The organism is Empedobacter tilapiae, from assembly GCF_004785645.1.
Classification (GTDB): Bacteria; Bacteroidota; Bacteroidia; order Flavobacteriales; family Weeksellaceae; genus Empedobacter; species Empedobacter tilapiae.
In genome coordinates, this window is sequence record NZ_SRPE01000001.1 from 230,686 (window position 1) to 346,028 (window position 115,343).

The 115,343-nt window shown below is 31.5% G+C and carries 108 protein-coding genes (1 of these 108 running past the window's edge); 45 read left to right on the top strand and 63 right to left on the bottom strand.

Annotated features, from left to right (window positions below; genetic code table 11):
- Positions 1–18: 18 nt before the first annotated feature.
- Both E4J94_RS01080 and groL read left to right on the top strand, forming a co-directional pair.
- Positions 19–297 carry a co-chaperone GroES gene (locus tag E4J94_RS01080; protein ID WP_019975019.1) on the top strand — a complete coding sequence of 93 codons (279 nt, stop codon included), beginning with the start codon at positions 19–21 and terminating at the stop codon, positions 295–297.
- Between the two features lie 108 nt (positions 298–405).
- Positions 406–2,031 carry a chaperonin GroEL gene (gene groL, locus E4J94_RS01085; protein WP_135834052.1) on the top strand — a complete coding sequence of 542 codons (1,626 nt, stop codon included), beginning with the start codon at positions 406–408 and terminating at the stop codon, positions 2,029–2,031.
- 504 nt (positions 2,032–2,535) lie between these two features.
- Here groL and leuB read toward each other — a convergent pair.
- Genes leuB through E4J94_RS01105 form a run of 4 tightly spaced genes read right to left on the bottom strand, consistent with a single transcriptional unit; the run spans position 2,536 to position 6,819 of the window.
- Positions 2,536–3,660, bottom strand: coding sequence for a 3-isopropylmalate dehydrogenase (leuB, locus tag E4J94_RS01090; protein ID WP_135834053.1), 1,125 nt, complete (start codon positions 3,658–3,660; stop codon positions 2,536–2,538).
- On the bottom strand, positions 3,647–4,249 hold the full coding sequence (gene leuD, locus E4J94_RS01095) for a 3-isopropylmalate dehydratase small subunit (RefSeq protein WP_135834054.1): 603 nt from the start codon (positions 4,247–4,249) through the stop codon (positions 3,647–3,649). The genes leuB and leuD overlap by 14 nt, the downstream gene beginning before the upstream one ends.
- Before the next feature lie 12 nt (positions 4,250–4,261).
- Positions 4,262–5,647 (bottom strand): 3-isopropylmalate dehydratase large subunit, encoded by a 1,386-nt coding sequence (gene leuC / locus E4J94_RS01100; RefSeq protein ID WP_135834055.1) that lies wholly within the window; start codon positions 5,645–5,647, stop codon positions 4,262–4,264.
- The gene (locus tag E4J94_RS01105; RefSeq protein ID WP_135834056.1) at positions 5,644–6,819 is read right to left on the bottom strand and encodes a 2-isopropylmalate synthase; all 1,176 of its coding nucleotides are present in this window, start codon (positions 6,817–6,819) and stop codon (positions 5,644–5,646) included. The genes leuC and E4J94_RS01105 overlap by 4 nt, the downstream gene beginning before the upstream one ends.
- A gap of 148 nt (positions 6,820–6,967) precedes the next feature.
- Here E4J94_RS01105 and E4J94_RS01110 point away from each other — a divergent pair, with 148 nt between their 5' ends.
- The 4 genes from E4J94_RS01110 (at position 6,968) to mqo (ending at position 10,637) form a co-directional block, all read left to right on the top strand.
- Positions 6,968–8,449 carry a hypothetical protein gene (locus E4J94_RS01110; RefSeq protein ID WP_135834057.1) on the top strand — a complete coding sequence of 494 codons (1,482 nt, stop codon included), beginning with the start codon at positions 6,968–6,970 and terminating at the stop codon, positions 8,447–8,449.
- A gap of 77 nt (positions 8,450–8,526) precedes the next feature.
- A complete protein-coding gene (locus E4J94_RS01115; RefSeq protein ID WP_135834058.1) occupies positions 8,527–8,751 on the top strand; it encodes a hypothetical protein in 225 nt (74 codons plus the stop codon).
- A gap of 47 nt (positions 8,752–8,798) precedes the next feature.
- Positions 8,799–9,026: an RDD family protein gene (locus E4J94_RS01120; RefSeq protein ID WP_394346078.1), complete on the top strand. Its 228-nt coding sequence runs from the start codon at positions 8,799–8,801 to the stop codon at positions 9,024–9,026.
- A 135-nt stretch (positions 9,027–9,161) separates the two neighbouring features.
- Positions 9,162–10,637, top strand: coding sequence for a malate dehydrogenase (quinone) (gene mqo, locus E4J94_RS01125; protein WP_135834060.1), 1,476 nt, complete (start codon positions 9,162–9,164; stop codon positions 10,635–10,637).
- A gap of 130 nt (positions 10,638–10,767) precedes the next feature.
- On the opposite strand, the gene E4J94_RS01130 is transcribed toward mqo, so the two are convergent.
- The 15 genes from E4J94_RS01130 to mraZ all read right to left on the bottom strand — a co-directional run bounded on the left by E4J94_RS01130 (position 10,768) and on the right by mraZ (position 27,610).
- Positions 10,768–11,298, bottom strand: a complete 531-nt coding sequence (locus E4J94_RS01130; RefSeq protein WP_135834061.1) for a septal ring lytic transglycosylase RlpA family protein — start codon at positions 11,296–11,298, stop codon at positions 10,768–10,770.
- Positions 11,299–11,621: 323 nt separating this feature from the next.
- Positions 11,622–12,074 (bottom strand): GatB/YqeY domain-containing protein, encoded by a 453-nt coding sequence (locus tag E4J94_RS01135; protein WP_038332853.1) that lies wholly within the window; start codon positions 12,072–12,074, stop codon positions 11,622–11,624.
- A gap of 101 nt (positions 12,075–12,175) precedes the next feature.
- A complete protein-coding gene (gene ftsZ / locus E4J94_RS01140; RefSeq protein ID WP_135834227.1) occupies positions 12,176–14,020 on the bottom strand; it encodes a cell division protein FtsZ in 1,845 nt (614 codons plus the stop codon).
- A 55-nt stretch (positions 14,021–14,075) separates the two neighbouring features.
- On the bottom strand, positions 14,076–15,527 hold the full coding sequence (ftsA, locus tag E4J94_RS01145) for a cell division protein FtsA (protein ID WP_135834062.1): 1,452 nt from the start codon (positions 15,525–15,527) through the stop codon (positions 14,076–14,078).
- Complete coding sequence (locus E4J94_RS01150; protein WP_246034224.1) at positions 15,514–16,245, bottom strand: cell division protein FtsQ/DivIB; 732 nt, start codon at positions 16,243–16,245, stop codon at positions 15,514–15,516. The genes ftsA and E4J94_RS01150 overlap by 14 nt, the downstream gene beginning before the upstream one ends.
- 1 nt (position 16,246) lies before the next feature.
- Positions 16,247–17,587, bottom strand: a complete 1,341-nt coding sequence (gene murC / locus E4J94_RS01155) for a UDP-N-acetylmuramate--L-alanine ligase (protein WP_135834064.1) — start codon at positions 17,585–17,587, stop codon at positions 16,247–16,249.
- Positions 17,587–18,693, bottom strand: a complete 1,107-nt coding sequence (gene murG, locus E4J94_RS01160) for an undecaprenyldiphospho-muramoylpentapeptide beta-N-acetylglucosaminyltransferase (protein ID WP_135834065.1) — start codon at positions 18,691–18,693, stop codon at positions 17,587–17,589. Before murG ends, murC begins: the two co-directional genes overlap by 1 nt.
- Positions 18,665–19,864, bottom strand: coding sequence for an FtsW/RodA/SpoVE family cell cycle protein (locus E4J94_RS01165; protein WP_135834066.1), 1,200 nt, complete (start codon positions 19,862–19,864; stop codon positions 18,665–18,667). Before E4J94_RS01165 ends, murG begins: the two co-directional genes overlap by 29 nt.
- 15 nt (positions 19,865–19,879) lie before the next feature.
- Positions 19,880–21,214 carry a UDP-N-acetylmuramoyl-L-alanine--D-glutamate ligase gene (gene murD, locus E4J94_RS01170; RefSeq protein WP_135834067.1) on the bottom strand — a complete coding sequence of 445 codons (1,335 nt, stop codon included), beginning with the start codon at positions 21,212–21,214 and terminating at the stop codon, positions 19,880–19,882.
- A gap of 2 nt (positions 21,215–21,216) precedes the next feature.
- Positions 21,217–22,458 carry a phospho-N-acetylmuramoyl-pentapeptide-transferase gene (gene mraY, locus E4J94_RS01175; RefSeq protein WP_135834068.1) on the bottom strand — a complete coding sequence of 414 codons (1,242 nt, stop codon included), beginning with the start codon at positions 22,456–22,458 and terminating at the stop codon, positions 21,217–21,219.
- Positions 22,459–22,461: 3 nt separating this feature from the next.
- A complete protein-coding gene (locus E4J94_RS01180; RefSeq protein WP_135834069.1) occupies positions 22,462–23,925 on the bottom strand; it encodes a UDP-N-acetylmuramoyl-L-alanyl-D-glutamate--2,6-diaminopimelate ligase in 1,464 nt (487 codons plus the stop codon).
- Complete coding sequence (locus E4J94_RS01185; RefSeq protein WP_135834070.1) at positions 23,922–25,904, bottom strand: penicillin-binding protein; 1,983 nt, start codon at positions 25,902–25,904, stop codon at positions 23,922–23,924. Before E4J94_RS01185 ends, E4J94_RS01180 begins: the two co-directional genes overlap by 4 nt.
- On the bottom strand, positions 25,882–26,241 hold the full coding sequence (locus E4J94_RS01190) for an FtsL-like putative cell division protein (RefSeq protein ID WP_135834071.1): 360 nt from the start codon (positions 26,239–26,241) through the stop codon (positions 25,882–25,884). Before E4J94_RS01190 ends, E4J94_RS01185 begins: the two co-directional genes overlap by 23 nt.
- A gap of 9 nt (positions 26,242–26,250) precedes the next feature.
- A complete protein-coding gene (gene rsmH / locus E4J94_RS01195; RefSeq protein WP_135834072.1) occupies positions 26,251–27,156 on the bottom strand; it encodes a 16S rRNA (cytosine(1402)-N(4))-methyltransferase RsmH in 906 nt (301 codons plus the stop codon).
- A complete protein-coding gene (mraZ, locus tag E4J94_RS01200; RefSeq protein WP_135834073.1) occupies positions 27,149–27,610 on the bottom strand; it encodes a division/cell wall cluster transcriptional repressor MraZ in 462 nt (153 codons plus the stop codon). Before mraZ ends, rsmH begins: the two co-directional genes overlap by 8 nt.
- A 267-nt stretch (positions 27,611–27,877) precedes the next feature.
- Between mraZ and E4J94_RS01205 the strand changes: the two genes are divergently transcribed.
- Together E4J94_RS01205 and yihA are read left to right on the top strand one after the other, a co-directional pair.
- Positions 27,878–28,660: an alpha/beta fold hydrolase gene (locus E4J94_RS01205; protein WP_135834074.1), complete on the top strand. Its 783-nt coding sequence runs from the start codon at positions 27,878–27,880 to the stop codon at positions 28,658–28,660.
- 2 nt (positions 28,661–28,662) lie between these two features.
- Positions 28,663–29,295, top strand: coding sequence for a ribosome biogenesis GTP-binding protein YihA/YsxC (gene yihA / locus E4J94_RS01210; protein WP_135834075.1), 633 nt, complete (start codon positions 28,663–28,665; stop codon positions 29,293–29,295).
- Between the two features lie 35 nt (positions 29,296–29,330).
- On the opposite strand, the gene E4J94_RS01215 is transcribed toward yihA, so the two are convergent.
- From E4J94_RS01215 to E4J94_RS01225, 3 genes are all read right to left on the bottom strand, one after another.
- On the bottom strand, positions 29,331–29,654 hold the full coding sequence (locus tag E4J94_RS01215; RefSeq protein WP_135834076.1) for a hypothetical protein: 324 nt from the start codon (positions 29,652–29,654) through the stop codon (positions 29,331–29,333).
- 42 nt (positions 29,655–29,696) lie between these two features.
- Positions 29,697–30,119 (bottom strand): type II 3-dehydroquinate dehydratase, encoded by a 423-nt coding sequence (locus E4J94_RS01220; RefSeq protein WP_135834077.1) that lies wholly within the window; start codon positions 30,117–30,119, stop codon positions 29,697–29,699.
- 219 nt (positions 30,120–30,338) lie between these two features.
- Positions 30,339–31,619 carry a replication-associated recombination protein A gene (locus E4J94_RS01225; RefSeq protein ID WP_135834228.1) on the bottom strand — a complete coding sequence of 427 codons (1,281 nt, stop codon included), beginning with the start codon at positions 31,617–31,619 and terminating at the stop codon, positions 30,339–30,341.
- 113 nt (positions 31,620–31,732) lie between these two features.
- On the opposite strand from E4J94_RS01225, the gene E4J94_RS01230 reads away from it, so the two are divergent.
- The 5 genes from E4J94_RS01230 (at position 31,733) to mscL (ending at position 34,340) form a co-directional block, all read left to right on the top strand.
- Complete coding sequence (locus E4J94_RS01230) at positions 31,733–32,137, top strand: hypothetical protein (protein WP_135834078.1); 405 nt, start codon at positions 31,733–31,735, stop codon at positions 32,135–32,137.
- Positions 32,138–32,194: 57 nt separating this feature from the next.
- Positions 32,195–32,701: a thioredoxin family protein gene (locus tag E4J94_RS01235; protein ID WP_135834079.1), complete on the top strand. Its 507-nt coding sequence runs from the start codon at positions 32,195–32,197 to the stop codon at positions 32,699–32,701.
- Positions 32,702–32,791: 90 nt separating this feature from the next.
- Positions 32,792–33,025 (top strand): membrane protein insertion efficiency factor YidD, encoded by a 234-nt coding sequence (gene yidD / locus E4J94_RS01240; RefSeq protein ID WP_135834080.1) that lies wholly within the window; start codon positions 32,792–32,794, stop codon positions 33,023–33,025.
- On the top strand, positions 33,025–33,912 hold the full coding sequence (gene lgt / locus E4J94_RS01245) for a prolipoprotein diacylglyceryl transferase (RefSeq protein ID WP_135834081.1): 888 nt from the start codon (positions 33,025–33,027) through the stop codon (positions 33,910–33,912). The genes yidD and lgt overlap by 1 nt, the downstream gene beginning before the upstream one ends.
- Before the next feature lie 44 nt (positions 33,913–33,956).
- Complete coding sequence (gene mscL, locus E4J94_RS01250) at positions 33,957–34,340, top strand: large conductance mechanosensitive channel protein MscL (protein ID WP_135834082.1); 384 nt, start codon at positions 33,957–33,959, stop codon at positions 34,338–34,340.
- 70 nt (positions 34,341–34,410) lie between these two features.
- Here mscL and E4J94_RS01255 read toward each other — a convergent pair whose 3' ends face one another.
- Positions 34,411–36,933 (bottom strand): TonB-dependent receptor domain-containing protein, encoded by a 2,523-nt coding sequence (locus E4J94_RS01255; protein WP_135834083.1) that lies wholly within the window; start codon positions 36,931–36,933, stop codon positions 34,411–34,413.
- A gap of 239 nt (positions 36,934–37,172) precedes the next feature.
- Here E4J94_RS01255 and E4J94_RS01260 point away from each other — a divergent pair, with 239 nt between their 5' ends.
- Positions 37,173–37,499, top strand: a complete 327-nt coding sequence (locus tag E4J94_RS01260) for a hypothetical protein (protein WP_135834084.1) — start codon at positions 37,173–37,175, stop codon at positions 37,497–37,499.
- Positions 37,500–38,252: 753 nt separating this feature from the next.
- Here E4J94_RS01260 and E4J94_RS01265 read toward each other — a convergent pair.
- Positions 38,253–39,350 (bottom strand): hypothetical protein, encoded by a 1,098-nt coding sequence (locus tag E4J94_RS01265; protein ID WP_168801809.1) that lies wholly within the window; start codon positions 39,348–39,350, stop codon positions 38,253–38,255.
- 2 nt (positions 39,351–39,352) lie between these two features.
- On the bottom strand, positions 39,353–40,132 hold the full coding sequence (locus E4J94_RS01270; RefSeq protein ID WP_135834086.1) for an RNA polymerase sigma factor: 780 nt from the start codon (positions 40,130–40,132) through the stop codon (positions 39,353–39,355).
- 2,125 nt (positions 40,133–42,257) lie between these two features.
- Between E4J94_RS01270 and E4J94_RS01275 the strand changes: the two genes are divergently transcribed.
- Positions 42,258–42,536, top strand: coding sequence for a helix-turn-helix domain-containing protein (locus E4J94_RS01275; protein WP_135834087.1), 279 nt, complete (start codon positions 42,258–42,260; stop codon positions 42,534–42,536).
- Positions 42,537–42,985: 449 nt separating this feature from the next.
- On the opposite strand, the gene E4J94_RS01280 is transcribed toward E4J94_RS01275, so the two are convergent.
- From E4J94_RS01280 to proS, 14 genes are all read right to left on the bottom strand, one after another.
- The gene (locus tag E4J94_RS01280; RefSeq protein WP_135834088.1) at positions 42,986–43,543 is read right to left on the bottom strand and encodes a hypothetical protein; all 558 of its coding nucleotides are present in this window, start codon (positions 43,541–43,543) and stop codon (positions 42,986–42,988) included.
- Positions 43,544–43,548: 5 nt separating this feature from the next.
- The gene (locus E4J94_RS17685; protein ID WP_317129205.1) at positions 43,549–44,307 is read right to left on the bottom strand and encodes a polymorphic toxin type 44 domain-containing protein; all 759 of its coding nucleotides are present in this window, start codon (positions 44,305–44,307) and stop codon (positions 43,549–43,551) included.
- Positions 44,214–44,606, bottom strand: a complete 393-nt coding sequence (locus E4J94_RS17780; protein WP_246034225.1) for a hypothetical protein — start codon at positions 44,604–44,606, stop codon at positions 44,214–44,216. The genes E4J94_RS17685 and E4J94_RS17780 overlap by 94 nt, the downstream gene beginning before the upstream one ends.
- Before the next feature lie 72 nt (positions 44,607–44,678).
- Positions 44,679–44,858 (bottom strand): hypothetical protein, encoded by a 180-nt coding sequence (locus E4J94_RS01290; protein ID WP_135834089.1) that lies wholly within the window; start codon positions 44,856–44,858, stop codon positions 44,679–44,681.
- Positions 44,859–44,961: 103 nt separating this feature from the next.
- Complete coding sequence (locus tag E4J94_RS01295) at positions 44,962–45,177, bottom strand: hypothetical protein (protein ID WP_135834090.1); 216 nt, start codon at positions 45,175–45,177, stop codon at positions 44,962–44,964.
- Positions 45,178–45,446: 269 nt separating this feature from the next.
- Complete coding sequence (locus E4J94_RS01300) at positions 45,447–45,893, bottom strand: hypothetical protein (protein ID WP_135834091.1); 447 nt, start codon at positions 45,891–45,893, stop codon at positions 45,447–45,449.
- 50 nt (positions 45,894–45,943) lie between these two features.
- Positions 45,944–46,813 carry an RHS repeat-associated core domain-containing protein gene (locus tag E4J94_RS01305; protein ID WP_135834092.1) on the bottom strand — a complete coding sequence of 290 codons (870 nt, stop codon included), beginning with the start codon at positions 46,811–46,813 and terminating at the stop codon, positions 45,944–45,946.
- A complete protein-coding gene (locus E4J94_RS01310) occupies positions 46,798–47,049 on the bottom strand; it encodes a hypothetical protein (protein ID WP_135834093.1) in 252 nt (83 codons plus the stop codon). The genes E4J94_RS01305 and E4J94_RS01310 overlap by 16 nt, the downstream gene beginning before the upstream one ends.
- A 303-nt stretch (positions 47,050–47,352) precedes the next feature.
- On the bottom strand, positions 47,353–47,595 hold the full coding sequence (locus E4J94_RS01315; protein ID WP_135834094.1) for a hypothetical protein: 243 nt from the start codon (positions 47,593–47,595) through the stop codon (positions 47,353–47,355).
- Positions 47,596–47,872: 277 nt separating this feature from the next.
- A complete protein-coding gene (locus tag E4J94_RS01320; protein WP_135834095.1) occupies positions 47,873–48,454 on the bottom strand; it encodes a hypothetical protein in 582 nt (193 codons plus the stop codon).
- A gap of 11 nt (positions 48,455–48,465) precedes the next feature.
- Positions 48,466–52,035, bottom strand: coding sequence for a DUF6443 domain-containing protein (locus E4J94_RS01325; protein WP_135834096.1), 3,570 nt, complete (start codon positions 52,033–52,035; stop codon positions 48,466–48,468).
- Positions 52,036–52,048: 13 nt separating this feature from the next.
- Positions 52,049–55,222, bottom strand: a complete 3,174-nt coding sequence (locus E4J94_RS01330; protein WP_135834097.1) for a hypothetical protein — start codon at positions 55,220–55,222, stop codon at positions 52,049–52,051.
- Positions 55,222–56,733, bottom strand: coding sequence for a T9SS type A sorting domain-containing protein (locus tag E4J94_RS01335; RefSeq protein ID WP_246034226.1), 1,512 nt, complete (start codon positions 56,731–56,733; stop codon positions 55,222–55,224). Before E4J94_RS01335 ends, E4J94_RS01330 begins: the two co-directional genes overlap by 1 nt.
- Positions 56,734–57,012: 279 nt before the next feature.
- Entirely contained in the window at positions 57,013–58,491 is a 1,479-nt protein-coding gene (gene proS / locus E4J94_RS01340) for a proline--tRNA ligase (protein ID WP_135834098.1), read from the bottom strand.
- Between the two features lie 103 nt (positions 58,492–58,594).
- On the opposite strand from proS, the gene E4J94_RS01345 reads away from it, so the two are divergent.
- Both E4J94_RS01345 and E4J94_RS01350 read left to right on the top strand, forming a co-directional pair.
- Positions 58,595–59,950 carry a hypothetical protein gene (locus tag E4J94_RS01345; RefSeq protein WP_135834099.1) on the top strand — a complete coding sequence of 452 codons (1,356 nt, stop codon included), beginning with the start codon at positions 58,595–58,597 and terminating at the stop codon, positions 59,948–59,950.
- A gap of 20 nt (positions 59,951–59,970) precedes the next feature.
- A complete protein-coding gene (locus E4J94_RS01350) occupies positions 59,971–61,404 on the top strand; it encodes an OmpP1/FadL family transporter (protein ID WP_135834100.1) in 1,434 nt (477 codons plus the stop codon).
- A gap of 85 nt (positions 61,405–61,489) precedes the next feature.
- Here E4J94_RS01350 and E4J94_RS01355 read toward each other — a convergent pair whose 3' ends face one another.
- Positions 61,490–62,245, bottom strand: a complete 756-nt coding sequence (locus E4J94_RS01355) for a head GIN domain-containing protein (RefSeq protein WP_135834101.1) — start codon at positions 62,243–62,245, stop codon at positions 61,490–61,492.
- A gap of 112 nt (positions 62,246–62,357) precedes the next feature.
- Between E4J94_RS01355 and E4J94_RS01360 the strand changes: the two genes are divergently transcribed.
- The 3 genes from E4J94_RS01360 (at position 62,358) to E4J94_RS01370 (ending at position 64,233) form a co-directional block, all read left to right on the top strand.
- Positions 62,358–63,122, top strand: coding sequence for an exodeoxyribonuclease III (locus E4J94_RS01360; RefSeq protein WP_135834102.1), 765 nt, complete (start codon positions 62,358–62,360; stop codon positions 63,120–63,122).
- Positions 63,123–63,132: 10 nt separating this feature from the next.
- The gene (locus E4J94_RS01365) at positions 63,133–63,678 is read left to right on the top strand and encodes a hypothetical protein (RefSeq protein ID WP_135834103.1); all 546 of its coding nucleotides are present in this window, start codon (positions 63,133–63,135) and stop codon (positions 63,676–63,678) included.
- 81 nt (positions 63,679–63,759) lie between these two features.
- Positions 63,760–64,233, top strand: coding sequence for a GNAT family N-acetyltransferase (locus E4J94_RS01370; protein ID WP_135834104.1), 474 nt, complete (start codon positions 63,760–63,762; stop codon positions 64,231–64,233).
- Between the two features lie 43 nt (positions 64,234–64,276).
- Here E4J94_RS01370 and E4J94_RS01375 read toward each other — a convergent pair whose 3' ends face one another.
- The 9 genes from E4J94_RS01375 to kdsB form a co-directional block, all read right to left on the bottom strand.
- Positions 64,277–64,801, bottom strand: a complete 525-nt coding sequence (locus E4J94_RS01375; RefSeq protein ID WP_135834105.1) for a DUF4136 domain-containing protein — start codon at positions 64,799–64,801, stop codon at positions 64,277–64,279.
- Between the two features lie 13 nt (positions 64,802–64,814).
- A complete protein-coding gene (locus tag E4J94_RS01380; RefSeq protein ID WP_246034227.1) occupies positions 64,815–65,333 on the bottom strand; it encodes an NUDIX hydrolase in 519 nt (172 codons plus the stop codon).
- A gap of 17 nt (positions 65,334–65,350) precedes the next feature.
- On the bottom strand, positions 65,351–66,238 hold the full coding sequence (gene xerD, locus E4J94_RS01385) for a site-specific tyrosine recombinase XerD (protein ID WP_135834107.1): 888 nt from the start codon (positions 66,236–66,238) through the stop codon (positions 65,351–65,353).
- Positions 66,239–67,756: a S41 family peptidase gene (locus tag E4J94_RS01390; RefSeq protein ID WP_246034228.1), complete on the bottom strand. Its 1,518-nt coding sequence runs from the start codon at positions 67,754–67,756 to the stop codon at positions 66,239–66,241.
- Between the two features lie 73 nt (positions 67,757–67,829).
- Positions 67,830–68,273 (bottom strand): deoxycytidylate deaminase, encoded by a 444-nt coding sequence (locus E4J94_RS01395; protein WP_135834109.1) that lies wholly within the window; start codon positions 68,271–68,273, stop codon positions 67,830–67,832.
- Between the two features lie 6 nt (positions 68,274–68,279).
- Positions 68,280–70,241, bottom strand: a complete 1,962-nt coding sequence (locus E4J94_RS01400) for a site-specific recombinase Gcr (protein WP_135834110.1) — start codon at positions 70,239–70,241, stop codon at positions 68,280–68,282.
- 106 nt (positions 70,242–70,347) lie between these two features.
- Positions 70,348–71,031 (bottom strand): LolA family protein, encoded by a 684-nt coding sequence (locus tag E4J94_RS01405; protein ID WP_135834111.1) that lies wholly within the window; start codon positions 71,029–71,031, stop codon positions 70,348–70,350.
- Between the two features lie 66 nt (positions 71,032–71,097).
- The gene (locus tag E4J94_RS01410; RefSeq protein WP_135834112.1) at positions 71,098–71,649 is read right to left on the bottom strand and encodes an HNH endonuclease; all 552 of its coding nucleotides are present in this window, start codon (positions 71,647–71,649) and stop codon (positions 71,098–71,100) included.
- 149 nt (positions 71,650–71,798) lie between these two features.
- Entirely contained in the window at positions 71,799–72,539 is a 741-nt protein-coding gene (gene kdsB, locus E4J94_RS01415) for a 3-deoxy-manno-octulosonate cytidylyltransferase (protein ID WP_135834113.1), read from the bottom strand.
- A 200-nt stretch (positions 72,540–72,739) separates the two neighbouring features.
- Here kdsB and E4J94_RS01420 point away from each other — a divergent pair, with 200 nt between their 5' ends.
- The 4 genes from E4J94_RS01420 to E4J94_RS01435 all read left to right on the top strand — a co-directional run bounded on the left by E4J94_RS01420 (position 72,740) and on the right by E4J94_RS01435 (position 76,999).
- Positions 72,740–73,531, top strand: a complete 792-nt coding sequence (locus E4J94_RS01420; RefSeq protein WP_135834114.1) for a DUF3822 family protein — start codon at positions 72,740–72,742, stop codon at positions 73,529–73,531.
- On the top strand, positions 73,507–74,049 hold the full coding sequence (locus tag E4J94_RS01425) for an RsmD family RNA methyltransferase (RefSeq protein ID WP_135834115.1): 543 nt from the start codon (positions 73,507–73,509) through the stop codon (positions 74,047–74,049). The genes E4J94_RS01420 and E4J94_RS01425 overlap by 25 nt, the downstream gene beginning before the upstream one ends.
- Positions 74,050–74,187: 138 nt before the next feature.
- Complete coding sequence (locus tag E4J94_RS01430; RefSeq protein WP_135834116.1) at positions 74,188–76,392, top strand: TonB-dependent siderophore receptor; 2,205 nt, start codon at positions 74,188–74,190, stop codon at positions 76,390–76,392.
- A 118-nt stretch (positions 76,393–76,510) separates the two neighbouring features.
- On the top strand, positions 76,511–76,999 hold the full coding sequence (locus E4J94_RS01435; protein ID WP_135834117.1) for a TlpA family protein disulfide reductase: 489 nt from the start codon (positions 76,511–76,513) through the stop codon (positions 76,997–76,999).
- A gap of 69 nt (positions 77,000–77,068) precedes the next feature.
- Here the strand turns inward: E4J94_RS01435 and E4J94_RS01440 are convergent, their stop codons facing one another.
- From E4J94_RS01440 to dnaX, 3 genes are all read right to left on the bottom strand, one after another.
- Positions 77,069–78,019, bottom strand: a complete 951-nt coding sequence (locus E4J94_RS01440) for an FKBP-type peptidyl-prolyl cis-trans isomerase (protein WP_135834118.1) — start codon at positions 78,017–78,019, stop codon at positions 77,069–77,071.
- 41 nt (positions 78,020–78,060) lie between these two features.
- Positions 78,061–78,492, bottom strand: a complete 432-nt coding sequence (locus E4J94_RS01445) for a hypothetical protein (RefSeq protein ID WP_135834119.1) — start codon at positions 78,490–78,492, stop codon at positions 78,061–78,063.
- Between the two features lie 209 nt (positions 78,493–78,701).
- Positions 78,702–79,790, bottom strand: a complete 1,089-nt coding sequence (dnaX, locus tag E4J94_RS01450) for a DNA polymerase III subunit gamma/tau (RefSeq protein WP_135834120.1) — start codon at positions 79,788–79,790, stop codon at positions 78,702–78,704.
- 145 nt (positions 79,791–79,935) lie between these two features.
- Between dnaX and E4J94_RS01455 the strand changes: the two genes are divergently transcribed.
- From E4J94_RS01455 to E4J94_RS01500, 10 genes are all read left to right on the top strand, one after another.
- A complete protein-coding gene (locus E4J94_RS01455) occupies positions 79,936–80,793 on the top strand; it encodes a helix-turn-helix domain-containing protein (protein ID WP_135834121.1) in 858 nt (285 codons plus the stop codon).
- Positions 80,794–80,882: 89 nt separating this feature from the next.
- Positions 80,883–82,211 (top strand): amidohydrolase, encoded by a 1,329-nt coding sequence (locus tag E4J94_RS01460; RefSeq protein ID WP_135834122.1) that lies wholly within the window; start codon positions 80,883–80,885, stop codon positions 82,209–82,211.
- 43 nt (positions 82,212–82,254) lie between these two features.
- Positions 82,255–82,926 carry an ankyrin repeat domain-containing protein gene (locus E4J94_RS01465; RefSeq protein WP_135834123.1) on the top strand — a complete coding sequence of 224 codons (672 nt, stop codon included), beginning with the start codon at positions 82,255–82,257 and terminating at the stop codon, positions 82,924–82,926.
- A gap of 112 nt (positions 82,927–83,038) precedes the next feature.
- Positions 83,039–84,283 carry an amidohydrolase gene (locus E4J94_RS01470; RefSeq protein ID WP_135834124.1) on the top strand — a complete coding sequence of 415 codons (1,245 nt, stop codon included), beginning with the start codon at positions 83,039–83,041 and terminating at the stop codon, positions 84,281–84,283.
- Positions 84,284–84,348: 65 nt separating this feature from the next.
- Complete coding sequence (locus E4J94_RS01475; protein WP_135834125.1) at positions 84,349–84,813, top strand: hypothetical protein; 465 nt, start codon at positions 84,349–84,351, stop codon at positions 84,811–84,813.
- 220 nt (positions 84,814–85,033) lie between these two features.
- Positions 85,034–87,598 carry an FtsK/SpoIIIE family DNA translocase gene (locus E4J94_RS01480; protein ID WP_135834126.1) on the top strand — a complete coding sequence of 855 codons (2,565 nt, stop codon included), beginning with the start codon at positions 85,034–85,036 and terminating at the stop codon, positions 87,596–87,598.
- A gap of 33 nt (positions 87,599–87,631) precedes the next feature.
- Complete coding sequence (locus E4J94_RS01485; RefSeq protein ID WP_135834127.1) at positions 87,632–88,261, top strand: LolA family protein; 630 nt, start codon at positions 87,632–87,634, stop codon at positions 88,259–88,261.
- Between the two features lie 3 nt (positions 88,262–88,264).
- On the top strand, positions 88,265–89,725 hold the full coding sequence (locus E4J94_RS01490) for an LptF/LptG family permease (protein WP_135834128.1): 1,461 nt from the start codon (positions 88,265–88,267) through the stop codon (positions 89,723–89,725).
- A 9-nt stretch (positions 89,726–89,734) separates the two neighbouring features.
- Positions 89,735–90,859, top strand: coding sequence for a 3,4-dihydroxy-2-butanone-4-phosphate synthase (ribB, locus tag E4J94_RS01495; protein WP_135834129.1), 1,125 nt, complete (start codon positions 89,735–89,737; stop codon positions 90,857–90,859).
- A gap of 78 nt (positions 90,860–90,937) precedes the next feature.
- Positions 90,938–91,396 carry a hypothetical protein gene (locus tag E4J94_RS01500; protein WP_135834130.1) on the top strand — a complete coding sequence of 153 codons (459 nt, stop codon included), beginning with the start codon at positions 90,938–90,940 and terminating at the stop codon, positions 91,394–91,396.
- Positions 91,397–91,484: 88 nt separating this feature from the next.
- On the opposite strand, the gene E4J94_RS01505 is transcribed toward E4J94_RS01500, so the two are convergent.
- The 3 genes from E4J94_RS01505 to rpsA all read right to left on the bottom strand — a co-directional run bounded on the left by E4J94_RS01505 (position 91,485) and on the right by rpsA (position 95,002).
- Positions 91,485–92,492, bottom strand: coding sequence for an EamA family transporter (locus E4J94_RS01505; RefSeq protein ID WP_135834131.1), 1,008 nt, complete (start codon positions 92,490–92,492; stop codon positions 91,485–91,487).
- Positions 92,493–92,505: 13 nt separating this feature from the next.
- Entirely contained in the window at positions 92,506–92,982 is a 477-nt protein-coding gene (locus E4J94_RS01510; RefSeq protein WP_135834132.1) for an Lrp/AsnC family transcriptional regulator, read from the bottom strand.
- Positions 92,983–93,175: 193 nt separating this feature from the next.
- Positions 93,176–95,002: a 30S ribosomal protein S1 gene (gene rpsA / locus E4J94_RS01515; protein WP_135834133.1), complete on the bottom strand. Its 1,827-nt coding sequence runs from the start codon at positions 95,000–95,002 to the stop codon at positions 93,176–93,178.
- Between the two features lie 241 nt (positions 95,003–95,243).
- On the opposite strand from rpsA, the gene E4J94_RS01520 reads away from it, so the two are divergent.
- A complete protein-coding gene (locus tag E4J94_RS01520; RefSeq protein WP_135834134.1) occupies positions 95,244–96,875 on the top strand; it encodes an ABC1 kinase family protein in 1,632 nt (543 codons plus the stop codon).
- Positions 96,876–96,950: 75 nt separating this feature from the next.
- Here E4J94_RS01520 and E4J94_RS01525 read toward each other — a convergent pair whose 3' ends face one another.
- Together E4J94_RS01525 and smpB are read right to left on the bottom strand one after the other, a co-directional pair.
- Positions 96,951–98,441, bottom strand: coding sequence for an OmpA family protein (locus E4J94_RS01525; RefSeq protein WP_135834135.1), 1,491 nt, complete (start codon positions 98,439–98,441; stop codon positions 96,951–96,953).
- Positions 98,442–98,507: 66 nt separating this feature from the next.
- On the bottom strand, positions 98,508–98,960 hold the full coding sequence (smpB, locus tag E4J94_RS01530) for an SsrA-binding protein SmpB (protein ID WP_135834136.1): 453 nt from the start codon (positions 98,958–98,960) through the stop codon (positions 98,508–98,510).
- A 66-nt stretch (positions 98,961–99,026) separates the two neighbouring features.
- On the opposite strand from smpB, the gene E4J94_RS01535 reads away from it, so the two are divergent.
- The 5 genes from E4J94_RS01535 (at position 99,027) to E4J94_RS01555 (ending at position 105,243) form a co-directional block, all read left to right on the top strand.
- Positions 99,027–100,649, top strand: coding sequence for an ABC-F family ATP-binding cassette domain-containing protein (locus E4J94_RS01535; RefSeq protein WP_135834137.1), 1,623 nt, complete (start codon positions 99,027–99,029; stop codon positions 100,647–100,649).
- Between the two features lie 96 nt (positions 100,650–100,745).
- A complete protein-coding gene (locus E4J94_RS01540) occupies positions 100,746–101,504 on the top strand; it encodes a sensor histidine kinase (protein ID WP_246034229.1) in 759 nt (252 codons plus the stop codon).
- Complete coding sequence (locus E4J94_RS01545; RefSeq protein ID WP_135834138.1) at positions 101,473–102,195, top strand: LytR/AlgR family response regulator transcription factor; 723 nt, start codon at positions 101,473–101,475, stop codon at positions 102,193–102,195. The genes E4J94_RS01540 and E4J94_RS01545 overlap by 32 nt, the downstream gene beginning before the upstream one ends.
- Before the next feature lie 99 nt (positions 102,196–102,294).
- Positions 102,295–104,571, top strand: a complete 2,277-nt coding sequence (locus tag E4J94_RS01550) for a cation:proton antiporter (protein ID WP_135834139.1) — start codon at positions 102,295–102,297, stop codon at positions 104,569–104,571.
- A gap of 69 nt (positions 104,572–104,640) precedes the next feature.
- Positions 104,641–105,243 carry a hypothetical protein gene (locus E4J94_RS01555; RefSeq protein ID WP_135834140.1) on the top strand — a complete coding sequence of 201 codons (603 nt, stop codon included), beginning with the start codon at positions 104,641–104,643 and terminating at the stop codon, positions 105,241–105,243.
- 59 nt (positions 105,244–105,302) lie between these two features.
- Here the strand turns inward: E4J94_RS01555 and gyrB are convergent, their stop codons facing one another.
- The 3 genes from gyrB to E4J94_RS01570 all read right to left on the bottom strand — a co-directional run bounded on the left by gyrB (position 105,303) and on the right by E4J94_RS01570 (position 108,511).
- Positions 105,303–107,246 (bottom strand): DNA topoisomerase (ATP-hydrolyzing) subunit B, encoded by a 1,944-nt coding sequence (gyrB, locus tag E4J94_RS01560; RefSeq protein ID WP_135834141.1) that lies wholly within the window; start codon positions 107,244–107,246, stop codon positions 105,303–105,305.
- Between the two features lie 185 nt (positions 107,247–107,431).
- Complete coding sequence (gene rsmG / locus E4J94_RS01565) at positions 107,432–108,058, bottom strand: 16S rRNA (guanine(527)-N(7))-methyltransferase RsmG (protein WP_221411274.1); 627 nt, start codon at positions 108,056–108,058, stop codon at positions 107,432–107,434.
- A gap of 6 nt (positions 108,059–108,064) precedes the next feature.
- Positions 108,065–108,511, bottom strand: coding sequence for a GAF domain-containing protein (locus E4J94_RS01570; protein ID WP_135834143.1), 447 nt, complete (start codon positions 108,509–108,511; stop codon positions 108,065–108,067).
- 95 nt (positions 108,512–108,606) lie between these two features.
- Here E4J94_RS01570 and xrtF point away from each other — a divergent pair, with 95 nt between their 5' ends.
- Both xrtF and E4J94_RS01580 read left to right on the top strand, forming a co-directional pair.
- A complete protein-coding gene (gene xrtF, locus E4J94_RS01575) occupies positions 108,607–109,149 on the top strand; it encodes an exosortase family protein XrtF (protein ID WP_135834144.1) in 543 nt (180 codons plus the stop codon).
- Positions 109,139–109,585 (top strand): exosortase F system-associated membrane protein, encoded by a 447-nt coding sequence (locus tag E4J94_RS01580; RefSeq protein WP_135834145.1) that lies wholly within the window; start codon positions 109,139–109,141, stop codon positions 109,583–109,585. The genes xrtF and E4J94_RS01580 overlap by 11 nt, the downstream gene beginning before the upstream one ends.
- Before the next feature lie 33 nt (positions 109,586–109,618).
- Here the strand turns inward: E4J94_RS01580 and E4J94_RS01585 are convergent, their stop codons facing one another.
- Together E4J94_RS01585 and rlmB are read right to left on the bottom strand one after the other, a co-directional pair.
- The gene (locus E4J94_RS01585) at positions 109,619–109,936 is read right to left on the bottom strand and encodes a hypothetical protein (protein WP_135834146.1); all 318 of its coding nucleotides are present in this window, start codon (positions 109,934–109,936) and stop codon (positions 109,619–109,621) included.
- 12 nt (positions 109,937–109,948) lie between these two features.
- Complete coding sequence (gene rlmB / locus E4J94_RS01590) at positions 109,949–110,698, bottom strand: 23S rRNA (guanosine(2251)-2'-O)-methyltransferase RlmB (protein ID WP_038332636.1); 750 nt, start codon at positions 110,696–110,698, stop codon at positions 109,949–109,951.
- 336 nt (positions 110,699–111,034) lie between these two features.
- On the opposite strand from rlmB, the gene E4J94_RS01595 reads away from it, so the two are divergent.
- The 3 genes from E4J94_RS01595 to E4J94_RS01605 all read left to right on the top strand — a co-directional run bounded on the left by E4J94_RS01595 (position 111,035) and on the right by E4J94_RS01605 (position 115,014).
- Positions 111,035–111,829: a thymidylate synthase gene (locus tag E4J94_RS01595; protein ID WP_135834147.1), complete on the top strand. Its 795-nt coding sequence runs from the start codon at positions 111,035–111,037 to the stop codon at positions 111,827–111,829.
- Between the two features lie 88 nt (positions 111,830–111,917).
- The gene (locus E4J94_RS01600; RefSeq protein WP_135834148.1) at positions 111,918–114,452 is read left to right on the top strand and encodes a M1 family metallopeptidase; all 2,535 of its coding nucleotides are present in this window, start codon (positions 111,918–111,920) and stop codon (positions 114,450–114,452) included.
- A 67-nt stretch (positions 114,453–114,519) separates the two neighbouring features.
- Positions 114,520–115,014: a dihydrofolate reductase gene (locus tag E4J94_RS01605; protein WP_135834149.1), complete on the top strand. Its 495-nt coding sequence runs from the start codon at positions 114,520–114,522 to the stop codon at positions 115,012–115,014.
- Here the strand turns inward: E4J94_RS01605 and E4J94_RS17960 are convergent.
- A protein-coding gene (locus E4J94_RS17960) for a DUF2752 domain-containing protein (RefSeq protein WP_135834150.1) crosses the window boundary here: on the bottom strand, positions 115,001–115,343 show its 3' portion. Its footprint extends 83 nt past the window's final position; the window shows 343 of its 426 coding nt (coding positions 84–426); its start codon lies beyond the right edge, outside the window — the gene reads right to left on this strand; the stop codon is at positions 115,001–115,003. The two genes, E4J94_RS01605 and E4J94_RS17960, sit on opposite strands and share 14 nt — an antisense overlap.

The following is a 115,343-nucleotide window of genomic DNA, read 5'->3' on the forward strand; positions in this document are numbered from 1 at the left end:
AAAAATAAAAATACAAATATGTCACAATTAAACATTAAACCATTAGCAGATAGAGTAGTTATCGAGCCTGCTCCTGCAGAAACTAAAACAGCTTCAGGAATTATCATCCCAGATTCAGCAAAAGAAAAACCACAAGAAGGAATCGTTGTAGCAGTTGGTAATGGTAAAAAAGATGAACCAATGACTGTTGCAGTTGGAGACAAAGTTCTTTACGGTAAATATTCAGGAACTGAATTAAAATTAGAAGGTAAAGATTATTTAATCATGCGTGAAGCTGATATTTTGGCAATCATCTAAATTTAGTTGTAATAAGTAAAATGTATTAAGTACAAAGTAACTTATTTTTTAATTTTTAATCATATTCGACTTAAGACTTAAGACTTAAGACAACAAAACATAAACAAAATGGCAAAAGATATTAAATTCGATATTGAATCAAGAGACGCTTTAAAAAGAGGTGTTGATGCATTAGCAAATGCAGTTAAAGTAACATTAGGACCAAAAGGTCGTAACGTAGTTTTAGAAAAATCTTTCGGTGCTCCACATGTAACAAAAGACGGTGTTTCTGTAGCAAAAGAAATCGAATTGGAAGATCCAATCGAAAACTTAGGTGCACAAATGGTGAAAGAAGTTGCTTCTAAAACAAACGACGTTGCAGGTGATGGTACTACAACTGCTACAGTTTTAGCTCAAGCTATCGTTCGCGAAGGTTTGAAAAACGTTGCTGCAGGTGCGAATCCAATGGATTTGAAACGTGGTATTGATAAAGCTGTTTCTGGAATCGTTGCTAACTTAAGAGAGCAATCTCAAGAAGTTGGTGATTCATCAGAAAAAATTAAACAAGTTGCATCTATCTCTGCAAATAACGATGATACTATTGGATCATTAATCGCAGAAGCTTTTTCTAAAGTTGGAAAAGAAGGTGTTATCACTGTTGAAGAAGCAAAAGGAACAGAAACTTACGTTGACGTTGTAGAAGGAATGCAATTCGATCGTGGATTCCAATCTCCTTACTTCGTAACAAATGCAGATAAAATGATTGCTGAATTAGAGAATCCTTACATCTTATTATGTGAGAAAAAAATCTCTAACTTACAAGAAATCTTACCTTTATTAGAGCCAGTTGCTCAATCAGGACGTCCATTCTTAATTATTTCTGAAGAAGTTGAAGGTCAAGCTTTAGCTACTTTAGTAGTGAACCGTTTAAGAGGTTCTTTAAAAATTGCTGCTGTTAAAGCACCAGGATTTGGAGATCGTCGTAAAGCAATGTTACAAGATATCGCTATCTTAACAGGAGGTACAGTTATTTCGGAAGAGCAAGGAATTACGTTAGAAACCGCTACATTAGAAATGTTAGGTACTGCAGAAAGAGTAGTTATCGACAAAGACAATACAACTGTAGTAAACGGTGCTGGTGATGCAGAACAAATCAAATCTCGTGTTAATCAAATCAAAGCGCAAGTAGAAACAACTACTTCTGACTATGATCGTGAAAAATTACAAGAGCGTTTAGCTAAATTAGCTGGTGGTGTTGCTGTATTATACGTTGGTGCTGCATCTGAGGTTGAAATGAAAGAAATTAAAGACCGTGTTGACGATGCTTTACACGCAACTCGTGCTGCTGTAGAAGAAGGTATCGTTGCTGGTGGTGGTGTTGCTTTTGTTAGAGCTTTATCTAACTTAACAATTGATACTACAAATGCTGACGAAGCTACAGGTGTTAAAATAGTAACACGTGCAATCGAAGAGCCATTACGCCAAATCGTTCACAACGCTGGTGGTGAAGGTTCTGTAGTTGTTGCAAAAGTGAAAGAAGGAACAGGTGATTTCGGATACAATGCGAAAACTGACGAATATGTAAATATGATTGAAGCTGGAGTTATTGATCCAACTAAAGTTGCTCGTGTTGCATTAGAAAACGCTGCTTCTGTTGCAGGTATGTTAATTACAACTGAAGCTGTTGTTACAGAAATTAAAAAAGATGAGCCAGCTATGCCACCAATGGGTGGTGGAATGCCAGGAATGATGTAATCATCAACTCATAACAATATCAAAAAAAACCTTGTCATAGTAATACTTTGACAAGTTTTTTTTTTGATATTGCTTATAAAAAATAAGTAACCTTGTTAAGAATTTAGAGCCTTAACAAGACCTTTATTTGATTCCATCATAACATTTGTAATAAAAGCTGCGCTACTTCTTATTAAAACCTAAGCAGGTTTGTAACGAAACCTAAGCAGGAGTTACACAAAAGCTGCGTAGGTTTATAGTGAAACCTAAGCAAGAGTTGTGTAAAAGCTACGTGGGTTTTAATTCAATCTACCTAACCTTATTATAATCAGCAACTTAACATACAGTAAGATTATATTAATTAAACTCTTTAACTCTGCTTATAACTACATAAAAACCTTATCTGTTTCTCTTGTATACATGGTTAACTTATACTGAAAGAGAAGTGTAATGTAAAAGTAAACGCATAGAAAAAGCCATTCAGAACTCTGAATGGCTTTTTCATTAAGTCATAAATAATAAAAACTATATAATCGTCGATTTTCCCATCAATACATTTTCAAAATTGAAATATGAATGATGATCATGATCGCTCAATAATATCTTCGCAATATAATTTGCCACAACAGACGTCGAATAATCGCTCGTTTCATCTAAATCTGAAGTTACAATCAAATTATTAATCGCATTTTCCACTGCATTTTCTATTGCTTTCGCGCCGTCTTCTAATCCCAAATAACGCAACATCATTGCAGCACTCAAAATAGAAGCCATCGGATTTGCAATTCCTTTTCCTTCTGCCTGTGGATACGAACCATGAATAGGTTCGAACAATGCATTTTCTGTACCAATAGAAGCCGAAGGCAACAATCCTATACTTCCACCAATTACACTTCCTTCATCTGAAATAATATCGCCAAACATATTCTCTGTTAATATCACATCAAATTGTTTTGGATTGATGATTAATTGCATAGCTGCGTTATCAACAAACAAGAAATCTAACTCAACTTCTGGATATTCTTGGCTAATATCCATCGCAACTTTTCGCCATAAACGAGATGTATCCAACACATTTGCTTTATCAACTAACATTACTTTTTTGCGACGTTTCATTGCTTCCTGAAAAGCTAAATGTGTAATTTCTTCAATATCTTTTCTATGATACGAACACGTATCGTAGGCATGTGTACCATCTTCTGACGTAAATTTTTCTCCGAAATAAATTCCGTTAATCAATTCACGAAAAATAACCATATCCGTTTCTTCGATGTGCGAACGCTTCAATGGACTTTTCCCTAACAAAGATTCGTAAGCCTTGATTGGACGGATATTTGCAAATAAACCAAGTTCCTTTCTCAGCTTTAACAAACCTTGTTCGGGACGAACTTTAGCGTTCGGATTATTATCATATTTTGGATCTCCAATAGAACCAAACAAAACCGCATCTGCATCTTTACATAATTGCAACGTCGCATCTGGCAAAGGATTTCCTGTTTCGTCAATCGCAATCGCTCCTATTAAAGCTTCTTCAAATTCAAAATTATATTTAAAAATTTGTTCAACGACTTTCAGAACCTTTATAGTTTCCGAAACGACTTCTGGTCCTATTCCATCGCCAGAAAGTACTGCAATTTTATGCGTTTTCATGTTGTAAAGATTTATGGTTTTGTTCGTAAGTTTCTATTTTACCTTTTTGACTGATTAAAAAATCAATGTCATCATATCCATTTAATAAACAGATCTTTTTATACGAATCAACTTCAAAGTTGATAGTTTGATCTTGAAGTATCAAGGTTTGTTTTTCTAAATTAACTTCAAATTCTGTTGAAGGATTTTGGTCGATGATTTCAAAGATTTGATTTAAAATTTCATCTGAAACAACAATTGGTAGAATTCCGTTATTCAATGCATTTCCTTTGAAAATATCAGCAAAATAACTACTAATTACTACATCAAATCCGTAATCTTTGATTGCCCAAGCAGCATGTTCTCGGCTACTTCCGCAACCAAAATTTTTACCAGCAACTAATATTTTTCCAGCATATTTTGAATCATTCAGCGGAAAGTCTTCAATTGCTTGATTATCTTGATTAAATCGCCAATCTCTGAATAAATTATCTCCAAAACCTTCTCTACTAATCGCTTTCAAGAAACGAGCTGGAATAATTTGATCGGTATCTATATTTTCTATTTTAATCGGAACAGCCGATGATTTTAGTTGATTGATTGAATCCATTTTGAGTAAATTTTAATTGATATCAACAATTTTTCCGTGAATTGCAGCAGCAGCAGCAATCAAAGGACTTGCTAATAATGTTCTTGAATTTGGACCTTGACGACCTTCAAAATTTCTATTCGAAGTCGAAACACAATATTTTCCTTCTGGAACTTTATCGTCATTCATCGCCAAACAAGCCGAACAACCTGGTTCGCGCAATTTGAATCCAGAAGCTTCAAAAATTTTATCCAAACCTTCTTCTATCGCTTGCTTTTCTACTTGTTTCGAACCCGGAACAATCCATGCAGTTACATTTTCATTGCGCTGTTTTCCTTTCACATAATTTGCTACTTCACGCAAATCTTCGATTCTCGCATTGGTACAACTTCCGATAAACACATAATCAATTGGATGATTGATGATTGATTGATTATCTTGGAAGCCCATATATTTCAACGCTTTTTCAAACGATTCTTTTTCATTATCGCTTAACGAATCTTTAGAAGGAATAATATCTTTTACCGAAATTCCCATTCCTGGATTCGTCCCAAACGTAATCATTGGATAAATATCCGCGGCGTCAAATTCTATTTCTACATCAAAAATTGCATCAGCATCACTTGGTAAAGTTTTCCAATACGCAACTTTTTGATCCCACTCTTCTCCTTTCGGTGCAAATGGTTTATCTTTTAAATAAGCAAAAGTCGTTTCATCTGGCGCAATCATTCCGCCACGAGCGCCCATTTCAATCGACATATTACAAACTGTCATTCGACCTTCCATCGACATATTCTCGAAAACATCTCCAGCATATTCACAGAAATAACCTGTTCCTGCATTTGTTCCAACTTTAGAAATGATATACAAAATCACATCTTTTGGTTGAACATTTGGATTCAGTTTTCCATTGACTTTGATTCGCATTGATTTTGGTTTATTCATCAACAAACATTGACTTGCAAAAACCTGTGCAACTTGACTTGTTCCAATTCCGAAAGCAATCGCTCCAAAAGCACCATGCGTAGACGTGTGACTATCACCACAAACCATACTCATTCCTGGTTGTGTAACGCCCAATTCTGGCGCAATAATGTGAACAATTCCTTGATACGGATGACCTAAGCCATAAAATGTTATGTTATTTTTTTCGCAATTAATTGCTAATTGCTCTAATTGTTGTTTTGATAATGGATCTCGAACCGGCTGATCTTGATTAATCGTTGGCACATTGTGATCCGCAGTAGCTACAATTTGATCAGGTCGAAAAATAGGAATATTTCTCGCTTCTAATTCTGTAAAAGCCTGTGGACTTGTTACCTCGTGAATTAAATGTTTGTCAATATAAACAACTTGTGGCCCGTTTTCTACTTGACTCACAACATGTGCGTCCCACACTTTATCGAATAAGGTTCTCATGCAAATTTTCTTTGTGTTGTTTGGTTAAACTGATGCATTAATCCGATAAGATCTTCTCGTACAACTTCTTTTTTTACATCAGCAATTGCTAAAAATTGTTCATATAAAATATCTAATTCATTTCTAGATGTATCAAAACCGATATCTTTCAAACGATAAGCTAAAGCCGAACGCCCGCTACGAGCTGTAAGAATAATAGAAGATTCGTTTACACCAACATCTGCTGGATTGATAATTTCGTATGTTTCACGGTTTTTAATCACTCCATCTTGATGAATTCCAGAACTGTGTGCGAAAGCATTCGATCCTACAATTGCTTTATTTGGTTGTACCATCATTCCCATTGTTTCAGAAGTTAATTGGCTTAATTCTGTTAACATTTGAGCATTGATATCTGTATAAAAATTCAATTCTTTGTGTTGTCTAAAAATCATTACGATTTCTTCTAAAGCTGTATTACCAGCGCGCTCACCAATTCCGTTAATCGTACATTCAATTTGACGTGCTCCATTTATTGCTCCTGCAACTGCATTCGCTGTCGCTAAACCTAAATCGTTATGATTATGACAAGAAATAATAACATTATCAATTCCTTGAACATGATCTTTCAAATATTTAATTTTATTCCCATACTCAAAAGGTAAACAATAACCTGTTGTATCTGGAATATTAAGAACTGTTGCACCAGCTTTTATTACTTCTTCACAAACTTGAGCAAGAAAAGCATTATCCGTTCTTCCTGCGTCTTCAGCGTAAAACTCAACATCGTCTACAAATGTTTTTGCATAAGTAACAGCTTCAACTGCACGCTCTATAATTGCATCACGATTCGAATTAAATTTATGAACAATGTGTGAATCCGAGGTTCCGATTCCTGTATGGATCCTTGGTTTAATTGCGTGTCGTAAAGCTTTAGCTGCAGATTCAATATCTTTTTTATTTGCACGAGTTAAGCCACAAACAGTTGCATTTTTAACTAACTTTGAGATAGAATCTACTGCATCAAAATCACCAGGACTTGAAATTGGAAATCCAGCCTCTATGATATCAACGCCTAATTCGTCCAATCGAGCCGCAATTTCTAACTTCTGTTTTTTGTTTAACTTACACCCTGGCACTTGCTCTCCATCTCTCAGTGTCGTATCAAAAATTTGAATCTTTTCAGCACTCATAGCAATTTGTTTTGATTATTATTGTGATATAAAATTAAAATTATGCTAACTTTAAGTTTCTTATTTAAAGTTTATTTTACAATTTTCAAAAAGTTTTTCAATCAACTATATCACTGCTTTTAAACATTTTAAACCTATTTTCATTACAATGTCAAATCATAATAAAGATTCGCTTTTTAGTTTAATAAAGTCACTTAACCGTTCCGAGAAACGTCAATTCAAACTTTATGTAAATCGTTTGCAAATAAATGCAGATGCAAAATTTTTGTTATTATTTGAAGCGTTAGATAAATTGGATGAATATGATGAAATGGCAATTTTGAAGAAAAAAATTACCACAAAACAGCAATTATCTAATCTAAAAGCTCATTTGTACAAACAAATTTTGTTTAGCTTGAGAATGAATCCTTCGCAACAAAATTCACGTATGCAAATACGTGAACAATTTGATTTTGCGACTATTTTATACCAAAAAGGTTTGCATAAGCAAAGTCTAAAAATGTTAGATAAGGCTAAAACTCAAGCGTTAGATTTTGATGAAAAAACAATTGCATATGACATTCTTGAATTAGAAAAAATTATTGAATCACAATTTATTACACGAAGTATTTCAGGGCGTGCAGATCAGTTAATTGAACAATCAGAAGAATTGAGTTTACAAAATTTACAAGCAAGTAAATTATCTAATTTATCACTGAAATTGTATAGTATTTTGCTCGAAAATGGATATGCAAAAGATGATGATGAAATTCAGAAAATTCAGAATTTCTTTGATTTGGAAACAAAAAACATCGATTTAAAACGATTAAAATTCAAAGAAAAATTATGGTTTTATAAAGCGAATGTTTGGTTATCGATGTTGACGCAAAACCTACATTCCGCTTATGATTTTTCTAAAAAATGGGTTGAATTATTTTATGAGAAAAAAGAACGAATTCTTAGTCATCCTGTTTGGTTTATCAAAGGAAATTCGTATTTATTGAAGATTTTATACCTGAAAAAAAATTCGGAAGAATTCAAATTTTGGTTTGATAAATTAGAATCTGTTTATGGTACTTTACCTCAAAATGATAATGTAGAAGCACTTTGGTTTATCAATAAATTCAATAGTAAATTGAATTATTTTTTTATCAATCCAAAAGAAAATATTAGTCCTTTTTTGATTAAAGATATTCTTCGTGAAATAAAATTGCATCAGCATAAAATCGATAATCATCATATTTTGGTTCTTTTTCTAAAGATTGCTGCATATTATTTTCTCAACAAAGACTGGGATAATTCGTTTGAATATTGTCAAAAAATAATCAATAGTGAAGCGACAATTCAAGAAGATTTATACTTTTATACATTGGTTTTGATTATGATGAACTTATATGATTCTGGAAATGATCAAGAATTGGATGCATATTCGTACAAAACGCATCAATTCTGTAAAAAGATGAAAAACAGTAATATTATTACACGAAAAATCAGTTTGTTTTTTATTGAATTGAATGATTTGTATCCTCATGAAAAAGTGAAAGCTTTTCGAGAATTAGATAGTTTTCTTAAAGATTCAGATAATCACAGTTTATTAAGACGAAATACCAATTATATCAATCTTTGTCGTTGGATGGAAGATAAAATTTAAAATAAATTTTATCTCTAAAATATTTTATAACACTTAATGCTTATTGTATATTTACAACTAATTAAAGGCTAAACACTATGTACCTAGATTACAAAGTTGGCGAACATAAAGCTAACAAAGGATTACGTTTTTTGAATTACATTATTGATCTATTTTCTATTATAATTGTAACAATTCTTTTCTTTGGAATAATAGCTGGAATTATAACTGTTATTAACCCAGAAAGTAATATCATTTATGAATTTGAAAATATTAATCCACTATTAGATAGAATTTTAACAACTTTTTTTATGTTTTATTAATTTTTTTATCTGAATATCTAACAAAAGGAAGATCATTAGGTAAATTTATTACAGGAACTAAAGTTGTTATGATTGACGGTTCTGCTCCTACAACAAAAGATTATTTTTACCGTAATCTATGTCGAATTATTCCATTCGATCAACTTACATTTTTAGGAGGAAATGGTTGGCACGATAAAATATCAAAAACTACAGTTGTTAATAAAAAAGCTTTTGAAGCAGATTTATTACAAGCGGACAATATAGAAAGTATTGGTAAATCTGATGTTGAGTAATTTTCTATAAAATATATTCAATTCAAATTATCTCAAAACAATAATTTATGTAAAAAATCATTGTTTTTTCTGCATATAGTTTCGCAAAAAAGGCTATTTATTAATACCTTTGCAACGTAAATATATTTTTGAGAAATGGAAAAACAACCTCAAGAGGTAGTATTAGTTGGTGCTGGTATCATGAGTGCTACTTTAAGCATACTTCTTAAAAAAATAAATCCGGCTATTAAGATTTCTGTTTTCGAAAAATTAGATAAGATTGGATTTGAAAGTTCTGACGCTTTCAATAATGCAGGAACTGGACACTCTGCTTTTTGTGAATTGAATTATACACCAATAGACAAAGATGGAGTGGTTAATATCGATAAAGCAATTAATATTGCAAAACAATTTGAAACTTCAAAAGAGTTTTGGTCTTACTTAGTCGAAAATAATTACGTTTCTTCTCCAGAAAAATTTTTACGCCCTACTCCACACATGTCTTTTGTTTGGGGCGATGATGACGTAGAATTCTTGAAAAAACGTTATGAAAAATTATCTCAACATCCTTTATTCAAGGATATGGAATATTCTGATGACGTTTCAAAAATCAAAGAATGGGCTCCATTAATTGTTGATGGTAGAAAAGGTAATGAAAAAGTTGCGGCAACGCATATGAACTTGGGAACTGATGTGAATTTTGGTGAATTAACACGTCAAATTTTCAAAGGTTTACAAGACAAAAATGAAATTACCTTAGAAACTCGACACGAAGTAAAAGACTTAACTCGTCTTAGCAATGGAAAATGGGCAGTTAAAGTAAAAGATTTAAAATCTGGAAATAACAAAGCACTTAATGCTGATTTCATATTTATTGGTGCAGGTGGAGGAGCAATTTTATTGTTACAAAAATCTGGAATTCCTGAATCGAAAAAATTTGGTGGTTTCCCAGTTGGTGGACAATGGTTAATTTGTCAGAACGAAGAGGTTATCAAAAAACATCATGCAAAAGTATACGGAAAAGCTAAAATTGGTGCGCCACCAATGTCTGTGCCTCATTTAGATACACGTGTTATTGATGGAAAACAATCTTTATTATTTGGACCATTTGCAACATTCTCAACAAAGTTCTTAAAATATGGATCTAATTGTGATTTATTCAAATCTGTAAATCCTGGAAACGTTGGATTTTTGATGAATTGTGGTTTAAACAATATCGATTTGACAAAATACTTGGTAGAGCAAGTAATGTTGTCTAAAGCTAAAAAAGTAGAATCTTTACAAGAATATTTCCCTGAAGCGAAATTAGAAGATTGGTTTGAACAAACTGCTGGACAACGTGTACAAGTTATCGAAAAACAAGATGGAAAAGGAGTTCTGAAATTTGGTACAGAAATCGTAACATCTCAAGACGGATCTATGTCCGCCTTATTAGGAGCCTCTCCAGGTGCATCTACATCTGTTAGTGCGATGTTGAACTTGATGAAACAATGTTTCCCAGACTTGATGAAAAACAAATGGAATGATGCAATCAAAGAAATGATTCCTTCTTACGGTGAAGATTTAGCACAAGCTGAATTAGTTGAAGCATCAAGAGCACGTACAACTAAAGTCCTTAAAATTTTAGATTAAGATATTCTTACATCATATAATTATAAATCCTGATATTCATTTATCAGGATTTTTTTTTTACAAAAAACGTAAGAGCATAAAAAAAGGTTTGAGAATAAATTCTCAAACCTTTTTATTTTTTCTGAACATCTTAGTCTTTCTTATCTTCGCTTTTGATAATTTCGTATTCAACTTGCATCACTCCTGTGTTGGTGTGACCAATTTCGCTGAATGCAGCTTGACTTAAGTCTAAAACTCTAGATTTAGCGTATGGACCTCTGTCGTTGATTTCAACAACTACAGATTTACCATTTCTGATATTCGTAACTTTTACTTTCGTACCAAATGGTAAAGACTTATGGGCAGCTGTTAGTTCGTGTTTGTCATACGTTTCACCACTAGCTGTCTTGCGTCCGTGGAATTTGTCTCCATACCAAGAAACAACTCCTGTCGAGATTTTTCGAGCACTATTCTCAATAAGTTCTCCAACCAACTTTTCATCTTCAACTGATAATGTATCTTTTTTGATGGTATCATTATCAATATCTTTACTAAATCTTTTCTCAGAAGCTGGCATAATAATTGTGTCATTACTACCAGAATCCTTAAAAATTTTACCATCAGCATTTGCTATTGGAAAAATCATTAACATTGCTATAAACGCTGTAATGCTTTTCGTCATCCTTTAGATTTTTCTGATTTACTTTGCAAATTTAAGGGTATAAACAGCTTCTTATTTAGAATTATTCTAATCGTTTGATTTTTAATTCTAAAATCTCTTGTGCTTTGCTAATTTAGATGCTTATAGCGAATTGTTAATTTAATGTTAAAATAAATCTATAATCCTAATTTTTTTGGCAATTATTCATTTAAATCGGATATATAAATGATAATCAATAACTAATCATTTTCTATAATTTGAAGAAATTTATCAAATAAAGAAATAAAAAAGGTAAAGTTTCGTAAACTTTACCTTTTCTTAATTTTTAAAGATTTAAAAATCAATTATAAACTAGCTAAAATGTCTTTTACTTTAGCTGAAATTAATTTCCCTTCCGCTTTACCAGCCAATTTAGATGAAGCAGCTCCCATTACTTTTCCCATATCTTTTGGAGAAGTAGCGCCAACCTCTGCAACAATTTCTGTAATTGCAGCTGTTAATTCTTCATCTGATAATTGAGCAGGTAAAAATTGTTGGATTACTTCTGCTTGTGCCAATTCTTTTTCAGCTAATTCTGCACGGTCGTTTGCTTCGAATTGTTCAGCAGCTTCTTTACGTTGTTTTACTAATTTTTGTAATAAAGCAATTTCTTGATCTTCTGATAATTCACCGTTAGCTCCAGATGTTTTTGCTAATAATAATTCAGATTTTACAGCTCTTAAAGCTTCTAAAGCAACAGTATTTTTAGCTTTCATCGCTTCTTTTAACTGTGCCATTATTTGAGTTTCTAAATTCATGATTTTTGCTTTTAGACTACAAATTTAAGACAAAAAAAGGCTCATCACAAAAGCAATGAACCTTTTCTATAATAAGAATATTTTTTACGAGTGATCGTTTATTAATCTACATTATCGTGTAGAAAATTGTTTGGACGAATTTGTGTTTCGTTGTTACGATTAGTTCCGACAGAAAAATCAGAAGATTGATTATCATTACGATCAGATAAATTCAATCCTTGACGTTTGTAAGCAGGAATTGCTTCGTATTCGTCTACTTGAGAATTAGTCATCGTATTGTTGAATTTAAAATTAAATTGTTTCAAACGATTTCTTCTCTCTTCAATCATACTATTCAATTCAGGATCATTTGACTGCTCAATTGGTTGGCTAAACGGATCTACTGCAACTTGTACTTCTTCTGCTTGTGGAGCAGCTGAATGAGCTACATTAGATTGAATTGGCTCTACACTTCCATATCCTTCATTCTTTGGTGCTTGATATCCTGTATAATTATTTTGAGGATAATTTGACTGTTCCGAAGCTACAGGATTAGAATATGAATTATATGTTTGATTATTATTCACATTGTTCGTTGGTTCTTGCGGACGATTAAAATCAGATTTCAAACGTGGTTCGAAATCATCATAAGAACGTCTTTCTTGAACTGGCTCATCTTCAATATCATCTAGAACATAACGCTTTGGAGAATTATTTTCTTCGAAAGATTCTTCTGGCGTATTGTGATAAGTTTGTTGTTGAAAACTTTGGTTAATATCTGCTTGACGATAATTATTTTGAGGAGCCTCTGGCGTTTGATTTTGTTGAGGCGTTTGTGTTGCTTGTTGAGAAGCATTAGAACGACCAAAATCTAACGTCATTGGTTTTACACGATTTACAAAAGGTTGATCAACAGTTAATGTTTTATTAATTGGTTGTTCTTCCTCTAATGTGTGTACAATTTTTTGTTCTTCTTTTCCTGTATACGCCTGATCTTCTGTAGGAAAACCTGTTGCTACAACAGTTACAGAGATAGAATCTCCTAAATCTAAGTCTTCACCAATACCCATAATAATATTTGCACTATTACCAGCTTCTTGTTGAATGTAATCATTGATAATACCGATTTCATCCATTGTAATTTCATTATTACCAGATAAAATCAATAACAATACATTACGTGCGCCTGTAATTTTGTTATTGTTTAACAATGGAGAATCTAAAGCAGAAGAAATTGCGTCTTTCGCTTTGTTTTCACCAGAACCTTGCGCAGATCCCATGATTGCTGTACCAGAATTTTTAAGTACTGTACGCGCATCACGTAAATCGATGTTCATTGCATAGTGTTGTGTAATAACTTCTGCAATTCCTTTAGCTGCTGTTGTTAAAACCTCATCAGCTTTTGAGAAACCATTTTTGAAACCTAAGTTTCCATATAATTCACGTAATTTATCATTGTTGATCACAATCAATGAATCTACGTTTTGTCTTAATTTTTCGATACCTTTTTCGGCTTGTTCCAACCTCATTCTTCCTTCGAAAAAGAATGGCGCTGTAACAATCCCTACTGTTAAAATATCCATTTCTTTTGCAATACCAGCAATTACTGGCGCTGCTCCGGTTCCTGTACCACCACCCATTCCGGCAGTAATAAAGACCATTTTAGTTCCTTCGTCTAAAACAGCTTTTACATCATCCATACTTTCGATAGCAGATTGCTCTCCTACCTCAGGATTTGCTCCAGCTCCTAAACCTTCTGTTATTGCTTGTCCTAATTGAATTCTTGTTGGTACTGGACTATTTGCTAATGCTTGAGAGTCCGTATTACAAATTACAAATTCTACACCTGCAATTCCTTGTTCAAACATGTAGTTTACGGCATTACTACCTCCACCACCTACTCCGATTACTTTGATAGCTTGAGATCGGCTCTTTGGTAAATTGAACACAATATCTCCTGTTAACATATCACTCATATTCTTCTTATTAAATTGGTTCGTAATTTATTCTAGTTTATTCTTATTATTCAGTTTCGTTGATCATTTGGATAAATTTATCCGTCCATTTCGAAAAGAAATTTTTCTTTTCTGGTTTAGATTTAGCTTCTTTCTTTTCTCCAATTTCTTGATCCAAGAATTCGTCCACTATTTCTTCTCTTTTTGGTTTTTGGATAATTTCTTCCTCAACAACAATTTCAGATTTTACAATCTTTTTTTGTTGTGTTGGTTGAATTCCAATTTCTAATTCTTCTTGGTTATTTAAATTATTAATAACTGGTTTTTCATAAATTTCGTGCTGATAATTCGCCGCTAATTCTTCTAAACCTTTCATCAATAATCCAACAGATGTTGCATATTCTGGTCCGCTAATTTCCTCAGCTTTTGCTCCGACAATATGTTCGTTAGAGTATCCAATTCTTACATCCATTCCAGTTACATATTCTGTTAACTGACGAATGTGTTTCAATTTAGATCCACCACCTGTTAAAACGATTCCTGCAATCAGTTTTTTGTTTTGATCTTCGCAACCGTAATTTTTCAATTCTAAATATACTTGTTCCAAAATTTCCTGCACACGTGCATGAATAATTTGTGACAATCTTTTTAATGATATTTCTTTTGCTTCGCGTCCTTTTAAACCAGGAATCGATACAATTTCAGTTTCTTTATTTTCTCCTGGCCAAGCAGAACCAAATTTTTCTTTTAAAGCTTCAGCTTGCTTTCCAATAATAGAACATCCAACTTTAATGTCTTCTGTAATCACATTTCCACCAAACGGAATAACAGATGTATGACGAATAATATTATCCTTAAAAATTGCAATATCCGTTGTTCCACCACCTATATCAATCAATGCAACACCAGCTTCTTTTTCTTCTTCGCTAAGCGCAGCACTAGACGATGCAATTGGTTCTAAAGTAATACTTGCCAAACGTAAACCAGCAGCTTTTACACAACGTGCAATATTTCGGATAGATGAAACTTGTCCTACAACCACATGGAAATTAGCCTCTAAACGACTTCCGTACATTCCAATTGGTTCGCGGATTTCACCTTCGTTATCAACCTTAAATTCTTGAGGAAGAACATGGATAATTTCTTCTCCAGGTAACATCACTAATTTGTAAACTTGATTTGTTAATAACTTTAAATCATTATCATCAATCACGTCTTCTGAATTGGTACGAGTAATGTAATCGCTATGTTGTAAACTACGAATATGTTGTCCGGCAATACCAACAGTAACATCAGTAATTTTGACACCAGATGATCTTTCAGCCTTATCAATTGCCTCTTTTATCGAGTTAATGGTTTGTGTAATATTATTTACAACACCTCTGTGTACACCTAAGCTTTTTGCTTGTCCGTGTCCAAGAATTTCGATTTTTCCGTTTTCATTTTTTCGTCCGACAAGTGCTACAATCTTTGTAGTCCCTATGTCTAAGCCAACTGCAATCTTACTATTGTTTTCCATTTTTTATTCGTTTGGTTGCTACAACTTGGTTTACAAATTTCAAGCTCAATTTTTCATAATCTTCAGTTCCTATAAAATCAATGTATTGATTATAGAATAATTTTAGATTATGTAACTTCTGTTCAAAGTTATTTAAGGTTCCTAATTCTATATAATAGTTTCCTGTGTTTACAATTAAATTAAAAGAACGTTGTCCTACTTTTTGAATGGCTATGATGTGATTTTTTAATAAATCGTCTGCTTTCAAAGCTTGTACAAATTTACTCAAATCCTCATATTCATTCGGTTTTACATCACCAGAAACTAAGATTACATCCGCTGAATTTAATTTAGATAAAGGCATTTTTTCGCCTTTTGTTGTCAAATAAAATTCATCTTTCAGCGTTTTTATTCTTGCAACTGCTGAGTTTGCTTTTATATCAAGTCGTAAATGTCCATTTATATCTTTACTTACTTGTACAGAATCCACAAAAGGACTCTCACTTACTTTTTGTTCGATTTCCTGTACATTCACCTCTCGTAGAGATTGTTTCAGAATGTCTTTTCCATCTTTGTTGATAATTTCTCTTATTGATTCATCATTAATAAAATAATTATCAACTGGCTGAACAAACGCCACGTCAATTTTATTCACTGTACGCGAAGCATTCTTAATTACCGTAAAACTAATCAAACCGATTAGCAAGGCAACTCCAAAAATCACTTTTATGATTTTCAATTTACGCTTCACTTAACCACTCTTTTATTGGTTTAACAATTGTATCAATATTTCCTGCTCCAACAGTCAATAATACATCAAAATCTTGTTTTTTGATGTTTGCTAAACTATCTTCTAATGAAGATACTATTTTTTCATTTAAATTCACCTTTTCTAGCAACCAATTTGAAGTAATTCCTTCGACTGGCAACTCTCTGGCAGGATAAATGTCTAATAAAATCAAACTATCTAACTGTGATAAACTTTGTCCAAATTCTTCTGCGAAATCTCTTGTACGTGTAAATAAGTGAGGCTGAAATACTCCCAACACTTTTCTACCCGGGTAAAGTTCACGAACTGACCGAATTGCTGCATTCAATTCTGTTGGATGATGCGCATAATCGTCGATGTAAATTTTTCCATTTGCTTCGAAACGATTAAAACGTCTTTTAACTCCAACAAAAGTTGATAAAGCTTCTTTAATTTTATCATGAGGAACACCCATATAATCAGCAACAGCCAAAGCTGCAACCGCATTTTCCATGTTGTGATGTCCAGGTAATAAAATTCCTACATCTGTCAACGAACCATTTGGTGTTTTTACATCAAACACATAATGTCCGTCAATAATTCTTACATTGTGTGCATCGTAATCTGCATCCAAATCCACTCCATATGTAAAAGCTCCTTCGAATGGCAAACCTTTGTGAACAAATAATTTTTCTTCAACAATTGCTGCGAACTCTTGAAATGACTTTTTCACTTCATCACGCTCACCATAAATATCTAAATGATCTGCATCATCACTTGTGATAATCGCTAATTTTGGAGAAAGACGTAAAAAAGAACGGTCAAACTCATCAGCTTCTGCAACTGTATATTTAGAACCATTTAGTATGATGTTCGAATCGTAATTCTCCGCAATACCACCTAAAAAAGCTGTACATTCTACATCTGCAACTTTTAGGATATGTCCTAAAATAGACGAAGTCGTTGTTTTTCCGTGCGTTCCCGCAACACCAATATTGTATGTATGTTTGGTAATTTCACCTAACACTTCTGAACGTTTCATGACTTTAAAATCATTCACTAAAAAATAATTTAGTTCTGAATGATCTTTTGGTACCGCTGGCGTATAAATTACCAACGTATTTTCTGCATTAATTCCTGCTGGAATTAACTCGATGTTATCTTCGAAATGAATATCAATTCCTTCAGCAATCAATTCAGTTGTTAACTCGGTTTGCGTTTTGTCATAACCAGCAACTTCTTTTCCGATTGACTTGAAGAAACGTTCCAAAGCACTCATTCCGATTCCTCCAGCACCGATGAAATAATAATATGTTTTATCTAAAATATTCATTATAATAAATTCAATAATATATCTACAATCTCTTTTGTCGCGTTCGGTTTCCCTAATTGCTTAATGTTTTGAGATAATTTATTTTTTAATTCTTCATTGTTCGCCAAAGCAATTACTTCTTTGACTAAAATTTGCTTTGCATTTGCATCTTTCACCATGATCGCTGCATCTTTCTCAACCAATGCTTGTGCATTTTTGGTTTGATGATCTTCTGCCGCTGTTGGCAATGGAAGCAAAATAGTTGCTTTTCCAACAATACACAATTCCGAAATCGCCATTGCTCCTGCACGAGAAACAATCATATCCGAAGCTGCATACGCATCTTTCATGTTATAAATAAATTCGGTTACATGAATCGTTGGATATTTATCACCAACCAAATTTTTGATTTTTTGATAATCTAACTTTCCTGTTTGCCAAATCAACTGAACGCCACTTGCAACAAATTCGTCAAGGTTTTCAAACCAAGCATTGTTCATTGCTCTTGATCCTTGCGAACCTCCAACTGATAAAATAGTTGGTTTTTCTGGATCTAATCCAAAAGCTGAAATTGCTTCTGCTTTTGATGGTAAATTTTGAAAAATCTCAGCACGAATTGGATTTCCTGTATAATGCACTTTTTCTTGTGGAAACTGTGAAATTCCTTCGTAAGCTGTACAAATTGCACTCGCTTTATTTTTCAAAATTTTGTTAGTAACTCCTGGAAACGAATTTTGTTCTTGTAATAAAATCGGAACATTTTTACTTCCTGCTACCCACAACATTGGTCCACTTGCATAACCTCCTGTACCAATAGCTAAATCTGGTTGAAAATCTTTGTAGATTTTTTTTGCAAGACTCAAGCTTTTTATCAATTTGAAAGGGAACTTTAAATTCGCTTTCATGTTACTTCTATCAAATCCAGAAATTGGTAAACCTTTAATGTCATACCCAACTTTTGGCACTTTTTCCATTTCCATTCTTCCTTCCGCTCCAACGAACAAAATTTGTGCATCTGGCAAACGCCTTTTTATTTCGTCTGCAATTGCAATGGCTGGATAAATATGTCCACCTGTTCCTCCGCCGCTTATTAAAACTTTAGGCGATGTCTTCGATGTATTCTTCACTTAATACTTTTCTATCTTGTTCTATTTCTTCTTGCGATTTAATCTGAGTACTTACGCTCAAAATTATTCCGAACGAAATACATGTCATCCAAATGGATGTTCCTCCGTAACTAATCATTGGTAACGGTTGCCCTGTTACTGGAATTAAATTAACCGCTACAGCCATGTTTACCATTGCTTGTATAATAATTGGTAAGCCCACTGCAAATACAAGTAGCGTACCAAAAACGGTATGAATTTTCGATGCGATGATACAAATTCGAATTAATATGAGAAGGAAAATTCCAATTAATAAAATTGCACCAATTGCACCATATTCTTCTACAATAATCGCGAAGATAAAATCGGATGATGACTGAGGTAAAGTTTGTTTGAAAACACTTTTTCCTGGTCCAGCCATTTCATTCAACCCTCTTGCAATTGCAGCTTTTGCGTGTAAAACTTGATAACTTTCTAATCCAGAATCATCATTAAATTTCTCGATACGTGACATCCATGTGTGCACACGAGAATTTGTTACTAAATCTGGTCGAGATAAAGCCATCCACACGAATCCGCCACCGAGTATTAAACCTACTCCAGCAATTGTAAATAAATATTTGAATGGAAATCCACCAATAATCAACAATATTCCGCACATTCCAGCTAACATCAACGCTGTTGAACCATTAGAAGGAAAGATTAATCCTACAATTACAATAATTGGTAAGAATAATGGAACTGCTGTATTTTTCCACGTATATTCTTTGTCTCTATTTTTTGTTAAATAACGAGCAATATAAATCAACAACGCTTGCGAAGCAATCATCGAAGGCTGAATACCAATTCCAGTTCCCGGAATCGTTAACCAACGTGCAGCATTTGCACCACCAATGGTTTGTCCTTGTACGAGTGTTATTGCCAAAACTCCAGAAAGTATAACAACAGCTGTTAAAGCAAACAAACCAAACCAACGATAATCAATACGTTGTAATCCATAAATGATAAATAAACCAATTAATAAAATCACAGCGTGTTTACCTAAATGCCCAAAAATAGTACCCGATCCTACCGTATACACCAAGTTTGAACTTGCTGAATAAACAGGTAAAAACGAAAATAGTGCTAACAATAAAATGAAAGCCCAAAGCGGTTTATCGCCTTTAAAATATTTTTGTACGATGTTAGACATTGGTTGGTTGTGTTATTATAATTTGCGTACGTTTTCTTTAAATTGATCTCCACGATCTTCATAACCTTTGAACAAATCGAAACTTGCGCAAGCTGGCGACAGAAGAACCGTTTCTCCTTTTGTTGCTAATTTATATGATTGTTCTACACAATCTTTCATTGTATTAGTTTCTACAATTGTATCGATATATGGACTGAAAAAATCAACAATTTTTGCGTTATCAACACCTAAACAAACTATTGCTTTCACTTTCTTTTTCACGAAAGGTAAAACTTCGTTGTAATCGTTTCCTTTATCAGTTCCTCCAACAATCCAAACAACTGGTTTTGTCATACTTTCCAAGGCAAAATACGTTGCATTTACATTTGTTGCTTTAGAATCGTTGATAAAATCAATTCCTCCAATTGTTAAAACTGGCTCTAAACGATGTTCAACAGATTTGAAATCTGACAAACTCTTTTTTAGATCCTCATTATTAATATCAATAATTTTTGCAGCTACAGCCGCAGCCAATGAATTAGAAATATTGTGTTTTCCAATTAATCCTAAATCATTCACTAACATTGTAAAATCACCATTCGAATCATTCACACGGAACAATTCATTGTTTGCGCATGCTTCATTTGTTGCATCCATCATTGTGAACGGTTTTTTATGAGCACGAATATTAATCTGATCAATCATCTCCATTGTTTTTGGATCATCCAAATTGTAGATAAAATAATCGTTTTCATCTTGGTTTTCAGTAATTCTGAATTTAGCCTTTGCATACAAATCAAACTGATAATTGTATTGGTCTAAATGATCTGGTGTAATGTTTAGCAAAATTGTAACATACGGTTTGAAATCTGTTTTGATATCATCTAACTGAAAACTACTTACTTCTAATACATAATAATCGAAGTTGTCTTCTGCTACAGATTTTGCAAAACTTTTTCCGATGTTACCACCTAATCCTACATTTAATCCAGCTTGCTTTAGGATATGGAACATCAAACTTGTTGTGGTTGTTTTTCCATTAGATCCTGTAATCGCAATAATTTTTGCATCTGTGTAACGAGACGCAAATTCAATTTCAGAAATAATTGAAATTCCTTTTTCTTCTAATTTCTGAATTAGCGCTGCTTTTTTTGGAATACCTGGACTTTTCATTACTTGATCGGCATTCAGAATTAATTCTTCTGTGTGTAGACCTTCTTCATAAGCAATTCCGTACTCCTCCAAAAGTTGTTTATACTTGTCTTTTATTTGTCCCATGTCCGAAAGAAAAACATCAAAGTTTTCTTTCTTTGCAAGAATAGCTGTTCCTACGCCACTTTCTCCTCCTCCTAAAACGACTAATCTTTTCATTTTTATCTAATCTTTAAGGTAATAATACTAATTACCGCTAAAATGATTCCAATGATAATTGCACGCACCACGATTTTACTTTCGTGATAACCTAACTTCTGAAAATGGTGATGTAGAGGAGACATCAAAAAGATTCTGCGACCTTCACCAAATTTCTTTTTCGTGTACTTGAAATAAGACACTTGTAACATTACTGATAAACTTTCTGCGAAAAATATTCCGCACAAAATTGGTAGTAACAATTCTTTACGAACGATAATTGCTAAAACAGCAATAATTCCTCCGATTGTTAAACTTCCTGTATCTCCCATGAACACTTGAGCTGGATAGGTATTGTACCAAATAAATCCTATCAAACCTCCAAGGAATGCACCGCAAAAAATCAATACTTCTTCAGAACGAGGAATAAACATAATATTCAGATAATCTGCGAACATAATATTTCCCGATACGAAAACAAACATAGCAATGGCTGCCATAATTACAGCGGAACTACCTGCTGCTAAACCATCTATACCATCTGTTAAATTTGCTCCATTTGAAACTGCTGTAATAATAAAAATTACTGCAAAAATGAAAATCGCTGCAACCGCCCATGTTGGTCGATCTTGTGCATCCATCCAGAATAAAATATCAGAATAGTTGAATTCATTTCCTTTTACAAAAGGCATTGTTGTTTCCAAGGTTTTTTCTTCTGGACCAAATTTAATTGGTCGATTGTATTCTGTTTGTTCTGTTCCTACAGAAGTTTTTACTCTATTTTCTTGATGTTTCACAGTTACTGTCGGACTGAAATAAAGCATTAATCCAACAACAACTCCAAGACCTACTTGTCCTAAAATTTTAAATTTACCTTGTAAACCTTCTTTATTTTTCTTAAAAACCTTGATGTAATCATCTAAAAATCCGATTACACCTAACCAAATTGTTGAAACCAACAAAATGATAATGTATATATTATCTAATTTTGCAAAAAGTAAAGTCGGAATTAATGTTGCCAAAATGATGATTAAACCACCCATTGTTGGCGTCCCTGCTTTTTCGATTTGTCCTTTTAAACCTAAATCACGAACAATTTCACCCATTTGTTCTTTACGTAAATAACTGATAATTCGTTTTCCATAAAACAAACTGATGAACATTGCCAATAAAATTGCCATTCCCGCACGGAAAGACGTGTATTGAAACATACGCGCTCCTGGAAAATGAATACCTTCTAAATAATCAAATAAATAGTATAACATTCTTTATTTGTTCAATATTTTACTCAATTCTGATGCAACTTCTACATCAGAAAAATGTGTTCTTACTCCGTTAATTTCTTGATACGTCTCGTGGCCTTTTCCCGCAATCAAAATAATATCTTTTGGTTCGGCCATTTTAAGTGCTGTTTTTATAGCTTCTTTTCGATCTGTAATCTTCAAGGTGCGATTATAAAATTGCGCTTTTACACCAACTTCCATTTCTCGAAGAATTTCTTCTGCATCTTCGGTTCTTGGATTATCTGATGTAAAAATGGCAAGATTAGATTTTTCGCTCGCGATATCCGCCATTTCTGGACGTTTTGTTTTATCGCGATCTCCACCACAACCTACAACTGTTATTAGTTTTTCGTTTTTGGTACGAATCCCTTCTATTGTATCCAAAACATTTTCTAATGCATCAGGCGTATGTGCATAATCTACGATTACGATAATTCCTGATTCTGTTTTGAATGTTTGAAAACGACCATCAACATTTCCAAGTGTGCTCAACGCTTTCAAGACTTCTAACTCATCTTGTCCTAAAATTGATGCTACACCAAAAACTAATAATAAATTATATGCATTGAATTGACCAATTAATGATGTCCAGAATTCTTTTCCGTTGAATTCTAATTGCATTCCATCAAATTGGTGTTCAATAATTTTTCCTTTAAAATCTGCATCAGTTTTTAGCGCATACAATCTTTTCGTAGCAACTGTATTCTGAAGCATTACTTTTCCGTTTTTATCATCTGCATTTGAAATTGCTGTAGACGTTTTTGGCAAATCGTCGAAGAATTTCTTTTTTGCTGCAAGATAATTTGCAAATGTTTTGTGATAATCTAAATGATCGTGCGTGATATTCGTAAATCCAGCCACTTCGAAATGCAAACCAGCAATTCTATTTTGATGAATTCCGTGCGAAGAAACTTCCATAAAAGCAAATTCGCAACCTCTATCTACCGCTTCACGAAACATTTTGTTCAATGTCAAAATATCTGGCGTTGTATGCGTAGACGGAATCACTTCACCATCAATCACAATTTTAATCGTCGAAATTAATGCACAAGCGTAGCCTAATTTTGTAAACAATTCATACAACAAAGTTGTCGTTGTTGTTTTTCCATTCGTACCTGTAACTCCAACAAGTTTTAAATCTTTTGTTGGATTTCCATAAAAGTTAGAAGCTAAAATCCCTAATGCAATCGTTGAATTTTCAACTTTCACATACGTTATTCCATCAACTAAATTTTCTGGTAAAACTTCGCAAACAATTGCTTTAGCACCTAAACCAATCGCTTTTTCTATATACTGATGACCATCAACTGTAACTCCATTTACAGCTACAAAAACATCATCGTTTGATACTTTTCTTGAATCAAATTGAATATTATTGACTTCAACTTTTGTTGAACCAATCGTTTCTGAGATGGAAACTTTATATAATAAATCAACTAAATTTCTCATCCTTCCAACATTAAATAAATTGTCTCACCCTTCTTAAATCTTGTTCCCGCAGGAATGGATTGATTTGTTACTTTTCCAAATCCTGAATATTGTACATCTAATCCTAAATTTTCTAATACCGGAATTGCTTTAGATCCTGTATGACCAGTCACATTTGGCACTATATTTTTAGAATTACTAACATTAATATCATCTCCTTTTTTAAACTCTTTCACCGCGTTCTTTTTTACTAAATCACGTGGCAAAGGTATAGGAGTTTTTGAATATACCCAATCGGCAATTTTCTTAAAAACTGGAGCGGTTACACTACCTCCATAAAATCCTTTGGCTGTATTTGGCTTATGCACAACTACGATACAAGAATACTTTGGCTTTTCTGCTGGAAAATACCCTGCAAATGATGCACGATATTGCATTCCTTTACCATCTCGTTTCCAATAATCAACACGAGCTGTACCAGTTTTCCCAGCAATATCGTAATTACTATTACTAATAATACGTCCCGTTCCTTGTTCTACTGCACCACGAAGCATTTCTTGCATTTGTTTTACATTTTCCAAAGACGTTAGTTGATCTACTAAAACGACAGGTTCGAAAACTTTATCAGGCTCACCTTTACGTGTGATTTTATCCATAAATAATGGTTTCAACATTTTACCATTATTTGCTACGGCGTTGTAGAAAGTCACAATTTGAATTGGAGTTAATTGTAAACCATACCCATATCCCATTACAGGTAATGTAATATTACTCCAAGATTTACTATCTGGACGATGCATAATTGGACTTCCTTCTCCAAGAATATCTACTCCAAGAGGCGAAGTCATATGCCATTTATCCATTTTCTCGAAGAAAGCTTTTGGATTCTCTCCGTAATATTTATTAATAATTTTCGCTGTACCAATGTTAGAAGATTTCTTCATAACACCATCCACAGTTAAAGTTCCGTATCCATGAGTATCTGTAATCGTACGACCATAGAATTTATAACTTCCTCCTCCCGTTTCTACTGTTGAATTTTTATTGATAAAACCATCATCCATTGCCGCAAGCAACGAAACCGTTTTGAAAGTAGATCCTGGTTCAGCAGCTTCACCAACCGCATAGTTATAATCGTCAATATATGTTCCATCTTTTTTACGAGATAAGTTAACAATTGCACGAACTTTCCCTGTTTGAACTTCCATTACAACCACACTTCCGTGTTGTGCCTCAAACTCAGAAAGTTGCTTATACATTGCATCATAAGCCACCATTTGCAAATCTGCATCTATTGTTGTGTAAACAGATGACCCCGCTTGAGGTTCTTGTTCCCAACTTTTCATTGGTTTCCATTTACCGCGTCCCATAAACTGTTCCCAACGACGACCTTCAACACCGCTTAATAAGTCTGAATAAGCTCCTTCTAACCCCACTTTTCCACGTTGATCATCATAACCAATTGTACGAATTCCAATATCTTGAACAATTAATTCTCGTTTTGATTCAGTTTCATGAATAAATCCTCCTTTGTTTTGACCTTTGTTGAAGATTGGAAATTTTCTGATACGTTGATATTGCTCATAATCCAAATCTTTTACCAACATCATGTAACGGTTCTTCTTTTTACGTTCTGTAGAAAATTTGTCGTAAAAATAAGAGGGAGATTTTGTAAACATCTTACCTAAAGAATCGGCAAGATTATGCATTTCTGTTTTGAATAATTCATCTTTGATCACCGTCAAATCCACATAAACATTGTGTTTTGTAACAGTTGTAGCCATTAATGCACCATTAGAAGCATATAAATTACCACGCTCCGCCGTAACGGTATCTAATCTAAAATTATTCTTTTCGGCAAAACGCTCTAATTCAACCCCTTCTACAATATTAATTCGAAACATAAAAACAATAATAAAGATGGCCCAAATCGCTAGCGCGCCGGCAAACACCCATCCTTTGATGACAATATTGTTTTTATTTTTCGCTGACTTCGTCATAAACTTTGTCTACTATATAATAAGGTTGTTTATCTGGAATTTTCAAACCATACACTGCTGTACGCTCCAAAATTTCTGTTTCTAATTGCATACGCATCAAATCGCGATGCTTATCTGTATATTGAGATTTTAAATCTTCTACTTTATCTTGCAATTCAGCGATTCGAACCACTTTTTGATCAACTAAATGTGAGCTCGAAATACTCAAAAAAGCCAAACCTACCAGATACAACATAAACTTCCAGTTTTGTTCTGAGCCAGTTTTTATTAAAAACTCACCTCTCAACAAACCTGTAAAAGTTTTTTTCTCTGGTAATATTTTTTTCTTTTTTGCCATTCCTATTTATTAATCCTCATTACGAACCGCAATACGCATTTTCGCACTACGCGCTCTTGGATTTTCATTAATTTCTTCTTGCGTTGGCACAATCACCTTTGATTGTAAAGGTTTGAAAGGCGCCGACCAGTTCCCAAAAACATCACGTTCAGGTTCTCCTTCAAACATTCCGTTTTTCATGTAGCGTTTTGTCAAGCGATCTTCTAACGAATGATACGAAATAATCACCAAGCGTCCACCTGGTTTTATTACTTCTCCACATTGCGTCAACATTTCTTTCAATGCAGCCATTTCATCATTTGCTTCAATACGTAATGCCTGAAACATTTGAGCGAAAAATTTATTTTCTTTCATTTTTGGAATGAATGAAAAAATCTGCTTCAACTCATCAATTGTATTGATTTGTTTATCTGCTCTTGCTTTCACAACTTCTCTCGCTAAACGATACGAACCTTGCAATTCTCCAAAATCATAAAAAACACGAGCAAGATCTTCTTCTTCGTATTCATTAATAATTGTTTTTGCAGATAATTTTGCATTCTGATTCATTCGCATATCTAACTCTCCATCGAAGCGAGTTGAAAAACCACGTTCTGGCGTATCAAACTGATGAGAAGAAACTCCCAAATCACCCAAAACACCATCAACTTGTTTTATCCCACGAAATCTTAAATTATTTTTCAAGAATCTAAAATTTTGCTCAACTAACTCAAATCGATTATCATCAATTTTATTGCGAACAGCATCTGCATCTTGATCAAATGAAAATAATTTTCCATTTTGATCCAAACGACTTAATATTTCACGCGAGTGACCTCCGCCACCAAACGTACAATCGACATATATACCCGATTCGCTAATAATTAACGCATCAACACTATCTTTTAATAATACTGGATTATGATATTCACTCATCTTCTCCTAAATTTCCCATTACATCTTCTGCCAAAGAAGCAAAGTCTAGATCATCTACATTAATCGACTCTTCGTATTTGTCTTTATCCCAAATTTCGATCATGTTTACAGATGAATTAAGAACAACTTCCTTATTAATTTCTGCAAATTTCACTAAATCTTTTGAAATCTGTAACCTTCCATTTGCATCAACTTCGACAACTTTTAATCCAGCTGTAAAAATTCTAATAAAATCATTGTTTTTCTTCACAAATCGATTCAATTTATTTAAATCATTCATTACTTTTTCCCATTCTTTCATTGGATGCAGCTCTAAACAATTTTGAAACACAGATCTTTTCAACACAAAGCCATCTTCCAAACAATCAACAAGTTGTTTCTTCAAACCTGCTGGTATTGGGAGTCTACCCTTTGTATCTACCTTACACTCATATGTTCCAATTAATGAATTCATGATAGAATTTTTCCAAAAATAAAAAAATATTACCACAAATTACCATTTTTTACCACTTTTATGAAAATAGTTATCAACAAATTGAAATTTAGTATCAAATAGTTATGATTTTTATAACGCAAATACCTTGTTTATTCTAACCTTTTTGATATTTATATAGACCTTGTTTTAATTGATTGATAACATTGTATTTTAAAGTTTTTTGGATAAAGCACTAATTAAAAAATATAATTAATTAAATTTGTCGACTTAATAATATTAGAGTAGATGTTTTTTAGCTTAAAAAAGAAAGATAAGTTCTCTTACATAGAAGAGGGAGAAGGACAACCAATTGTTTTACTTCACGGTTTAATGGGTGAACTTAGTAATTTCAGCTCACTTACAAATTATTATGCGCAAAGAGGCTATAAAGTTTTCGCACCGGAATTACCTTTATATTCTTTATCTGTTATCAATACAAACATTAAAAATATTGCAAAACACGTTGCAAATTTTATTGAAGAAGTCGTTAAAGAGCCTGCTATTTTAGTTGGAAATTCTCTAGGAGGACATATTGGTTTAATGGTTTGCCATAGACATCCAGAATACGTAAAAGCTCTTTGCTTAACAGGAAGTTCTGGTTTATATGAGAAATCTTTTGGAGAAACTTATCCTAAACGCGGAAATTATGAATATGTAGAACGTAAAACTCGTGAAGTTTTTTACGATCCAACAATTGCTACAAAAGAGATTGTTGATGATGTTTTTAATACTGTGAATGACAGAAACAAAGCTATCAAAACTTTATACATTGCCAGAGATGCTATTAAATCTAACATGAAAGATGATTTAAAAGACATCAAAATGCCAGTCTGTTTAATCTGGGGAAAGCAAGATAATGTTACACCTCCAGAAGTTGCAATAGAGTTCAATGAAGAACTTCCTGATGCTTCTCTTTACTGGATTGATGAATGTGGGCACGCTCCTATGATGGAACACCCAGAGTTATTCAATGAAATTTTATACAAATGGCTAATCGAAAAACAATTAGATTCAGTCACTAAAGCATAATTATGATTAAAAAAGCTGAATTCGTAAAAAGTTCACAAAAATATACTGACTGTCCAGATCCTTTCAAACCAGAATATGCTTTTATTGGCCGTTCGAATGTTGGAAAATCATCGTTAATCAATATGTTAGCAGAAAAAAAAGCTTTAGCTAAAACTTCTGCAACTCCAGGTAAAACACAATTAATCAACACATTCGAAATGGATGATACTTGGTACTTAGCAGATTTACCAGGTTATGGTTTTGCAAAAGCCCCAAAAGGAGTTCGTGGAGGATTTAATAAAATGATCTATGATTACATTGAATTCAGAAAAAACTTAGTGAATGTTTTTTTATTGATTGATTCTCGACACACACCTCAAAAAATAGATTTACAGTTTATGGAATGGTTAGGAAATAAACAAATTCCATTTGCTATTGTGTTTACAAAATTAGACAAACTAACAAGTACTCAAATGCAAAAAAACTTGAATCATTACAAAAACGAGTTATTAAAAACTTGGGAAGAATTACCAAAAATATTTACAAGTTCAGCTTCGAGTAAAATTGGTAAATTAGAAATCTTAGGCTACATTGATAGTTTGAATGAACATCTTGTAGACGAATTCAAGAAAGAACAATACAAAAAAGAATATTAAAAAAGTCGGAACTTCGTTCCGACTTTTTTAACTTATTACTCTCCTAGTTCAGCAGATTTTGTTTTCAAATCATTGATACAAGGTTCTATTAATTTCATTAATCGTTCTTGTAATTCAGGTGTCGGATTATTCATCTGCATCATTTCTGTATACGTAAATTCATCCATCATTTTATCTGTCGAACAGTCACAATATTTTGTAATTAATTCTTTTTTAGCCACAGATATTCCTGGTGTTATTGCCGCTTGTTCACAAGCTGTCATTGCCTGAGCTTTTTGCTCTGCATTGTTTTTATCAGCTTTCGAATTACAACTAACAATGGTTAATCCAAAGATTAATCCTAAAAGAGCTTTTTTCATAGGTTATAAATTTTTAATATTAGTTAAGATACTTATTATTAATTATTTTACAAAATCATTAATTGCTTCTATATAACCTGGCAAACCTTTTCCTGAAATAATTTTCTCACAGCTTTCTCCTGTTACACTATTCTTTCTAAAGTCTTCTCGTGCATAAATATCAGAAATATGAACTTCTATCACCTTCGTTGTTATCGCTTTTATCGCATCTGAAATTGCATATGAATAATGAGTATACGCTCCTGCATTCAAGATAATTCCATCATATTTAAAACCTATTTCGTGCAATTTATCAATAATATCTCCTTCGTGATTTGATTGATAATAATGCAATGAAACTTCTGGAAATTCTTTTTTTAGTTCATGTTCAAAAAAATCTTCAAATGTTTGTGTTCCATAAATCTCTGGTTCTCGCACTCCAAGTAAATTTAAATTAGGTCCATTTATAATTTGTATTTGTCTCATTTACTTTATTTTATAAAGTTTTTATTATTTTTCTAATTAAAAAAGTTTAATTTTTTCTTTTATTTTAATCTTTTTTTACATTTCATTAACCTTTTGGCATAAATATTGTAAATAATCAATTACCAACCTTATATCATAGATTAACCAATCTAAACCAAAAAATTCAACCAAACCTTAAAATCTCAGTTAATCAAGATTAACTGAGATTTTTGTTTTCTTTCAATATCCATATTTACCTTTCCATTTCTGATTAAGTAATTGTTTATCCACTTGCTCACGTTTATTATTTCCTGGTTCATAAAAAGTCGTTCCAGAAATTTCATCAGGTAGAAACTCTTGTTCAGCAAAATTCCCTGGAAAATCATGCGAATATTTATACTCTTTTCCATAATCCAATTCTTTCATCAATTTAGTTGGAGCATTTCGCAAATGCAATGGCACAGACAAATCACCCGTTTGTTTTACAATTTGTTGTGCTTTGCCAATCGCTAAATAAGTTGCATTACTTTTTGGAGAATTTGCTAAATAAACCGCACATTGACTCAATAATATTCGAGATTCAGGATAACCAATAACAGAAACAGCTTGAAATGTGTTATTTGCTAAAATCATCGCTGTTGGATTTGCATTTCCTACATCTTCAGAAGCTGAAATTAACATTCGGCGTGCAATAAATTTCAAATCTTCGCCGCCTTCTATCATTCTCGCCAACCAATAAACTGCTCCATTTGGATCTGAACCACGAATCGATTTAATAAAAGCTGAAATAATATCATAATGTTGCTCACCTGTTTTATCATAACGTGCTAAATTTTGCTGAATACGTTCATGAACAACTTCATCGTTGATGATGATTTTATCCGTTGGAGAAAAACTATTAATTACCAACTCCAAACCATTCAATAATTTTCTTGCGTCACCACCCGAATATCTTAATAATGCATTTGTTTCAATCAATTCGATATTCAATTGAGATAAAACCGCATCTATTTTTATAGCTCGATTAAGTAAATCAACTAAATCTTCTTTTTCAAGATGTTTTAACACATAAACTTGTGCACGCGAAAGCAAAGCTGGAACAACCTCGAAACTTGGATTTTCAGTTGTTGCACCAATCAAAGTTACTAAACCTGTTTCTACCGCTCCCAACAAACTGTCTTGTTGAGATTTGTTGAAACGATGAATCTCATCTATAAATAAAATTGGATTTTTTGTTCCCGAAAACAAATTTTGATTCTTTGCTTTTTCAATTACTTCTCGCACTTCTTTTACACCCGAATTTATTGCACTTAATGTGTAAAACGGACGATCTGTTAATTCAGAAATTAATTGAGCTAGCGTTGTTTTTCCAGTTCCTGGAGGTCCCCAAAAAATCATCGAAGCAATCATATCATGCTGCAACATCATTTTTATTGGTCCATTTTCGCCCACCAAATGCTTTTGATTAATATATTCTTCAAGCGTTTTTGGACGCATTCTTTCAGCTAAAGGCGCATTCATAAAATCTTGTTTAGATTTCAAAGTTAGGGAATGTTTTGTCAAAATGAATGATTTTTTCAGCGACATATTTTGGCATTTAGATTTATTTTCTTTGTGTTAGAATAAAAATTAAAATGATGAAGAAAGCGTTAGAATGTGCTTTAATTTTAACAAGAAAGCACCAACTTTTGGGTGATAAAATTGCTTTATCAACAGATTATTTGAAAAAGATTGAACTAAAAGATAAACAAACAGAAATCAATAAACAGATGATTGATTTTTTGATTGAATTACAAGAATTTGTAGAATTTATCAAGGTAAATCAAGAACTTAAATTAATGTATATAGAATTGGTTAATTATTACTTTAATCAAATTCATCATCAAATTAATTTTTATGAAATTGAATTGGATCGTTTAGAATTTGAATCTAAATTCTCAATAAATATGATTAATCAATTTAATCAAAACAAAAAAAATGGAGAAATAAATTCAGTTCAAGAAAAATTAAATTCTTGTTACAATATCATTAATTCATAGAAAAACGTTTTCGGCATAATTTTTTATTGTAAATTCGATTTAATATTTAGAATTGAAATGAAAAAATTAACAATGTTTTTTAGCTTAATGATTTTGTCATTAAGTTTTGCATTTGGTCAACAAACTGATAAACCAAAAATTTATAGTGAAGAAGCTAATCCGAAAGTAGATATTGCAAATGCAGTACAAAAAGCATCGGCTGAAAAGAAACACGTTTTATTACAAATTGGAGGAAATTGGTGCGCTTGGTGTATTATGTTTGATAAAATGACGAAAGAAAACCAAGAGGTAAAAGATTATATCGCTAATAATTATGAAGTTGTTCATGTTAATTATTCGCCGAAAAATAAAAATGAAGAAACGTTAGCTGCATTGAAACATCCAGAACGTTTTGGATTTCCTGTTTTTGTAATTTTAGACGATAAAGGAAATTTGATACACACACAAAACTCAGCTTATTTGGAGAGTAAAGAAGTGAAAGGTCACGATCCGAAAGTTGTATTAGAATTTTTACAAAACTGGTCATACAAAGCGTTAGATCCAGCTAGTTATATTAAAAAATAAATATCATATAAAATATTAAGAATCAATCTTCAAAAACAAAACTTTTTAGATTGATTCTTTTTTATTTCTCTTATTGATTAACTTTGCGAGGTGAACAATTTTTTAGTAAAACCGTTTATTTTATTGGTAAGATTTTATCAATTAGCTATCTCTCCTTGGATAGGAAGTAATTGTAGATATCAACCAACTTGCTCTTCATACATGATAGAAGCACTAAAAGAACATGGTTTGCTAAAAGGTTTATGGCTCGGAACAAAAAGAATTGGTCGCTGTCACCCTTGGGGAGGACATGGATATGACCCTGTACCTAAAAAGAAAAATTAATGATTAACTTAATTTCGTTTATCGATTGGGATCCAAAACCTTATTTATTTGAAATAGCAGGATTCAAAGTACATATTTACAGTTTATGTTGGATAGTTGCCTTTGTTGTAGGTTGGTATTTGATGTCTAATATTTTCAAGAAAGAAAATCAGAAAAAAGAATTACTAGATCCTTTATTTCTATATACTTTTATTGGAGCTATAGTTGGAGCTAGGCTTGGAGAATATTTATTTTACGATCCTTCTGCTTTTATAGAACGACCTATCGAAGTATTCTTACCAGTGCAACATGCTCCAGGGCAAAGTGCTTTCTTTGGTTTATTACAAGATTACGAATTTGTAGGATTTAGTGGATTAGCTAGTCACGGAGCTGCATTAGGTGTTATTTTAACATCCTATTTGTTTAGTAGAAAATACTTACATCGCAATGTTTTATGGTTATTAGACAGAATAGCTGTTGTTGTTCCATTTGGTGGAGCTGCTGTTCGAATTGGTAATTTTTATAATTCTGAAATTGTAGGAAAAGCATCTGACTTACCTTGGGCTGTAAAATTTTATCAACAAAGTTTAGGATACGGAGAAATAATACCTCGTCATCCAGCTCAAATTTACGAAGCTATTGGATATATTATCTTAGGTTTTATCATGATTTTTATGTACAATAAAACTGATAAAAGAAAATATTTAGGTGCTTTGTTAGGTGTATTCTTATTTTTATTATTTTTAATACGATTTGTTGTTGAATTCTATAAAGAAAATCAAGGAGAAGAAGCCGTAGCTGAAACTTTTAACATAGGATTAAATAATGGTCAAGTTTTGAGTATTCCTTTTATGATAATTGGATTGTATTTATTTTTTTCATCTAAAAATAGATTAGAAACTAATTAACCGAATTAATATTAATTATAAACTTTGAAATATATTTTAAACTTATGGGATTTTTTAAAGAATTTAAAGAGTTTGCTGTTAAAGGAAACGTTGTAGACTTAGCTGTCGGTGTTGTTATCGGTGGTGCTTTTGGGAAAATTGTAACTTCTTTAGTAGAAGACATTATTACACCTGCTCTCTTAAATCCAGCATTAAAAGCTATTAACGCTGAAAATTTAGCTGCATTGGTCATTCCAGGTACAGCTATTAAATATGGTAGTTTCTTAGCTGCTGCTATTTCATTTATTGTTGTCGCTTTTGCTTTATTCGTAATGATAAAAGGAATCAATAAATTGAAAAAAGAAGCTCCTGCTGAAGAACCAGCTCCAGCTGGTCCAACTCAAGAAGAATTATTAGCAGAAATTCGTGACTTGTTAAAAAACAAATAATTATTATACTCAATTTATAAAATAAAAAAGGTCCGCAATAGCGAACCTTTTTTATTTTATATTCTAAATACTAAGAAGCGACTTGCATTTGCATTTCTTCTCCTCCCATTTCTTCTCCTCCTTCAGGACGTTTACGTTGTTCTTTTTCATTTGTTTTCTTAAAACGATAAGTAAATGATAAGTTTAACGAACGCTTCATCCAACGCATACTTTCATAATTTATATAATCAGTTCCATATTGTGTCATTTCACGTTTTCTTGAATTGAAAACATCACGAATATTTAGCGTTAACGTTGCTTGCTTTTTAAATAAATCTTTTGATAAAGAAAAATCCATTGACAAGTTATCTTCAATTTTTTGTTGAGCCGTTTTTATACTTCCCATATAATTTCCAGCTAACTGAATTTTGAAATCTGCTGGTAATGTAAAGTTAGAAGACAAACGTCCGCGAGAGCTAAATCCATCTCCCGAAAAATCTTGCGTATCCACTTTAGTTCCTTCAACTCCTGTTATAGGATCTTTTACCACATTTATTTCTTCGTAATAACCTGTTCTTTTGTAACCAAATAAATTCACATTAAACATTAAACTCCACCATCTAGCTGGTTTGTAAGTCGCTGTTAAATCTAATCCATAACGATCTTCATCTCCTACGTTTACTGGTTTTGTAATAAACACATCATCTCCACTATCATTATAATTTTTACGTTGAAATTGATTAATCATATCAGTTGTTCTTTGGTAAAATAAACTTGGAGTTACCATTAACTTACCTACTGATGTGATATAAGACAACTCGAATGAGTTTGTATATGTTGGATTAAGATCTGGATTACCTTTTCTTACATTTCTGTCATCTGTCGCAGAAAAGAAAGGCATTAACATGAATCCCATTGGTCGACGAATACGACGAGAATAACTTAATTGCATTTCATTTTTATCCGTAAACTTATAGTTCAATGTTAATGTTGGGAATAAATCTGTATACTTTTTAGAGATATTTTCTCCATTAGTGTAGTTCTTAATTTTCATATCAGAATTTTCCAAGCGTAAACCTGCAAAATACTGAAACTTTTCTCCAATTGCATTTCCGTATTGTGCATAAGCCGCTAATACATTTTGTTGATTATCTACATTTGCAAAAAATCTACTATCAGCTTCGTAATCCCCATTAGCTTGTAAAAAATACGTTCTGTTATCTGTTTTTGTATCACTAAAATCAGCACGAGCACCCAATTCAAATTTTCCTTTTTCTCCAATTGGACGAACATAGTCTGCCGTTAAAACAACATTTTTCTGATCTTCTAAATTATCAGTAATACGATTTGTAATTTTATCTTTATAAATTCCAGTTATTTTATCAAGTTCTTTTGTCAATCCATCAACAAGACCATCTTCGTCTTCTTTTTGAGATGAAAAACGCCCTGTAAAAACAAATTCATGACCTTTCTTATCAAACTCGTGTTTATAATTAAAATCTAAATCAAAGTTATTTTCGATTTCTTTTTCATCTTGTCTATTATATTCATGTTTCAAGAAAGTCATCGAATTATCAAAGTAATTATAATCAACCAAAGCATTATTGTTTCCATTATTATAACGGTAACCAGCTGATAAACCTAATGTATTTTTATCATCTAAATAATATTCTCCACCTAAACGAATGTTATAGTTTCTACGAATTCTATTATTCTCACGATCTGTTGCTCTATATTGTTTTATACTATTTGTTCCTTCATTAAAACTTGTCATAAAAGCAGAACCTTCACCTTCGCGATCTACATATCTCGTTCCTAAAGTTGTATAAATATTATATTTTTTTGTTTTATAATTTAGATTAACATTTCCTCCAACCATTGTTGGAATTCCTCCATTCAATGTTACAGAACCATTAAAACCTGTATTAGAACCTTTTTTCAATACAATATTAATAATCCCCGCAGAACCTGAAGCTTCGTAACGCGCCGAAGGATTTGTTACTAATTCTATACGTTCAACATTTTCTGCTGGTATATTTTTTAAAGCTTCTGCAACATCAGAAACACCTAACATTCCTGATGGCTTTCCATCAATCAAAAATTTAACATTATCATTTCCTCTTAAAGAAACATTACCTTCTGCATCTACTTGTACAGACGGTACATTTGCCAAAGCATCTGACAATGATTGTCCTTGCGACATAGGATCATTTGCCATGTCGTATACCTTTTTATCTAATTCTACTTTATAAATTGGTTTTTCTGCTGTTACAACAGCAGCATCTAAGGAAACAGTTTCTGTACCTTTTACTATAAAAGTTCCAAGATCTAGAGTACCATTCAATTCTATCTCTTTTTCTATCGCATCATATCCCATTGGCTCTATTACCAAAATATAACGACCTTCTTTTGCCTCAATTACAAAATTTCCTTTAGCATCCGTTGCGCCTTCCGCGACAACTCCCTCTTCTGTACTTTCTAAGGATACAGTAGTATATTCTACTGGTTTATTGTCTTTTGACAAAACTTTTCCTCTTATTTCTAAAAGATCTTGTGCATTCAATCCTGCACAAACACAAATAAAAATGAGAGCAAATAAATTTCTTAACCTCATGTGTTCAATTTTTCTTTTCGTAGTTCTAAATTTTACAAAATATTAGACAACCTTTTTCTAAAAAGGTTTAATTCTAAATAAAAATATTTAAAAAATTTGTCGTGTATTCCTCTTTTTCGTTACAGTCTATAACAATTTATTGTATTATCTAATTGTAAAATTTAACATATCCCACTTTAAACCTTTTTGTTTTTTTTGAGTCTTATGTTCAGAATAAATAATTAAAAAAGTTGATAATTATGAAAACAGCATTTTATAAATACTTAGGATTGGGGTTAATTGCTTTCACTTTAACAACTGCATCAGCACAAGACAAACATGATGTATCTAGAGAGCAAAAATTACAACAATTAAAAAAAGATTTAAACTTGACTGATGACCAAGTATTAAAAATAAAACAAATAGAAGATAGTTATAATGACGAAAAACTTGAATTGAAAAAGAAAATGAAAGAAGTTCGTCAAAAAGAATTTAACGAAATCAATGCTGTTTTTACACCAGAACAAAAAGCAACATTGAAAGAATTGCACGCCAAAAAACATAAAAATAGAAAAGGAGCTAATTAATAGCTCCTTTTCTATTTTTATAATTATTGTAACTTAATACGCTTATGCTTTTGTATAAAGCAACTATATTAAGTTAGAAAAATAATTACATACATTCTACTGCCGCTATGTTGCCTTTATCCTGCCTTTATGTTGGGAGTAGCTAGCAAGTTGATCCGTCCTAAAATAACTATACATGCTTTTAAATAAATCCTGTTATAGTTATACATCAATTGATCTTAATCCTAAATTTACTATACAAGGGAGTTTTGATAATTAAAACTTCTATTATAATTTTTCCATTAACCCTTTTTGCCAATGCATTTTCATAATTAAACACTTGTCATAGAGGCTATACTTGTTCTCCCGAACTACATAATCAACTTGTTTTGTTTTTTTCATACACGTGTAATTTGTGTATAGCTAATTCAGTAAAAATCAAAAGAAATATGAGCCGTTGTATACGATTTTTCATTTTTTATTCATTTCCTGTTTATTTTAATTATCGGTATTCATATACCTTACAAGGAAGAGCGCAAAAAAAAGAAACAATAAACGTTCTACATTATTGTATAAAAACAACTAGGTTATCATCACAAAACCTTATACATACATTCTACTGCCACTATGTTGCCTTTATCCTGCCTTTATGTTGGGAGTATCCTGCTACTATCTATACATGGAATAAAAATGTTGTATACGTTGTTTACATTTAGTGAGTGTTTGTCATCAACCTCACCTTATGGATGTACAATCACCCTCAAAAATTATAATTTATGCTATAATAAGCTCAATTCCTGCTTTATCAGCTTTGTATTTTATTTTGGTCATTAATTCATAATAACTCCAATTCCTCAATACAAATTCTTCTTCTTTCGCTAGCTCCATCTTTTCTTCTTGATCCAATAAAATAAGCGTTCCTGCTTTATTATTGATGCAAAAATCAATTAGCTTTCGACTGTAAACATGTAATCGATTATGTACGTAATTACGTTCTAATTGACTCATTTTTTCTAGCGCTTTTAGTTTTCTAGTTCTTCCTTTACCTGATTTCGCATAAGCTACTCCTACTTGCGTTCGTTTACGAGACGCTTGTATCGCTAATCTTCTATACAAAAACTCTTCTTTGGTTCCGATGGTAAGCCGAGATTTACCTACTTTTGCAACCAATGGATATTCTAATGATAAGGAAGCTTCTGCAATAATTTCGGGTTGTAATTGATTTTTTTCTTTTTCAATTTCAACAACAGCTAACCAAAATATTTTACCTTTTTCGATTTTTATTTGTGACGTACAAAGTTTAATTTCGCCGTTTATCACTTGTTCCAATAACCTTTTGTTACCTATAAAATCTTTTCCTAAATATGTTTTGAATGGAAGTTGAAACAACCGAAAACAAAAACTTTTTTTTTCAGGATGATAAGATAATCTACTTATTCCAACTAGTCCAAAAGGAAATGCTATGTCTCGTTTGAAGTTTTTTAACGAAGCTTCTCCTTTCAAATATCCTTGATAATCTTTGTTAAATGAGCTATAAAGTCTGTTATTTAAACAAATTAATATATTAGTTGGAATTTCACCTTTAAAACGATTTGATAACATACGATAAATAGAATTTATTCGTGAACATTCTAACATACCATCTTCATCTTTGTTTTCGTCTACTAATTTATATTTGATTTCTTCAGAGAAATAAAAAAAATCTTTAACCATTTCTTGTACATACAAATGGCTAACAATCAAATTAGCAGCTCTAAAACATATATTCCGCCATTTATAAAGTGTACTCAAAACTTCCTTTCGTTCTTCTTGAGTTGGTAAATCAACGATTAATCGTATTTTTCGAGTGAGTATTAAAGTAGATTTTTCCATCATCAATAGTTTAGGGATTGAGCTTTATTTTGTTGAGTGAATTTATAAGCGACTATAAATTCATTGTGTACTTCTTTCTGAGAAAGTTCTAATGTCTTAGCAATGGTTGTAAACGATTGTTTTTCCTCACATCGAAGTTTTAAAATCAGCGATTGTCTCTCGTTTATTTGATCTTTTTTTTCTGTAAAAGAAACTGTTTTGCTTCTAGTCAACTTATCTTGGTGATTTAAAATCTTCTTAAGATCCTCAATAGCATGTTTAATTTCGTTACTTGTTTCAGTTATTCCTCTTCCTATTGCATGAGCAATCGCTTTATACTGAAATCCATGTTTTAAACAGAGTTCAATCAAATGCTTTCTTTCAACACTTAATAGAGGTAATACTTTTATAATTTCATCAAAATAGTGCTGTTGTCTATCATGGTCGATTAGGTTTTGAATGTTATCTGCAGGGTCATATCCAGCCAAATAATTTTGATAATTCTCATAACTTTCTAGCGAACTCACGCTCCTAAAAAACTTATTCTTCGGTTTACGATAATGCGAATAGCAACTGTGTTTCATTACCAATCTCAAAAAGAAAAAGATATGATCAGGAGATTCAATTTTCTCACGATATTCCCATAATTTCAGAAACACATCTTGTACCAAACATTCTACTACAAATTCATCATCAACTATTTGTTTACCAATCCAAAAAAGTAACCTTTTATGTCTTACATAAATTTGATCCAAAGCTATGGGATCACCTTTTTTTAATAATTCATATTCTTTTTCTAGCATAATAAGGGTGGTTTATTTATGTTTTACGTGATGCGTATTACGTTCTACGTTTTAACATCGTTTTTAAAATTCAACATTAGTTTTAAAAGTCACTCCTTTCTCAGTACATCGCGCCAACTTTGTTTTGGGGAAAGGGAGTTTTATTTTCACGGTTTACGTTCTACGCTAACGCTTTTCGTTTTTTCTTATTAATAATCAAATTCACTTTTAACAACGGATTTTGTCATTCTGGGCTTGTATCAGAATCTCTTCTTTTCATTTTTGTCTTGACACAAAACGAAACAAAAAAGTCAAGGCCGTAAACCTCTCTACTAAAAATGCTCTCATTTCACTAAAGATTTTACAAACCCTACGGGCTAAAACCTTTTTAACGCTCCATTCATCCTTTTTCAATATTCAAATTCGTTGTAATTCATAGTTCGTCACAGAACCTCGTCCTTAATCTCAACCTCAAATACATAAGACATCTTACAATTCTAAAATCTCGATTCTCATATCTAACATCTAATTTGTACTTTTTACTTAATACATACTACATCTTAACAATCCCTTCCGATACACGAACCTCGAACAAACCATACGGAACGCATATACAATGGATACAGAATGGATACAGCGCGGATACACAACCGATACAGAAAAGTGTCACTTTCGATATACACCGATACAGGATTTTAACTCTTTTTAACACTTAATTTATCTAAACACAATAGAAACATAGGTTTTTATCTTTTTTTATTTTAGAGATTCCATAGTTCAGTAAACTGAAACATAGCAATCTCCTTACTCTGTTATAAAGATTTATCTTCTCTATTGCTCTTTATTTTCAACATCCAGTTCTATGTACCTATGTGGTGAAATATTAATTAGTCAATTCTTTATCATTCTGAGCACAGACCTAAACCCACAAATTCCCCTTGGACAGTTTTAAAAATTATAATTAATAAATGAAATAAAATTTAACACTAATACATTCTATGAAGATCATTTACTCTCTTTATAGTTGTCTTCGGGGAATAAAATGTGAGTCTTTATTGCTTAATAATTTTGTTCACTATTTCTCCTTCCTATTCGTATATCCACCAATGAGGTTCGAATTTCTTTTACCATGTCAGTCATGGTTTTTATTTGTACATATAAAGGTATAGCACAAAATAGTCCCAGTAGCGAAACATAAGATTGCCTACTGAATTTGAAGTAAAATTTTCTCATAATTTTACATAGTTTTTAAATTCAACATTAGTTTTAAAAGCCACTCCTTTTCCAGTACATCGCGCCAACTTTGTTTTTGAGAAAGGGGTTTTATTTTTTTTACGGTTTACGGTCTACGCTTAACGTTTTATGTATTTTTATTCTTATTAATAATCAAATTTATTTTTAATAACATTTGAGATTAAGAGGAGGAGTCACGATGTGACTCAGGTATTCCTTTTCTTTAATAATGTCACTTTTTACTTGACTAAAAAGTAACCAAAAAGTCAAGGCCGTAAACCTCTCTACTAAAAATGTTCTCACTCCACTAAAGATTTTAAAAACCCTACGGGCTAAAACCTTTTTAACGCTCCATTCATCCATTTTCTTAACGTGAGAGTTTTAATGCCATTTTCTTCATCCTTTAAATCGTTGTTATTCATAGTTCGTCACAGAACCTCGTCCTTAATCTCAACCTCAAATACATAAGATAACTTACAATTCTAAAATCTCAATACTAATAGCTAACATCTACTATTAGAATCGAATAACCATCTGTGCATTTCTATTATAAGAAACACATATTTTTAGAGAGAGTATTTTACTTGATTTGTAGAGGAATTAAACCAAATATATTGTATGAAGTCCAATGCTATTGTTATGGAAGAAACGACCAAAAACAAAAAAGGCGTGGAACTCATCTTAAAGCATCAGAGGTACTGCCATACCATAACCACAATAAGAGAGCCCACGCCTAGGTCGTGAGCAAATTTACTTATTTTCTTGTGGTTTCAAAAAATTGGCAGTTTTCTAATGCAAGAAAAAAGTATTTCTACTTTAATTTTTTATCTATCTGATAACAAATATAATAAAAAAATCAATACAACACATATATGTGTTGAAATAATTTAAAATACTTTCCAAATTTTACTTAATGGCTAAAAATAACATTGAGTATTTAAAAATACAAGTTGGTAGAATTATCTTATTAAATAGATTACAAGCGAGGTTATCTCAATTTGAACTAGGTCTTAAAATAGATTTATCTGCAAATCAAGTAGGTAGAATAGAAAGAGCTGAGAGTAATCCTACACTTGAAACTCTTGTAAAAATTTGTAATTATTTTGATATTGATATCAATAATTTATTTGTTAAACTAAACAAATTAGAAGAACAATCTATAATAGCTGAAATAAAATCTTTAAAGAAATAAATTAACCAACATTAATAAAAGCACTAAGATGTTTCTTTAAACTTTTATTAATTTAATTTCACCAATGGTCTAATATTTTTTATAATTTTTGTTGTAAAGGATTATTAATAACTTTTTACACAACAAGGTATACCTCTTATTTTGTCGTCTATATTTTATAATAACAAAATAGCCTATTTCTTCGGGGTTTGTTCGAGTGTCCTTCGACAATGGTTCGAGAAAAAGGTTGTTTTGTCAAACAACAGTCGAACAACGGTCGAAGGATTATCGAAGAAGATAGGTTAAAACACAGCTTTATTTAGGTGTAATATTTTTTACGTTAAATGATATAATTTGAGAGAATTTTATAAAATAATAAAAGGCAAACCTGAGTTTGCCTTTTACTTTATTGTGAATTTATTTACTTGTAATTAATGTATTGTAATATAACAACACCTCTGATACATTACTTATTTACTATAATACCAATGTTGGTCTATTTTTTTACTATTAGATATCTTTTCTTTCCAATATTCATTTTTAATTTTCGAAATATCATCAATGTAAGCAATGTATTCTTCATCTTTAATGAAAAATATTATAGAATTACCAATTTCAGAACTGCTATAAATTTTATATATATCTAATTTTTGAAATTCATTGATAATTTTTGAAATATCATTTAAAGTAGAGTTATAATCTTGATTTTTCTTTTTATTAATAGAAAGATTGTATTTAGAAATATCAAATGTTCTTTTTGCTTTTATTTTTAAACAGATAGTATCCCCTATATTACAATTGTAATATTCGAAATTAGGTAAATGATATTTGTTTCCGTCAAATTCTTTTACGAAAGAAGAAACTCTTTTATTCCCCTCTAATACATTTGATGTTTTAATATATACACCTTCAAATGTTTTAAAATCAGACTTTTGTAATTGATTAAGTATTTTATTATTATGATTGATTTCTTTACAATTAAAAAATGAAAGTAAACTAACTAATAATATTATGATTGATTTTTTCATAATTATTAATTTTTAATCCATTTTGTTGGATCCCCAGCTGATTGTTTTATTTTAGGAGGTTGATTAGGATAATAACTTCCATTTCTTATAGCTCGTTGATCTTCTGGAGAATCAAATATTCCAGTTGATATACCAGGATTATCACTTCTTCCATTTAGAGCATTATTTAAATGGGCTGCACCGGAAAGGTTTAAAGGACTAAATCCAAGTCTTTTCCCAGCTTGACCCCATAAAAAATTACCATAATCATAATCATTATAGGCTGTTCCGTTTACCAAATGTAAACCTACAGGGCTAATATTCATACCTCCATTTTTAAAATCTAATTGACCATTACTTGTTCCTGATAGAGCTGACTCATCACCTATGGGTCTACTTTCTCTTTCTATAAAAGTAAGAGAGCTTTCTTTTTCACTTCCAATCAAACCAATTTTCATTTCTAAATCAATGTCTTCTTTAGTAATAAAAACAACTTCTGTTATAATACCTTCTTCAATTGCTTTGGTATCATTTACAGGGTCATTAAAGTTATATTTACCTTCTACTTTTCTTGTTTTTGAGTTTTCAACAACAAGTTTGTCAGGTTGATTATTTCTATCTATCCGAACAAAATTTCCTTTTTCATTAAAGATATAATCATCAGGTGGAGTAGCCATCATCCCATCAGGATCTATGAAGAATACAGGATTGTTAAGAGCATAGGTATAAGGAGAAAAGCGTCTTGATTTTTCAGCCAGCGGGTCAATGTTAAACCAACGTCCAATTGCAGGGTCGTAGTTACGAGCGCCGTAGTCGTATAAATTAATGTTAAATTCCTCTTGTAGTTCAGCACTTCGTGCGGTATATTCGCTAAAAGTTCACTCAAAACTTTTAGCTCTATAATCATTGTTTTGTACTTATAATTTGCAGAACCTGAACTTGTCCCTAAACCAATACCTATTTCTACTTCTCCTTCTCCAATTCCTCCTATAATATCTTTAGGTGGCTTGTTGTATCCTTTATGTTGTAAGCCAAATGGGTAATAATGATCTTCGTTTACGGTTTTTAATCTAGTTGACATCATCCCACGCATAACTTACGCGTAGACTCGCTTCACTCGGGTCATTTCACGAAAAGCTTTATCAAAGTTTTTCGCTCATGAATCTAAATGATCTGTCAAATTGTACACATAGTTATACGCCACTGTTCCTGCTGTTATCGCATTCACATAGCCTTCTGTTGTTGGGAAAAACTGTAATACACCATCTTTGTACTGAAAACCATCTAAATATTCAGTTTTGTTTACTTTTGTGCCGTCTGTTACAACTTTATTCAACTTTACACCTGCTGCATTGTAGGCATAATTAATCTTATCTCCTCCGCGACAATCTGGCTCGTTCGCTAAAAATGTTTACAAAACATTTTTTAACGCTCCGCCCTCAAAGAACCTCTGTTGGTAAATTTAAGAAATTATACGTAATTCCGGTTATTCCTTTGTTTAAATCTTTGGTTAGATTTCCGTTAACATCATACGCATAATCGTTGCCTGTTTTGTTTCCATCGTTAAAACCTAAAGTTGTAGATGAATCGGTTACCTTCTGTAATTTGTTACTTTTATCGGTATTTTCATAATCATAAACTAAATCATCTATCAAACGAGGTGTGGCTTGCTCGGTTTGTCCATAACGCTTTAGGGTTTTAATGTTTCCATTGTGGTCATAACTTAATTGTTCGTCGTAAGTTCCTGCAAATATCTTATCTACTTTCTCTTTACGATAAAAGCGAGCAAAATTCTATCTCCGATAAAGAAATTAAAGATTTACTAAAACTGATAAAATAACAAAAGGCAAACCAACATTTGCCTTTTGCTTTATTGTGATGTGAATGGTGTGTATTCTATCAACATATCTGATACACTACCACCTTATCTTGTATTTGCTTCAAAATTATCTCCAAAATATTTAACACTATCTTTTAAATAACTTTTATTTTCAAAGTCAAGTATCTCAAAATATGTATAATTTTCATCTGTGTAATGTAAATTTTTAATATTTTTTAATTCTTGAATTTCATTCTTTTTTAAAAATAGAATTATTTCTTCATAGTAATCAAATAGAAAATAATCTTTATTTTTTATTTGATCGATATTTTTAAAACTTATATCATTACTATATACTTTACCTTCTACAAAATATCTATTATTCGAAAATTCATCATAGATATATGTATAAGTATTTGGATATTCTATCTCTTCAATAATAAATAATTTACTTGGCTTTATTTTATGTTTATTCAACTCTTTAATTAAAAAAGAATTTTTAGAATTATTAATTTCTTTTTTAAAATTTGAATCATTCGATGTTTCTTTCAAGTTTTTCTTACTACAATTAATAACAATAGATAATAGAATAAATACGGATATTATTTTAATAAAAGAGAGCATTTTTTTTGGGTTTGTTGGATTTTTTGTAAAATACTATAAGCCTTATCATCTATCATCCAAGTTTTATTAACTTTCTTCATCATCCTTGATTCCTCCATTACTGAACCTTCTCCTGTAAGAGTATAATGAGTCCTTTGTGGTATATTATTCTCTCGTCTAATCATATTTTCAATAAACATAGCATAAACTTCGTCATTTTTTATATTAGATGTTGTACCTCTGTCATTAGTCATGCTATACCATGTCGCATCTGTTACTTTATTATCAAAAATGAAATCTGACAATGCGTGTCCTAATTCATGACCAATTGTGGCAAACATATTTTTAGTAAGAGATTCGAATCCTGATGTTGTTGCTATATTTTCATTTTGATTGAAAAAAGTCATAACCTCCATAGATTTACCATTTTGTCTAGTTACGTTTTTACCTTTATATCTACCATTATATGTATTATTTCTAATACCAACATTAAAGTCATCATTATTAAATAAATTTAGAAAAGCTTTCCCTCCTTTACAATCTTCACAACCTATTTGATTCAACATTCCTAAAATTTGAGATGCATAACTACCTTCACTTGCTGTATATTCAACATCAAACTTTCCCGTTTCTTCATTTTTTGAATACAATTGACCATTATCGTACCTATATTTAGTACCATTATCATAGATATAAATATAATCTCCATTTATATCAATAAATTTTACAGGATTATTAGTTGTATATTGATAAGGATTTAAGTGATAATAAGCTTCAGACATTCTATCTATACTGAAATAACGCCCTATCGCAGGGTCGTAATTTCTTGCTCCGTAGTCGTACAGATTTAGGTTTAATTCGTCTTGCAGTTCAGCACTTCGTGCGGTATATTCGCTAAAAGTTCACTCAAAACTTTTAGCTCTATAATCATTGTTTTGTACTTATAATTTGCAGACCCAGATGTTGAACCACCGCCTGGAGCTGCTAATCCTATACCAATTTCAATTAAATCACTCTCTCTTACAATTTCTCTTGTTGCACTTCTCGTATATCCTTTGTGTTGTAAGCCAAACGGATAATAATGATCTTCGTTTACTGTTTTCAATGTATTATTTACTTCATCCCATGCATAACTTACACGTACACTTGCTCCGCTCGGGTCATTTCACAAAAAGCTTTATCAAAGTTTTTTGCTCATAAATCCAAATGATCAGCTAAGTTGTATACATAATTATATGAAATTGTACCATCTGTTATAGCATTTACATAACCTTCTGTTGTCGGGAAAAACTGTAATACACCATCTTTGTACTGAAAGCCATCTAAATACTCTGTAACTATTGTTGTGATTACATTACTTACTCCTTCTTGAGATTTTACTATTTTTCTGAGCTTAGCTCCACTTGCATCATAGGCATATTCTATACTTCCTACTCCTTTCTTTACTAAGATAAGTAAATTTAAATGATTGTAAAGTAATACTATCTGTAATTCCTTTGTTTAAATCTAATTTTAGATTTCCAGTTTTATCATAAGCATAATCATTTCCAGTTTTGTTTCCATCATTAAAACCAAAAGTTAGAGAAGAATCCGTTACTTTTTGTAATTTATTACTTCTATCTCCATAATCATAAACCAAATTATCAATCAAGAGTGGAGTAGACTGCTCAGTTTACCCGTATCGTTTTAGGATTTTTGATGTTTCCATTATAATCATAGGTTAATTGTTCGTCATAAGTTCCTGCAAACAATTTATCTACTTTCTCTTTACGATAAAAGCGAGCAAAATTCTATCTCCGATAAAGAAATAAAGGACTTACTAAAACTGATAAAATAACGAAAGGCAAACATACGTTTGCCTTTTGTATTATTGTTAACTTATTTGTAATAAATGTATTATGAAATAACAACACTTCTGATACACTACCCTACCTTGATAAATGAGAAGGTTTACCCACTGAACATGATTTAAGACAATCTTGATTTAAATCAAAATTTATTAAAGATTTATAAATACACTTAAATTCAATTTCATTAGTAAGTTCCTCAAAACTCTTAATAATGTCTATTATTTTGTATCTTTTATATGTGTTTTTTTGTATATCATTAAGCATAAATAAAAAATCATTGGAACTAAATCCTTTTAACCTATAAATTTTGTTAAACTCGTCTACTGCAATGAAGTAATCATCACAAGAAGATGAGTTATATACTATTTTAATGTCATTAGAACTTATACTAATTTTATTTTTTTTTGTGTTAAATTTATATAGACTGATGTTATATAAAGGAGGGAAAGCTCCTATAGAGTCAAATTTAATGTCTACTAAATTTAAATAATTGAATTTAAAAACATCTTCATTCTTTTCATCTACAAACTTTATCACATCATCGGTTATTAGATTTAAAAGAAATTTTTTATCTGAAGAGAGATTATTATTCTTATTCTGCGAAAACATATAAGTTTGGAATGTTAAAAAGATAATAATCGTTATTTTGAGTATTTTCATAAGAGTAAATTTTATCTAAAAAACAACCACGGTTTATTCATTAAAAAATAATTAGCTTGAGGAACAGGATACTGTTTTTTATTATTGTTATATCTCTCTTGCCAATCCATAGCAGTTTTTGATTGAAATGTATTTCTATTTGCAGGATCTTGACAGTTATGAGTAGCCCCCATATTCAAAGCATTTGAAGGGGCTTTACTATTCCCATAAGCATGTCCAAGTTCATGAGCAAGAACATGTGATTTTGGTCTAATATCTCCAAAATCTAATGTAGTAGTTATTGATGAAATAGTATTAAAAGTTCCATCTGCATTTGTCCGCATTTGCATATTTGTAACAGCTCCTCCAAAGGTAGACGCTTCCCCTGCAATTATTTTAATATCAATACTTTTTTCATTCCCATTCCCATCAATGAAAGTTAAATTATTAGCCTTATCAAAATTTTCAGGATCAATTGAAGCAAAATCATTAATAGCTTCTTGTATTAATGATTCATTTTTTATAGAATTACTTAAATCCTTTGTTGTTCTTTCTAAAGAGTTTTTGTCTTTTTTGTATTGGTTCCATTCAGATTTAGAAGAAAAATCTTTTTTCTTCATTTCTTTATTATTACCATATTTTTCAGAAAAATTATTTTGTTTATACTTATATAATTTCTCAAGTCTTTCTTTATTTGCTGTTTCTCCATTAATTATTTCCATACCATTAGGGTCAATAAAAATAACAGGATTATTGGCGGCATAATTATATGGTGATAAGTGAGTATATTTTTCTGCCAGTGGGTCGATGTTGAACCAACGTCCAATAGCAGGGTCATAATTACGTGCACCGTAGTCGTACAGATTTAGGTTTAATTCATCTTGCAGTTCTTTACCATTGTAACGGTATTTATAATTTGCAGAACCTGAACTTGTTCCTAAACCAATTCCTATTTCTACTTCTCCAATTCCTCCTGTAATATCTTTAGGTGGTTTGTTGTATCCTTTGTGTTGTAAGCCAAACGGATAATAATGATCTTCGTTTACGGTTTTTAATCTATTGTTGACATCATCCCACGCATAACTTACGCGCACATTTCCCAAATGATCTGTCAAATTGTACACATAGTTATACGCCACTGTTCCTGCTGTTATCGCATTTACATAGCCTTCTGTTGTCGGAAAAAACTGTAACACTCCATCTTTGTACTGAAAACCATCTAAATATTCGGTAATTGTTGTCGTTAATCCGACATTTACTCCTACTTGTGCTTTTACTATTTTTCTGAGCTTAACTCCACTTGCATCATACGCATACTCTATGCTTTGAGTTCCTTTTCTAACTAAGATAGGTAAATTTAAATGATTATAGGTTAAACTATCTGTAATTCCTTTATTTAAATCTTTGGTTAAATTTCCGTTAACGTCATACGCATAATCGTTGCCTGTTTTGTTTCCATCGTTAAAACCTAAAGTTGTAGATGAATCGGTTACCTTCTGTAATTTGTTACTTTTATCGGTATTTTCATAATCATAAACTAAATCATCTATCAAACGAGGTGTGGCTTGCTCGGTTTGTCCATATCGCTTTAGGGTTTTAATGTTTCCATTGTGGTCATAACTTAATTGTTCGTCGTAAGTTCCTGCAAAATCTTTAGCTAGGTTAGAATAATTCGCATTGGTTAAACGATTTAAACCATCATATTTGTAATCATACGAACGTAAAAACGAATTTTCTTGCGTCAACCAAAACGTTTGTGAAATATTTCCGTTGAATAATTCTTGCGTATTATTACTTGCTTTGGTGTAATCTTTTGTGTTATAATTTATTTTATAAGCAAAAAGGTCTGTTCCTAAATTTGTAATATCATTTATTTGCGTTAACCAACCTCTGATGTTGTAGTTATAATCAACCGTTTGATAAGGTGAAGTCGTCGTATTTCCTACTTTTTTAGAGGTTAATTGACCAATATTATTATAATTATTTTGTGTCAAAACTTCTACTTTACCACTGTTTATCTGATGCGTATGTTTGGTTAATCGTTCAAATTTATCATAAGAAAAAACTTCTGTTACTTTTAGAGGTGCATCTGTTTTTAAACGCTTATGCGTCGTGACAACTTGTTTGGCTTTTCCTCTAAAGTCTAATTCACTTTCAACAATTGTAGAACCGCCTAAATAATTAATTTTATGAGTTTTTATTGGACGTAAATATTTATTATCATAAAATGTGTAATTATACTCAAAATTCCATCCATTATTTTCCCAAGTACCCAAACTACGCATTACAGTTAATGTTGGTAAACCTTTCAATTGACCTCCTGTCGCAATGCTTTGTCCTAAAGCATTTCCTGCAAGCGAAACTCCTTCTTGTGTCATCGGATAATCATCGTAATAATTAACCGTTAATACATGATTGTTATAACCAAAACCTGCTTCGTTATAGTAAATTATGATGTTGTCTTGTTTGTAGCCAGTTGCATCTCTACTGACATTATTATTGCCTAAATGATCATTTATTCCTGCTTGAATCTGATCTCTTGTTCGACCTTCAGCTTCCCATGTTTTTCCTGTTATAGCTACTCGTCCAAATTTGTCGTATTTAGTGAATACCCAATAATTTTCATTGCGCATGTTCTCATCCTGTACTCCAACCAAACGATCTTGTTTATCGTAAAGCATATATTCCCAACCTTTTCCAGGGAGTTTTTTCTCAACTAATCTGTTTTTATCATCGTAACGGTATTGATAAGCCAATTCTTTTAACAAAGAAATATAATTCAAAACATTCGTGCCATTGTTAACTAATTCCATCAACTTTGGTGGTAAAACGCAGGCTAAATTCCCATAAATATCGTACACATAATAGGTGTTGAATTCTTTGCCGCCTGTTTGAATTCTTTTCAAAATTACTCGCCCTTCTTTGTCTTTAAACTCAATAATAGGCTGCCCATTTTCGTCTGTCGTCGTGGTTTTATACAACATTCCATTCTGATAAGTACCTGTTATCGTTAACGAAATATTGTTACCTGAATTGGTCAAGGCTTGATTAATCCCAAACATCAGTACATTGTCTCCAGAATTAGTTTGGTAATCAAAACTTATCGCTCGATTCGTATTGACATCCCACGTAGCTCCTGGAGCACCTTGTTTTAGAACTCTATTCAATGGTGAATTTTCGTACTTTTTTTGGCTATATACCTGAGCTTCTGGATAGTCTGTATACGTAACTGCTTCGGTATACGAAAGATCTCCTACAACTCCTGGCAAATATTCCCGATCAACACGACCAAATCCATCATAAGTTACTTTTGTTGCCAAACTAGGGTTAATAAACTCCATTCCTACATTGCTAAAACCCGCCATAGATAGACCTGCTTTAGGGCTTACAATACTTAGTTTTTCTCGTCCTAAGCCATCAAAATAAGTGATTTTATTGATGTGTTGTTTTGCTGATGTATTAGCTTTTGTGGTATCTGTCGTTGCTTCTAATAATTCTTTCGTTAAAATGTAATTTTCAGTCTTTGTTTGCGCTTGTCCCACAACGTTAATTCCTAACATTGCAAGAAAACTTAGTATTATTTTTTCATAAAAGTGTTGCATAAGTATGTTAGGTTTAAGGTTGTTTGTAATTGTATTCAAACGTTTTAATCACTTCATTTTTCTCATTTACAATTGACTGCAAACGATTGGATGAATCGTAATTATAATATTCTGTTTGTCCATTTGGTCCTGTAATACTTGTTACGCCAATTAATGGTTTGTACGTATAAGAAGTAAGCATTGCGTCAGGAATTAATGCTCGAATAGTCGATTGTTCTGCTACAGTCAAAGTTCCACTTTGTATTTTAGTTAGATAATTTGCTAATTTGCTTGTAGCATTAGCAAACGTAGATCCTTCAATCTTAGCTACTGGATATTGACCTCCATATCCCCAAATAATAGAAACGGGAATTCCATTTTCTAAGGTATATTGCAGTAAATTACCTTTTGCATCGTAACTGTTGTAAGTGATTTTGCGGTCAGCTTCTACAAATTGACTACTTCCTTTTTTCTGGAATACTCCTGATTTTTCTATAATACCATTAGCTCCATTGAATTCTTTATACTCGTTGTAAACAGCAGATATAACTGTATTTTCATTCAGCTTTTGAACAATTGTTAATGGTTCCGAAATTCTGTTATGTGCCGTTAATTTATCTGCAATTGCATTACCTGCCCAATCTGGTGGATATTGGTATTCGGTCGTTAGGGTTTCGCCTTTGCTATTTTTGGTAGATTGTTTAGTTAGTTGTAAATGATTTGGACTATCGTAATTGTAGTTTGTTTCTGTGGTAATAGAAGTTCCATTATCAAAATATTCATCTGTTATCATTCTTGATAAATATTGTTGTTCACTATAATCTTTGTTATACATAAATGACATTGGACCATACATTTGACTAGTACTAAGAGTATATTTATACTTATCATGATTTAGCGACTGATGGTACAAAAAATTAGTCTCTTTTATTTTATTATTATTTTTGTAAAATTCTTGAGATTTTAATAATCCTTGTCTCCAAATAGGTACATAGTGATAAACTTCTCTTATATCTAAAAAATTACTATTGTAAATAGAAGGAAGAGCAAGCTTTATATCAGACTCATTTTTAAAAGAATAACTCTCTAACGCTTTGTAATAAGTATTTTTAGTCCTTAAAACTTTATTTTGGAGCACATCAATTATTTTTTCTGTAACTTCAGAATATAATATCTTATTTGTTGTATTTGAATCTAAAAAAGGTTGAAAATTTGAATTTAAAATAATATAAGCATCTTCATATGAAAAATAATTTTCATAATTAAAACCTGTATCTGAAAAAAATGAAATCAATGGAGATATTGAAATTAACTCTCCTGAAGATATATTATTACTAGTATTATAATCATACTCCTTTCTTAACACTAATTTATTTTCATCATAATGCTCTATACTGTTTATCCTTAGTCCATTTGCATTTTTATTTATTTTGGAAGGATTATCAATTAGTTTAGACAGCCGAACTATGATATTTTTTCTGTCATTTAAAAATTGACTTAGATTACTAACTTTTAGTAAATAAGTTCCAGCATCTAATTCTATAGTTTTGTTATTATCACTCTCTTGTAAAATGATAAATTTATTGTTTCCTCTCAGATGAACACTTGGACAGGAAGTATTAACCGAAATACAATCTGGACCTATGAATTCTTTTACTAAAGTAATATCAACTAGTGATTTTTCTATTAATTCAAATGTTTCTTCATAAAACGTAGGATAAGATTGATTGTCGTCTATGTCAGGACCAGTAAAAGGAGAAGTGATTATTCTGGTTAATTCTTCAGTTATTTTATCATCAGGTTCATCAATATCTAAATAATGGTTATATAATCCAAGAGAAAAAGTATTGAACATTCTTTTATCAACTGTATTAGGTTCTGTATTAATTTTAACAACACCTTTTTCAGGTAACGTAATTTTTTCTAATATCCCATATTTTAAATATTGTTCATTGACAAATCGGTCTCCTTTCTGAATTTTATTTAATCCAACTCTATAAGATGGTATCCTTGTATTATAATTTTGGTTATTAAAATATCCCCATAAATCTATTTTAGGAGATAGTCTACTTGGTAATCCTTCAGGATTAATGTAATCAAAGGAATAAAAATCTTCTATCTTATCGGTTACTCTCTTTATTTTATTTAAGAATATTCTTTCAGTTTTAGAAGTAGGATCATTGAAAATTTCTGCAAAATAATTTTTAAATTCAAACGTATAGATTAAAGTGTCTTTTCCTTTATTTATAGCTATTTGATCGATTTTTCTTCCTCCAGTTACGTGGTTGCTAGTTGAATAATTAAAATCAATGGTTAGGTTAGTCGTTGCTATTTTACTGATAAAAGGTTTATTAACTCTATTTACAGTATAAATAACATCATTTTTTCCTTGTATTGAATGTATAGATTTGTATAATAAGTATTGTTCATTCACAAAAGTTTTATAGAGATTAAGGCTATTCAAATAACTAAAATCAATCGTCTTATTGTTTTTCTTTATTTGGGTTAAATTCCAAGAGGAAACAAAACCATCATTATTATATATTTCATTAGCTGAATTGTCCTGTCCACCAAAATGATATTCAGTTCCGTCAGTATCTATAATTAATATTGAGTGAGGTAAATTCGGGATAATTTTAAGATCATTGAAAGGATATAATATAATATCTTTAGTTCCTTCTTTAAACATAAAATATCCTGCTTTTCCATTTATATCAAAATAAAATTTATCAGCTTGTAAATCATATTCTTTATTATATGCTTTAAAATAAATTTCTTGTTCTAAAGTTTTCACTCCTGAAGGGTTTGCAATGAAAGTAATTCCATTCTTAGTTTTATTATACATATCATAAACACTAAACCCTTTAGTTGGATGCAAATATCCAAATGTAAATTCATCTGGAATACCTCTTACTTCTCTTGATATTTTTGGGATACTTAAAGACCAATCATGTCCAAATTCGTTTGATATATCTCCAACTTTTACTCCACGAGAAGAATAATTTAGATTTAATTTGATATCATTATTTCCCAATGGTAAAGAAAGTAACGGTACACTATAAGAGATACCTCCAGTATTTAAATCAATAGGATAATCTATATTAGTACTAAATTTTTGAATTTCAGGAGTAGTCGGAAATTTAAGACTAACATCTTGTGCCAAAATTTTAGTAATAAATAATAAATATATAAAATAAAAATGTTTCATTACTTTTTAATAATTTTAATAGATTCTGTTTGGTTGTCATAGTTGATTTTTAGGATGTAAACTCCAGCAGGATAATTACTCAACAAAATAGGTGTTGAACGGTATTTCACCTCTTTAGTTTGCAAATGTTGACCTGTTAAATTGTAGACTTCAATAACCGCTTTTTCAAACTCTTTGTTAATTAAAACATTCACAAAATCGCGTGTAGGATTTGGATAAGCTTCGATATAGGTACGTTTTTCTGTAGAAGATTTATCGCCTAGTTTTACCAAGTAAAAATCGTCTTGTCCTTTTGCTGTGCTACCGTTAGTAGAATTTCCTAACAATAAATACGAACCATCACGCATTGGAATCACTTTTTCTAAATAGCTAAAACTTTCATTTTTTCCGATCTCCTTTTTCCAGCTTTCTTCGAAACGATTGTCAAAATAAAAAGCCAAGTATTTACTCTCCAATTCATTCTGATTCGTAGTACTTTTATGTTTATAATCGATCGTATTTGCAGTGATTAGATAATCATTCTCGAGTGGTAAAACAGAATTAATTTGAACAGAAGATTTAAATTCTTTCGACTTTTCATTCGAAAATGAAAGATTTTCATCTAATTCAACTAGTTTTAATTCGTTTTTTGCTGGATAATTAACAGCTAAAATTATTTTACTATCAGTAGAATTCAACGAAACTAAATTAGATTGTTGATCATTTTCAAGTGTTTTTTCCTGAATAATTTCTCCTTCTTTATTTAATTCAACAAGCCAAACACTACTTAAATAATGACTATCTTGAGATTTTAATTCACCTTTTTTGGAATTTGAAATACCTCCAATTAAATAACCATTCTTTGTTTCAACTATTGTTTTTAAGGCTTCTTCTTGCTCTCCACCAATTGTTTTTTCCCATAAAACAGTTCCTTTTTCATCTAATTTAATGATCCAAAAATCATTGGAACCAAAGTTGTCTTGTGATTTTATGTTTGATTTGGGAGAATCAGAATTTACACCAATTAAATAACCTTTATCAGTCGTTCTAATTACCGTTAAAGCCTCATCATTGCCTAAACCTCCAATTGTTTTTTGCCATTGAATAGTTCCTGTTGGATCTAATTTTATCATCCAAACATCCATCATTCCAATAGCTTTTTCGGTTTTATCACCAGATTTTGAAGAATTGGAAGAACCTACTAACAGAAAGCCTCCCTCGGGAGTTGTTATTGCTGATTTCAATAAATCGTCCCCATCTCCTCCAAAAGAATTTTGCCATTCTTGATTTCCATTTTCATCCATCTTCCAGATGAAATAGTCTAAACCTCCTTGATTTTTCTTTTGAATATCACCTGTTGCATCAGAAGCAGAACTTCCTAAAATTAAAAAACCATAATCAAGTGTCGGTATTGCATGATAGAGATATTCTGCTTGTTCGCCTCCAAATGTTTTTTCCCACAAAACATCCTGCTGTGCAGAAATTGTAAGCATAGAAAATAGGGAGAAAACTGAGAGTAAAGTTTTTCTCATATATATTAGTGTTAATTAGTAATCGAATATACTACTTTTTTTTTGTAAATGATTGATATTTAATAAAAACCCAATATTCATCTAGACCTTTATCTTACAAAGATCCATCAATTATTTTTCAAAAAATTACGGTTTATCGTAAAAGAGAAATCTAAAAAAATAGTTTCCCTACTATAGTAATAGTAATAGTAATTACGTTTTAAATAATTACTTAATACAAAGACCAAAATAAAAAAGGAGCTATAAAATAGCTCCTTTTTTATTTGATATACTTTATTTTTAATATGCTTTTGCGTATAAAACTCTGTATTTTGCAGGTTTTCCCGAGAAAACATCTACTCCCTCTGTTGGTGTTTCGAATGCTAAAGGAATACAACGAATTGTAGCTTTTGTTTCATTTTTCACTGCCTCTTCCGTTTCTTCTGTACCGTCCCATAGAGCAGAAACAAATCCTCCTTTATTTTCAATTATATTTTTGAATTCCTCAAAATCAGAAGCTTCTGTGATATGTTCATCACGATAACTCAAAGCACGATCGAATAAGTTTGTTTGAATATCTTCTAACAACTTTTCAACCTCTGTTGATACATTATCTAACGTAATAAATTGTTTTTCTAACGTATCTCGACGAGCAACCTCAACATGACCTTTTTCTAAATCTTTTGGTCCAATTGCAATTCGCACAGGAACACCTTTCAATTCATATTCAGCAAATTTCCAACCTGGTTTTGTTTTATCATCATCATCAAATTTGATTGAAATTCCTTTCGCTTTCAATTCAGATGAAAATTTATCCACCACTTGACGAATTTCTTCTAATTGTTCCTCTGTTTTATAAATAGGTACAACAACAACTTGAATTGGCGCTAATTTTGGAGGTAAAACTAATCCTAAATCATCAGAATGTGTCATTATTAATGCTCCCATTAAACGTGTAGAAACTCCCCATGAAGTTGCCCAAACATATTCTTGTTTTCCTTCTTTACTAGCGAATTTAACATCAAAAGCTTTTGCAAAATTCTGCCCTAAAAAGTGAGAAGTTCCCGCTTGTAAAGCTTTTCCATCTTGCATCAACGCTTCAATTGTATAGGTATCATCTGCTCCAGCAAAACGCTCAGAATCTGACTTTCTTCCTTTTACAACTGGAATTGCCATAAAATTTTCTACAACATCAGCATAAACTTCTTGCATTTGTTGTGCTTCTGCAATTGCTTCTTCTTTTGTCTCATGCGCTGTATGTCCTTCTTGCCATAAAAACTCTGCAGTTCTTAAAAACAAACGTGTACGCATTTCCCAACGAACTACATTTGCCCATTGATTAATTAAAATTGGTAAATCGCGGTAAGATTGTATCCAGTTTTTATAGGTACTCCAAATAATTGCTTCAGAAGTTGGACGAACAATTAATTCTTCTTCTAATTTCGCTTCAGGATCTACAATTAACTTTCCTTTATTATTAGGATCATTTTTTAATCGGTAATGTGTAACTACAGCACATTCTTTTGCAAAACCTTCTGCATTTTTTTCTTCAGCTTCAAATAAACTTTTAGGAACAAATAAGGGGAAATAAGCATTTTGATGACCAGTTTCTTTGAATCTTTTGTCTAATTCTGCTTGCAGTTTTTCCCAGATAGCATATCCATATGGTTTAATCACCATACTACCTCTAACCTTCGAGTTTTCAGCTAGATTCGCTTTTACAACTAGTTCATTGTACCACTTAGAATAATCCTCAGCACGAGTTGTTAATTTTGCCATAATCTTTTATATTTGTTGATAAGTTTCGTATCTTTACTTGGCATAAATATTGCCTTTAAATTTATGCAAATCTAATTATTACAAACGATGTAAATTTATAATTATGAACAAAGTTTATAAAATTTCTAATAAAATTTCTATAACTACATTAATTATTGTAGCTACATTAGGAATTTCATCTTGTTCGACTTATCAACCAAGTGGTTACGAAAGCGATGGGGTTTACTATAACCCAAAAACAGATAAAACGTATCAACAAGCTCAACCACAATATAATAACGAGCAAGAAGAACAAGATAACTCTGGTGAAATAAAAATAGGAAGTCCATACTTCGATGCTGAAGGAAATGGTGCTGAACAATTTTACTACCAAGACGATACAGATACTACTCAAAATAATTCGGCTGAGAAAACTTCAACCAAAGTTAAAATTAATGGATATGGTTTAGGAGGTTATAATTATTTTGGTAACAATAATTACACACTTTCTTACAACGGATCTAACAATTATGATTGGGGACGTAATGATGGTGTAGAAATTAATATCTGGAATAATAATCCTTGGTACAGTTACGGATGGGGAGGTTTCTATAATCCATATCGTTGGGGATACTATAATCCTTGGTATGGAGGATGGTACGGAAACGGCTTTGGAGTTTCATTCGGTTGGGGATGGAATGATCCGTGGTATAATGGATATTATGGTTGGGGTTGGAACAGACCTTACTATGGTGGATATTATGGTTGGAATAACGGTTGGGGTTACGGATATCCGGGTTATTATGGATATGGATACTACCGTCCAAGAGGTATTTATACTCAACCAGGTAACAGATATAATGGAGGATTAAATAATAGTATTAATTCTACTCGTCCAGTTGGAAGTTTTAATAACAGAAATGGATTATCTAATAATATTCGACCTTCTAGATTAAATACAATTGAAAATTCAACAACTCGCCCAACTAGAGATGTGAGACCTTCTATTAATCAAGGAAATGTTAATACTCGTCCTACTCGCGAAGTAAGACCAACTATAAATGATATTCAAAATAATACTCGCCCTACAAGAGAAGTGAGACCTTCTGTTAATCAAGGAGATATTAATACTCGTCCTACTCGCGAAGTAAGACCAACTATAAATAATATTCAAAATAATACTCGCCATACAAGAGAAGTGAGACCTTCTGTTAATCAAGGGGATATTAATACTCGTCCTACTCGTGAAGTAAGACCAATACAAACACAACAGCCTACTTACAACACAAGACCAACGAGAGAAGCACAACAATACCAACAACCTAGCAGAAGTTACGATAGAGGTAGTATGAATAATTCTCGACCTTCATATTCTACTCCTTCACCAAGTAGAGGAAGTAGTATGAGTAGCGGAAGCATGGGAGGAGGTTCTCGTGGAAGTAGTACAGGAGGCGGAGGTTCTCGTGGAGGAAGAAGATAAATAGATTTAGATCATAAATAATGAAAAAAATATTATTAAGCCTTTGTACCTTAGTTGGTACATTGGCTTTTGCGCAACAAAACAAAGAATACAAAACTCAGTATTCTACAAATGCTATAAATTTGTATTCACAAGACATTAACAGTGGAAATGCTAAATATATTGGTGTTGGTGGAGCTGTTGGTGCATTAGGAAGTGATATCACATCTGTTGAGCAGAATCCTGCTGGATTAGGAGTAGCAATAAACTCTGATGTACAAGTTACAGCTGGTGTTTCTACTTTTAGTAATAAAACTAATTTCGGAACAAATATCAAACAATCTGATAATAATTTTGATTTTCAACAATTTGGAGGAACATTTGTTTTCGCAAATGAAGCTTCAAAATGGAATCGTTTCACAATTGGTGTAGCTTATCTTAATCAACGATTAGATAATTACTCATCGATTGGAACAAATGAAGGAATTAAATTCGCTGATCCAGATGGAACTTTCAATGGTTATTTGAAAGATATTGATGGTTATAAATCTAAATTCTCGGTTAACCTAGGTACAAGTTATGATGACAAAGTCTACTTAGGATTTGGATTAAACTTTCATGAAACAAACTATTCTGGATATGAACAATATGCAGAGCGCGATGACAACAATAATCAAACATATGTTTACAACGCAAATGGTGCTCCTTTTCGTGAAATTGGACAAGGATTTTCTTTTTCATTAGGTGCTATTTACAAAGTAAATCACAATGTACGTTTAGGTGCAGCATATCATTCTCCTGTTTGGTACAATGTTGCAGAAGATTTCTACAGTGCAAAAAATTCTTTTGATTACGATAAAAGAACTGCAGATACATATTATATGTATTCTTCAGATTATGACATGACACGTGGCGGACGTTTTGTAGGAAGTTTAGGTTTTGTAGTAGGTAAAAACTTATCAATTGGAGCTGATTATACCTATCACATGAACAATGACACGAAACTAAAACCTACTCAATATTTTAACGGCGATAATAATTTTATCAATGATTTTGTAAAAAACTCAAATGAAGTTAGAGTTGGAACTGAATATCGTATCGATCGTTTTAAAGTAAGAGCTGGTTATAACTATATTACTTCTCCTTACAAAGATTTTAACACCTCTAAAGTTCTTAATACTGAATTCAGAGATGAAAATAATGTACCACAAAACATTAATCTTAAAAATGCTTTTGCAGGAGATATTAATCGTGTAAGTTTTGGTTTAGGATATGATTTTGGCGGATTCTATATTGATGCAGCTTATCAATATCAAACCCAAAAATACCAACAGTTAATTGGAGGAACAAATTTTGTAGATCCAAATTACGATGAGAAACTTCAAGGTTATTATTTTGTATCTTTACCTAGCTATTCTCCAAAAGTTAAATTAGACAACAATTTATTCTTATTGACATTAGGTTGGCAATTCTAATAAAGAAAATAGATATAAAAAAATCGGATGAAGTTCATCCGATTTTTTTTGTACTAAATATTTAATATAGTTTAAACAAAAACTATTAATTTATTCTTTTAATAGAAGACATTCCCGAAGTACTCACTTTTGTTTTCAATCCATTTTCATCTACATAACGAACAGAACTCGCTCCAGAACTATTTGCAGTCAAACTATTCACAGCCCAAACTGTTGTAGAACTTGCTCCAGAACAATCAACTATTACATTTGCAGCTTTTAAATCTTTTCCTATAAAAGAAGAAGCTCCCGAAACCGAAATATTCAGATCTTGTACATTTCCAGAAATCTTCATACTTGAAGCTCCAGAATTATCCACAGAAATAGAATTCGAAACAACATCTAATTTTAAATTACTAGCTCCTGATAAATCAACAGCCATTTTTTCTACTTTCTGCGTTGGCAAAACGGTAACACTCGTTGCACCTGATAGATCAAACGAACGTAATTTTTGATGAGGAAATTTAATCTTAATAGAAGCATTTTTCAAATTTACAGTTCCATTAATTTTCATAATTAAAACTCCATTTTTAACTTCTGTCGTAATTCTACTCATGATATTATCTGGCGCTTCAACAGAAATTTCACCATTATAATTACCATCAGAAACAGTAACACTTATTGCACTGCTCACATCAATTCCTTCAAAAGAAGATATCTTACGCATTTCTGTAACTGTATTACTACTTGCCTCTACTCGGTCTAAATAATTAGAAACTGGCGATTTAGAATTTAAATCTACCGAACAGCTCGCAAATCCTAACGAACTGAATATTAAAATTGGAAGAAAAATGTATTTCATATTGATGTCTTTTATTATTAAGACGTATTAACTTCTAAAAAGTTACAAAAAATATTCACTTTATTCAAATTTCTAAATCAATCCATACAAATATTTAGTAATTTCGCTAACTATGAAAATCATCAGTTACAATGTAAATGGAATTCGCGCTGCGATGACTAAAGGTTTGGTTGAATGGTTAGAAGCTGCACAACCAGATGTTTTTTGTATTCAAGAAACAAAAGCAATGCAAGAACAAGTGGACACAAAACCTTTTGAAGATTTAGGTTATCACATTTATTGGCATGCAGCGGAGAAAAAAGGATACAGTGGAGTTGCTATTTTCTCGAAAATAAAACCTAATCATGTACAAATAGGAACTGGAATAGATTATATTGATAGAGAAGGTCGTGTTTTGAGACTTGATTTTGATAATGTTTCAGTGATTAGTTTGTATTTGCCAAGTGGAACAAATATTGATCGATTAGATTTTAAATTACAATTTTGTGAAGATTTTAAAGACTATGTCAAAGAACTTAAAATATCTCATCCAAACATTGTAATTTGCGGTGATTATAATATCTGTCACGAAGCAATCGATATTCACGATCCTGTTCGTAATGCGAAAGTTTCTGGTTTTTTACCTGTCGAAAGAGAATGGATGACTGCTTTTCTTGATGAATGTAATATGATCGATTCTTTTCGTTATTTTGTAAAAGAACCTCATCATTACTCATGGTGGTCTTACCGTGCTAATGCGCGCAACAATAACAAAGGTTGGAGAATCGATTACAATATGGTGAGTAATACATTAGAAAAAAATATGACGCGTGCAACGATTTTACCAGAAGCTAAGCACTCTGATCATTGCCCTGTTTTATTAGAATTAGACGTTTAAGATTATATAAATGAAAAAAATTGTACTTTGTTGTTTCACTCTTTTTGCTATTGCAAGTTGCGTTCCTCAGAAACAACACCAAGAATTGGAAGCTAATTATTACAAAGCTTTAGACGATCAATCGAATACATCTAAAGAATTGACATTAGCAAATTTGAAAATCGAGAATCTTGAAAAAGATTTAGCAAAAACAAAAAGCGAATTATACATCAAAGATACAGCTTTGTCGAATGCGCAATCTATGATTAGAATGGCTCAAAAAGAGCACGATACTAATTTACAGGAATTATATTCGGCCTTGAATAGTTCTGGAGAAAAATCGAAACTTTTCTACACTCAATTGAATGAAAAAGAAAAGCAAGTTGCTGATTTGACTCAAAAAGTAAAAGATTTAGACGCTAAGATTGATCAAAAGGATACTGAAATCTTCAATCTAAAAAGACAAATCTTAACACAAGAGATTAATCAAAAGGTTTCGGAAGCAACAGCTACGCCTCCAAAAACAACAACTCCGACTAAAACAACAACTCCAGCAAAAACTGGAACAAAAAAATAATCAATAAAAGTCTTACACCAAAATGTAAGACTTTTTTTATTCTCCAAATCGAAGTAACTTTGCAACAACTAAAAAGTTTTAATGAAAGTTATTTGCGAAACAAAAAGTTTGGTATTACGAGAGTTTTTTGAGATTGATGCATTCGAATTATTTCAATTAAATTCTGACAAAGAATTAATGAAAATCGTCAACGAAAAACCGTATAAATCTGAAGACGAAGCGAAATTTTTTATCGAAAATATGGAGAAACATTACCAAGAACATGGTTTTGGTCTTTGGGGTGTTCACGAAAAAAAAAGCGGACGATTTGTTGGTTGGGGTGGTTTGCGTCAAACAAAATACGGCGCAGTTCTCAACATTCGTTTGAAACGTAAATTTCAGAACAAAGGTTACGGAACAGAAGTTTTGAATGCGATTGTAGATTATGCAAAAAATGAATTGAAATTAGATAAAATTGCTGCTAAAGCAAATGCTAATCAACCTGAAACATTGAAACTATTACAAAAATCTAAACTTCAACAATCAGAAGAAAACGAATTAATTTTCAAATTATAAAAAATAAAAAAGCCTTGCTAAATTATTTATCAAGGCTTTTTTATTATTTCTTTTTAGGTGGAAATTTTTGTAGCAATTTCGTTACACCTTTCTGAATATTCGCTGCACGCACTTCTGGCGAAGCTTTCAATGGCATCTGAATTTTCAAAGTTCCTTCCCAAACCAATCTTCCTTCATCCTTCATCGAAATAGTATAATTTTGATTTAATTTTTGAGAAGTAATTGGAATTCCTACAGAAACTCCACCTCCAAAACCATAACCACCAGTTCCCATTCCAATTCCTACATTAGAATTTTGTTGTTTAGAAACAAACTCTTCTGGCTTAACCTCAAGTGTTAAACTTCCATTATTCGATTTCTGAAAACCTCTGTACAACATTCCTTTTTCAATCGACGAATATAATCTGGCAGAATCTAAATCATTCAAACCTAAATTTCCCGTTTGCGTAAATGAATAGGTTCTATTTGTTTCAAAATCAAAATCTCGGTCATAATCTACCGCTACATTTTGCGTACTACACGAAACAATTGTTAAGAATATAGTACTTAATAATATTATTCTTTTCATTTTTAATTCTCAATTATTTTAAAGAAGCAATATACATTTCCACAACTCTTTTTAACGAATCAAATCCTATATCGTTTAAATTAATATCATTGATAGAAATCCATTTAATTTCAGCAATTTCTTCCTTTTCTAAAATAATTTCTTTCTCTGGAAAATCAGCTACAAAAGCTAAATCACATGTTTTATATGGAATTCCTTTATATTCGTAGTTATTTGGTTGAGATGTAAAATAGTTAAAATCTTCCAAAGGAATTGTTACTCCTAACTCTTCTTCAAGTTCTCGTTGACAAGACCTCTCAGCAGATTCATCAGGATCTATAAAACCTCCTGCCAAATCTAACATTCCTTTCTTTGGTTCTTTGTTACGAACTGTGAAAAGAATTTTATCTTCCTTTTTTAGAATAACCGCTACTGCTGCTGCAACATTCTGATAATAAACTAAATCGCAATTATTACAACTCATTCGTCTAAAATCAAAATTATTAATGGAATGTCCACAGTTTGGACAAAATTTAAACGATTTTATCATCATATTTAAGCTAACTGTTATTATTTATTTCTTGGGTGAAATTTGATAATCGCATCTCGAATAAATTCTTGATCAACATGCGTATAAATTTCTGTTGTCGTAATACTTTCGTGTCCTAACATTAACTGAATCGCACGAAGATCTGCTCCATTTTTTAATAAATGAGTCGCAAAAGAATGACGAAATGTATGCGGACTAATTGTTTTTTTAACTCCTGCAATTATCGATAATTCTTTCACAATTGTAAAAATCATCACACGCGTAAGGTTTTTACCTCGTCTATTCAAGAACAAAAAATCTTCAAAACCTACTTGTATAGGAACATGAATACGAATACTATCTTTATACAAGTTAATATATTTTATCGTATAATCACTAATCGGAACTAATCTTTGTTTATTTCCTTTTCCAATTACTCGAATAAAACCATCATCAAAAAACAAATCAGAAATTTTGAGATTTATCAATTCCGAAACACGTAAGCCACAACCATAAAGCACTTCTAGAATCGCACGATTACGTTGTCCTTCTGGTTTTGATAAATCAATTACTTCAATCATTTTATCAATTTCTTTTTCGGAAAGTACATCAGGAAGTTTCATACCAATTTTTGGTGTTTCGAGTAAAGAAGTCGGATTATCTTCTCTAAAATCTTCGAGTTGCAAGTAACCAAAAAAACTTTTCAACCCAGAAATCACACGCGCTTGCGAACGCACACTATATTCACTCGATGCAAAATCGTGAACAAAATCCCTCAAATCGTCTTGTGAATAATCTAAAGGTTGTTTATCAGAATAATTAATTAATTTTTGAATATCACGTAGATAACCTTCAATTGTATTGGCAGAAACTCTTTTTTCTAATTTCAGATACATTTGATAGTCATACAAAGCATCTTTCCACAGCATTTACTTCGTTGTTTTTTCTAGTTCAAAAATACGCTTTATCATTTCATCTTCGGGCATCCAGACTTGATAAAATGCACGCGAACCATATAAAGTTCCGGCAATTGTTGCTTTCATGTAGTTATCAACAGTTGTTGAAAAGACTGGATTGAACTCATTTGAAGGAATTCCTAAAACGCCTAAAAACTCATTTCTATACATTCCAGCACTGAAATATTTCAAATAAGTTGTTTCATTGTGAAACATGAAAAAATCGTGTATTGAATAAATTTTCTTGAATAAAAAGTCATCAAAATAATTCGCATCTTGATTATAATACAACCAATTTGATACAGAATTTGTATCTAAGGCTACAAACTCGTCTGGAATAATTCCGCCACCTCCGTAAACTTTTTTACCTGAAGGCGCCATAAACTCTAAATCTTTATTAATCTTGATTGAATCCTTACTGTATAGTTCACCCGACTTTAATCGTTTGTATAAATCATCACTGTATTTTGCAGTTTTTTTATCAAAAGGTTTTTGAATTGAACGACCAGAAGGCGTATAATAATTTGCAACCGTCAAACGAACTTTGGTATCATCACCCAAATTAATTTCACGTTGCACCAAACCTTTACCAAACGAACGACGACCAACTATAATTCCGCGTCCGTAATCTTGTAAAGCTCCCGCAACAATCTCACTCGAAGAAGCAGAATTTTCGTCCATTAAGACATAAATTTTTCCTTGTTCAAAAAGACCTTTATTCGTTGCGTAAATATATTTTTTACGTTTTTGTTTATCTTGAGTATAGACAATCAATTCATTTTTAGTCAAAAATTCATCTGCAATTTCTTCTGCAACATGCATTATTCCTCCTGGGTTTCCACGTAAATCGAACACCAAGGTTTTCATTCCTTGATCCAATAAATTTTGTAAACCTTGATGAACTTCATTTGCAGAATTTTCAGAAAAACGAGTCAATTTAAGATAACCAATATCTTTTGTCAACATATGTTTTCCTGTAACTGTTGGAATAGGAACAATGGTACGATTGAGTGTAACAGAAATTGGTTTTCGATCGCGAATAACAGATAATTTAACTTCCGATCCTTTTTTCCCCTTTAATAAACCTTCAATCGTTTTATTATCTTTTGCAATCAAAGATTGATCATCTGCAGCAACTAATTGATCTCCAAATTCTAGTTTACCATAATTTTTCGTTCCAGGTAATGTACGTTCAACAACAATAGTATCATTCATTGTTCGAAATTGAATTCCAATTCCAACAAACTCACCTTTTAATTGTTCTTCAGCCTTTTGCACAGAAGCTTTATCTATATATGTACTATGTGGATCTAGTTTAGCAACCATGTAATGAATCGCATCATCAACCAAACTATCCGAATTAACATCGTTTACATATTCGTTATCAATCAAAGAAACTAATCGACGAATTTTTTGTTCATTATCTGAATATTGTAATCCTACAATATCTTTATTCTCGTCGAATGCAAAGTCGTATTTCTTTCCAACCATAAACCCGGTTAAAAAAATAATCATCACAACCAATATGATATTAATAACTTTGAAAAAACTTCTCATTTAAATGTTAACTGTATAATTCTTCTTCTGTAATTTGTTGAATTGTAATTCCTGCTTTTTCTAAAAACTCTAATCCTGAAAGATCTTTGTATTGTTGTATATATACGATACGTTTAATTCCTGCTTGTAAAATCAATTTACTGCAATCTGTACAAGGAGAAAGCGTAATATACAATGTAGCTCCTTCAGCTGATTGAGTTGACGTAGCACATTTCAAAATAGCATTCGCTTCTGCGTGTAAAACATGCCATTTTGTATTACCTGCTTCGTCTTCGCATCTATTTTCAAAACCACTTGGCGTACCATTATAACCATCAGAAATAATCATTCGATTTTTAACAATAATTGCACCAACTTTTTTGCGTTCGCAATATGAAAGATTCGCCCACTCAAAAGCCATTTTAAGATAAGCTTTATCGTAACGTAATTGTTTTTCTAAGTTTGTTTCCATTTCTAATTAAGCTTCTTCTTTATTTTTTGTCCATAAAGGCGGAACAAAAAATGGTAATGGATTTCGAAAAAATGCTTTTAATGTATGTGAGATCATCGTAAAAATCTTATAAAAAGGAATATTATTAGATCGCATTGCCATTAATAATGATAAGATAAAACTAACTAAGAAGTTGCTCCAACCTACCATAAAAATTGCAATAAAACCAATAATCATTGGTCCAATATCAAAATGATAACCCATTCCTCCAATACCAATCGCGAAATTTCCTGAAACAAAAGTAATATGTCGAATATCGAAAGGTTGACCTGTAAAATCTCCTATCAAAAAGGCACATCCCATCATAAAACCGAATGCCACATTTCCGACAACTCCTCCCATATTTTTCTCAAACCAATTTGAAATTCTTCTTCTTCTTCGTTCTGAAAATGATTTCTTCAAAATTGGATGATTATAAATACGTTCTGGAATATTATGAAAACGCTGACTATTGATTGTAATTCCTGATATTAATCCTGAAAGGAATAAGAAAACTCCTGCAATTGCGCCGAAGTAAAAAATATGCCAATCCATTGTAACAACTTCTTCCCAATAATGATAAGCTTTTGAATATTTCAAAACTTCAAATCCTAAAATTTGATTCAATAAATAAAATATACCTAATGAAACTACAAAACCTGCCACAACGTTTCCTAAAAAAGCAATCATTTGACTTCTTACTAGTTGCGCAAACAACGTTGTAAAATCTTTCACATTTAATTCTGTTCCTGAAGTAGGAACAAGAGATCGAGCTAAGCGAGCAGCAGTCATAGAGGGCTGTTTTGTAGCAAGAGTCATATGTGTAAGATAAATTGCACAGAAACCTACTGCATAATTTATACTAAAGAAAAATGCTTTAAATAAAGGAGATGTATCTGGTATATTCCCTATTCCTGTTTTTATAAAACATAAAAAAGAGACTATAAAACCTCCTCCACAAGCAGTCCAAAACATTTTATTATATTCTTTTGCTGTCTGCGTAATATATTTTTCTCCTGTTATCCCATTATGATAGGTTACCAAAAACGTAATCAAATAAACTGTAGAACTTAATTGATTACTCATAAAGTTTTTGGGTGCATAAAATTCAACCCATTTCTTAGTTGCAAGACTATAAAATGATATTATTCCGTTTAATTTTAATTCATTAAAACTATTCAAAATATTTTGAAGTCGCACTAATTGTTGTTGTAAACGATTTATTTTAGATGCAACTTTTAATGATATCCCTTTGTAATCTTTTTGTGTTAAAATATCATTTAAAAGATGTTTACATTTAGAAATACTTTCTTTTATTTCTAACATATCAAATCCTGCTTGTGGACTTTCTATGATGTTACTGATCTGCATCGAAAGCTTTGAGAAAGGATTATCTAAATAATTTACTTCATTACTATATCGCATCATTTCTTTATCAGAAAATCCTCCAGTAATTCTTACTGTTAAAATAGATATTGCTTGTAAAAGCTGATTTTGAATATTATTAATATTTCCTTTAAAATTTTCAGGTTCGATATCTTGATACAATACTTCAAAGAATTTTTTCCATCTATCTCTAGGAATGATTCGAATTGCTTGTAAATTTTTCGAATTATAGAAGATTTCATTAACAACCGAAGTCAATTCATTATTATCTTCAATATCTGGCAAAACAGAATCCATTATCTTTTTTTGAAAAATAGATAACAAATTATCTTCTAGATGAATTCCACTATCCACTAAATAGCTTACGATATTAATTTTTCCGAATGTTTTTTGAAGTTCTTCACGAAAAATTAATCGATAATTTATATTATTTTGAAGTTTTGAGATTAAATCATCAATAAAAGAAATTGAATCTGGATAATCTTTTCTTGCTTTTTCTAATAACCTTAGAAAAAAGCTCTTCTCGTATTTTTTATTTTGATTAAATATAGAGTCTAAAGCCATATTTTAATTTCTTCATTCAGAGTACAAAAGTAAAAAACTTATACTACTAAGCAGTATAAATCAATAGAAATAAAAAAGTGATTCTTATTTTGAATCACTTTTTTATTTAGAATTTAAAATGTTTCTTATCTATTGCTGGATTTATTTTTATCTCATTAAATTTTATAACATACTCTCCTCCTTCTGTAGGTTTCCCTACAATTTTGGTAGCGAAAGATAGTCCATTATAAGTTTTAAAATTAGAATAATAAAGCGTTTCATCTTTATTTTTCTCCATTACTATTTCATAAGAATTTTTATCAAAACAATAAACTGTTGAATTTGCATTTTTTGTCAGCTCTATTTTATAGCAACTATTATTTTGATCATATTTATCTACACCTAGATATTTTACCTTAAATCCTTTTTGTTTGTACTTTAAAACATCTGAATCAAAAGAATCTGGTTTATAATCTTTTACAGCAACATTTTTTTTGGCTACTTCGCTATATGTCCATCCTATTCTTCCGTCATATCCTTCATTTAGAATTTCTTTTCCATTCATAACAAAAACAACTTTTTTATTATATGGTCGTTGATGATAAACAATCATTGGATAGGAATCTCCTACATTTATAATAGCTTCTCCTTTTAAGATAATACTGTTTAAATTATTCCAAGCTGCTTCTCCTCCTGTTTTCTGAATATGATTTTCTATAATTTTTTCTGCATCTTGAGCAAATGCTGTAACAGAAAACAACGAAAACATAAGCGTACTAAACATCAATTTCGACATAAGAACTTTTTTCATTATTTTAAGAATCTGTTGAACAATATATAAAAACTAATTCAAAATTCTATAATGAAATGATTTCTTTTAGTCTTTTTTAACTTCTATATGAGACCAATTTTCACCTCTTAAAATACGGTAAACCTGTCCTTGTGATATATTAAATTGCTTTGCTAAAGTTGAAATTTTAGTTTTTCTATTAGGATCAAGTAATTTCTTTTTTAAACGAATTACTTGGGCTTCTGTCAATTTACTATTAGGAATACTATCCAAACGAGAACGACCTTTCATCATTCTAAATAAATCTTTGTTATGCTCTTTCCATTCATCCAATGTTGCCCATTGTAAATTATCAATAGCATTATTAAGTTTATTATGATCTAAATGCACAACATACTCTTTATTTTCTACATTAGGTAGAAAAGTTTCAGCAACCATTTTATGTACATATTTAGCTGTTCTTTTTCCATCAGCTTTTGTTACCCAAATTGCACGATAACCATTATTGATAGCTCCTTCTAATATTTTATATTTATCTTGTCCTGTATATAATTTTTTCACAAGACCATCTTTCGAAACTAAGAAAGATCTTTTTTCAATCAATCCTTCTGTTTCATATTCTTTCCATGAATCACTCATAATCACTAATTTACTTATTTATTACATTTTTACAACAACATTCATACCGAAATTTTTTTTTAAGTATTTATTAACTTAATTATTTCGTTTTCAAACTAAGAATAGTTGATTTTCAAAAGCAAATATAAATGATAAAATCTTACAATTTATTATTTAACAATAGTGGATAAATAATCTTTTGCACGTTCCAAATCTTCCGGGGTATCAATTCCAACTCCTATTGATTCTGTTTCGATTACTTTAATTTTCATTCCATATTCTAAGTAACGAAGTTGTTCTAATTTTTCAGCTTTTTCATTTTGACGCATCATCAATTTAGAAAAATTTAGTAAGGCTTGTTTTCTAAATGCATAAATACCTAAATGACGAAAATAGTTTGGTATAAAATTAGTTTCGCGCGCAAACGGAATTGGCGAACGCGAAAAATAAAGTGCAAAATCATTGATATCTGTTACGACCTTTACAAAATTAGGATTGTTAATATCTTCTTCTTTTCTAATTGATTCTTTTAAGGTCGCTACATCTACAGTTTTACCTAATTCTCCATCAAAAGAAGATAAAATATCTGCCAAAGCTTTTTTGTTAACAAATGGTTCATCACCTTGTACATTTAGGATAATATCACATTCAATATTTTCTATAGCTTCAGCAATTCGATCGCTTCCTGTTTCGTGATCCTTGATACTTCTAATTGCTTTTCCATTATTCGAAACAATTTCTTCAAAAATCAAATCAGAATCTGTCACCACAAAAACATCATCAAACAAATTAGTTGCGGCAACATTTTCGTACGTCATTCTAATCACAGTTTTATCGCCTAATTGTTGCATCAACTTACCTGGAAAACGTGTTGCTGCATAACGAGCTGGAATTACGGCTATTTTTCTCACAATTTTTAATTTCAAATTTCTGTAAATTTAAAATAGATTCGGTTGAAATGCTTCTTTAATCAACAAAATAATTATAGTATCTTTGCTAAAATAAATTTTCTGTATGAAGATTGCTTTCAAAATTTTGTTATTTTTGATTTCATTAGGATTAATATATATCTTAATCAGCGAGTTAAAAATTCAAGGATAAAGAAAAATTTATGTCAAAAACAACTCAACGTTCGTTAGCGATTTTACTATCTCACGATATGCTTAGTTATATTACCAAAACAACCGACGGAGAAACGACTTCGTACTCGGATGTATATGACTATTCGGTAGATTTTACAAATCTTAACAAAACGGAAATTGAGATTGAACATGAATTGCGTTCTAATTTGACTTTGCTACAAGAATATGATTATGTGCATATTTGTTTTTTGTCGACAACTGTAAATGTTGTTCCAAATCAGTTTGCACACAAACCTTTCGAAGAATTGTTATCACTTTCTAACTATAGTCCTGTAAAGTTAGCAATAGACTGTCCTTTGGAAAATATAGATGCTTCAATAATCTACAACATTCATTATCCACTAAAAGATATTTTGCTTTCGTTACCGAATTTGCAAAATGCTCGTTTATACCATTCGGGAAAGTTTTTGGTTGATTATGGAATGATTAATTCCAAGAACGATGAAATTTATATCAATTTAATGCATCAAAAATTAGAAGTTTGTGTGTTAAGCAATGGAGAATTTATTTTTTATAATCTATTTGAAACAAAAACGAAAGAAGACTTTTTGTTTTACATATTGTATACATTAAATCAATTAAATATTAGTCCAAATACTGTTTCGTTATATGCTTTTGGTGATATCTTAAACTCGCCAAATTATTACGAAACTTTACAAAAATATATGCGTCATATTTCGTTTAACGAAGCAGACAAGCAACTTGGGCAATATTTTACATTATATAAATTATTCGAATGCGAATCATTTCAGGAACATTAAAAGGAAAAAGAATCACAGCACCAACTAACTTGCCGGTGCGCCCAACAACAGACTTCGCGAAAGAAGCTTTATTTAATATCTTAAACAACGAATGGTATTTCGACGAAATTACCGTTTTAGATTTATTCTCTGGAATAGGAAGTATTTCATTAGAATTTGCTTCGCGTGGAGCAAAAAAAGTAACTTCGGTTGATAATTTCTATGGTTGTGTAAAATTTTTGGATGATACAGCGAAACAATTAAAATTAGATGATATCATTTCTACTGTAAAAAGTGATGTTTTAAAATATTTGGACAAACAACCGATAAAGAAGTTTGATATTATTTTTGCTGATCCTCCTTACGATTTAGATGTAGAAGCTTACAAAAAAATCCCAAATTTGGTTATTGATAATCAATGGTTAGAAGAAGGTGGAAATTTTGTTTTAGAACATCCTTCAAGCATTTCTTTTGAAGAACATCCAAACTTTGTACAACACAAAAAATACGGAAACGTACACTTCTCTTTTTTCGAGTAAACATACATTTTCTTAAAATATTTAACAAAATCGACTAATAGATGATAACTATCAGTCGATTTCTTTTTTTTATTTATACTAAGTCTAATTAAATTTGCAACATTAATTTTATTTAGAATAAATACACATAACAAACATATGAAAAAGAATAAACTTTTACTAGCTACACTTAGTATACTAAGTTTTTCTACTGCTTTCGCACAAGAAAAAAAGGATACAGTAAGTAATCTACAAGAAGTAGAAATATTTGGAGATAGAGCAAAAAAACAACGTGGACTAGAAATGATTACACGTTTTCCAGGGAATCCTCAAGATCAAGTTCAATCAATTTCTACAATTTCAGAAAAATTAATTGAAGAACAAGGGGCTCTTACTATTACGGATGCTGCTCGTAATGTCCCAGGTGTTACATTATTTGGAAACTATGGTGGTTATAAAGAATCTATGTCTATTCGTGGTTATAGAGGAACTCCTGTCTTAAAAAATGGTGTTCGTATGGACTCTGATTTCCGTACAGCTTCTGCAATAAGTGATATGCAAGGAGTGGAATCTATTCAAGTTATAAAAGGTGCTGCTTCTATCACACAAGGTATTGCAACAGGTTTAGGATCTGCTGGTGGTGTCATAAATATTGTCACAAAAACTCCTCGTTTCAATAACGAAAAAGAAGTTGGATTGCGATATGGTAGCTGGAACAATGTTAGAGCAACTTTTGATATGCAGCAAGTATTAGATAATAATAAGAAGTTTGCTTTCCGTTTGAACGGAGCTTATCAATATGGTGAAAGCTATCGAGATATGATTGAAACTAAAAAACATTACATTAATCCTTCTTTTGCATGGCGACCAGATGATAAAACAGAAGTTGTGGTACAAATGGATTATTTAAATTTAAATGGTGTACCAGACCGTGGTACTGTAAATTTAGCAAAAGATGATACAGAAGCTCTATTTGATATGGGTCATAAGTTTTTAGGAACTCAATATGATAAAACCAAAATGGACAATCTTACTTATTCTGCTTGGGTTAATCGTCAAATTACTGATAAAATTAACTTTCGCGTAGCTTATTTTGGTTCTTATTTTACAAATGATAATACTTCAACTGGTTTAGTAAAAAATGATCCGAAAAATTTAAACTTAATAGATCGTACATTAGGTCGATCATATAATGATGACCGTAGTACAGCTATTCAAGCTGATTTGATGGGGAAAGATTTCAATTTTAGTGACTTCAAATGGTCTTGGCAAGTTGGATATGATTATTCTTATGATAGAAGTACATCAAGAAGCGCAACAGGAATAGGAAGTTACAAAGAAAATGGGGTGACTAAATATCATATACGTCAAGCAAATATCTTTGAAGAAATTCAAAATAATGTAAGTTTACCTACAGATCTACTTCAAAAGTTAGAATTAAACGACTATAAAGGAGCTCCTACATATAACTATTATTATGGTTTTATGACTCAACAACATTTATCTTATAAAGATTTCATTAAAGTAATTGGATCATTACGATACTCTTATTCTATAGGTAACCATGATAATGCTGTTGATCCAATGATTGGATTAATGGTTTCTCCAACAAAAAACATAAATCTTTTTGCTTCATGGACAACTAGTACAAGTTTACGTGGTGCAACAAATATATTAGAACAAGGAGGAACTGTAGGATCATCTAAAACAAATCAATTCGAAACAGGAGTTAAAACCTCATGGTTCAATGATCGTTTACGTGCCAACATCACATACTTCGATATGAACAACAAAAACTTATCTTACACGATATATGATGCTGCTGGTAACAATGTACAAGATGAAAACGGTAACAATTTATATGGTTTAGCTGGAAACTTAAAACGTAAAGGAGTTGAGTTAGATATTTCTGGACGTCCATTACCAAATGTTCAAGTTTTATTAGGTTATGCTTATTTAGACGCACAATACGAACACTCACCTGCTTACATGGATGGTTCTGCTCCAATGAACGCTCCAAAACATACTGCAAACGCATGGGTTCAATACAAATTCCAAAATACAAATACATTTGTTGACGGAATCTCGTTATCTGTTGGTGCTTATTATGTAGGTGAAAGACCAGTTAATGAATACACGAAGAAAACTATTATTCATAATACTACTCCTGGTGTAAAACCATTTATGATGCCAGAATATACAACGCTTAATGCGCAAATTGGATATTCAATAAAGAAATTTGATTTCCGTTTATTCTTCAATAATATTACAGACGAAATCGGATACAACTCATACTATCGTGGTGGTTACATCAACCAAATCGATCCATTTAACATGGCAGGACAAGTAGTATTTAAATTCTAATTTTCTCAGAGTTAAAACATATTTTTAGCATTTTATAATAAGAAAACGACAGTTTATTAAACTGTCGTTTTTATTTATTATGGAATTAACTTAACTTTCGTCAAAATTATTCTAAAAAATGAAAACAAAACTTACTGCTTTATTAATATTCTTTTGTTCTGTATTTGCTCTAGCACAAACAGAAAATACACTAAAAACAATTCCTGAATTTTCTTTTCTTAAAATGCAATCTGATGGAATTTTCAACTCAAAAGATATCAAAAAAGGAAAACAAACTTTGATTGTTCTATATTCACCAACATGTATTCATTGTCAATTAGCTTTGAATCATTTCAACAATAATTACGAAGAACATTTAAAAAACACTCAAATTATTTTGGTCTCTGAATATGAAGCAAAAGATGTTTTACCTTTCTTAAAGGAACATGCTCCTAAATTTCTTAATAACAAAAATGTAGAATTGTTATATGATTCTAATTACGAATTTGGTCCTGTTTTCCAACCAACTTCAATACCTACCTTTTATTTATTTGACAAAGACAAAAATCTTGTTACAATCAAAAAAGGTTCTGTAGAAGCAAATCAAATTTTTAATTATTTGAAATAATTAAAAAAGTTAATTCATAAAAAAATTCCACTCAATTGAGTGGAATTTTCTGTTATATTTAATCTAAGATTATTTACCTTGTTGTGCTTGAGCTTCGAATTGTTTTTGTAATTCTTTTATTTGCTCTTCAGATAAACCTTGTCCTCCTTGCGCACCTGGTTGTCCTTGTGGAGCTGGTTGACCTTCTTTAAAGTCTACTAATTCTACTTCGAACTCTAATGCTTGGTTTGGTCCAATTTGTCCTCCTGGAGCTCCCATTTCACCGTAACCTAAGTTAGCAGGAATATAGAACTTATATTTCGCTCCTTTAGACATTAATTGTAAACCTTCTGACCATCCTGGAATTACTTGATTTAAAGGAAACTCTACACCTCCTTTAGCCTCTGGATTTTTATCAGTACTATCAAAAGTTTTACCAGTAGCTAAAATTTTACCAGTATATTTTACTTTAACAATACTATTGATGTTTGGTTTAGCACCATTTCCTTCTTTTTCTACAACATAAACTAATCCTGAAGCTGTTGATTTAGCACCTGAAGTTTTTTTCTGTTCTTCTACTAATTTAGCAGATTCATCAGCGTTTTTCTTCACTAATTTTTGTTGATTATTTTTCGCATAAGTATCTAAAATACCCATTCCTGCTTCTTGAGTAATCAACAATTTTTTATGACGTACAACATCCATAATCCCTTGAACAATAATATCCTTGTCCATTTGATCTAATTGTTGTTGGTTAATAACCGTCTCAATTTGCTGACCAACTTGTTGACCAATCGCATAAGATTCTCTACCTTCTTTACCTGCTTTTAAGTAATCACGGATCCCTTTTTCTAATTGATCGTAGTTGATACTGTCAGTTTCAACTAAACGTCCTCCAAGACCTTTGATTTGCTCACCAAGACCAGTTCCGAAAGCATAAGAAGCTTTTTGATCTTCGCTTTCTAATTTGTCTACAGATTTTCCTTTGTTACAAGACACTAACGACGCAACAACAAAAATCCCTAAAAGAACTTTTTTCATTATTTATAAAAATTTATTGCAAGTTTAATAAGAAACTTTCATTAATCATACAAATCTAAACCAAATTCTTCTTTTAATTTTAACAAAATCGGGTTTTTATCTGATAATTTCTCAAATTTCTCTTTGTTTGATAAGATATGATTCGTTGCTTCCTTCTCCGAAAACTTAATCTGAATACTAAAATAGTGATTCTTAAGGAATGCTCTCAAACTATTTCTGATTCGATCGCGATATTCCTCAAACTCTTGTTCTGATGAATGCGATGTAAATTCGAAAATAATTTCATCACCTTCTAAATAAAGTTCCGTTGTCATCAAAGCGTTATAAGAGGGAATATTATGTTCGATTTTTAATCGATCCAAAAATCTTTTCCAGCCTTCTTTCACTTGATCCAATGTAAACTTTTCTCGAGGCAAATCATTTCGTAAAATCTCTTCTTGATGTTCTTCAACTTTTGCTCCAGGCAAAGCCATCTTAAGACTAAACGATGAATTACCATTTGTTCTAATTGGTTTTGCAGCACGCGTATATTCTTTGACTTCTTCTGAAATCGAAGTTTTAATTTGTTTCGTATTTACCTGCTGTGGAGTTTGTTCATTTTGTGGAATAGAATTATTCTGCTGAACTTGAGGAACTTCAATTTTAGAAGCTTGTTGTTCAGAAAAATAAAACGTTGGCGGAATTATCCTATACTTTTTTTTTTAAGTCCGTTTTCATCTGCTGTTAAAGAAGCTAACTGCATCAATGCAATTTCAACTGTTAAACGTGGATTCTTACTCGATTTGTAGTTTAAATCAGCTTCATTACAAATTTCAATTGCGCCAAATAAAAACGTTGCCGAACATTTTTGTGCATGTTCCAAATATTTTGCTTTTATACGCTCACCAACTTCCAACAAACTTACTGTATTAGCTGTTTTCGCCATCAATAAATCTCGGAAATGAGCGCCCAAACCACAAATAAATAAATGCGCATCAAAACCTTTGTTCAAAATATCATTCAATTGCAACATCGCTTGCGGAATATCATTTTCCAAACACGCATCTGTCATCTTGAAGTAATAATCGTAATCTAATACATTCAAGTTTTCTGCAACAGAAGAATAGGTCAAATTTTTATTCGTAAAAGTTGCCATTCTATCAAAGATTGACAATGAATCGCGTAAGGCACCATCAGCTTTTTGAGCAATCAAATGCAATGCATCATCTTCAAAAGTTACTTGTTCTTTTTCAGCAACATTTTTCAAATGTCCTTTGATATCTTCAACTCCAATTCGTTTGAAATCATAAATCTGGCAACGAGAAAGAATCGTAGGAATAATTTTATGTTTTTCTGTAGTTGCCAAAATAAAAATTGCATGTGCAGGTGGCTCTTCTAACGTTTTCAGAAACGCATTGAAAGCCGCTGTTGACAACATATGAACCTCATCAATAATGTAGACACGGTATTTTCCAATTTGAGGAACAATACGTACCTGATCAATTAAATTTCTGATATCATCAACCGAATTATTAGACGCCGCATCTAACTCAAAAATATTGAAAGCAAAATCTTGATCGCCTTCTACTCCATTTTCTTCGTTGATTTTACGCGCTAAAATTCGAGCACATGTTGTTTTTCCAACACCTCTTGGTCCACAAAATAAAAGTGCTTGTGGCAATTGATTTGACTTTATCGCTTGCTCCAAAGTATTTGTAATAGACGCTTGTCCAACTACATCTTCAAAATTTAGCGGGCGATATTTTCTGGCTGAAACAACAAAATTTTCCATACAAATGCAAATATAATAGTTTTAAGTTTCTAATAAAAATTCTTTCAAACCTCATCAATTAATTCTATTTTTATTTATAAATTACACAAGTCAAAAAAATAATATTTCAAACAATTCTTTTGATTGTTGAACACATTTTTAGCCTATGCAAAATTCAGAAAACCACGATTCAGTACCTATTATCAGCATACAAAGTTTTCGAAAAGGACAATTGGCTGGTCGCGACGAATTGTTGTTTAATGAATTGCACGGAGAACGACATATAGATAAACCTCACAAGCACGATTTTTTTGTGATTATTCTTTTCGATAAAGCTTCTGGTATACATAATATCGACTCGAAAGATTATCCAATTGATAACAAAGAAATTCATATTTTGTTTCCCGGACAGATGCATAAATGGCAAATAAATGATGGAACAATTGGTTATCAATTGATGACAGAACGTTCATTTTTCGAACAATTCGCTCCTTATTTTCGCTTTTCATTTACCAATTATCAAAATCATCCCGTTATAAAATTATCGGACGAAGCTTTCTCTAAATTGATGTATGAATTCAATGCAATAAAAGAAGAATTAAAATCTGAAAATTCGTTGGTTCATTTGATTAATGCTCGTACAGCGGTTATTGCGGCAATTGTGAGTAAAGAAGCGGAACAAATTTTTACAGAATTCAAAGTTTATCAATCCAATCCGAGATTAGCGAAATTTAATATGTTGATTGATGAATTTTACAAGGAAGAAAAATCGGTTGTTTTTTATGCAGAAAAATTACATATTTCAGCTAATTATCTGAATATTTTATGCAAAAAACATCTGAAAGTTTCAGCTACACAACTTATTCAACAACGAATTATTATCGAAGCAAAACGACTTTTAAAATCAGGAGATTTATCCATCAAAGAAATAGCTTTCGAGTTAGGTTTTACTGACCATGCCTATTTTTCGAACTTTTTCAAAGCTCAAACCAATATTACTCCATCAGAATTCCGAAATCTCTAATCATTTATAAATCTTACAAGTTTTAGAAGTTATTATACTAACCATTTGTTTTGATTCATTGTAATTTAGCTACAATAAATTTGAACACAATGAATAACAATATATCACGTAAAGATTTTCTTAAAAATTCAGCTTTAGGATTAGCAGGATTTTCTTTCTTACCAGGATTCTTACAAGCTGCACCAGACTCTCAATTAGATAAGACGAATCTTACAAAACCAGGGAATTTCACGTTAAAAAATGTTCGTTTAGAAACAGGTTTCGAATATGAAAACGATGAAATCATTGGCACAAAAACAGATCTTTTTACAATTGAAATTGCCAATGGAAAAATCAAAAAAATCAACCCAAATCAACCGAATGCAAAAGCAATTGACGCGAAAGGTTTATTGATGTTACCGTCTTTCAAAGATATGCACATTCATTTAGACAAAACCTTATATGCAGATAGATGGCGCGCGGTTCGTCGTTCTGGAGGAATCAAAGGAATGATTGAATTAGAGCAAAAAGTTTTGCCTGAAATGTTGAAAAAATCTACCTACAAAGCAGAAAAATTGATTGAATTATTACAATCGTACGGAACAGGTTTTGCGCGTAGCCATGTAAACATCGAACCAACTTCTAAATTAGATTCATTAAAAAATCTAGAAATTGCTTTGGCAAACAAAAAAGATTCGTTTGGAGCTGAATTGGTTGCTTTTCCTCAACATGGTTTATTCTACACAGATTCGATGCCGTATATGAAAGAAGCTGCTAAAATGAACATCGATTTTATTGGAGGTTTAGATCCTACAAATGTGGATGGCGCTATTGAAAAAACAATGGATGCAACAATTCAATTGGCGATAGATCATAACAAAGGAATCGATATTCACTTACACGAATCAGGAAAATCTGGTCATGATACTATTGACTATTTAATCAAAAAAATTAACGAAAATCCTCAATTAAAAGGAAAAACCTTCGTCAGCCATTCTTTTGCATTAGCGACTTTAGATAAATCAAAACAAGAAGCCATTGCTGAACAGTTAGGCGAAGCGCAAATTGGAATTGTATCTACTATTCCGTTCGGAAGCTTAGTTATGCCAATTCCAACTTTATTAAAACATGGTGTAAAAGTAATGACAGGAAACGACAGCATTGTGGATTATTGGAATACGTTTGGAACAGGAAGTGTTTTACAGAAAGCAAATCTTGCAGCACAATTATACGGACAAAGTTCTGAATTTGGATTATCAAGAATGTTGAAACTAGCAACCGCTGGACCTATTCCATTAAATGATAAAGGCGTACAACAATGGCCAAAGGAAGGTGATGATGCGAATATTATCTTGATTGATGCGAGTTGTTCTGCAGAAGCTGTTTCGAGAATATCGCCTGTTCGTTCATTAATTGTAAAAGGAAATATTGTCTATTAATTCAAAACTTCCTCATTCAAAATCATTCAAACTATAAATCATTATGAAATCAGTTTTAATTTTAATGCTTATGATGACAACGGTTACAGCATGTCATTCAACTCCAACAGAAGATTCGAATACAGAAATTATGAATGAAAAAGATATTGTAAAAGCAGTTAAAAGCAACGATTTGCAATCTGTTAAAAACTTATTAGAAAGTGATGAAGATGTAAATAGCGTTGATAGTAGCAAGCGTTCGTTATTGTTAATTGCAACTAATAATTCAAATATAAAAATCGCAAAATTACTGGTGAAACATGGCGCAGATGTTAATCAGCAAGCTGACAATCAAGATAGTCCTTTTTTATATGCAGGCGCAAGTGGACAAACAGAATTGGTTCAATTATTTTTAGATCATGGTGCTCGTTTTGATGTATTTAATCGTTACAATGGTTCTGCACTGATACCTGCTTGTGAGCGCGGACATGTAGAAACGGTGCGATTATTAGCCAATACCAAAAATTATCCGGTAGATCATGTAAATCGTTTGGGTTGGACAGGATTAATGGAAGCCATTGTTCTAGGTGACGGAAGCAAAAAATATCAACAAATTGTTCAGATATTAAAAGATGTAGGTGCAAAAATGGATATTCCAGATCACGATGGAGTAACGCCTTTGCAACATGCACAACAAAGAGGTTACAAAGAAATTGTAGCCATTATTAAATCGTAGAACTTAAAAACAATATAGGTATTGTCATGTTGAACGAAACGAAGTGAAGTTGAAACATCTTTGAGATTCCTCCTTCCTCGGAATGACATAAATCTAAATCAATCAAATCATCATGCAAACAAATTATACAGCAAAAGCTAAAGGAAATTACACCTTAAAAAATATACGATTAGAAATAGGTTTTATTGAAGATGAATTTGGAATTATCGGAACAAAAACCGATTTATTTTCTGTCGAAATAAAAGATGGTAAAATAGCAAAAGTAAGTGCTAATAATCTTCAATTAACAGATGCTATTGATGCAAAAGGATTACTAATGTTACCTGCTTTCAAAGATATGCACGTGCATTTAGACAAAACTTTGTACGGTTTACCTTGGCAAGCTCTTTCACCAAAACGCCGAACTGTTGCTGATATGATTGCTTATGAGCAAGAAATTATTCCAGAATTGTTAAAAACATCAGTTGAGCGTAGCGAGCAATTAATCAATTTATTGCAACATTACGGAACTACTTTCGCTCGTACTCATTTCAATGTCGATACAACTTCTGGACTTAAATCTTTAGAAAATTTAGAAAAAGCCTTAGAAAATAAGAAGGAAACATTCAGTGCCGAATTGGTTGCTTTTCCTCAACATGGTTTGTATTACACCGATTCTGCTCCACTGATGAAAGAAGCTGCACAATTGAAAAGCGTTGCTTTTGTTGGTGGATTAGATCCTTTCAGTATCGATAAAAATATCGAAAAAGCAATCGATTTTACGGTTCAATTGGCTTTGGATAATAATAAAGGAATCGATATTCATTTGCACGACACAGGAAAAGAAGGAATGCGTACAATTGAATATTTGGCTGAATTAACGATAAAAAATCCTCAATTAAAAGGAAAAACATATGTAAGTCATGCCTTTGCTTTAGTACATTTATCGAAAAGTGAAGAACAAGAAATTGCAGAAAAATTAGCCGAAGCAAAAGTTGGAATTGTTTCTTCTGTACCTTTTCGCAATAAAGTCGCGATACCAATTCCTACTTTAGTTAAAAACGGTGTTGAAGTTTTAATCGGAAATGATAATGTACAAGATTATTGGAGCACGTTTGGAACAGGGAATATGTTGCAAAAAGCAAATTTGATTTCAGAATTATATGGTTTAGAAACCGAATATGATTTATCGAGAAATTTAGGTTTTGCAACAAAAAACATTACGCCATTAGACAACAAAGGAAATCAACAATGGCCAAAAACTGGTGATAATGCAGATATCGTTTTGATTGATGCAAGTTGTTCTGCTGAAGCGGTTGCAAGAATGTCGCCTGTTTTAGCTTTAGCTCACAATGGAAATTTAGTTTGGAAAAATTAATCAGAAAGAAACTATCGTTATTTTTTACTATATTAGTACATTGATTAATTTTTAAAACGATTAAGATGAAGTTTACTTTTATAGTTTTTATTTTACTACTATCAATAAATAATTACGGACAACAAACTGTTTTAAAAAGTGAGGTTATAGATGCTAAGATTGAATTGTATGAAAATAAGATCGATTCCAAGCTAAGAGAACTTGATTTAAAAGAAGATAATTTAGAATTAAGCAAACAAAATGTCGCTGATATTATCAATTTTCATAAAGAAGGAATGGAGGAATTTCATAGAACCTTAAACTATTTGCTAGTTGTGATGGGAATTATTGTTTCGGTTGTAATTGCTGCTGCAGGTTATTATTTGGAGCGTTTTAACAAGAGAAAATCATTGGAACTCAAAAAAGATATTGATGCGTTGAAACAATCGATGGAAGAAAGTCTTGAAAAAATTAAGAAAGAATCTGAAACAGAATTAAATTTAATCCGAGCAGAAGCAAAGCGCCAAATGGATCATTTCAAAAATGATTAAATTTTAAAACAACATACAAAATAATCAAATATTCAAAACTGAGTTAGATACTATATCTGGCTCAGTTTTCTATTTTTTGTAAATCTTTTCGAGTAATAATCGAAATATAGATAGCAAACTGAGTTAAAATTGCTTGTGTTTTTAGTAAATTTAAATACTTTTCGTTAGATTCGTCTGTCAAAGATTTATTATTTTTGCCTCAATTATACTCAACCTTAAAATGGCTATAAAAAACACGCAGGAAGCACCAAAAACTCCTAAAAAACAAATCGTCAAAACAATTGTAGGTATTCTATTTTTAGTAATCGGTTTATTACTATTAGCTTCGTTTATCTCTTATTTTTTTAATGGTTTCATGGATCAGAGTCAAATTTCTGATTTATTAGACAAAAGTCAAACCGCTGAAAATATTTTCGGTAAGTTTGGCGCATTATTAGGTGAAACTTTTGTTTTGCAAGGTATAGGAATTGTCTCATTCTTTGTTCCAATTTTCTTTATTCTTTTAGGAATTAAAGTGGCTACAAATTGGAAAAAAATTAAACCTTTCACTACTCTTTATCAAAGCATTTTCTTCATGATTTGGTTACCAATATTTTTTGGTTGCATTTTACCAACTCAACACATGCTTTCTGGTGTAATGGGATTTGAAGTAAATGATTTTCTAAATAGTTTTATTGGTAAATGGGGTGTAATTTTACTGCTTTTCGTTAGTTTATTGATTTATTGTGTGATTCATTTCCGAATGACGTATCAATCTATTCAAGAAAAAATGGAAGAACGTGCGAAACAAAAAGAAATTGAACGTATAGAAAAAGAGCAAGAAAAAATCAAGAGAGAACAGCTTGAATTAAGAAAACGTAAGGAGAAAGAAGAACAAGAAAAGATAAATAAATTCAATCAAGATGCCGAAAAGCAACAAGAAAAAGATTTAATTGAAGAGTTAAACTTAGTTGATGAATACGAAAAAGAAGTTATTCAAACTCGCACCATTAATCCAAACGAAGCGTTTCATCAAGAATTTAAAATTAATCAACCAAAAGAGGAAGAAATAATTGAAGAAACACCTCTTAATATTACAGAATTAGTTGTTGAAGATTTGGCTGATGACGAGGAAGAAAATAATCAAGTAGATTTTTTATCAATTAATGATGAACAAAATTTCGAAACAGAAATTCAACCAACTCAAAATTCTTCTGAAAATGGATTAGAATTAAAAGTTCAACATGTTGATGAGGAAGAAGAATTTGAAGCGACTTCTGCTCGATTGGTACAAGAACAAGGAGAATACAATCAACGTTTAGATTTACCAAATTATCAATTTCCTCCTATTTCATTGTTAAAAAAATATGACAACGGAAATACGTTAATTGATCAAAAAGAATTAGAAACGAACAAAAATAGAATTGTCGAAACCTTAGGAAACTACGGAATCGGAATCGATGAAATTTCAGCAACAATCGGTCCTACGGTTACATTATATGAAATTGTACCAAAAGCTGGTGTTCGTATTTCTAAAATCAAAAATCTTGAGGATGATATTGCTCTAAGTTTGGCTGCGCTTGGTATCCGTATTATTGCGCCGATTCCTGGAAAAGGAACAATTGGTATCGAGGTTCCAAATTCTAATCCTTCAATGGTTTCCATGCATTCGGTTATTGCATCGCAAAAGTTTCAAAATGCTGATATGGAATTGCCAATTGCTTTCGGAAAAACAATTACGAACGAAACCTTTGTTGCTGATTTAGCAAAAATGCCTCACTTGTTGATGGCTGGTGCAACTGGACAAGGTAAATCAGTTGGTTTGAATGCAATTATCGCTTCGTTAATCTATAAAAAACATCCATCTGAATTAAAATTTGTGATGGTCGATCCGAAGAAAGTTGAGCTTACTTTATATTCTAAAATAGAGCGTCACTATTTAGCAAAATTACCAGATTCGGAAGAAGCAATTATCACAGATAATACAAAAGTAATTAACACGTTAAATTCACTTTGTATTGAAATGGATGATCGTTACGAATTATTGAAAAATGCTTTCGTTCGAAATATCAAAGAATATAACGCCAAATTTAAAAAACGCAAATTAAATCCAGAAGCAGGTCATAGATTCTTACCATATATTGTATTGATCGTGGATGAGTTTGCAGATTTAATTATGACAGCTGGTAAAGAAGTTGAATTACCGATTGCTCGTTTAGCTCAGTTGGCTCGTGCCGTTGGTATTCACTTGATTGTTGCAACTCAACGTCCGTCTGTAAATGTGATTACAGGAACAATTAAAGCCAATTTCCCTGGTCGTGTCGCTTTCCGTGTAACGTCAAAAATCGATTCGAGAACGATTTTAGATTCGCAAGGAGCCGATCAATTAATTGGTAAAGGTGATATGTTGTATACAACTGGAAACGAATTAGTACGTTTACAATGTGCGTTTGTTGATACACCAGAAGTGGATAAAATTACCGAATTTATTGGTGAACAACGTGGTTATCCAGATGCTATGCATTTGCCAGAATATGTTGGTGAAGAAGGTGGTTCTAATTTAGATATTGATTTATCTGATCGTGACGTACTTTTTGAAGATGCTGCAAGATTAATTGTAATGAATCAACAAGGTTCCGCATCTTTATTACAACGAAAATTAAAATTAGGATATAACCGCGCTGGACGATTGATTGATCAATTGGAAGCTGCTGGAATTGTTGGTCCTTTCGAAGGAAGTAAAGCAAGACAAGTGTTGATACAAGATGACATGAGTTTGGAACAATTGTTGAATAATTTGAACTAAAATTTATTAAAAACAGATAGAAAATTAAATTGTATGAAAAAGATAATCTATTCTTTCATACTCTTATTAGTAGGGGTTGGAACATTAAACGCTCAATCAGCAAAACAAATCTTAGACAAAGTTTACGCTAAATATACCAACGCAAACTCGTATTACATCAAATTTGATTTTAGCCATAATGCAAATGGAAAATCAACAAATCGTTCGGGAGAAGTTTTTGCAATGAAACAAAAATTTAACTTGAATGTAGGCGACATTAACCAAATTTTCACAGGAACTAAATTATATACAATTGCAAAAGATGATAAAGAAGTCACTATTTCTGATGCATCTAACACAGATGATTTCTTAACACCAACTAAAGTTTTGAATACGTATCGTACTGATTTCAGCTACGCTTTAACAGATAAAAAAACGGTTGGAGGAAAAACAATTCAGTATATAAAATTAACACCAACTAAAACTTCCACAATCAAATATTCGGTTTTAGGAGTCAATACAGCGAATAATGAAATCTACGATTACAAGGAATATGGTAAAAATGGCGACACAACATCAATCGTTGTAAAAGATTACGTTCAAAATTTACTTATTCACAAAAGTTACTTTAACTTTGACCAAAAGAAATATAAGTCGCAAGGCTATATGATTACTCAATTATAATCAATGTTAAAAAAACTTGACTGGTATATAATCAAGACCTTTTTAGGTCCATTTTTTTTCATATTTAGTGTTCTATTTTTCATCTTTATCGTGCAATTTGCATGGCAACAAATGGAAAAATTTGTTGGAAAAGGTTTAGAATGGTACACTATTACCGAATTACTTTTTTGGTTAGGAATTAACGTTATTCAGCTTGTATTACCGCTTACAATCCTTTTGGGCTCTATTATGACAATGGGAGGTTTTGGAGAACGATACGAATTAGCTGCAATGAAAGCATCCGGAATTTCACTTACCAGAATACTTGCACCATTATTTACATTAATTGCATTAATGGCTGTTGGATTGTACTTTTTCGGAGACAAAGTAATGCCTTATTCGCAAGAAAAAGCACGAACAATGTATTTCAACATCTTACAAACCAAACCAACGGTAAGTATGAAAGAAGGCGTTTTTATTGAAACTGTTCCAGGTTTTCAGATGAAAATAAATAAGGTTTCGGGAGAAAATTCAGAAAAATTAGAAGACGTTTTTGTCCATCAAAATGCACCTTTTGGTGAAAATACGATGACAATTATTGCGAAAAAGGGAAATCTTGCTCCAGACAAAAATGACAACCATTATCTAAAAATGGAACTTTTTGATGGAATTGCTTATACCGATAACATCAAAAATAAAAATTTCGATGAACGCAAACGTCAAGAAAATCAATATACCAAATTTGATACATTAAATTATTATATTGACATTTCGGATATTTTAAATTCAGGAAAAGACGAAGATCCAGGAAACTCTTACAAATACTTGGACGGAAAAGGCTTAAGACATCTTATTGATTCACTAAACACAGATTACAGAAAGTATTATAAAGATTTAAAAACAAATATGTTTAATCAGAATTATTACTATTCTTCTAAAGTAAAACAAGTAGATTCTGTTAAAACAAGTATGATTTTCGATTTAAAAGAGTATTCATCACAAGATCGTGATAGAATTATCAATCAATCTATTCAAATGGTTAATCGAGATCAAGAAAATATGACGTTTTCTGAACAAGAAATTGTAAACAGAGAAAAGTTATATTCAAAAGTAAATATTCATTACCAACGAAATTTCTCGTATGCGGTAACGTGTATTATTTTCTTTTTGATTGGATCATCATTAGGTGCAATCGTAAAAAAAGGAGGAATCGGAATGCCAGTTGTCATCTCAATTATCATTTTCGTTATTTACTTTATCCTTAATTTCTCGGCAGAAAATATGGCAAAAAATGGAAAATTAGATCCAACTTTTGCTGCTTGGGCTGCGAATATTATTGCGCTTCCATTCTCTATTTTGTTTAGTTACAAAGCCAATCAAGATTCTGGATTATTTGACATTAGTATTTACGTTGATCCAATTGTAAAATACTTTAATAAGTTTAAGAAAACAAACAAAAACGAGGAGCATTCTCGTTATCAATAACATAAAACAATGGAAAATAGATCATCTCAATTAAACACAATTGAAGAAGCTTTAGAAGATTTAAAACAAGGAAAAGTTATCATTGTAGTTGACGATGAAGATCGTGAAAATGAAGGAGATTTCCTATGTATCGCCGAATTTGCAACGCCAGAAGTCATCAACTTTATGGTTACGCACGGACGCGGATTGGTTTGTACGCCGCTTACACAACAAAGATGTAAAGCATTAGGTTTGGACCTTATGGTTGGACACAATACTGCGATTTACGAAACTAATTTTACGGTTTCTGTGGATTTACAAGGTCACGGATGTACGACAGGAATTTCGGCTTCGGACCGTTCCAAAACTATTCAAGCTTTAATTGACGAAAATACAAATCCAGATGATTTAGGAAAACCAGGACATATTTTCCCATTAATTGCAAAAGATGGTGGAGTTTTGGTTCGTACTGGACATACTGAAGCCGCTGTTGACTTAGCGCGCATGGCTGGACATTACCCTGCAGGATGTATTGTTGAAATCTTGAAAGAAGACGGTGAAATGGCTCGCTTACCAGAGTTATTAGAAATTGCAAAGAAATTTGATTTAAAAATTGTTTCAATAGAAGATTTGATTGCTTACCGATTAGAAAATGAATCGTTAGTAAAACGTATCGAGCAATTTCCAGCAAAAACGAGATTCGGAGATTATGATTTAGTTGCTTACCAACAAACAACAAATAATCAGATTCACTTTGCTTTGAAAAAAGGAAAATGGACAAAAGATGATGTAGTTCCTGTTCGTGTAAAATCTACAAATAGCTATTATGATTTGTTTAGCGCTTTACAAAACGGCGAAACACCATTGTTAGAAAAAACGATGAACATTATCAACGAAGAAGAAAAAGGTGTTGTAATTTTTATTAATAACATCCAAAATTCTGAGTTGATTGAACAAAAATTAGAGATTTTCAAAAGTTTTTCTGAAGGAAAATCTAAATCAGGTGTTTTACCTGCCGATGAAAAAGATCACGGAATTGGCTCTCAAATCATCAAAGATTTAGGCATCCAAAAAATGAATTTGATTACACGTACTTTAGAAGAACCACATACAACGCAATATGGTTTAGAAATTGTAAAATGCACTAAATTGTAATATTAATTTATTCGATATACAAAAGCAGTTCCGAGAAGAGCTGCTTTTTTTTGTAGATTTAACTACTAAATCACAACTATGAAAATAAAATTAATTTTCGCATTAGTTATTCTCTTTTTCTCAATTAATAATTATTCGCAAAACTTTATTAATTATAGAGAAATTGTATTTCAAAATTTTCAACAAGAATATAAAAATAAAAAAAGCATATTTTTAGATTTGAATCCTGATAAGTACAATGTTACAAATTGTTTTAAAGAAGAAAATAAATTAATTCTTAATACAAATGATTTAGAAAATTCTATAAATAAAAGTATCGTAAATTCTAAAAAGTTTAAAATTGTATCTCAGAAAAAATATCCTTTAATAACTATTTCAAACTCTTATATTTTTGAAAATAATTATGACGATTTATATCTATCGCTAGATTATTATTTAGATAAAAACAATGTAAAAACTACAACTTATAAATTATCCAAAACAGGAAAAATAACAGATTATTGTCAAACAAATTTGGGCTTAATTTATTATCATTAAGACATTTATAACTTATAACTCTTTAAAATAGTGAACAAAAAAAGCTTCTAGCGATCGAGAAGCTTTCTTATTAATAATCACATAATATTTAATGTGCATAGCGTTTACGAGAAACAAAATGCAAAATTTTTTGAACTAATTTTGTGTTTTTATAAAGATTCCAATTCATTAATAAAACACTGAACAAAATTACTGCCAAACCGTAAATTTGCAAATGAGTTACGACATCATCTGTAAAAAAATAACTTAAGGCAACAGCTACAATTGGATTAATATAGGCATAAGTAGATACCTCTACCGCCGGACGGTGCTGTAACAACCATACATACGATCCAAAAGCTAAAATAGATCCAAAAGTAACTAAATAAGCCATTGCTAACCAATCTTCAGTCGCTACATTTTCTAAGTTAAAATTTGCGTATTCTCCATTAAACATCGCAACAGTATTGAATAAAATACCAGCTGTAATCATCTGCCAAGCTGTTTTAACCATAATATTCAAATCCTCTTTTGGTTTTGTAACTTCTTTCTTTTGTTTTTCTGTTACATATTTTGAATACAACGAACCTAACGTCCAAGCAATAGAACAAAAGATTAAAACAATCAAACCAATCATGTTTAAAAACTGCTGATCTGCATCTGCATGCACAGTGGTTGTTTGTTCATAAAATAACATTAATACACCGATAAAACCTAATAAGACTCCCAAAACTGTTGGAATACTTGAAAAATTTTGTTTCCATTTTGGTTTATCCAATACAATAAACCAGATAGCTGCAGACGCCGCCATAATAGCGACAATTCCACTTGGTAAAAATTGTTCTGACCAAATTATTCCAGCCATATCAATAAACAACAACATAAAACCTGTAAACATACATTGTTTTACAATTTGTTTATCCCACAGCTTATAACCTCTCATTTTACAATATCCCATCAAAATTGTACTCGCTGCAATAAAACGAAACGAACCCAAAATAAATGGACTAAAACCATGTAAAGCCTTATCTATAAAAAAATAAGTTGATCCCCAAACTACATAAACCACAAAATATGCTGCAATAATCAGCCACTTACTTGGTTGACTCACTTTCATTCAATCTCTATTTTTAAATCGTTGGTATAACGATATTTTGTTCTTCTTTTATTGTTTGTAATACAATTGTTGTTCTCGTAGAAGTTATTCCTCCTATTTTACTTAAATGTTTTCTCATTAAATCTACTAAACCTTCATTATCAGAAGTTCTTACTTTAATCAGATATCCATCATCTCCAGCAATATCATGAACTTCTAAAACCTCCGGAATTTCAGCTAATTGTTTTCCTACAGTTTCATCTCCGATAATATCAACCGTTTTAATAAACATGTACGAAAGTAATTTCTGCCCAACTGCTACAGGATTAATTTTAGCATGATAAGCCAAAATAACTTGCTTATTTTCAAGCTTTTTCACACGTTCTAATATACCAGAAGGTGCCATTCCTAATTCTCTAGCTATATCAGCGTTATTAATACGAGCATTTTCTTGCATTAATCGCATGATTTTCAAGTCAGTAGCATCTAAATTAAATTCAATTTTTTCCATTTCGACTGCAAAATTAAGACTATTTTGAATAATATTCAAAATATATATTAAAAAATGTATGTTATTCTTTATATGATTTTAATCCATAAATTAAATTCATTTTAAATTTAAAATAAGAAAATCATCATTCAAAAAAAAAGCTACCCAAAAACAATGGGTAGCTTTATATTATTTAAAAATTTTAGTTAGAGAATTAGTTTCCTCCTTCTTCCATTTTCTTTTTCAATTCTGCTAATGAATCGATATCTCCTAAAGTAGAAGTTTCGATTGTGTTAGATGAATTATTGTTGTTATTGTTAGATGTTCTCTCAGCTTTAACTTCTTCCTCACGGAAAGTTGCTGTGTGAGAAACTACTACACGACGGAATTCTTTATTGAATTCGATAACTTTGAAAGTTGTTTCTTCACCTTTTTTGATACGAGATCCATCTTCTTTCTCTAATGTACGAGCTGGAGCGAAAGCTTCAACATCAGCATCTTCGAATTGAACTGTAGCTCCTTTGTCAAATACATCAACTGCAACTCCTGTGTGAACTGTACCTACTGCATATTTAGCTTCGTACTGATCCCATGGGTTTTCAGTTAATTGTTTGTGACCTAAAGATAAACGACGAGCTTCTACGTCTAATTCTAAAACTACTACATCTAAGATATCATCAACTGCACAGAATTCTGATGGGTGTTTGATTTTCTTAGTCCAAGATAAGTCAGAGATGTAGATTAATCCGTCAACACCTTCTTCTAATTCTACGAATACACCGAAGTTAGTGAAATTACGAACTTTACCTTTGTGAGTAGAACCTACTGGGTATTTAGTTGTAATATCTGTCCAAGGATCTGGAGTTAATTGTTTGATACCTAAAGACATTTTTCTTTCTTCTCTATCTAAAGTTAAAACTACTGCTTCAACTTCATCACCTACTTTTACGAAATCTTGAGCAGAACGTAAGTGAGTAGACCATGACATTTCAGAAACGTGGATTAAACCTTCTACACCTGGAGCAACCTCAACGAATGCACCGTAGTCAGCTAAAACAACTACTTTTCCTTTAACTTTATCACCAACTTTGATATCAGCATCTAAAGCATCCCATGGGTGAGCTTCTAATTGTTTAATACCTAATTGGATACGAGATTTATCTTCGTCGAAATCTAAGATTACAACGTTGATTTTTTGTCCATCTTCTAAAATTTCAGATGGGTGGTTGATACGAGACCAAGATAAGTCAGTAATGTGGATTAAACCGTCAACACCGCCTAAGTCTACGAATACACCGTAAGATGTGATGTTTTTAACTTCACCTTCTAATACTTGTCCTTTCTCTAATTGAGCAACGATTTCTTTTTTCTGAACTTCGATATCAGCCTCGATTAACGCTTTGTGAGAAACTACTACGTTTTTGAATTCTGGGTTGATTTTAACAACTTTGAACTCCATAGTTTTTCCTACGAATTGTTCGTAATCACGGATTGGTTTAACATCGATTTGAGAACCTGGTAAGAAAGCTTCAATTCCGAATACGTCAACGATCATACCACCTTTAGTACGAGCTTTGATGTAACCGTTAACGATTTCTTGAGAATCGTGTGCTTTGTTAACAGCATCCCATGCATTTAATGTACGAGCTTTTTTGTGAGATAAAATTAATTGTCCATTTTTATCTTCACGTTGATCAACCATTACTTCAACGATATCCCCAACTTTCAAGTCTGAGTTGTAACGGAATTCGTTTAATGAAATAACACCTTCTGATTTGAAGTTGATATCAACGATAGCTTCTTTATCTGTAATACGTACAACTTGTCCTTTGAATACTTCATTCTCATGTAAGTCTTCTAAAGTTGTATCGTACATTTGCTCTAATTCAGCTTTTTCTTTACGATCTTCTTCGTTTAATCCTGATTCGAAAGATTCCCAATCAAATGATTCTGGCGCTACGTTTGCATTAGCAGACGCATCTAATACTGGAGTGTTTAATACAACTTCTTGTACTTCCTCTTGTTTTGTTTCTTTAGACATAATTCTAAAAATTTGTATCTCAATCTATTTTATTTCGGAATCTTCAAATGCAAATAAATGACCGAGAGATGTTTAACTTAATAATTAATCGCTTGATTCCTAAACCATTTTAGCGAGTGCAAAGATAAACAATTATATTTTAATATTTGGAATAATTTTAGATTCAACTCAAATAAATTTAAGATTTTATAAACGAATTACACTCTTGTTTATTCGTAACTTGTAATCGAATCTCAACTTTATGGATAGTCTAAAGAAAATAAAACGATTTTCTAAAATCGTAAAAGTCGTTTCTAAATATGGTTTCGAAGAAATTCTTTCTCGCGGAAATGATTTGTTTCATTCTGACCAAAGCAACGAATTTTTCAACCAATCATTCAATCAACGTTTCCGAATGGCTTTGGAAGAACTTGGTCCGACCTATATAAAATTTGGACAATTATTGAGTAATCGAAAAGATTTGGTTCCTGAATCTTTGGTTGAGGAATTAAAAAAATTGCAAGACAATGTTCCGCCAGAAGAAATTGACATCAAACAAAAAATTAGAGACGAATTTGGAATTGAGCCTGACGAACATTTTCTTTTTATAGAAGAACAACCTTTTGCTGCTGCAAGTATTTCGCAAGTTTATCGCGCAACTTTATTGAATGGAGAAAAAGTTGTTTTCAAAGTAAAACGATCTAATATTCAGAAAATAATTGAGTCCGATTTAGCCTTGATTCGAGATATTGTTCATTTTTTGGAAAAAAAATACGAGAAACTTCAGAAATTATTCATTTCTGAAATCGAAAAATCATTTGAAAATTCAATTTTGAAAGAACTTTCATTAACCAATGAATTTCAAAACATCGAACGTTTCAGAAAAAATTTCGAGAATAGTAAAGATGTTTACGTTCCGAAAACCTACGAAGATTATTCGAACAATAATTTTCTTTGTATGGAATTCATCGAAGGTTTCAAGGTAAATGATGTTGAGCAATTAGAAGCTTTGGGACTTGACCCAAAAAAAATCGTACAGAAAGGTTTTGATATTTATTTGAAACAATTACTTGATGACGGATTTTTTCATGCCGATCCACATCCCGGAAATATTTTTATTTTAAAAGATGGACGACTTGCTTTCATCGATTTTGGTTCAATGGGAATTTTAGCCATTAACGAAAAAGATGCATTAGAAAATGTTGTAATTGATTTTGGATTAAAAAATCCGAAACGAATTGTTCGTTCACTCAAAAAAATGGCGATTAAGCATTACATCGAAAACGAAAAACAATTAGAGCGTGATATTGCAGATATTTTTGATTATTTAGAATACAACACTGTTGATACGATAGAAGTTCAAATCGTCATCAAAAAGTTCAATAATATTCTACAGCGAAATCATGTTTTATTACCCGAATATGTTTATATTTTACTACGCGGTATTGCACTTATAGAAGGAATTGGACAACAATTACACGCTGATCTTAACGTACAACGTTCGATGCGTCCATATGCAGTAAAATTAGCTCGACAAAAATTTCATCCAAAATATTTGAGTAAAAAAGCTATTGATAATTTCAAAGATATTCAAGATTTAATCAACGATTTGCCAGAAGACACATTGAAATTAATTGAAAAAGTAAACAATGATAAATTGGCTTTAAACTTCAAGATTGATCAAATAGATAATATTCAGAAATTAATAAAAGACAGTATTAATAAACTGGTTTTAGCCATTCTTACTTTAGCTTTCGGAATTGGAGCAAGTATGCTTGCTAACACTACTGTTCGTCCAATGATTTTGGACATGCCATTACTTTCTTGGATTGGATATTTACTATCAGTGTTTACAGCTTGTTGTATCATTATATTGGTTTTTAGAAAGAAATAATTAATCCTAATTTCATAAAAATAAAATAGCCACCTCAATGAGGTGGCTATTTTTGTATATTATCGTTTTAAAGAATTATTTTTTCTTTTTGATAACTTTAGTTTCTGTTACTGTCGCTGTTTTTGGTAATACCTCAACACGTCTGTTTTTTTGGTAACACTCTTCAGTGTTTTCAGTACATAATAATTGAGATTTTCCTAATCCACGAGCAGTTAAACGAGACTTATCAACTCCACCTCTTTCAGCTAAAATATTAACTAATGCTTGAGCACGTTTTAAAGATAATGTTTTGTTGTAAGCATCTTTACCTCTTTGGTCAGCATGTCCGTCAATGTAGAAGCTTTTCTCTTTTAAATCATCAGAATTTAAAATTTGAGCAGCTACACGTACATCTTCATAAGAAGAAGGAACAATTTTATCAGAGTTATATTCGAATAAAATGTTAGATAAACGTTTTGCTACGTGAACTTCTGTCCATGGACATCCGTTGTTTTCTTTTGGTCCTTTAACTGTTGGACAAGCATCATCTTTATCTGGAATACCGTCTCCGTCTGTATCTGGACATCCATTAAACTCAGCTAAACCAAATTCTGTTGGACATTCATCATCTTTATCTAAGATTCCATCATTGTCTGTATCTGGCCAAGGACATCCATTATTTTCAACTGGACCAGCTACTGTTGGACAAGCATCATCTTTATCTGGAACACCATCACCATCTGTATCTGGACAACCTTGGAATTCAGCTAAACCAAATTCTGTTGGACAAGCATCATCTTTATCAAAGATTCCATCACCATCTGTATCTGGACATCCATTTGTTGCAGGATCACCTGTAGCGATACCTGGAGTGTCTGGACATGCATCTTCATCATCAGGAATACCATCATTATCTCTATCTTGTTTTCCAAAACGGAAAGTAACACCTACTGTGTGTTGAAAGAAGTCAAAATAGTTATTTCCTCCATAAGCTGGTAGCCAGTTATAATCAGATGCAATGTTTAAACCAAAGTTTTTAGTAAACCAAAAGTTCATACCAGCACCTAAAGAAGCTACGAAATGGTTTTTCTCTAAATCTTCAACTTCAGTTAACATTGTAAACTCTTCTCCATTTCCATTTCCATAGTAAGATTTTAATGGAAATTCTAATCCTGTGTAATCATATCTGTGGTAACCAGCTCCTACACGGATATATGGATCAAACCAAGAATCTTCTTTTAAGATATAACCATTAGCTAATTTATAGCGTAAACCTAAACCAGCATTGATGAATAATTCATCTTTAACACGTAATCTGTTATTGTCAACTTCACCTACAGAAGCAGTTAAATCAACATCAAAAGATCTGTTTAAATTACGAATAATAGACAATTTAGATAAAGGAGGAACTATATCCCAGTTATCTGTTTTAAAATACTGGTTGAATGGTCCAGTTGCCGAGTTGTGATCAACAGCGTGAGCACCAACTGTAATTGCCCAAGGATTCTTAGAATTCTGAGCATCTACAAAAGAATTACCCGCTAGGAATAATACTACTGCAGATAATAATAGATTAAACTTTTTCATTATCAAATATTTAGCGTTTTAAATATATTAAATTTTATGTAATTTTTATACAATTATAAGACAAATTTAAGAATTCTTTATCATTCTATCCAAATCTCTTTTCAAATCTTTTCCTTTTATTGTATTTCTTTTGTCAAAAAGTTTCTTTCCTTTTGCCAAATATATCTTCAATTTTGCCAACCCTCTGTTGTTTATAAACAGCGTGGTTGCTACAATTGTCAATCCTGTCTCTTTTGTTTTGCGTTCTAATTTTCGCAACTCAGACTTTTGTAATAAAAGTTTTCTATCTCGTCTAGTTTTATGATTAAAGTATGTTCCCCAATCATACTCATCAATAAACATATTAATGATATAGAGTTCTCCGTCCTTCATTTGGCAAAAACTTTCTGTAATCGAAGCCTTTCCCATACGAATAGATTTTATTTCAGTTCCAAATAATTGGATGCCGGCTTCGTAAGAATCTAATAATTCATACTCAAACCTTGCACGTTTATTCTTAATCGTAACTTCTTTTTGCACTTTATTTTATTCCAATTAAAATTTGTAACTTTGCCGAAAGGTCAAACAAACATCATACCAAAAATTATGTTAAATGTTTCTAATTTATCGCTTCAATTCGGCAAGCGTGTACTTTTCGACGAAGTTAATATAAAATTTACAAATGGCAACTGTTACGGGATAATTGGTGCCAATGGAGCAGGAAAATCTACTTTCTTAAAAATATTATCAGGTGAAATCGATCCAACTTCAGGACAAGTTAGTCTTGAAAAAGGAAAACGTATGTCCGTTTTAGAGCAGAATCACTTCAAATATGACGAATACACAGTATTGGATACTGTTTTACGAGGAAATAAAGTATTATACGATATTAAAGAACGTATGGATGCTTTATATGCAAAAGAAGACTTTTCTGAAGAAGACGGTATCAAAGCAGGAGAATTAGGCGTTGTTTATGAAGAAATGAACGGATGGAATGCAGAATCTGATGCAGCTACATTATTATCGAATGTAGGAATAGATTCGGATATGCATTATACATTAATGGGAGATTTAGATAATAAAGCGAAAGTTCGTATTTTGATTGCGCAAGCTTTATTTGGAAATCCTGATGTATTAATCTTAGATGAGCCTACCAACGAATTGGACGTTAATACAATTCAATGGTTAGAGGATTTCTTAGGTAATTTCGAGAATACTGTAATCGTTGTATCGCACGACCGTCACTTCTTAGACGCGGTTTGTACGCATATTTGTGATTTAGATTTCTCTAAATTAAATCTATATTCTGGTAACTATACATTCTGGTACGAGTCTTCTCAGTTAGCTGCAAAACAACGTGCACAACAAAATAAAAAAGCAGAAGAAAAGAAAAAGGAATTACAAGATTTCATTGCTCGTTTCTCTTCTAACGTTGCTAAAGCTAAGCAAACAACTTCTCGTAAGAAAATGATCGAGAAATTAAATATCGAAGATATCAAACCTTCTTCTCGCCGATATCCAGCACTTATATGGGAACAATCTCGTGAGGCTGGTGATCAAATCTTAGAAGTGAACAATTTATCTGCTTCTGTAGATGGAGAAGTTTTATTTAAAGATGCGAACATCAACTTGAAAAAAGGTGATAAAATTGGTATTTTCTCTCGTAACTCGAAAGCAGTTTCTCAATTTTTTGAAATTCTTTCAGGAAAAGCTCAGCCAGATTCTGGAGATTTTACTTGGGGAATCACAACAACACAAGCGTATTTACCTTTAGATAATACAGATTTCTTTAAAGAAGATATCAACTTAGTTGATTGGTTACGTCAATATACAGATTCTGACGAGGAGCGCCACGAAGAGTTTATGCGTGGTTTCTTAGGAAAAATGTTATTCTCAGGAGACGAAGCTCTTAAAAAATCTTCTGTTTTATCAGGAGGTGAAAAAATGCGTTGCATGTTCTCTCGCATGATGTTATTACGCGCAAACGTACTATTATTAGACGAACCAACAGGTCACTTAGACTTAGAATCGATTACGGCATTAAATAACTCTTTGGTTAATTTCAAAGGAACAATTTTAATGGGTTCTCATGACCACGAATTGATTCAAACAACTTGTAATCGTATTATAGAATTAACTCCAAACGGAATCATCGATCGTTATATGACGTATGATGAATTCTTAGATGATCCAAAAGTAAAAGAATTAAAAGCAAAATATTACGCTTAATAATTTCTTTCACAATATTTCTAAAAATCCAGAAGGTTCTACTTTCTGGATTTTTTTTATTTAAAAAAATTCTATCTTTGAGTTAGAATTTTTCACATGATTCAACTTCCTACAATATTACTTTATCTCATTATTGCATTGATTATTTTTCTAATCATTATGATTACATATTTAATTAATTCATTAAAATCTGAGAAAAAAATAAGTCAAGAACAAACGCAACGTTTAGATAATTTATCCACTAAAGTTGATGAGTTAAAACTAGAGTCATATGAAGCGAAACTGAATCCTCATTTATTCAAAAACATTCTCAATTCTATCCAGTCAAATGCTTATCAAACCTATTATACGATTGATAAATTGGCAAATGTGTTGGATTATATTCTGTACGAAAGCAAAGACAATTTTGTGACGATAAAAGATGAAATAGATTTCACTAAAAACTTTATTGAAATAAATAAAGTAAAAGTTTCGCCTTTGTTTGATTTTCAAGTTAAAACGAAAATTGATGAAACCTCACCTTATTATCAAGAAAAAATTATTTTACCTTTATTAAGTATTGATTTTATTGAAAATGCTTTCAAACATACCGATTTTCAACAAGCCAATTCATTCATAAAAATTATGCTTGAACTGAATAATAAATCATTTCAAATTCAAGTCATCAATAAAATTTCTCCAAAAAATAGTTTAAAAAAAGAAACTGGCGGACATGGAAGTCAATCATTAAAACATCGCTTGAAAATGGTTTATGGAGACAACTTTTCTCTTTCTAAAACTGTTGAACAAGATATGTTTATCGCCAACTTAAAAATAAATCTACATGAGTTTTACACTAAAATGCATACTAATTGACGACGAAATTCTTGGATTAAAGTATTTGAAAATGTTGTGCGAACAGATGGAGGATATCGAAGTTGTAAAAGCTTATGTTGATCCAGAATTGTTCATAAACGAAATTGAAAACTTAGATTTTGACTTTTGTATTTTGGATATCGAAATGCCTAAAATTAATGGTTTACAAATCGCTAATTTATTAAAGGAAAAACCTTTTATTTTTTCTACTGCTTACAAAGAATATGCTGTTGATGCTTTCGATTTGGATGCAACAGATTATATTCAAAAACCTATTAAAAAAGAACGTTTACAACAAGCTGTTGACAAAGTAAAAAAACGTTTACAAAATAATTTTTCTTCACAAAATAATTTTGTGCAATTAAACTCAGACAAAGGGAAGATTTTATTACAGTTTAATCAAATTGTGTACATCACAACTTCTACCGTTGACAGCCGTGACAAAGTCGTTTATTATCAAGATTTATCGTTCTTAATTTTGAAAAATATCACACTCGATGCATTATCAGAAATGCTACCTGAAAAAGATTTTGTCCGCATCAATAAACGAGAAATAATTAGCTTGCATCATATTAAATATTTTCACTCAGACAACGTTACTTTAGATGTTTTATCGAAAGATAATAAAGAAATTAATTTGGTGTTAAGTGAAGTTTACAAAGCTAATTTTATTGCTCAAATTTCAATTTGATTACAAAAAAAAACCATTTCATTACATTTTACTCGAGTTTAAAAAATATTTGATATTTTTCTGTAAATTAATTTCAGATTTTTGTTGAAAATTAATGCCATGAAAAAATCGACAAGAAACTCAATTTTTTACATCGTAACAATTCTACTTTGTTCTCTAATGATGTATTTTATTGTAATTAAGGCTGAAGAAATGGAAGCTGGCAAACATGTAATCCATGCTACTAGTGAGAGCAATTACTTCAATGATTTCATTAATAGTATAACACATAACATTGGGCATCCTCTTGCTATTTTATTAGCACAAATTGTAACAATAATTTTTACAGCAAGAGTTTTTGGATGGATTTTCAATAAAATTGGACAACCAACTGTAATCGGAGAAATAATTGCTGGTATTTTTCTAGGTCCTTCTTTTATAGGAATGCATTTTCCAGAATTTTTTGGAAATCTCTTTCCAAAAGAATCTTTAGGAAATTTAGAATTCATCAGTCAAATAGGTTTGATTCTATTTATGTATGTCATAGGAATGGAATTAGATCTAAAAGTGTTAAAGAAAAACGCGCAAGACGCCATTGTTATTAGTCATGCAAGTATTATTATTCCATTTACACTTGGTTTAGCTCTAGCTGGATTAATTTATATGGAGTTTGCTCCAGAAGGAATTAACTTTTTGTCATTCGCTTTATTTATAGGAATATCTATGAGTATTACAGCTTTTCCTGTATTAGCCCGTATTGTACAAGAACGAGGCATAAGCAAAACCCGTTTAGGTTCTATTGTAATTACTTGTGCTGCTGCTGACGATATAACGGCTTGGTGTTTATTAGCCGCTGTTATAGCAATTGTAAAAGCTGGATCATTTATTAGCTCTATTTACGTTATTTTACTTGCTATTGTTTATGTAATTGCAATGATAAAATTCGTGCGCCCTTTTCTAAAGCGTATTGCTGATGTACATTCGAGTAAAACAACACTTACGAAACCAATTATCGGAATCTTTTTCTTAGTCTTAATTATTTCTTCTTACTTAAGCGAAATTATCGGTATTCATGCCTTATTTGGTGCTTTCCTTGCAGGAACTATTATGCCTGAAAACATTAAATTCAGAAATCTATTCATCGAAAAAATAGAAGATGTAGCTTTAGTACTATTATTACCATTATTCTTTGTTTTTACAGGTCTACGAACTCAAATAGGATTATTAGATAGCTCGCATTTATGGCAAACTACAGGATTAATTATTTTAGTTGCTGTAACTGGAAAATTCATCGGAAGTGCAATTGCCGCCAAGTTTGTTGGACAAAACTGGAAAGATAGTTTAACTATTGGTGCCTTGATGAATACGCGAGGTTTAATGGAATTAGTTGTACTAAATATTGGTTACGATTTAGGAGTTTTAACTCCAGAAATTTTTGCAATGATGGTTATTATGGCTTTAGTAACAACATTCATGACAGGACCTGCTTTAGATTTGATTAATTGGGTTTTTAGAAAACAAAAGACAGAAAATGAATTAACTGAAATTAGCCAAAGTCAAAAATATAAGATTTTAATTGATTTTCAAACACCAGAAAAAGGTGCTGAGTTGTTACGAGTTGCAAATAGCTTTATTAAAAATCAAGATGATAATTCGCTTGTAACTGCTATTCACGTGATGAAAAGTAGTGAAGTTCAACATTTCAATCTTGAAGAAAGAGAAACTGAAATATTTGAGCCAATTATTGAAGTTTCAGAAGAATTACATCAAGATGTGACAACAATGTTTAAAGTATCTACAGACATCGTTTTTGATACAATTGATGTTGCGCAAAAAGGTGATTATGATTTGATGTTAATGGGTGTAAGAAACTCTATTTATTCAGGTTCTTTATTGGGAAATATTTTAGGATTTACAACAAAAATTATTGATCCAGATATTTTAATTGGTCAAGTTACAGGTAAAGAGAATATGTTTGATCATTCTGTTTTCAACGAAAGAACAAAACAATTATTAAATAAATCGACCGTTCCTGTTGGAATTGTTTTGGACAAAAATTTTACGAAAGCAGAAAAAGTCTTTCTTCCTCTTTTTGGGAATAAAGATGCTGATTTATTGAAATATGCTCAGCGACTAATTTCAAATAGTGAATCTCAAGTTATTATTGTAGACGTTAGCGGTTACACAAAACGACATTCTGAAGTAAAAGAAATTATTCGTAGTATCGAAAATATTGCACCAAATCATATTAGTCTTTCGTATAAACAACAATTGGATAAGGAGTTTTTGGATGAAATGGATTTGATGATGATTAGTATGGAAAGTTGGAAAAACTTAATCGAAACAAAAAGTATTTGGATTTCGAATGTTCCAACAACTTTGATTATTTCGGAGTAGAGGAAAATATTTATATTAGTAGAAAATATTATTTAAAACATTTAGCAATAAAATTAATATAAATTAAACATGAAAAAAATAGTAATCATTTTCTTTATAATTATATCATCGAATTTATTAGCTCAAAAAACTGAAACATATAATAGTTTTATTAAAGAATTAAAAAAAGATTCTAAAATCGATAAGAATGATAAAACTGTTTACAATCTTCTCAACAACTTTTATGACGAGATGCTACAGTCTGACACAGGTGGTATAAAACCTGAAACACTTAAGAAAATTACAGATTTTTATGCAAACAAAGATTCAAAGAACAAACAAATTTTGAATATGTTTATAGCATATCAAAATAATATAAGTGATGCTGTTGCTAATGGAAGTATACCAGATTCAAAATTTCAATTAGAGTTAATAAATGATTTACAAGAAGAAATTAAAAACACCTATAGTGACATTCCTGTTATTGTATTAATTTATAATATTGAAGCTTTAAGCTTAGATAACCAATCAAAAGAATCTGCAAATTTAATTGAATCAAGTCTTAAAAGTTTTCCAAATTCTATACCTTTAAAAGTCTATAAATACTTATCATCAAAAGATGAGAAAATAAAAAATGACTTAGTTAAAAATCATTCTGAACATTGGATGGTTCAACAATTTGGAATAAAATAAAATACAACAAAAAAATCCAGCTTTTCAGCTGGATTTTTCGTTTTATATTTTCAAAAAGATTAAATATCAATTTTTGCGTAATGCGCATTTTTCTCGATAAACTCACGACGAGGCGGAACATCATCACCCATTAACATAGAAAATACACGATCTGCTTCTGTAGCATTATCAATCGTTACTTTACGTAATGTTCTATGCTGCGGATTAAGTGTTGTATCCCATAATTGCTCTGCGTTCATTTCTCCTAAACCTTTGTATCGTTGAATTGTAACACCTTTACCTGAACCATCCGTAGAAAATTCAGCTGTTATACGTTCACGATCTTTCTCATCCCAAGCATATTCTCCTTTTGCTCCTTTCTTAATTAAATACAAAGGAGGTGTTGCAATATAAATATGTCCTTGCTCGATTAATTCTTTCATATAACGGAAGAAGAATGTCAAAATTAATGTCGCGATGTGAGAACCATCGACGTCGGCATCGGTCATAATTACAACCTTATGATAACGTAATTTTGAGATATTAAGTGCTTTCGAATCTTCTTCAGTTCCGATTGTCACACCTAAAGCTGTATATATATTTTTAATCTCTTCGTTATCCAAAACTTTATGCGCCATCGCTTTTTCAACATTTAAGATTTTACCACGTAATGGCAAAATTGCTTGAAAATGACGATCACGACCTTGTTTTGCAGTTCCTCCGGCAGAATCTCCCTCGACTAAGAATAACTCAGATTCTTCTGGTTTACGAGAAGAACAATCTGCTAATTTCCCTGGCAATCCGCTTCCTCCCATTGGATTTTTGCGTTGTACCATTTCACGAGCTTTCTTAGCCGCTTGACGAGCTTTTGCAGCTAAAATTACTTTATCAACAATTATTTTAGCTTCAGCTGGATTTTCTTCTAAGAAATTTGTTAACATTTCTGCTACGATTTTATCAACCGCAGGAGAAACTTCAGAGTTTCCTAATTTAGTTTTCGTTTGCCCTTCAAATTGAGGCTCCATTACTTTTACTGAAATAACTGCTGTTAATCCTTCACGGAAGTCATCTCCAACAATTTCAACTTTTTCTTTTGCAAGATTAAAGTTTTCTTCAGCATATTTTTTCAATGTACGTGTCAACGCGCGACGAAAACCAGATAAATGTGTTCCACCTTCATGTGTATTGATATTGTTTACATATGAATGTACATTTTCGTTATATGATGTATTGTATCGCATTGCAACCTCAACTGGAATTCCATCACGTTCACCTTCCATGAAGATTACTTTATCCATGATAGATTCGCGGCTACCGTCGATAAACTCAACAAATTCTTTTAATCCTTCTTCAGAATGAAAAGTTTCTGTAACAGGATTACCTTCTTCGTCTTTGTTACGTTCATCAACCAATACAATATTGATTCCTTTATTCAAGAAAGCTAATTCACGTAAACGATTTGCTAAAGTAGAATAGTTATATTCTCTAATTTCTTGAAAAATAGTATCATCGGGAGTAAAAGTTACTGTTGTTCCGCTCTTATCAGTCGTTCCCACTTCTTTTACATCATACAAAGGTTTTCCTTTTGAATACTCTTGAATATATTGCTTTCCATTCTTGAAAACTTCTGCTGATAAATGGTTAGAAAGTGCATTAACACACGAAACTCCAACACCGTGCAAACCTCCAGAAACTTTGTATGTATCTTTATCAAACTTACCTCCTGCACCAATTTTAGTCATTACAACTTCTAATGCAGATTTCCCTTCTTTTTTATGTAAGTCGACAGGAATACCACGTCCGTTATCTTCTACACGAATCGAGTTTCCTTCTAAAATTGTTACCTTGATTGTATCACAGTATCCTGCTAAAGCTTCATCAATAGAGTTATCAACAACCTCGTAAACTAAGTGGTGTAATCCTCTAACTCCGACGTCTCCAATGTACATCGATGGACGAAGACGTACGTGCTCCATTCCTTCTAACGCTTGGATATTATCCGCCGTATATGTGTTATTACTCATAATATGTCTCTAACTTTTTTAAACAAACAAATATAGTGAATTTTGACGAGAAAACCTCTTAAAAAGAACTTAAAGTATTGGATAAAATAACGTTTAACATTGTTTTTATTTATTTTCAATAATTCATAAAATTAAAAATCCGAAATCAATTTGATTTCGGATTTCAAGTATATAATTTATATAAATTAAATATCTTTTTTTTCTAAGTAAACGACCTTTTTCGTTTCGAAAAAATCTTCCTCAAAAAAGTTTTGAATATCAAATAAAACAGCATTAGGAAAACCTGCTAATTCTTCTGTCAAATCGCCTCCTTTTAGATATAATAAACCATTTGGAAAAGGATTAATAGCTTCTTTTTTGAATTTCCCACGAATCCATTCTGCAAATCTTGGCATCGCTGTCACCGCACGAGAAACAACAAAATCATATTTATCTGTTAACTCTTCAGCACGTTTCTGTTCAGCTTTTACATTCGTCAAACCTAAACCATCAGCCACACCTTTTACAACCTTGATTTTTTTTCCGATAGAATCTACCAAATGAAACTGAACATTCGGGAATAAAATTGCTAACGGAATCCCTGGTAATCCTCCTCCAGTTCCTACATCCAGAACAGAGGAACCATCTGCAAATTCCATCACTTTTGCAATCGCTAATGAATGTAAAATATGATTCGTATAAATTTCGTCGATATCTTTTCGAGAAACAACATTTATTTGGTCGTTCCATTCTTTGTATAAATCACCAACTTTCGAAAATTGCTCGATTTGTTTTTCCGTTAAATCAGGAAAATATTTTAAAATTAAATCAATCATTGTTTAAATAATTTCTGAAACACGTAAACAAACGTAATCTAACAACTTTGTATCATCTTCTGTAAACGGATTTATTTTGTGCGAATCGATGTCAATTTGCCCAATATTTTCTCCATTTTTGAAAATTGGAACAACAATTTCAGCTTTCGTTTCTATTGAACAAGCCAAATAATTATCTTGAGCATAAACGTCTGGCACAACAAAAGTTTCGTTAGATTCAGCCACTTGCCCACAAATGCCTTTACCATAAGGAATTATTGTATGATCAGTTGCCGCTCCAACATAAGGGCCAAGTTTTAGTTCATTTTTATCTCCATTCTTGAAATAAAATCCCACCCAATTGTAGTATTCAACTTCGTCACTTAACAATTGACAAATCTTTTGTAATCTGTCTTCCGTAGAAATTGCGCTATCAATTATGATATCCACGCGTTTATGTAAATCTTGCATTTTGTTACTTCTAAAAAAGCAAATTTATTGATTAATCATAACTTAATCAAAAGTTGATGTTTTTCATTTATATTTGTTCGAGATTTTTTAACAAAATGAAAGAATTTAAACCATTATTATTATTCCTTGCACGTTTTTTAGGAACTTACATTATTTTAAGTTTAGTTTATAAATTGTATTTGGATCAGTATTTACCACACAATAATCCTGATCCGTTTACAAAATTAACTTCTGATGTTACAGCTTTTTGGTTGAACAAGTGTGGTTTTTTTACTTTTTCTAATATTGCAGAAAATCAGCCTTGGATGCGTTTGGTAATGGACGGACAAGTTGCCTCTATTGTAAATGAAGGTTGTAATGCGATTTCTATTTTGATAATTTTTGTAGCGTTTATAGTTGCTTTTTACACGAATTTCAAGCAAACTTTTTTGTTTATTTTATCAGGTTTAGCAATTCTTTTTGTGATGAATATTTCGAGAATTATGTTGCTAAATTATATTTTTAGATATCACAACGAATATGGTAAAATGGCACACGATTATTTATTTCCAGCAATTATTTATGGTTCAATTGTGATTCTTTGGATTGTTTGGATTAAGTCTTTTGTAACAAAATACAATAAGCAAAATGTCAAATAAATATTTACGTTACGCAATTGCTATTTTACTTGTTTTTGGATTGATATTAGTCCGAAAATTTGAAGAGTTTTTATTTTATGATCCTTTCTTAGAATACTTTCATTTTGTTGGACATTCAAAATTCCCTGAAATTGATTTACCAAAATTGAACGCGAGCCTTATGGTTCGCTATCTTATCAATACATTATTAACTGTATTAATTATTTGGTTTATTTTCTGGAAAAAAAATTACGTTAAATTCTCTATCATTATTATGATTATCGGATTAATCGTTCTTTTACCAATATATAATTATTTGATTTCGACATATTTTTCATCAGGCGAAATGGTTTTCTTTTATGTTAGAAGATTTCTCATTCAGCCAATGTTTTTATTGATTTTAGTTCCTTGTTTTTATTACCAAGAAATACAAAATAAAAAAACGATCGAAAATTAATTCTCGATCGTTTTTTTTTATCTAATTTATCTATTACAATAAACCTGATTCATCTTTTTCTTGTTGCACATCTAACTTTGCTTGCTCTTTTGCGGCAGCTTCTTGTGCTTTTTGTTCTGCAACTTTACGTTTTTCTTCGTTTGCAATTTCTGCATTTGCTTTATTCACCGCTTTGTATTTATAAAGCCAGCCTAAAAATCCTCCCAGAATAAATCCGACACCAGCACCTCCAGTAATTCCTACCAAAAATTCTTTATTCGAAAATAATCTAGAAACATCCAAATTTGTAAAATAATACATTGCAACACTAATCGCAATCAACAAAAATCCAATAAAAGTAGAATAGGTCATCGTTATATGTTTTTAAAATAAATCTTGTAACATTCTTTGGCGAACAGCTTCGTACAAAATCGCTCCAGCCGCAACAGAAACATTCAATGAAGCAGTTTGCCCAGCCATAGGTAATTTAATAATTTTATCTGAAATTTTAATAATAGAATCCGAAACTCCATCTTCCTCACTTCCCATGACAATAGCTGCAGGAACAGAGAAATCTGCATCGTAAATAAATTCAGCTGATTTTTCAGAAGCACTAAAAATTGAGATTCCAGCCGATTGTAAATATTTAATAACATTCACTAAATTTCCTTCTTTACAAACCGGAATATTATACAACGCTCCTGTAGAAGTTTTGATTGCATCTGCATTTACAGAAGCCGAACCTTTTGCTGGAATAATAATTGCATCAACACCAACACATTCTGCAGTACGAGCGATTGCACCAAAATTACGAACATCAGAAACACGATCTAAAATCAAAATAAAAGGCGTTTTTCCTTGTTCCCAAATTTGAGGTAATACATTTTCGATTGAATCAAATTCAATTGGAGAAACGAATGCGTAAACACCTTGGTGATTTTTTCCAGTAAAACGATTTAGTTTTTCTAAAGGCACATAACTTACAGGAATTTCATATTCAGTGATTAATTTTCTCAATTCTGAAAAAATTTCTCCTTGTAAACCTTTTTGAATAAAAATTTTGTCGATTGTTTTCCCTGCTTCAATCGCTTCTATTACTGGTCTTAAACCAAAAATTCCTGCTTCGTTTTTCATAAATGCAAAGATAAAAAAATTATACGTAACTATTTACCAATCCTTCTTCTCAATTGTTGTAAATAATTTGGAAAGCTCATATACAACATGCAACCAATGACAATTAGCGAAATCATTGAGATTAAATTTAGTTTGAGATGAATGATTTTGGACACAAAAACAACCACCAAAATAACATTAAATAAGGTTTGGAAATAAAAATGTTGTGCAATTTTTCGTCCAAAATCTGATTTGCTATACGAAGCAAAAAACATAAAAAGCACTAAAATTGTAAGAATTAAACTAATTTTCATTCTAAAAAAAATCACTAAATTTGAAAGGTTAAATATACTCAAAATGCAACAATATCACGATTTATGTAAAAAGGTTTTAGCAGAAGGCGCTTTTAAAGAAGACAGAACGGGAACAGGAACTAAAAGTATTTTTGGTTACCAAATGCGTTTCGATTTGTCGGAAGGTTTCCCTTTGGTGACGACTAAGAAATTACATTTAAAATCGATTATCTACGAATTGTTGTGGTTTTTGAAAGGTGATACTAATATCAAATATTTAACAGATAATGGTGTAAGAATATGGAACGAATGGGCTGATGAAAATGGTGATTTAGGACCTGTTTATGGGCATCAATGGCGTTCATGGGGAAAACCAAATGGAGAAGTTGTTGACCAAATTAAAGTTGCAATTGACCAAATAAAAAATAATCCTGATTCACGTAGAATTATAGTCTCTGCTTGGAATGTTGGAGAATTAGATCAAATGGCTTTAGCTCCATGTCATGCATTTTTTCAGTTTTATGTAAATAATGGAAAATTATCGTTGCAATTGTACCAACGTAGTGCAGATATTTTCTTAGGCGTTCCATTCAACATTGCGTCATATGCATTATTACAAATGATGGTTGCGCAAGTTTGCAATTTAGAAGTTGGAGATTTTGTACATACGTTTGGAGATGCTCATATTTACAAAAATCATTTCGAACAAGTTGAACTACAATTAACGCGTGAACCTTTTCCATTACCAATAATGAAAATCAATCCGAATGTAAAAGACGTTTTTGATTTTACATACGAAGATTTTGAATTAGAAAATTATCAAGCTCATCCTCATATTAAAGGAATTGTAGCAGTTTAATCATAAAATATACTTAAAGTCTCCAAATTGGAGGCTTTTTTTGTAACTTTTCGAGAAAATTATTAACCAATAGAAATAAAATTTTACGATGAAAAAACGCATTCTTTGGCTTTCATCAGCCTTTATTATATCAAGTCTTACTTATGCACAAGTAATGACACCACCACCGAGCTACAACGAAAACCAAACGAACAAATTAGATATTTATCGTGCAGAAGCAGAACGTATCAATAATCTTGTTCATACCAAATTGGACCTTAAATTTGATTATGCAAAAGAGCACGTTTTAGGTGAAGCTTGGGTAACATTGAAACCACATTTCTATGCTACAAACAAAGTTACATTAGACGCTAAAGCAATGTTGATTAGCGAAGTTGCTTTGGTAAATGGTGCTACAAAAAAGAAATTAAATTATAAATATGATGATTTACAATTAGTCATCGATTTAGATAAAGAATACAAAAAAGATCAAGAATATACACTTTACATCAAGTATACAGCGCGTCCGAACGAAGTAAAACAAGAAGGAAGTTTAGCGATAAACGATGCAAAAGGTGTTTATTTTATCAATGCAAAAGGTGAACGACCAAATTATCCAACTCAAATTTGGACACAAGGCGAAACTGAATCTTCTTCTTGTTGGTTCCCGACAATTGATAAAACAAATCAAAAAACATCGCAAGAAATCACGTTAACATATCCTGATAAATATGTTTCATTATCAAATGGAACAATGAAATCTTCGAAGAAAAATTCGGACGGAACAAAAACTGATTATTGGAAATTCGATAAAAAACATGCACCATATTTATTCTTTTTCGGGATTGGAGATTATGCAGTCATCAATGACAAATGGAAAAATATCAATGTTGATTATTACGTAGAGCCAGAATATAAAGATGTTGCGAAGCAAATTTTTGGTAATACGCCAGAAATGATTCAGTTTTTTTCTGATAAATTAAACTATCCTTATCCTTGGGACAAATATGCTCAAATGACGGCTCGCGAATATGTTTCTGGAGCAATGGAAAACACAACAGCTTCTTTATTCCATGATGGTGTTCAGCAAAAAGCTGGTCAATTAGTCGATGAAAATACGGCTGAATATGTGATTGCCCACGAATTATTTCACCACTGGTTTGGAGATTTAGTAACGGCAGAAAGTTGGGGAAATTTAACAGTGAATGAATCTTTTGCTAATTATTCTGAATATTTATGGTTTGAATATAAATACGGAAAAGAGAAAGCGGACGAACATCGTTACAACGAAATGTTTGGCTATAAACAAGGTGATGGACCAACGAAAAATTTGGTTCGAGTTCATTACAATTCTCGCGAAGACATGTTTGATGGTGTTTCATACAACAAAGGTGGAATCATCTTACATATGTTGAGAAATTTCTTAGGAGATGATGCGTTCTTCAAAGGTTTGAACAAATATTTGAAAGATAACGAATACGGAAAAGCTGAATCTGCACAATTACGCTTGGCTTTGGAAGAAGTTTCTGGTCGTGATTTAAACTGGTTTTTCAACCAATGGTATTACGAAAATGGTCATCCAAAATTAACTGTTGTTTCAGATTATTCTTCAGCGAAGAAAAAAGTAAAAGTTGTTGTTCGTCAAGATGCTTCAAAATTATTTGAATTCCCTTTTGCAATTGATATTGTAGAAAATGGAAAAACAACACGTCAACAAGTTTGGGTTCCAAAACAAGCCGAAACTGTTTTCGAATTTGCTTCAAACCAAAAACCTGATGTCGTTATTCCAAATGCGGATCAAGTTTTATTAGCAGATATCGACGATAAAAAACCTGTTGAAGATTTTATTGCGCAATACAAAGCTGGAAAAGGAAATTATACGACGCGTTTATTAGCGATTGAGGCAATGGCAAATGCACAAGCAACTAATCCAAAAGCGGCTGATGCGTTAATTAATGCGTTAGATGATTCATTTGATGGATTAAGAATTTATGCGATTCATAAATTGGATACAAAATCAAAAACGATTGTAGATAAAGCTTCATCAAAATTAAAACAATTAGCTTCTAACGATCCTAAAACATTGGTTCAAGCAGCTGCTTTAAGTGCTTTGAATGATGCCAATATTTATGATGCAACAATTTTCGAGAAAGCTTCAAAAAGTCCATCGTTTAGTGTTCAAGGAGCTTCATTAACTGGAATCTTAAAAAATAATCCTTCAAAAATTAATGACTTAACAACTAATCTTGATAATGAAGTGATTAAAGGTTCGCCAGATTTAGCAATGGCATTAGTTCCGACTTGGATTAAAAATAACCAATTGGATAAAGCAGCTTTAATTTCGGAATCTGCGGCGATGTATGAATTCGTAAAATTCCAAGATCCAGAAAAAGGAAAAATTGCTGAACAAGCTTTCAATTGGATTATGAACAATGATACACCAGATGCAACAGCTGAAATTGCTAAAACATATTCGCGCTATTATCCATACTTGAAAGAGCAAAACCCGCAGGCAAGCCAAGCTATAAAAATGATGGCTGAAAAAGCATTGCAAGTGAAAACGAATGCTACAAAAACAATTAAATCTGCAACTATTGCAAAACAAGTGGAGCAATTACAAGATGCAATAAATAAAATGAAATAATTCACTAAAATTATTATATTTGTTAAGCTATCCTTGCAAGAGGATAGCTTTTTTTACCTTATAACTTATGATAAACATTGTAGTAGCAAAAGCAAGCAACAACGTAATTGGTGCAAAAAACGATTTGATTTGGCATTTACCAAATGATTTGAAACATTTCAAAAGTTTAACTTCTGGACATCCTATTATTATGGGACGAAAAACATTTGAATCATTGGGTAGACCTTTACCAAATCGTACCAATATTGTTGTAACAAGAGATCAGAATTGGAATGCAGAAGGTATCGAAATTGCTTCTTCTTTATCAAAAGCAATAGTAGCTGCGAAAAAAATTGATGATGATATTTACATTATCGGTGGTGGAAATATTTATAAACAAGCGATGGAATTTACAGATGTTTTGTACATCACAGAAGTTCATCACGAATTTGATGGAGACACTTATTTTCCAGAAATTGACTCGGACGAATGGGAAGAAGTAGAACGAGAAGATTTCAAAAAAGATGAAAAACATCCGTATGCTTACTCATTTGTGACGTATAAAAAAATTACGGAGGAGTAATTAAGGTAAAAGGATAAATATTAATATTTCGAATAACTCCATAAACAATTACTAGAAAAAATAATGTCCAGACGAATTTATTGTTATAAAATAATTTGATTCTAATTTTTTTTTCGAATATAAAATTATACAACCAAATTAGTGTTATGTAAATAATAAACGGAAACATAATTGTAAGTAAAGCATTAAATCTTAACGCTTCTAAAATATCAAAATGTAATAAATGATGTATTGCTCGCTGAGAACCACATCCAGGACAATTAATACCGAAAATAAAATTCGATGGACAGCGTAAAAAAACTGTCCCTTTATCAGAAGGATTATTAAAA

Coding starts and splice junctions, on each gene's coding strand:
- E4J94_RS01080 (WP_019975019.1), top strand. CDS start 19: ATGTCACAATTAAACATTAAACCATTAGCAGATAGAGTAGTTATCGAG.
- groL (WP_135834052.1), top strand. CDS start 406: ATGGCAAAAGATATTAAATTCGATATTGAATCAAGAGACGCTTTAAAA.
- leuB (WP_135834053.1), bottom strand. CDS start 3,660: ATGAAAACGCATAAAATTGCAGTACTTTCTGGCGATGGAATAGGACCA.
- leuD (WP_135834054.1), bottom strand. CDS start 4,249: ATGGATTCAATCAATCAACTAAAATCATCGGCTGTTCCGATTAAAATA.
- leuC (WP_135834055.1), bottom strand. CDS start 5,647: ATGAGAACCTTATTCGATAAAGTGTGGGACGCACATGTTGTGAGTCAA.
- E4J94_RS01105 (WP_135834056.1), bottom strand. CDS start 6,819: ATGAGTGCTGAAAAGATTCAAATTTTTGATACGACACTGAGAGATGGA.
- E4J94_RS01110 (WP_135834057.1), top strand. CDS start 6,968: ATGTCAAATCATAATAAAGATTCGCTTTTTAGTTTAATAAAGTCACTT.
- E4J94_RS01115 (WP_135834058.1), top strand. CDS start 8,527: ATGTACCTAGATTACAAAGTTGGCGAACATAAAGCTAACAAAGGATTA.
- mqo (WP_135834060.1), top strand. CDS start 9,162: ATGGAAAAACAACCTCAAGAGGTAGTATTAGTTGGTGCTGGTATCATG.
- E4J94_RS01130 (WP_135834061.1), bottom strand. CDS start 11,298: ATGACGAAAAGCATTACAGCGTTTATAGCAATGTTAATGATTTTTCCA.
- E4J94_RS01135 (WP_038332853.1), bottom strand. CDS start 12,074: ATGAATTTAGAAACTCAAATAATGGCACAGTTAAAAGAAGCGATGAAA.
- ftsZ (WP_135834227.1), bottom strand. CDS start 14,020: ATGTTAACAGGAGATATTGTGTTCAATTTACCAAAGAGCCGATCTCAA.
- ftsA (WP_135834062.1), bottom strand. CDS start 15,527: ATGGAAAACAATAGTAAGATTGCAGTTGGCTTAGACATAGGGACTACA.
- murC (WP_135834064.1), bottom strand. CDS start 17,587: ATGAATATTTTAGATAAAACATATTATTATTTCATCGGTGCTGGAGGA.
- E4J94_RS01165 (WP_135834066.1), bottom strand. CDS start 19,864: ATGTCTAACATCGTACAAAAATATTTTAAAGGCGATAAACCGCTTTGG.
- murD (WP_135834067.1), bottom strand. CDS start 21,214: ATGAAAAGATTAGTCGTTTTAGGAGGAGGAGAAAGTGGCGTAGGAACA.
- mraY (WP_135834068.1), bottom strand. CDS start 22,458: ATGTTATACTATTTATTTGATTATTTAGAAGGTATTCATTTTCCAGGA.
- E4J94_RS01180 (WP_135834069.1), bottom strand. CDS start 23,925: ATGAGAAATTTAGTTGATTTATTATATAAAGTTTCCATCTCAGAAACG.
- E4J94_RS01185 (WP_135834070.1), bottom strand. CDS start 25,904: ATGACGAAGTCAGCGAAAAATAAAAACAATATTGTCATCAAAGGATGG.
- E4J94_RS01190 (WP_135834071.1), bottom strand. CDS start 26,241: ATGGCAAAAAAGAAAAAAATATTACCAGAGAAAAAAACTTTTACAGGT.
- rsmH (WP_135834072.1), bottom strand. CDS start 27,156: ATGAGTGAATATCATAATCCAGTATTATTAAAAGATAGTGTTGATGCG.
- mraZ (WP_135834073.1), bottom strand. CDS start 27,610: ATGAATTCATTAATTGGAACATATGAGTGTAAGGTAGATACAAAGGGT.
- E4J94_RS01205 (WP_135834074.1), top strand. CDS start 27,878: ATGTTTTTTAGCTTAAAAAAGAAAGATAAGTTCTCTTACATAGAAGAG.
- yihA (WP_135834075.1), top strand. CDS start 28,663: ATGATTAAAAAAGCTGAATTCGTAAAAAGTTCACAAAAATATACTGAC.
- E4J94_RS01215 (WP_135834076.1), bottom strand. CDS start 29,654: ATGAAAAAAGCTCTTTTAGGATTAATCTTTGGATTAACCATTGTTAGT.
- E4J94_RS01220 (WP_135834077.1), bottom strand. CDS start 30,119: ATGAGACAAATACAAATTATAAATGGACCTAATTTAAATTTACTTGGA.
- E4J94_RS01225 (WP_135834228.1), bottom strand. CDS start 31,619: ATGAATGCGCCTTTAGCTGAAAGAATGCGTCCAAAAACGCTTGAAGAA.
- E4J94_RS01230 (WP_135834078.1), top strand. CDS start 31,733: ATGATGAAGAAAGCGTTAGAATGTGCTTTAATTTTAACAAGAAAGCAC.
- E4J94_RS01235 (WP_135834079.1), top strand. CDS start 32,195: ATGAAAAAATTAACAATGTTTTTTAGCTTAATGATTTTGTCATTAAGT.
- lgt (WP_135834081.1), top strand. CDS start 33,025: ATGATTAACTTAATTTCGTTTATCGATTGGGATCCAAAACCTTATTTA.
- mscL (WP_135834082.1), top strand. CDS start 33,957: ATGGGATTTTTTAAAGAATTTAAAGAGTTTGCTGTTAAAGGAAACGTT.
- E4J94_RS01255 (WP_135834083.1), bottom strand. CDS start 36,933: ATGAGGTTAAGAAATTTATTTGCTCTCATTTTTATTTGTGTTTGTGCA.
- E4J94_RS01260 (WP_135834084.1), top strand. CDS start 37,173: ATGAAAACAGCATTTTATAAATACTTAGGATTGGGGTTAATTGCTTTC.
- E4J94_RS01265 (WP_168801809.1), bottom strand. CDS start 39,350: ATGGAAAAATCTACTTTAATACTCACTCGAAAAATACGATTAATCGTT.
- E4J94_RS01270 (WP_135834086.1), bottom strand. CDS start 40,132: ATGCTAGAAAAAGAATATGAATTATTAAAAAAAGGTGATCCCATAGCT.
- E4J94_RS01275 (WP_135834087.1), top strand. CDS start 42,258: ATGGCTAAAAATAACATTGAGTATTTAAAAATACAAGTTGGTAGAATT.
- E4J94_RS01280 (WP_135834088.1), bottom strand. CDS start 43,543: ATGAAAAAATCAATCATAATATTATTAGTTAGTTTACTTTCATTTTTT.
- E4J94_RS17780 (WP_246034225.1), bottom strand. CDS start 44,606: ATGATGTCAACTAGATTAAAAACCGTAAACGAAGATCATTATTACCCA.
- E4J94_RS01320 (WP_135834095.1), bottom strand. CDS start 48,454: ATGAAAATACTCAAAATAACGATTATTATCTTTTTAACATTCCAAACT.
- E4J94_RS01325 (WP_135834096.1), bottom strand. CDS start 52,035: ATGCAACACTTTTATGAAAAAATAATACTAAGTTTTCTTGCAATGTTA.
- E4J94_RS01330 (WP_135834097.1), bottom strand. CDS start 55,222: ATGAAACATTTTTATTTTATATATTTATTATTTATTACTAAAATTTTG.
- E4J94_RS01335 (WP_246034226.1), bottom strand. CDS start 56,733: ATGAGAAAAACTTTACTCTCAGTTTTCTCCCTATTTTCTATGCTTACA.
- proS (WP_135834098.1), bottom strand. CDS start 58,491: ATGGCAAAATTAACAACTCGTGCTGAGGATTATTCTAAGTGGTACAAT.
- E4J94_RS01345 (WP_135834099.1), top strand. CDS start 58,595: ATGAACAAAGTTTATAAAATTTCTAATAAAATTTCTATAACTACATTA.
- E4J94_RS01350 (WP_135834100.1), top strand. CDS start 59,971: ATGAAAAAAATATTATTAAGCCTTTGTACCTTAGTTGGTACATTGGCT.
- E4J94_RS01355 (WP_135834101.1), bottom strand. CDS start 62,245: ATGAAATACATTTTTCTTCCAATTTTAATATTCAGTTCGTTAGGATTT.
- E4J94_RS01360 (WP_135834102.1), top strand. CDS start 62,358: ATGAAAATCATCAGTTACAATGTAAATGGAATTCGCGCTGCGATGACT.
- E4J94_RS01365 (WP_135834103.1), top strand. CDS start 63,133: ATGAAAAAAATTGTACTTTGTTGTTTCACTCTTTTTGCTATTGCAAGT.
- E4J94_RS01370 (WP_135834104.1), top strand. CDS start 63,760: ATGAAAGTTATTTGCGAAACAAAAAGTTTGGTATTACGAGAGTTTTTT.
- E4J94_RS01375 (WP_135834105.1), bottom strand. CDS start 64,801: ATGAAAAGAATAATATTATTAAGTACTATATTCTTAACAATTGTTTCG.
- E4J94_RS01380 (WP_246034227.1), bottom strand. CDS start 65,333: ATGATGATAAAATCGTTTAAATTTTGTCCAAACTGTGGACATTCCATT.
- xerD (WP_135834107.1), bottom strand. CDS start 66,238: ATGCTGTGGAAAGATGCTTTGTATGACTATCAAATGTATCTGAAATTA.
- E4J94_RS01390 (WP_246034228.1), bottom strand. CDS start 67,756: ATGGTTGGAAAGAAATACGACTTTGCATTCGACGAGAATAAAGATATT.
- E4J94_RS01395 (WP_135834109.1), bottom strand. CDS start 68,273: ATGGAAACAAACTTAGAAAAACAATTACGTTACGATAAAGCTTATCTT.
- E4J94_RS01400 (WP_135834110.1), bottom strand. CDS start 70,241: ATGGCTTTAGACTCTATATTTAATCAAAATAAAAAATACGAGAAGAGC.
- E4J94_RS01405 (WP_135834111.1), bottom strand. CDS start 71,031: ATGAAAAAAGTTCTTATGTCGAAATTGATGTTTAGTACGCTTATGTTT.
- E4J94_RS01410 (WP_135834112.1), bottom strand. CDS start 71,649: ATGAGTGATTCATGGAAAGAATATGAAACAGAAGGATTGATTGAAAAA.
- E4J94_RS01420 (WP_135834114.1), top strand. CDS start 72,740: ATGTCAAAAACAACTCAACGTTCGTTAGCGATTTTACTATCTCACGAT.
- E4J94_RS01425 (WP_135834115.1), top strand. CDS start 73,507: ATGCGAATCATTTCAGGAACATTAAAAGGAAAAAGAATCACAGCACCA.
- E4J94_RS01430 (WP_135834116.1), top strand. CDS start 74,188: ATGAAAAAGAATAAACTTTTACTAGCTACACTTAGTATACTAAGTTTT.
- E4J94_RS01435 (WP_135834117.1), top strand. CDS start 76,511: ATGAAAACAAAACTTACTGCTTTATTAATATTCTTTTGTTCTGTATTT.
- E4J94_RS01440 (WP_135834118.1), bottom strand. CDS start 78,019: ATGAAAAAAGTTCTTTTAGGGATTTTTGTTGTTGCGTCGTTAGTGTCT.
- E4J94_RS01445 (WP_135834119.1), bottom strand. CDS start 78,492: ATGGCTTTGCCTGGAGCAAAAGTTGAAGAACATCAAGAAGAGATTTTA.
- dnaX (WP_135834120.1), bottom strand. CDS start 79,790: ATGGAAAATTTTGTTGTTTCAGCCAGAAAATATCGCCCGCTAAATTTT.
- E4J94_RS01455 (WP_135834121.1), top strand. CDS start 79,936: ATGCAAAATTCAGAAAACCACGATTCAGTACCTATTATCAGCATACAA.
- E4J94_RS01460 (WP_135834122.1), top strand. CDS start 80,883: ATGAATAACAATATATCACGTAAAGATTTTCTTAAAAATTCAGCTTTA.
- E4J94_RS01465 (WP_135834123.1), top strand. CDS start 82,255: ATGAAATCAGTTTTAATTTTAATGCTTATGATGACAACGGTTACAGCA.
- E4J94_RS01470 (WP_135834124.1), top strand. CDS start 83,039: ATGCAAACAAATTATACAGCAAAAGCTAAAGGAAATTACACCTTAAAA.
- E4J94_RS01475 (WP_135834125.1), top strand. CDS start 84,349: ATGAAGTTTACTTTTATAGTTTTTATTTTACTACTATCAATAAATAAT.
- E4J94_RS01480 (WP_135834126.1), top strand. CDS start 85,034: ATGGCTATAAAAAACACGCAGGAAGCACCAAAAACTCCTAAAAAACAA.
- E4J94_RS01485 (WP_135834127.1), top strand. CDS start 87,632: ATGAAAAAGATAATCTATTCTTTCATACTCTTATTAGTAGGGGTTGGA.
- E4J94_RS01490 (WP_135834128.1), top strand. CDS start 88,265: ATGTTAAAAAAACTTGACTGGTATATAATCAAGACCTTTTTAGGTCCA.
- ribB (WP_135834129.1), top strand. CDS start 89,735: ATGGAAAATAGATCATCTCAATTAAACACAATTGAAGAAGCTTTAGAA.
- E4J94_RS01500 (WP_135834130.1), top strand. CDS start 90,938: ATGAAAATAAAATTAATTTTCGCATTAGTTATTCTCTTTTTCTCAATT.
- E4J94_RS01505 (WP_135834131.1), bottom strand. CDS start 92,492: ATGAAAGTGAGTCAACCAAGTAAGTGGCTGATTATTGCAGCATATTTT.
- E4J94_RS01510 (WP_135834132.1), bottom strand. CDS start 92,982: ATGGAAAAAATTGAATTTAATTTAGATGCTACTGACTTGAAAATCATG.
- rpsA (WP_135834133.1), bottom strand. CDS start 95,002: ATGTCTAAAGAAACAAAACAAGAGGAAGTACAAGAAGTTGTATTAAAC.
- E4J94_RS01520 (WP_135834134.1), top strand. CDS start 95,244: ATGGATAGTCTAAAGAAAATAAAACGATTTTCTAAAATCGTAAAAGTC.
- E4J94_RS01525 (WP_135834135.1), bottom strand. CDS start 98,441: ATGAAAAAGTTTAATCTATTATTATCTGCAGTAGTATTATTCCTAGCG.
- E4J94_RS01535 (WP_135834137.1), top strand. CDS start 99,027: ATGTTAAATGTTTCTAATTTATCGCTTCAATTCGGCAAGCGTGTACTT.
- E4J94_RS01540 (WP_246034229.1), top strand. CDS start 100,746: ATGATTCAACTTCCTACAATATTACTTTATCTCATTATTGCATTGATT.
- E4J94_RS01545 (WP_135834138.1), top strand. CDS start 101,473: ATGAGTTTTACACTAAAATGCATACTAATTGACGACGAAATTCTTGGA.
- E4J94_RS01550 (WP_135834139.1), top strand. CDS start 102,295: ATGAAAAAATCGACAAGAAACTCAATTTTTTACATCGTAACAATTCTA.
- E4J94_RS01555 (WP_135834140.1), top strand. CDS start 104,641: ATGAAAAAAATAGTAATCATTTTCTTTATAATTATATCATCGAATTTA.
- gyrB (WP_135834141.1), bottom strand. CDS start 107,246: ATGAGTAATAACACATATACGGCGGATAATATCCAAGCGTTAGAAGGA.
- E4J94_RS01570 (WP_135834143.1), bottom strand. CDS start 108,511: ATGCAAGATTTACATAAACGCGTGGATATCATAATTGATAGCGCAATT.
- xrtF (WP_135834144.1), top strand. CDS start 108,607: ATGAAAGAATTTAAACCATTATTATTATTCCTTGCACGTTTTTTAGGA.
- E4J94_RS01580 (WP_135834145.1), top strand. CDS start 109,139: ATGTCAAATAAATATTTACGTTACGCAATTGCTATTTTACTTGTTTTT.
- E4J94_RS01585 (WP_135834146.1), bottom strand. CDS start 109,936: ATGACCTATTCTACTTTTATTGGATTTTTGTTGATTGCGATTAGTGTT.
- rlmB (WP_038332636.1), bottom strand. CDS start 110,698: ATGAAAAACGAAGCAGGAATTTTTGGTTTAAGACCAGTAATAGAAGCG.
- E4J94_RS01595 (WP_135834147.1), top strand. CDS start 111,035: ATGCAACAATATCACGATTTATGTAAAAAGGTTTTAGCAGAAGGCGCT.
- E4J94_RS01600 (WP_135834148.1), top strand. CDS start 111,918: ATGAAAAAACGCATTCTTTGGCTTTCATCAGCCTTTATTATATCAAGT.
- E4J94_RS01605 (WP_135834149.1), top strand. CDS start 114,520: ATGATAAACATTGTAGTAGCAAAAGCAAGCAACAACGTAATTGGTGCA.